Annotated in this window: 106 protein-coding genes (2 of these 106 running past the window's edge); 64 read left to right on the forward strand and 42 right to left on the reverse strand. The window is 73.4% G+C overall.

All coding sequences use genetic code 11. From position 1 onward, the window contains the following. From ACMT9T_RS00275 to ACMT9T_RS00285, 3 genes are all read right to left on the reverse strand, one after another. Positions 1–97, reverse strand: partial view of an SGNH/GDSL hydrolase family protein gene (locus ACMT9T_RS00275; protein WP_414743728.1) — the 5' portion only. It extends 707 nt beyond the left edge of the window; the window shows 97 of its 804 coding nt (coding positions 1–97); it begins with the start codon at positions 95–97; the stop codon falls past the left edge of the window. A 116-nt stretch (positions 98–213) separates the two neighbouring features. Next, on the reverse strand, positions 214–1242 hold the full coding sequence (locus ACMT9T_RS00280) for an LLM class flavin-dependent oxidoreductase (protein WP_414745841.1): 1029 nt from the start codon (positions 1240–1242) through the stop codon (positions 214–216). An 83-nt stretch (positions 1243–1325) separates the two neighbouring features. Next, positions 1326–2765, reverse strand: a complete 1440-nt coding sequence (locus ACMT9T_RS00285) for an MDR family MFS transporter (protein WP_414743729.1) — start codon at positions 2763–2765, stop codon at positions 1326–1328. A 104-nt stretch (positions 2766–2869) separates the two neighbouring features. Here ACMT9T_RS00285 and ACMT9T_RS00290 point away from each other — a divergent pair, with 104 nt between their 5' ends. From ACMT9T_RS00290 to ACMT9T_RS00300, 3 genes are all read left to right on the forward strand, one after another. Next, positions 2870–4681 carry a gamma-glutamyltransferase family protein gene (locus ACMT9T_RS00290; protein WP_414743730.1) on the forward strand — a complete coding sequence of 604 codons (1812 nt, stop codon included), beginning with the start codon at positions 2870–2872 and terminating at the stop codon, positions 4679–4681. Beyond that, the gene (locus tag ACMT9T_RS00295) at positions 4678–5211 is read left to right on the forward strand and encodes an iron-sulfur cluster assembly scaffold protein (RefSeq protein WP_414743731.1); all 534 of its coding nucleotides are present in this window, start codon (positions 4678–4680) and stop codon (positions 5209–5211) included. The genes ACMT9T_RS00290 and ACMT9T_RS00295 overlap by 4 nt, the downstream gene beginning before the upstream one ends. A gap of 239 nt (positions 5212–5450) precedes the next feature. Beyond that, complete coding sequence (locus tag ACMT9T_RS00300; RefSeq protein WP_414743732.1) at positions 5451–6068, forward strand: hypothetical protein; 618 nt, start codon at positions 5451–5453, stop codon at positions 6066–6068. 6 nt (positions 6069–6074) lie between these two features. Here ACMT9T_RS00300 and ACMT9T_RS00305 read toward each other — a convergent pair whose 3' ends face one another. Beyond that, positions 6075–6704, reverse strand: a complete 630-nt coding sequence (locus tag ACMT9T_RS00305; RefSeq protein WP_414743733.1) for a nucleotidyltransferase family protein — start codon at positions 6702–6704, stop codon at positions 6075–6077. A 67-nt stretch (positions 6705–6771) separates the two neighbouring features. On the opposite strand from ACMT9T_RS00305, the gene ACMT9T_RS00310 reads away from it, so the two are divergent. From ACMT9T_RS00310 to ACMT9T_RS00325, 4 genes are all read left to right on the forward strand, one after another. Beyond that, the gene (locus ACMT9T_RS00310) at positions 6772–7140 is read left to right on the forward strand and encodes a hypothetical protein (protein WP_414743734.1); all 369 of its coding nucleotides are present in this window, start codon (positions 6772–6774) and stop codon (positions 7138–7140) included. After that, on the forward strand, positions 7137–7940 hold the full coding sequence (locus ACMT9T_RS00315; RefSeq protein ID WP_414743735.1) for a phosphatase PAP2 family protein: 804 nt from the start codon (positions 7137–7139) through the stop codon (positions 7938–7940). Before ACMT9T_RS00310 ends, ACMT9T_RS00315 begins: the two co-directional genes overlap by 4 nt. Positions 7941–8020: 80 nt before the next feature. Further along, positions 8021–9508: a sensor histidine kinase gene (locus ACMT9T_RS00320; protein WP_414743736.1), complete on the forward strand. Its 1488-nt coding sequence runs from the start codon at positions 8021–8023 to the stop codon at positions 9506–9508. Beyond that, positions 9505–10194: a response regulator transcription factor gene (locus ACMT9T_RS00325; RefSeq protein WP_414743737.1), complete on the forward strand. Its 690-nt coding sequence runs from the start codon at positions 9505–9507 to the stop codon at positions 10192–10194. Before ACMT9T_RS00320 ends, ACMT9T_RS00325 begins: the two co-directional genes overlap by 4 nt. Before the next feature lie 18 nt (positions 10195–10212). Here ACMT9T_RS00325 and ACMT9T_RS00330 read toward each other — a convergent pair whose 3' ends face one another. The 4 genes from ACMT9T_RS00330 to ACMT9T_RS00345 form a co-directional block, all read right to left on the reverse strand. After that, on the reverse strand, positions 10213–11667 hold the full coding sequence (locus ACMT9T_RS00330; protein ID WP_414743738.1) for an amidohydrolase family protein: 1455 nt from the start codon (positions 11665–11667) through the stop codon (positions 10213–10215). 182 nt (positions 11668–11849) lie between these two features. After that, positions 11850–12446 carry a hypothetical protein gene (locus ACMT9T_RS00335; RefSeq protein WP_414743739.1) on the reverse strand — a complete coding sequence of 199 codons (597 nt, stop codon included), beginning with the start codon at positions 12444–12446 and terminating at the stop codon, positions 11850–11852. Positions 12447–12459: 13 nt separating this feature from the next. Continuing rightward, positions 12460–13044, reverse strand: a complete 585-nt coding sequence (locus ACMT9T_RS00340; protein WP_414743740.1) for a hypothetical protein — start codon at positions 13042–13044, stop codon at positions 12460–12462. Positions 13045–13131: 87 nt separating this feature from the next. After that, the gene (locus ACMT9T_RS00345; RefSeq protein ID WP_414743741.1) at positions 13132–13761 is read right to left on the reverse strand and encodes a hypothetical protein; all 630 of its coding nucleotides are present in this window, start codon (positions 13759–13761) and stop codon (positions 13132–13134) included. A gap of 187 nt (positions 13762–13948) precedes the next feature. Between ACMT9T_RS00345 and ACMT9T_RS00350 the strand changes: the two genes are divergently transcribed. Next, positions 13949–15055 (forward strand): XdhC family protein, encoded by a 1107-nt coding sequence (locus tag ACMT9T_RS00350; RefSeq protein ID WP_414743742.1) that lies wholly within the window; start codon positions 13949–13951, stop codon positions 15053–15055. Beyond that, positions 15052–16359 (forward strand): APC family permease, encoded by a 1308-nt coding sequence (locus ACMT9T_RS00355; protein WP_414743743.1) that lies wholly within the window; start codon positions 15052–15054, stop codon positions 16357–16359. Before ACMT9T_RS00350 ends, ACMT9T_RS00355 begins: the two co-directional genes overlap by 4 nt. Before the next feature lie 4 nt (positions 16360–16363). Here ACMT9T_RS00355 and ACMT9T_RS00360 read toward each other — a convergent pair whose 3' ends face one another. Beyond that, positions 16364–19228, reverse strand: coding sequence for a molybdopterin-dependent oxidoreductase (locus ACMT9T_RS00360; protein ID WP_414743744.1), 2865 nt, complete (start codon positions 19226–19228; stop codon positions 16364–16366). Continuing rightward, positions 19225–20136 (reverse strand): FAD binding domain-containing protein, encoded by a 912-nt coding sequence (locus ACMT9T_RS00365; protein ID WP_414743745.1) that lies wholly within the window; start codon positions 20134–20136, stop codon positions 19225–19227. Before ACMT9T_RS00365 ends, ACMT9T_RS00360 begins: the two co-directional genes overlap by 4 nt. Positions 20137–20308: 172 nt before the next feature. On the opposite strand from ACMT9T_RS00365, the gene ACMT9T_RS00370 reads away from it, so the two are divergent. The 4 genes from ACMT9T_RS00370 to ACMT9T_RS00385 all read left to right on the forward strand — a co-directional run bounded on the left by ACMT9T_RS00370 (position 20309) and on the right by ACMT9T_RS00385 (position 24244). After that, on the forward strand, positions 20309–21031 hold the full coding sequence (locus tag ACMT9T_RS00370) for a hypothetical protein (protein ID WP_414743746.1): 723 nt from the start codon (positions 20309–20311) through the stop codon (positions 21029–21031). Between the two features lie 5 nt (positions 21032–21036). Then, complete coding sequence (locus tag ACMT9T_RS00375) at positions 21037–21477, forward strand: hypothetical protein (protein ID WP_414743747.1); 441 nt, start codon at positions 21037–21039, stop codon at positions 21475–21477. Between the two features lie 113 nt (positions 21478–21590). Next, positions 21591–23267, forward strand: coding sequence for a stealth family protein (locus tag ACMT9T_RS00380; RefSeq protein WP_414743748.1), 1677 nt, complete (start codon positions 21591–21593; stop codon positions 23265–23267). After that, positions 23264–24244, forward strand: a complete 981-nt coding sequence (locus tag ACMT9T_RS00385) for a DnaJ domain-containing protein (protein ID WP_414743749.1) — start codon at positions 23264–23266, stop codon at positions 24242–24244. Before ACMT9T_RS00380 ends, ACMT9T_RS00385 begins: the two co-directional genes overlap by 4 nt. 63 nt (positions 24245–24307) lie before the next feature. Here ACMT9T_RS00385 and ACMT9T_RS00390 read toward each other — a convergent pair whose 3' ends face one another. Together ACMT9T_RS00390 and ACMT9T_RS00395 are read right to left on the reverse strand one after the other, a co-directional pair. Further along, positions 24308–24565, reverse strand: a complete 258-nt coding sequence (locus ACMT9T_RS00390; protein WP_414743750.1) for a hypothetical protein — start codon at positions 24563–24565, stop codon at positions 24308–24310. 69 nt (positions 24566–24634) lie between these two features. Beyond that, on the reverse strand, positions 24635–25069 hold the full coding sequence (locus tag ACMT9T_RS00395; protein WP_116055679.1) for a hypothetical protein: 435 nt from the start codon (positions 25067–25069) through the stop codon (positions 24635–24637). A gap of 93 nt (positions 25070–25162) precedes the next feature. On the opposite strand from ACMT9T_RS00395, the gene ACMT9T_RS00400 reads away from it, so the two are divergent. After that, a complete protein-coding gene (locus tag ACMT9T_RS00400) occupies positions 25163–26140 on the forward strand; it encodes a 3-methyladenine DNA glycosylase (RefSeq protein ID WP_414743751.1) in 978 nt (325 codons plus the stop codon). Here ACMT9T_RS00400 and ACMT9T_RS00405 read toward each other — a convergent pair. Next, positions 26137–26571, reverse strand: coding sequence for an RNA-binding S4 domain-containing protein (locus ACMT9T_RS00405; RefSeq protein ID WP_414743752.1), 435 nt, complete (start codon positions 26569–26571; stop codon positions 26137–26139). The two genes, ACMT9T_RS00400 and ACMT9T_RS00405, sit on opposite strands and share 4 nt — an antisense overlap. A gap of 43 nt (positions 26572–26614) precedes the next feature. Here ACMT9T_RS00405 and ACMT9T_RS00410 point away from each other — a divergent pair, with 43 nt between their 5' ends. Next, positions 26615–28126, forward strand: coding sequence for a flavin monoamine oxidase family protein (locus ACMT9T_RS00410; protein WP_414743753.1), 1512 nt, complete (start codon positions 26615–26617; stop codon positions 28124–28126). A 16-nt stretch (positions 28127–28142) separates the two neighbouring features. Here ACMT9T_RS00410 and ACMT9T_RS00415 read toward each other — a convergent pair whose 3' ends face one another. Beyond that, a complete protein-coding gene (locus tag ACMT9T_RS00415; RefSeq protein WP_414743754.1) occupies positions 28143–28931 on the reverse strand; it encodes a Pr6Pr family membrane protein in 789 nt (262 codons plus the stop codon). Between the two features lie 117 nt (positions 28932–29048). Between ACMT9T_RS00415 and ACMT9T_RS00420 the strand changes: the two genes are divergently transcribed. Next, a complete protein-coding gene (locus tag ACMT9T_RS00420) occupies positions 29049–30056 on the forward strand; it encodes an NADP-dependent oxidoreductase (protein ID WP_414743755.1) in 1008 nt (335 codons plus the stop codon). 27 nt (positions 30057–30083) lie between these two features. On the opposite strand, the gene ACMT9T_RS00425 is transcribed toward ACMT9T_RS00420, so the two are convergent. Next, entirely contained in the window at positions 30084–30563 is a 480-nt protein-coding gene (locus ACMT9T_RS00425; protein WP_414743756.1) for a hypothetical protein, read from the reverse strand. A 40-nt stretch (positions 30564–30603) separates the two neighbouring features. On the opposite strand from ACMT9T_RS00425, the gene ACMT9T_RS00430 reads away from it, so the two are divergent. Further along, on the forward strand, positions 30604–31560 hold the full coding sequence (locus tag ACMT9T_RS00430) for an NUDIX domain-containing protein (RefSeq protein WP_414743757.1): 957 nt from the start codon (positions 30604–30606) through the stop codon (positions 31558–31560). Here ACMT9T_RS00430 and ACMT9T_RS00435 read toward each other — a convergent pair. From ACMT9T_RS00435 to ACMT9T_RS00455, 5 genes are read right to left on the reverse strand one after another with little or no spacing between them, the layout of a single operon-like run. Continuing rightward, the gene (locus ACMT9T_RS00435) at positions 31557–33122 is read right to left on the reverse strand and encodes an inositol monophosphatase family protein (RefSeq protein WP_414743758.1); all 1566 of its coding nucleotides are present in this window, start codon (positions 33120–33122) and stop codon (positions 31557–31559) included. The genes ACMT9T_RS00430 and ACMT9T_RS00435 overlap by 4 nt on opposite strands. Continuing rightward, a complete protein-coding gene (locus ACMT9T_RS00440; RefSeq protein ID WP_414743759.1) occupies positions 33119–34288 on the reverse strand; it encodes an ABC transporter ATP-binding protein in 1170 nt (389 codons plus the stop codon). The genes ACMT9T_RS00435 and ACMT9T_RS00440 overlap by 4 nt, the downstream gene beginning before the upstream one ends. Before the next feature lie 7 nt (positions 34289–34295). After that, entirely contained in the window at positions 34296–35111 is an 816-nt protein-coding gene (locus ACMT9T_RS00445) for an ABC transporter permease (protein WP_414743760.1), read from the reverse strand. Continuing rightward, positions 35111–36064 (reverse strand): ABC transporter permease, encoded by a 954-nt coding sequence (locus ACMT9T_RS00450; protein ID WP_414743761.1) that lies wholly within the window; start codon positions 36062–36064, stop codon positions 35111–35113. The genes ACMT9T_RS00445 and ACMT9T_RS00450 overlap by 1 nt, the downstream gene beginning before the upstream one ends. Beyond that, a complete protein-coding gene (locus ACMT9T_RS00455) occupies positions 36061–37227 on the reverse strand; it encodes an extracellular solute-binding protein (RefSeq protein WP_414743762.1) in 1167 nt (388 codons plus the stop codon). The genes ACMT9T_RS00450 and ACMT9T_RS00455 overlap by 4 nt, the downstream gene beginning before the upstream one ends. Positions 37228–37381: 154 nt before the next feature. On the opposite strand from ACMT9T_RS00455, the gene ACMT9T_RS00460 reads away from it, so the two are divergent. Next, positions 37382–38455, forward strand: a complete 1074-nt coding sequence (locus ACMT9T_RS00460; RefSeq protein WP_414743763.1) for a substrate-binding domain-containing protein — start codon at positions 37382–37384, stop codon at positions 38453–38455. A 21-nt stretch (positions 38456–38476) separates the two neighbouring features. On the opposite strand, the gene ACMT9T_RS00465 is transcribed toward ACMT9T_RS00460, so the two are convergent. The 5 genes from ACMT9T_RS00465 to ACMT9T_RS00485 form a co-directional block, all read right to left on the reverse strand. After that, positions 38477–39337: a DUF3097 domain-containing protein gene (locus ACMT9T_RS00465; protein ID WP_414743764.1), complete on the reverse strand. Its 861-nt coding sequence runs from the start codon at positions 39335–39337 to the stop codon at positions 38477–38479. Then, a complete protein-coding gene (locus ACMT9T_RS00470; RefSeq protein ID WP_414743765.1) occupies positions 39334–39606 on the reverse strand; it encodes a protealysin inhibitor emfourin in 273 nt (90 codons plus the stop codon). Before ACMT9T_RS00470 ends, ACMT9T_RS00465 begins: the two co-directional genes overlap by 4 nt. Next, entirely contained in the window at positions 39607–40653 is a 1047-nt protein-coding gene (locus ACMT9T_RS00475) for a M4 family metallopeptidase (RefSeq protein ID WP_414743766.1), read from the reverse strand. It abuts the gene before it with no gap. Between the two features lie 93 nt (positions 40654–40746). Continuing rightward, positions 40747–41478 (reverse strand): response regulator, encoded by a 732-nt coding sequence (locus ACMT9T_RS00480; RefSeq protein WP_414743767.1) that lies wholly within the window; start codon positions 41476–41478, stop codon positions 40747–40749. Next, positions 41475–43211, reverse strand: a complete 1737-nt coding sequence (locus tag ACMT9T_RS00485; RefSeq protein WP_414743768.1) for a sensor histidine kinase — start codon at positions 43209–43211, stop codon at positions 41475–41477. Before ACMT9T_RS00485 ends, ACMT9T_RS00480 begins: the two co-directional genes overlap by 4 nt. Positions 43212–43352: 141 nt before the next feature. Between ACMT9T_RS00485 and ACMT9T_RS00490 the strand changes: the two genes are divergently transcribed. The 4 genes from ACMT9T_RS00490 (at position 43353) to ACMT9T_RS00505 (ending at position 46820) form a co-directional block, all read left to right on the forward strand. Beyond that, positions 43353–44741 carry a cation:dicarboxylate symporter family transporter gene (locus ACMT9T_RS00490; protein ID WP_414743769.1) on the forward strand — a complete coding sequence of 463 codons (1389 nt, stop codon included), beginning with the start codon at positions 43353–43355 and terminating at the stop codon, positions 44739–44741. Between the two features lie 87 nt (positions 44742–44828). Beyond that, positions 44829–45311: an FHA domain-containing protein gene (locus ACMT9T_RS00495; protein WP_414743770.1), complete on the forward strand. Its 483-nt coding sequence runs from the start codon at positions 44829–44831 to the stop codon at positions 45309–45311. Then, positions 45311–46012 (forward strand): transcriptional regulator FtsR, encoded by a 702-nt coding sequence (ftsR, locus tag ACMT9T_RS00500; RefSeq protein ID WP_414743771.1) that lies wholly within the window; start codon positions 45311–45313, stop codon positions 46010–46012. The genes ACMT9T_RS00495 and ftsR overlap by 1 nt, the downstream gene beginning before the upstream one ends. Positions 46013–46277: 265 nt before the next feature. Then, complete coding sequence (locus tag ACMT9T_RS00505; RefSeq protein ID WP_012038569.1) at positions 46278–46820, forward strand: MerR family transcriptional regulator; 543 nt, start codon at positions 46278–46280, stop codon at positions 46818–46820. A 128-nt stretch (positions 46821–46948) separates the two neighbouring features. Here ACMT9T_RS00505 and ACMT9T_RS00510 read toward each other — a convergent pair whose 3' ends face one another. Next, the gene (locus ACMT9T_RS00510; protein ID WP_045528295.1) at positions 46949–47761 is read right to left on the reverse strand and encodes a ParA family protein; all 813 of its coding nucleotides are present in this window, start codon (positions 47759–47761) and stop codon (positions 46949–46951) included. Between the two features lie 79 nt (positions 47762–47840). Here ACMT9T_RS00510 and ACMT9T_RS00515 point away from each other — a divergent pair, with 79 nt between their 5' ends. From ACMT9T_RS00515 to ACMT9T_RS00525, 3 genes are read left to right on the forward strand one after another with little or no spacing between them, the layout of a single operon-like run. Further along, the gene (locus tag ACMT9T_RS00515; protein WP_414743772.1) at positions 47841–51242 is read left to right on the forward strand and encodes a pyruvate carboxylase; all 3402 of its coding nucleotides are present in this window, start codon (positions 47841–47843) and stop codon (positions 51240–51242) included. Between the two features lie 15 nt (positions 51243–51257). Next, positions 51258–52730 carry a mycothione reductase gene (locus tag ACMT9T_RS00520; protein ID WP_414743773.1) on the forward strand — a complete coding sequence of 491 codons (1473 nt, stop codon included), beginning with the start codon at positions 51258–51260 and terminating at the stop codon, positions 52728–52730. Positions 52731–52765: 35 nt separating this feature from the next. Beyond that, positions 52766–53257, forward strand: coding sequence for a peptide deformylase (locus ACMT9T_RS00525; protein ID WP_414743774.1), 492 nt, complete (start codon positions 52766–52768; stop codon positions 53255–53257). Positions 53258–53297: 40 nt separating this feature from the next. Here the strand turns inward: ACMT9T_RS00525 and ACMT9T_RS00530 are convergent, their stop codons facing one another. Continuing rightward, positions 53298–55124 (reverse strand): AMP-dependent synthetase/ligase, encoded by a 1827-nt coding sequence (locus tag ACMT9T_RS00530; protein WP_414743775.1) that lies wholly within the window; start codon positions 55122–55124, stop codon positions 53298–53300. 131 nt (positions 55125–55255) lie between these two features. Between ACMT9T_RS00530 and ACMT9T_RS00535 the strand changes: the two genes are divergently transcribed. The 3 genes from ACMT9T_RS00535 (at position 55256) to ACMT9T_RS00545 (ending at position 58413) form a co-directional block, all read left to right on the forward strand. After that, positions 55256–56221 carry an ROK family glucokinase gene (locus ACMT9T_RS00535; RefSeq protein WP_414743776.1) on the forward strand — a complete coding sequence of 322 codons (966 nt, stop codon included), beginning with the start codon at positions 55256–55258 and terminating at the stop codon, positions 56219–56221. 73 nt (positions 56222–56294) lie between these two features. Next, a complete protein-coding gene (locus ACMT9T_RS00540) occupies positions 56295–56984 on the forward strand; it encodes a lysophospholipid acyltransferase family protein (protein ID WP_116055655.1) in 690 nt (229 codons plus the stop codon). A 58-nt stretch (positions 56985–57042) separates the two neighbouring features. Next, positions 57043–58413 carry a class II 3-deoxy-7-phosphoheptulonate synthase gene (locus tag ACMT9T_RS00545; protein WP_116055654.1) on the forward strand — a complete coding sequence of 457 codons (1371 nt, stop codon included), beginning with the start codon at positions 57043–57045 and terminating at the stop codon, positions 58411–58413. Between the two features lie 83 nt (positions 58414–58496). Here the strand turns inward: ACMT9T_RS00545 and pknB are convergent, their stop codons facing one another. Next, positions 58497–60446 carry a Stk1 family PASTA domain-containing Ser/Thr kinase gene (pknB, locus tag ACMT9T_RS00550; protein ID WP_414743777.1) on the reverse strand — a complete coding sequence of 650 codons (1950 nt, stop codon included), beginning with the start codon at positions 60444–60446 and terminating at the stop codon, positions 58497–58499. Positions 60447–60528: 82 nt separating this feature from the next. Next, positions 60529–61806: a LysM peptidoglycan-binding domain-containing protein gene (locus ACMT9T_RS00555; RefSeq protein WP_414743778.1), complete on the reverse strand. Its 1278-nt coding sequence runs from the start codon at positions 61804–61806 to the stop codon at positions 60529–60531. A gap of 213 nt (positions 61807–62019) precedes the next feature. Here ACMT9T_RS00555 and ACMT9T_RS00560 point away from each other — a divergent pair, with 213 nt between their 5' ends. Next, a complete protein-coding gene (locus ACMT9T_RS00560; RefSeq protein WP_414743779.1) occupies positions 62020–62361 on the forward strand; it encodes an Rv2175c family DNA-binding protein in 342 nt (113 codons plus the stop codon). Positions 62362–62416: 55 nt separating this feature from the next. Here the strand turns inward: ACMT9T_RS00560 and ACMT9T_RS00565 are convergent, their stop codons facing one another. After that, positions 62417–63538, reverse strand: coding sequence for a polyprenyl synthetase family protein (locus ACMT9T_RS00565; protein ID WP_414743780.1), 1122 nt, complete (start codon positions 63536–63538; stop codon positions 62417–62419). A 77-nt stretch (positions 63539–63615) separates the two neighbouring features. Between ACMT9T_RS00565 and ACMT9T_RS00570 the strand changes: the two genes are divergently transcribed. From ACMT9T_RS00570 to dnaE, 20 genes are all read left to right on the forward strand, one after another. Continuing rightward, positions 63616–64011, forward strand: coding sequence for an SCO2097 family morphological protein (locus tag ACMT9T_RS00570; RefSeq protein WP_414743781.1), 396 nt, complete (start codon positions 63616–63618; stop codon positions 64009–64011). Between the two features lie 339 nt (positions 64012–64350). Beyond that, positions 64351–64782 carry a division/cell wall cluster transcriptional repressor MraZ gene (mraZ, locus tag ACMT9T_RS00575; protein WP_094116079.1) on the forward strand — a complete coding sequence of 144 codons (432 nt, stop codon included), beginning with the start codon at positions 64351–64353 and terminating at the stop codon, positions 64780–64782. Between the two features lie 103 nt (positions 64783–64885). Beyond that, complete coding sequence (rsmH, locus tag ACMT9T_RS00580) at positions 64886–65842, forward strand: 16S rRNA (cytosine(1402)-N(4))-methyltransferase RsmH (protein ID WP_116055648.1); 957 nt, start codon at positions 64886–64888, stop codon at positions 65840–65842. After that, positions 65839–66513: a cell division protein FtsL gene (gene ftsL / locus ACMT9T_RS00585; protein ID WP_414743782.1), complete on the forward strand. Its 675-nt coding sequence runs from the start codon at positions 65839–65841 to the stop codon at positions 66511–66513. The genes rsmH and ftsL overlap by 4 nt, the downstream gene beginning before the upstream one ends. Before the next feature lie 91 nt (positions 66514–66604). Further along, entirely contained in the window at positions 66605–68386 is a 1782-nt protein-coding gene (locus ACMT9T_RS00590) for a peptidoglycan D,D-transpeptidase FtsI family protein (protein ID WP_414743783.1), read from the forward strand. Between the two features lie 12 nt (positions 68387–68398). Continuing rightward, positions 68399–69943 (forward strand): Mur ligase family protein, encoded by a 1545-nt coding sequence (locus ACMT9T_RS00595; protein ID WP_414743784.1) that lies wholly within the window; start codon positions 68399–68401, stop codon positions 69941–69943. 1 nt (position 69944) lies between these two features. Continuing rightward, positions 69945–71354, forward strand: a complete 1410-nt coding sequence (locus ACMT9T_RS00600; RefSeq protein WP_414743785.1) for a UDP-N-acetylmuramoyl-tripeptide--D-alanyl-D-alanine ligase — start codon at positions 69945–69947, stop codon at positions 71352–71354. Then, the gene (gene mraY / locus ACMT9T_RS00605; RefSeq protein WP_116055643.1) at positions 71348–72457 is read left to right on the forward strand and encodes a phospho-N-acetylmuramoyl-pentapeptide-transferase; all 1110 of its coding nucleotides are present in this window, start codon (positions 71348–71350) and stop codon (positions 72455–72457) included. Before ACMT9T_RS00600 ends, mraY begins: the two co-directional genes overlap by 7 nt. 2 nt (positions 72458–72459) lie before the next feature. Further along, the gene (gene murD / locus ACMT9T_RS00610; protein ID WP_414743786.1) at positions 72460–74004 is read left to right on the forward strand and encodes a UDP-N-acetylmuramoyl-L-alanine--D-glutamate ligase; all 1545 of its coding nucleotides are present in this window, start codon (positions 72460–72462) and stop codon (positions 74002–74004) included. Beyond that, complete coding sequence (gene ftsW / locus ACMT9T_RS00615; protein WP_414743787.1) at positions 73961–75250, forward strand: putative lipid II flippase FtsW; 1290 nt, start codon at positions 73961–73963, stop codon at positions 75248–75250. The genes murD and ftsW overlap by 44 nt, the downstream gene beginning before the upstream one ends. Next, the gene (murG, locus tag ACMT9T_RS00620) at positions 75247–76347 is read left to right on the forward strand and encodes an undecaprenyldiphospho-muramoylpentapeptide beta-N-acetylglucosaminyltransferase (protein ID WP_414743788.1); all 1101 of its coding nucleotides are present in this window, start codon (positions 75247–75249) and stop codon (positions 76345–76347) included. Before ftsW ends, murG begins: the two co-directional genes overlap by 4 nt. A 42-nt stretch (positions 76348–76389) precedes the next feature. Further along, positions 76390–77820: a UDP-N-acetylmuramate--L-alanine ligase gene (gene murC / locus ACMT9T_RS00625; protein WP_414743789.1), complete on the forward strand. Its 1431-nt coding sequence runs from the start codon at positions 76390–76392 to the stop codon at positions 77818–77820. A gap of 242 nt (positions 77821–78062) precedes the next feature. After that, complete coding sequence (locus ACMT9T_RS00630) at positions 78063–79205, forward strand: cell division protein FtsQ/DivIB (RefSeq protein ID WP_414743790.1); 1143 nt, start codon at positions 78063–78065, stop codon at positions 79203–79205. 137 nt (positions 79206–79342) lie between these two features. Continuing rightward, positions 79343–80482 carry a cell division protein FtsZ gene (gene ftsZ, locus ACMT9T_RS00635; protein WP_045528255.1) on the forward strand — a complete coding sequence of 380 codons (1140 nt, stop codon included), beginning with the start codon at positions 79343–79345 and terminating at the stop codon, positions 80480–80482. Continuing rightward, on the forward strand, positions 80479–81210 hold the full coding sequence (locus ACMT9T_RS00640; protein WP_414743791.1) for a YggS family pyridoxal phosphate-dependent enzyme: 732 nt from the start codon (positions 80479–80481) through the stop codon (positions 81208–81210). The genes ftsZ and ACMT9T_RS00640 overlap by 4 nt, the downstream gene beginning before the upstream one ends. A 48-nt stretch (positions 81211–81258) precedes the next feature. Further along, positions 81259–81756, forward strand: a complete 498-nt coding sequence (locus ACMT9T_RS00645; protein ID WP_116055792.1) for a cell division protein SepF — start codon at positions 81259–81261, stop codon at positions 81754–81756. Positions 81757–81823: 67 nt separating this feature from the next. Continuing rightward, entirely contained in the window at positions 81824–82123 is a 300-nt protein-coding gene (locus ACMT9T_RS00650) for a YggT family protein (protein ID WP_414743792.1), read from the forward strand. 139 nt (positions 82124–82262) lie between these two features. Then, positions 82263–82916 carry a DivIVA domain-containing protein gene (locus tag ACMT9T_RS00655; protein WP_414743793.1) on the forward strand — a complete coding sequence of 218 codons (654 nt, stop codon included), beginning with the start codon at positions 82263–82265 and terminating at the stop codon, positions 82914–82916. Positions 82917–83033: 117 nt separating this feature from the next. Next, positions 83034–83951, forward strand: coding sequence for an RluA family pseudouridine synthase (locus ACMT9T_RS00660; RefSeq protein WP_414743794.1), 918 nt, complete (start codon positions 83034–83036; stop codon positions 83949–83951). Positions 83952–84078: 127 nt separating this feature from the next. After that, positions 84079–87540 (forward strand): DNA polymerase III subunit alpha, encoded by a 3462-nt coding sequence (dnaE, locus tag ACMT9T_RS00665; RefSeq protein WP_414745842.1) that lies wholly within the window; start codon positions 84079–84081, stop codon positions 87538–87540. Positions 87541–87571: 31 nt separating this feature from the next. On the opposite strand, the gene ACMT9T_RS00670 is transcribed toward dnaE, so the two are convergent. Continuing rightward, a complete protein-coding gene (locus ACMT9T_RS00670; RefSeq protein ID WP_414743795.1) occupies positions 87572–88087 on the reverse strand; it encodes a flavin reductase family protein in 516 nt (171 codons plus the stop codon). 60 nt (positions 88088–88147) lie between these two features. Between ACMT9T_RS00670 and hisD the strand changes: the two genes are divergently transcribed. The 3 genes from hisD to ACMT9T_RS00685 all read left to right on the forward strand — a co-directional run bounded on the left by hisD (position 88148) and on the right by ACMT9T_RS00685 (position 91034). Further along, a complete protein-coding gene (gene hisD, locus ACMT9T_RS00675) occupies positions 88148–89452 on the forward strand; it encodes a histidinol dehydrogenase (RefSeq protein ID WP_414745843.1) in 1305 nt (434 codons plus the stop codon). Between the two features lie 17 nt (positions 89453–89469). Next, positions 89470–89940, forward strand: a complete 471-nt coding sequence (nrdR, locus tag ACMT9T_RS00680) for a transcriptional regulator NrdR (RefSeq protein ID WP_116055632.1) — start codon at positions 89470–89472, stop codon at positions 89938–89940. A gap of 62 nt (positions 89941–90002) precedes the next feature. Continuing rightward, positions 90003–91034, forward strand: coding sequence for a quinone-dependent dihydroorotate dehydrogenase (locus ACMT9T_RS00685; RefSeq protein WP_414743796.1), 1032 nt, complete (start codon positions 90003–90005; stop codon positions 91032–91034). A gap of 33 nt (positions 91035–91067) precedes the next feature. Here the strand turns inward: ACMT9T_RS00685 and ACMT9T_RS00690 are convergent, their stop codons facing one another. Beyond that, positions 91068–91661: a DUF3043 domain-containing protein gene (locus tag ACMT9T_RS00690; RefSeq protein WP_414743797.1), complete on the reverse strand. Its 594-nt coding sequence runs from the start codon at positions 91659–91661 to the stop codon at positions 91068–91070. A gap of 40 nt (positions 91662–91701) precedes the next feature. Between ACMT9T_RS00690 and ACMT9T_RS00695 the strand changes: the two genes are divergently transcribed. The 6 genes from ACMT9T_RS00695 (at position 91702) to ACMT9T_RS00720 (ending at position 97274) form a co-directional block, all read left to right on the forward strand. Then, entirely contained in the window at positions 91702–93123 is a 1422-nt protein-coding gene (locus ACMT9T_RS00695; protein WP_414743798.1) for a dipeptidase, read from the forward strand. Between the two features lie 132 nt (positions 93124–93255). Beyond that, positions 93256–93618 (forward strand): iron-sulfur cluster insertion protein ErpA, encoded by a 363-nt coding sequence (gene erpA, locus ACMT9T_RS00700; protein WP_012038530.1) that lies wholly within the window; start codon positions 93256–93258, stop codon positions 93616–93618. A 123-nt stretch (positions 93619–93741) separates the two neighbouring features. Beyond that, on the forward strand, positions 93742–94653 hold the full coding sequence (ctaC, locus tag ACMT9T_RS00705) for an aa3-type cytochrome oxidase subunit II (RefSeq protein ID WP_414743799.1): 912 nt from the start codon (positions 93742–93744) through the stop codon (positions 94651–94653). A gap of 12 nt (positions 94654–94665) precedes the next feature. Beyond that, entirely contained in the window at positions 94666–96414 is a 1749-nt protein-coding gene (gene ctaD, locus ACMT9T_RS00710) for an aa3-type cytochrome oxidase subunit I (RefSeq protein WP_414743800.1), read from the forward strand. A 1-nt stretch (position 96415) separates the two neighbouring features. Then, complete coding sequence (locus ACMT9T_RS00715) at positions 96416–96832, forward strand: cytochrome c oxidase subunit 4 (RefSeq protein WP_012038527.1); 417 nt, start codon at positions 96416–96418, stop codon at positions 96830–96832. 4 nt (positions 96833–96836) lie between these two features. Continuing rightward, the gene (locus tag ACMT9T_RS00720; RefSeq protein ID WP_414743801.1) at positions 96837–97274 is read left to right on the forward strand and encodes a GNAT family N-acetyltransferase; all 438 of its coding nucleotides are present in this window, start codon (positions 96837–96839) and stop codon (positions 97272–97274) included. Positions 97275–97437: 163 nt separating this feature from the next. Here the strand turns inward: ACMT9T_RS00720 and ACMT9T_RS00725 are convergent, their stop codons facing one another. The 6 genes from ACMT9T_RS00725 to ctaE all read right to left on the reverse strand — a co-directional run bounded on the left by ACMT9T_RS00725 (position 97438) and on the right by ctaE (position 104327). Continuing rightward, complete coding sequence (locus ACMT9T_RS00725; protein ID WP_414743802.1) at positions 97438–98823, reverse strand: PP2C family protein-serine/threonine phosphatase; 1386 nt, start codon at positions 98821–98823, stop codon at positions 97438–97440. 243 nt (positions 98824–99066) lie between these two features. Next, complete coding sequence (locus ACMT9T_RS00730; protein ID WP_414743803.1) at positions 99067–99879, reverse strand: methyltransferase domain-containing protein; 813 nt, start codon at positions 99877–99879, stop codon at positions 99067–99069. 221 nt (positions 99880–100100) lie between these two features. Next, the gene (gene qcrB / locus ACMT9T_RS00735; protein ID WP_414743804.1) at positions 100101–101735 is read right to left on the reverse strand and encodes a cytochrome bc1 complex cytochrome b subunit; all 1635 of its coding nucleotides are present in this window, start codon (positions 101733–101735) and stop codon (positions 100101–100103) included. Beyond that, positions 101716–102825: a cytochrome bc1 complex Rieske iron-sulfur subunit gene (gene qcrA, locus ACMT9T_RS00740; protein ID WP_414743805.1), complete on the reverse strand. Its 1110-nt coding sequence runs from the start codon at positions 102823–102825 to the stop codon at positions 101716–101718. Before qcrA ends, qcrB begins: the two co-directional genes overlap by 20 nt. Positions 102826–102870: 45 nt before the next feature. Continuing rightward, positions 102871–103671, reverse strand: coding sequence for a cytochrome bc1 complex diheme cytochrome c subunit (gene qcrC, locus ACMT9T_RS00745; protein ID WP_414743806.1), 801 nt, complete (start codon positions 103669–103671; stop codon positions 102871–102873). A gap of 26 nt (positions 103672–103697) precedes the next feature. Then, positions 103698–104327 carry an aa3-type cytochrome oxidase subunit III gene (ctaE, locus tag ACMT9T_RS00750; RefSeq protein WP_444843297.1) on the reverse strand — a complete coding sequence of 210 codons (630 nt, stop codon included), beginning with the start codon at positions 104325–104327 and terminating at the stop codon, positions 103698–103700. Between the two features lie 89 nt (positions 104328–104416). Between ctaE and trpD the strand changes: the two genes are divergently transcribed. Next, positions 104417–105472 carry an anthranilate phosphoribosyltransferase gene (gene trpD, locus ACMT9T_RS00755; RefSeq protein WP_414743807.1) on the forward strand — a complete coding sequence of 352 codons (1056 nt, stop codon included), beginning with the start codon at positions 104417–104419 and terminating at the stop codon, positions 105470–105472. 58 nt (positions 105473–105530) lie between these two features. Next, positions 105531–106277, forward strand: a complete 747-nt coding sequence (locus ACMT9T_RS00760) for an SOS response-associated peptidase (RefSeq protein ID WP_414743808.1) — start codon at positions 105531–105533, stop codon at positions 106275–106277. A 93-nt stretch (positions 106278–106370) separates the two neighbouring features. Here the strand turns inward: ACMT9T_RS00760 and glpK are convergent, their stop codons facing one another. After that, positions 106371–107888: a glycerol kinase GlpK gene (gene glpK, locus ACMT9T_RS00765; RefSeq protein WP_414743809.1), complete on the reverse strand. Its 1518-nt coding sequence runs from the start codon at positions 107886–107888 to the stop codon at positions 106371–106373. A gap of 30 nt (positions 107889–107918) precedes the next feature. Beyond that, a complete protein-coding gene (locus tag ACMT9T_RS00770) occupies positions 107919–108725 on the reverse strand; it encodes an MIP/aquaporin family protein (protein WP_414743810.1) in 807 nt (268 codons plus the stop codon). A gap of 227 nt (positions 108726–108952) precedes the next feature. Here ACMT9T_RS00770 and dhaK point away from each other — a divergent pair, with 227 nt between their 5' ends. Genes dhaK through dhaM form a run of 3 tightly spaced genes read left to right on the forward strand, consistent with a single transcriptional unit; the run spans position 108953 to position 111342 of the window. Continuing rightward, the gene (gene dhaK / locus ACMT9T_RS00775; protein WP_414743811.1) at positions 108953–109954 is read left to right on the forward strand and encodes a dihydroxyacetone kinase subunit DhaK; all 1002 of its coding nucleotides are present in this window, start codon (positions 108953–108955) and stop codon (positions 109952–109954) included. A gap of 3 nt (positions 109955–109957) precedes the next feature. Next, positions 109958–110611: a dihydroxyacetone kinase subunit DhaL gene (dhaL, locus tag ACMT9T_RS00780; protein WP_414743812.1), complete on the forward strand. Its 654-nt coding sequence runs from the start codon at positions 109958–109960 to the stop codon at positions 110609–110611. Then, the gene (gene dhaM / locus ACMT9T_RS00785) at positions 110608–111342 is read left to right on the forward strand and encodes a dihydroxyacetone kinase phosphoryl donor subunit DhaM (RefSeq protein WP_414743813.1); all 735 of its coding nucleotides are present in this window, start codon (positions 110608–110610) and stop codon (positions 111340–111342) included. The genes dhaL and dhaM overlap by 4 nt, the downstream gene beginning before the upstream one ends. 18 nt (positions 111343–111360) lie before the next feature. On the opposite strand, the gene ACMT9T_RS00790 is transcribed toward dhaM, so the two are convergent. Then, complete coding sequence (locus ACMT9T_RS00790; protein WP_414743814.1) at positions 111361–111777, reverse strand: YchJ family protein; 417 nt, start codon at positions 111775–111777, stop codon at positions 111361–111363. Positions 111778–111865: 88 nt separating this feature from the next. On the opposite strand from ACMT9T_RS00790, the gene ACMT9T_RS00795 reads away from it, so the two are divergent. Beyond that, positions 111866–112381 carry a mycothiol transferase gene (locus ACMT9T_RS00795; RefSeq protein WP_414743815.1) on the forward strand — a complete coding sequence of 172 codons (516 nt, stop codon included), beginning with the start codon at positions 111866–111868 and terminating at the stop codon, positions 112379–112381. A gap of 33 nt (positions 112382–112414) precedes the next feature. On the opposite strand, the gene ACMT9T_RS00800 is transcribed toward ACMT9T_RS00795, so the two are convergent. After that, positions 112415–112735: the 3' portion of a glutathione peroxidase gene (locus tag ACMT9T_RS00800; RefSeq protein WP_414743816.1), read on the reverse strand. It continues 171 nt past the right edge of the window; only the last 321 of its 492 coding nucleotides appear in the window; its start codon lies beyond the right edge, outside the window; the stop codon is at positions 112415–112417.

Here is a 112735-nt window from a genome sequence, read left to right on the forward strand (position 1 = left end):
CGGCGGACAGCGCCCGAGCGCGGGGCGCGCGGCCGGGACGCGGGTGCGCGGCGGCGTCGCGACCGGGGTCGGCGGAGGAGGGCGGAGCGCCGGTCATCGCAGCCCGTCCCATCCGTCGCGATGCCCCCGTGCGGGGACTTTCGCAGGATATCCCGCGCGGGGGCACGCCCTCCACCAGCAGCGCCCCCGCGGACGCGGGACGGCCTGCGCGGATCAGGCCAGGATGTCGCGGACCATGGGCGCCACGATCGTGCCGTAGCGCTCGATCCCGCCCATCATGCGCTCGTGCGAGAAGGGGCCCGCGCTGTACTTGAGGTCGAAGCGCGTCGCACCCACGGCCTTCAGCGTCGCGGCGATCTTGCGGGCGACCGTCTCGGGGGATCCCACGTAGAGCGAGCCGTGGTCGATCTCCTGCTCGTAGGAGGCGCGGGCGAGCGGCGGCCAGCCGCGGTCCTTGCCGATGCGCGCGTGCATCACCTGGTAGTCGGGGAAGAACGCCTCGCGCGCCTCGGCGTCGGTCTCGCCGACGTAGCCGGGCGAGTGGATCCCGACGGGCAGGCGCGGCTGCTCGAGCTGGTCGAGGGCGCGCGCGAAGAGGTCGGCGTAGGGCGCGAACCGGTGCGGCTCGCCGCCGATGATCGCGAGCATGAGGGGCAGGCCGTGGCGCGCGGCGCGCACGACGGACTCGGGGCTGCCGCCGACGCCGACCCAGGTCGTGATCCCGTGGGCCGTCTTCGGGAACACGTCGTGCTCGGTGAGGGAGGCGCGCGTGGTGCCGCTCCAGGTGACGGGCGTCTCCTTCACCAGCTCGGCGAAGAGGCCGAGCTTCTCCTCGAAGAGTCGCTCGTAGTCGCTCAGCTCGTAGCCGAACAGCGGGAACGACTCGGTGAACGAGCCGCGGCCGAGGATGACCTCCGCGCGGCCGTCCGAGACGGCGTCGAGCGTCGCGAAGCGCTGGAAGACGCGCACCGGGTCGTCGGAGCTGAGGACGGTGACGGCGGATCCGAGGCGGATCCGCTCGGTCTTCGCGGCGATCGCCGCGAGCGCGACCTCGGGGGAGGAGATCGCGTAGTCGTCGCGGTGGTGCTCGCCGAGGCCGATGAAGTCGATGCCGACCTGGTCGGCCAGCACGCCCTCGGCGACGACGTTGCGGATCACCTCGGGGTAGGGCAGCTCGCGGCCGTCCGGTCCGACCGTGACGTCCCCGAAGGTGTCCAGTCCGAGCTCGATCTCCTGCGCCATGCTGCCCTGCTTCCCTATCCATGCGAACGTATGCATCCGGGTCAACTGTAGGGGCGGGGTCGGCATTCCCGCGAATCGCGGGGTCAGTCGGCGACGGGCTGGGGGCGCGCGATCTCCGTGTCCTCGACGCGCGACTCCGGCATCAGGAGCCCGGCGACGACGGTGGCCAGCGCGCAGACGCCCACCGCGAGGAAGACGGCGCCGGACGCGGCGATGACGGCGTCCGGATCCCGCTGACCACCCTCGGACGCGGCGAAGATCGCGTTCGCGACGGCGCCGAAGACGGCGACGCCGACCGCGCTGCCGATGGACCGGGCGAAGAGGTTGGCGCCCGTGACGACGCCGCGCTCGCCCCAGCCGACGCTCGACTGCGCGCCGATGAGGCTCGGCGTCGCGACGAGGCCGAGACCCAGGCCCACCACGAAGCAGCCGGCCGCGATCCCGGCGAGCGTGGGCGTGGCGGCGAGCAGCGCGATGGATCCGGTGCCGACGACCGTGAGCGCCATGCCGATGAGCACCGTGCGGCGGAACCCGATGCGGAGGTACAGGCGGCCCGACAGCGACGCGGAGATGGGCCAGCCGATCGTGAGCGCGGCGAGCGCGAGGCCGGAGACGAGCGGCGTGACGCCGATGGATCCCTCGAGGTAGGTGGGCACGTAGGAGGTGAGGCCGATGAGGATCGCGCCGACGCCGAGCGACACGAGCGTGGTCGTGAGCAGCAGGCGGCGGGAGAAGACCCAGAGCGGGAGCACGGGCTCGGCCGCGCGCCGCTCCACCAGCAGGAACGCGACGATGAGCACGGCGCCGACGCCGAACGCGCCGACGCTCGGCACGGAGTCCCACGCCCACGCCTGGCCGCCCTCGAGCACGGCGAGGATCAGCAGGCTGAGGCCCACCGTGAGGAGCGCGGCCCCGGCGTAGTCGACGCGGTGGCGCGTGCGCTCGATGGACTCGTGGAAGCGGCGGACGATCATCCAGCCGGCGACGAGGCACAGCGGCACGTTGACGAGGAAGATCCACCGCCAGCTCGTGAACTCGGAGAAGACGCCGCCGAGGGTCGGGCCGACCACGCTGGACACGGCCCACACGCTCGCGAGGTAGCCCTGCGTCTTCGCGCGCTCGGCGACCGTGTAGATGTCGCCCGCGATCGTGATCGCCATGGGCTGCACGGCGCCGGCGCCGAGGCCCTGCACGGCGCGGAACGCGATGAGCGCGGGCATGCTCCAGGCGAGGCCGCACAGCACGGATCCCACGAGGAAGAGCCCGATGCCGATGAGGATGATGGGCTTCCGCCCCACGGTGTCGGCGAGCTTCGCGTACAGCGGCACGGAGACCGCCTGCGCGAGCAGGTAGATGGAGAAGAGCCACGGGAACGAGGCGAAGCCGCCGAGGTCCTTCACGATGGACGGCACGGCCGTGGCGAGGATGGTCGAGTCGATGGCGACGAGGCCCGTGGTCATCATCAGGGCGATGAGGATGGGTCCGCGCTCGGATCGGAATCCGACGCCAGTGGTGTCAGTCATGGGCCTCCCGGGTCGAACGGTGAACGGGCGCAGGGCCGGGCGCATTCCCGCACCGGGCGGAACGGGTGTGGTCGACTGGGGTCATCCCACCGGAAGGACCCCTCGTGACGTTCCGCGCGCCCGACGCATTCACCACCCGCCCCACGCTCCGCGGCACGTTCGGCATGAGCGCCTCCACGCACTGGCTCGCGTCCGGCACCGGGCAGGCCGTGCTCGAGCGCGGCGGGAACGCGTTCGACGCCGCGGTCGCCGCCGCCTTCGTGCTGCACGTCGTCGAGCCGCACCTCAACGGCCCGGGCGGCGACATGACCGCCGTCGTGAAGGTCGCGGGGGAGGGCGCGCCGAAGCTGCTCATGGGGCAGGGATCCGCGCCCGCCGCCGCGACGCCCGAGCGCTTCCGCCGGGAGGGCCTCGACCGCGTGCCCGGCGCCGGTGCGCTGGCCGCCGCCGTGCCCGCCGCGGTCGACGCGTGGCTGCTCCTGCTCCGCGACCACGGCACGTGGGAGCTAGCCGACGTCTGGGCGTTCGCGATCGCCTACGCCCGCGACGGACACCCCGTGCTCGAGAGCGTGCGTCGCACCGTGGCGGGCGTCGCCGACCTGTTCCGCGAGCACTGGTCCGCGTCCGCCGCGTTCTGGATGCCGGACGGCGAGGCGCCCGCGGCCGGGTCGCTCGTGCGGAACCCGGCCTGGGCGGCGGCCATGGAGCGGATCCTGGCGGAGTCGTCGGCCGCGGCGGGCCCGGGCGCGACGCGCGAGGACCGCATCGAGGCCGCCCGCACGATCTGGGCGGAGGGCTTCGTCGCGGAGGAGATGGTCGCGAGCGTGCAGGATCCGCACCGGCACTCCACGGGCGCCGACCACGCGGGGCTGATCACCGCCGAGGACCTCGCCTCCTCGCGCGCCTCGTGGGAGGACGCGGTGTCGATCGGGTTCCGCGGGCTGCGCATCTGGAAGACCGACGCGTGGGGCCAGGGCCCGGCGCTGCTGCAGGCGCTCATGATCCTCGACGGGTACTCCGACGACGAGATCGACCCGGCGACGCCTGCGGGGATCCACCGCATCATCGAGGCGCAGAAGCTCGCGCTCGCCGACCGCGAGGCCTACTACGGCGACGCCGTGCCGGGCGGCGCGCCCCTCGACGTGCTGCTGTCCGCGGAGTACGCGGCCGAGCGGCGCGCGCTCATCACGGACGAGGCGTCGCACGAGCTGCGGCCCGGGCGGATCGACGGGGTGGAGCCCTTCGTGCCGCCGCTCGTGGTCGAGGGCGACGCGCCCGCGTCCGCCGGCGGCACGGGCGAGCCCACCGTCTCCCGCACGGGCGAGACGCGCGGCGACACCTGCCACCTCGACATCGTCGACCGCTTCGGCAACATGATCTCCGCCACGCCCTCCGGCGGCTGGTTGCAGTCGTCGCCGTTCATCCCGTCGCTCGGCTTCTGCCTCGGCACGCGCCTGCAGATGACGTGGCTCGAGCCCGGCGGCCCGTCGTCGCTCGTGCCCGGTCGCCGCCCGCGCACGACGCTCACGCCCACCCTGATCACGCGCGACGGCGAGCCCGTCGAGGCGCTCGGCTCGCCCGGCGGCGACCAGCAGGACCAGTGGCAGCTGCCGTACCTGCTGCGCACGATCGTCGGCGGCTTCAGCCCGCAGCAGGCCGTGGACGCGCCAACGTTCCACACCACGAGCGTCCCCGGATCCTTCTGGCCGCGCACCTGGACGCCGGGAGGTCTCGTGGTCGAGGGCCGCGTCGGCGACGACGTGATCGCCGACCTGCGGGCCCGCGGGCACGAGGTCGAGGTCGTCGGCGACTGGACGCTCGGGCGGCTCTCGGCCGTGACGCGGGATCCCGCCACGGGCCTCCTCGGCGCCGCCGCGAACCCGCGCGGGGCGCAGGGGTACGCGGTCGGACGATGACGCTCGACCGGCAGATCGCCTCGGCGCTCATCGCCGACCACGCCCGGCGCCGCGTCGGGAGCGACGCGGCGCTGCGGGCGGCATCAGCACCTGGGCGGTTCGTGGCCGAGCCGGACGCCGCGACGCCGGCGGCCGGCGTCGTGCTCGGCGCCTCCGAGCAGCGGAACGCGACGTGCGGCGACGTCGTCGACCTCCGGGTGCTCGCGCTGGATCCCGCGCATCCGGTCGGCTCGCCGGGCGCGCCCGTGGATCCCGCCGAGCGCATCGCCGTCCGCTGGCACGGCCGCGGCTGCACGGTCTCGCAGGCGTCCGCGTCGATGCTCGTCGAGCTGGTCGAGGGGCGCACGGCCGCGGAGGCCTCGGCCCTCGTCGTCGAGCTGCGCGCCCTGATCCGCTCCCACGAGCTCCTGCCCGGCGCCGAGGACCGGCTCGGCGACGCGTTCGCCCTCGCCGACTCCGGCCGCTACCCGCTCCGCGGCACGTGCGCGCTCCTCGCCTGGCACGCGCTGGAGGAGACGCTCGCGCGCTGAGGCGGCATCCGTGCGGGCAGCCGGCCCGCATGGATCTGACATGCGTCCTGTGCGCAACCCTCGGTGTCCTGGTCGAGTTCGCTGCATGATGCTCGCGTGAGCCGCGACGGACGCGGTCGCTCGGCATCGGAGGAAGCATGCGGATCTCGCGCACGACCCTGTCCCTCCTGACCATCACCGCACTCACCCTCGGTGGGGCCGCGGTTCCCGCGAGCGCGGCGACCGATGCGAGGCATGCGGTGTCCGTCTCCGCGGCCCTCTCCGCCGGCGACCGTGCCCGCATCGCGCAGCGCCTCGTCGACTTCGACGTGCCCGCGGGCCTCCGTCCAGGGCTCCTCGACGCGGCCGAGCACGGACGCCCCTTCGACGCGTCCACCGGGGCCGCTCCGACCTCGGCCGACACCGTCGTCCACGAGGGCCTCGCGTACGACGTGTCGCGCTACGCCGACGGCTCCTTCATCGCGACGGCGCTCGAGACGCCGGAGTCGGGCGCCGTCGTCCGCCCCGACGACATCCAGGGCTGCTCCCGGTACACCGGCGCCGGGGTGACGGAGTACTCGCACTGCCTCGTCATCAGCGACACCCCGACGCTCACCTTGCAGTTCCGCGCGTCCTACTACCGCTCGGCGGCCGCGGCGGGCATCGACGAGATCTCCGACTGGGACATCCAGGCATACGGGGGCTCGTGCGCGCTGCAGGAGTTCGACGTGGTGAAGGCGCGCAACGGGTCGGCGACCGGCCCGGGGAAGGCGCGGCTCCGCTGCTTCGCGAACGCGGTGAGCGGGATCGCGAGCTCCTATCCCTACCTCGACCTGGTCGTCGACGGCTCGGGCGCTCGCTCGGAGTCGAACTTCTGATGCGCCTCACATCCGCCGGTCGACGTCCGCCCCCGTGCTGAGGTCCGCCGCCTCCACGAGGAGCGCGCCGTAGGCCGCGAGGTAGGGGCGGGCTCCCGTGTCGCCGTGCACCGCGGACGCGAGCGGGGCCCGATGGTCTCGGCCGATCAGCGCGGGGTGCCCGGGGCGGCCGCGGAAGACGGCCTGGCGCAGGGTCGCGGGATCCACCGGGGCGGCGTCGAGGACGCGGCGCACCGTGGCCGCGTCGAGGTCGGGCACGTCGACCGGGGCGACGGCGAGCGCGACGGGCGGGGGATCCAGCGCCGCGGCCGCCCGGAGCGCGGCGCGCAGGGAGGCGGACATGCCGTCGGCCCAGTCGTCGGCGCGCACGACGACGGCGTCGGCCGACTCGGGGAGCGTGCCGAGCAGCACCGCGGCCTCGTCGGCGGAGGCGCCGAGCACGACGAGCACGGGGGAGCAGCCCGCGTCGGCGAGCGCGCGGATCGCGGTCGCGAGCCACGGCGTGCCGTCCGGATGCGTCGCCAGCGCCTTGGCGCCGCCGAAGCGGGTGCCGGCGCCGGCGGCGAGCACGACGCCCGCGATACCGGCGGCCGGGCGCCCGTCGTCGGCTGCCTCCCGTGATCCCGACTCCGCCATCCGCCCATGCTAGGAGCGCGCCCGCCGGCCCCTCGCCCTCCCCGGCCGCGCGGCCTACGCTCGATCCATGGATCCCGACACCGCCTCCGCGCTCGCCCTCACCCTGTCGCTCGGCGTGCCCGTGCTCGCGATCCTCGTCGCCGTGGTCCTCGCCGTCGCCCGGGCCCGCGGGGCCGGCTGGGGCTGGTACATCGTGGGCTGCACGGTCGTCGCGCTCATGCTCGCGCTGGGCCTCGCGATCCTCGCGACGTGGTCGGCGCAGACGGGCCTCGGCTACCTCGACGAGGGCGCCAGCACGTTCGGGATCGTCCTGATGGGCATCCTCGGCGGCGTCGCCACCTTCGTGGTCGGCCTCGTCGCGGGTGTCGTCGGCCTCATCGTCGCCGCGGTCCGCCAGCGCGACCGCGTGCCGTCGTCCGCGCTCGTCCACGGGTGACCCGGCCCGCCGGCGGCGGTGTCGCCGCCACGGGCGACCGCCTGCCCCCGCGGCGGTCGCGCACCCGCCCGCCAGGTCGCATCGTCCGCACCGCCACCGGCGTCGCGACCCGCGTCGGCCCGACGGGCGCCTTCGCCGCGTTCCTGGTCCTCGGCCTCCTCGTCATCACCGCCGCGTCGAGCCTGTTCGCGGGCCTCTACGTCGCCGTGATCGACGACGACAGCGTCGCGCTCCTCGACGAGCCCGCGCTGCACCTCGCCATGGACGTCCGCTCACCCTGGCTCGACACGGCCGTCACCGCCTTCACCGAGGCGGCGGGCGTCTACGCGGTGCCGATCGTGGGCGTCGCGGTCATCGTCGCCCTCGCCATCCGCCGACGCCAGTGGGTGCCGGTCGTGCTCGGCCTCACCGCGGGCGCCGGATCCCTGCTCATGACCGAGGTCGGCAAGGACCTCGTCGGCCGCGACCGCCCGCCGCGCGCCGACGCCGTGCCGCCCTACGAGACGTCGCCGTCGTTCCCGTCCGGCCACACCCTCAACGCCAGCGTGGTGGCCGGGATCGTCGCGTACCTGCTCGTGCTCCGGCAGCTGCGGCGGTCCACGCGCGTGCTCACCTACGTGATCGCGATCGCGTTCGCCGCGACCGTGAGCCTCAGCCGCGTCTATCTCGGCCACCACTGGCTCACCGACGTCCTCGCGGGCTGGCTGCTCGCGCTCGCGTGGCTCGCCCTCGTCGTCGTGGCGCATCGGGTGCGGCTGCGGCTGTCGGAGGCGCGGGAACGGGACGACGACCGCACGTGATCCGCCGACGCCTCGTCCCTTCGGATGAAGACGCGCGCCCGACCTCGGATCCGCGGTGCCCGCGCCCCTAGCGTGAGGGCATGCACCCCCCACACCGCTCCCGCCTCCGGCCGTACCTGGAGCCCGCGGCGGGGGTCGCGTACCTCCTCTTCTTCCTCTGGGCGGGGCTCGGCGGCGGGCTGCAGGAGCACGGCTACGCCTACACGGTGACGGTGGGCGCGTACGCGATCGCGATCGCGATGGCCCGGTCGGCGCCGCGGTCCGCGCTCGCCATCGTGCTCGTCGTGCCGACCCTGCAGATGCTCGGGGCATCCGGCGTGGGATCGCTGCTCATGCTGTTCGCCGCACCGGATGCGTCCACCTGGCCCGTCGCGTCCGCCGCGCTCGTCGTCGCGTTCGTCAACGGCCGCACGGCAGCAGCTCCCGTCCGGGCCGCAGCCCTCGCGGTCGGCGCGTTCCAGGCGGTGTGCCTGGGCTTCGCGATGTCCGCATCCGGGTACTGGAGCGCCTCGCGGGGCCTCGGATCCGCGTACCGCGGCGAGGGGATGTCCGTGGGCTGGGCGCTGCTGCTCGCCGGCATCGCCGCGGTGCTCTACCTCGGGGCCTGGACGCTGGGCGTCGCGCTGCGGCGCGGCGGGCTCGGGGCGCGCGGCGCGTTCGACTCGCTCGGCGAGCTCATCGCGCGCGGCGCGCGCGGCGGGTCCGGCGGGCGGGTCCGACTCCGCCGGCGCGGCGTGGAGGACCGCGCGCGGCTCGTGCGCGCCGAGGCCGACCTCGAGGTCGCGGGCGTCGAGCTGCGGATCGCGCAGGAGCGCAGCGGCATCGCGCAGGAGGTCCACGACGTGCTGGCGCACTCGCTCGCCGTCGTGGTCGCCGTCGCGGACGGGTCGCGGTTCCTGCGCGAGACCCGGCCGGAGACGACCGAGGAGGCGCTGCGCGAGATAGCCGGGACCGCCCGGTCGGCGCTGCTGGACCTCCGCGGCCTCATCGAGGAGCTCACCGACGACAGCCACCGGCCGCAGCCGAACCTCGCTGACCTGCCCGCACTGATCCGGGGCATGGCGGCGACCGGGATGCGCGTCGACCTCCGCACGACCGGGCGGCCCGGCGGGCTCACGCCGTCGCAGCAGCTCAGCGTCTACCGGATCGTGCAGGAGAGCCTGACGAACGCCCTCAAGCACACCCGCGGGACCGCGACCGTGGACGTCTCGTTCGTGTGGGAGGGACCGGGCCTCGCCCTGACCATCCGGAGCCGCGGATCGGAGGCGGAGCCCGAGCCGGCCTCGAAGCTGCCACCGGCCCGGCCTCGCAGCGGGTTCGGCGTCGGGAGCATGCAGGAGCGGGCGCGGCTCGCCGGCGGCTGGCTGACGGCGGAGCGCACGGATCCCGAGGAGGGCGACGCGACCGACGGCCACCTGGTGACGGCGTTCCTGCCGACGTACGGCGAGCACCCCACGGACGGGCGGCGCGCGGCGGACGCGCGGGTCCCCGCCGACGCCGCCGCCGACCCCGCCGACCCCGCCGACGCCGACGACCCGCGCACCGACCCGGCGGGGGACGCGGCATGACCGACCAGCCGGCGCGTCGCATCCGCGTCGTCATCGTCGACGACCAGCGGCTCTTCATCTACGGGATCCGCATGCTCATCGAGTCGCAGCCCGACCTCGAGCTCGTGGGCTCCGCGACCGACGGGCGTCAGGCGGTCGACCTCGTCACGTCGACGCGCCCCGACGTCGTGCTCATGGACATCCGCATGCCGGTGATGAGCGGCATCGAGGCGACCCATCGCATCACCCGCGACGACCCGGAGGCGGTCGAGGGCGCACCCGACTCGCGGCCGCGGGTCGTGATCCTCACCACCTTCCAGCAGCAGGAGGCCCTGTTCCAGTCGATGAGGCACGGCGCGAGCGCGTTCATCACGAAGGACGCGACGCCGGAGACCCTGCTCGAGACGATCCGGTCGGTGCACGCGGGCGATGCGGCACCGATGCCGATCACCGGGCTCGTCGCGGGACACGCGCACGCGCCCGACATCGAACGGCCCGAGCGCGCGCTCCAGGCCCTGTCTCCGCGCGAGCGCGAGGTGTTCCTGCTCGCGGCGAAGGGCTTGCGCAACGGCGAGATCGCGGCGGCCGCCTTCATCAGCGAGACGACCGTGAAGACCCACATCAGCAGCATCCTCGCGAAGCTCGACCTGCGCAGCCGCGCGCAGATCGTCGTCCACGCGTACGAGAACCGGCTGCTGAGCTCGTGACCGGGGCAGCGGGCGGCGTCAGCCCGCCGACACCCGCCGCCCCTGCACGTGGACGCCCGCGATGGCCGGCTCGCGCAGCCCCATGAGCAGCGTGAACAGGATCTGGTCGGTGGCGCGCTCGGCGTCGTCCGAGCGGATCCCGTGCTCGAGCGTCAGGGCGAGCGGCTCCCAGAGGTCCGGCGTGATCGTCAGGAAGTCGGCGTCCTTGCCCACGTCGAGGTTGCCGTAGCGCTCCTCCATGTCGAGCGCGCGGGCGCCGGCGAGCGTGCCGGTGAACAGCAGCTCGGCGGCGTCGATCTCCACGCCCGCGTCGCCCGGCTCCGACAGGTGCACCTTGAACGCGTCGTTGAGCACCCGGGAGACGAGCCACTCGTCGCCCGCGCCCACGTCGGATCCGATCGCGACGTTCACGCCCGACGCGACCGTGCGCCGCCACGGCATGGTGCCGCTCCCGAGGAACTGCTGCGACGTCGGGCAGTGCGCGATGCTGCTGCCGGTCTCGGCGAGGCGCGCGAGCTCGGAGTCCTGGCAGTGCACCGCGTGGGCGAAGACGCTGCGGCGGCCGAGGAGGCTGGATCCGCCCCGCTCCGACCCCGGCAGGAACCGCCCGTCGTACGTGTCGAGGTAGGTCTCCGTGCCGTACACGTCGCGGACGGCGGCGATCTCGCCCGTGCCGGGCCGGTCGTTCTCGTTGAGGTGCGAGTGGAAGTACACGCCCTCGCCGCGGGCCACGTCGTACAGCTCGCCGAGGCCGTGGAACGTCGTCGGGGTCACCGAGAGGCTGAAGCGCGGCACGATCGCGACCTGGAGCAGTGCGGTCGTCGCGTCGCCCGTGTCGACGGCGTGCCACCGGTCGATCTCCGCGCAGGACAGCGCGATCGCCTCCTCCTCGGTGGTGAGCAGCGGGGTCGCGGGGCCGGAGCCGACCGTCTGGATCCCGCGGCCGCTCACCAGCCGGAGCCCGGCGTCGCGGGAGGCCTCGAACAGGGCGTCCTGCGCGTGCGGGAACGCGGATCCGAAGACCAGCGCGCTCGTCGTGCCCGCCATGATCCGGCGTCGCGTGAAGTCCGCGGCGATCATGCGGGCGAAGCCCTCGTCCTCGAGCCGCGCCTCGGACGGGAACACGCAGGAGTCGAGCCACTCGAGGAGCTGGCCGCCGCCGTGCGCGCTCGTCGTGTACGTCTGCGGGAAGTGCACGTGCGCGTCGACGAAGCCGGGGAGGAGGAAGTCGGACGCGTCGCCGTGCACGGGGGCGTCGGCGAAGGCGGCGGGGAGCTCGCGGTATGGGCCGACCCACGCGATGCGGCCGGCGTCGTCGACCGCGAGCGCGCCGTCGGGCACCGACACGAGATGGCGGCGGGCGTCCTCGACGCGCGGGGATCCCGTGATGTGGAGGACGTGGCCGCGGTGGACGGCGCGGCGGCCGGGGGAGGCGGGAGGCGCGGGGGTGCTGGTGGTCCGGTGGTCGCTCATGCGGATCCGTTCGCTCGGCTGGTGCGCGGCGGTGCTGGGAGGCGGGATCCCGCGGCGGCGTGCATCATGCGCACGGACGGGATCGGGCGCCCGGTCGATGCTCGGACGAAGCACGGGTCGCGCGCTCCGACACGCCGCAGCGGTCGGCGGCGCTCAGGAAGCGGTGACCCTTCGCGGCGGCGTCAGGTCGGAGGGCGTCGTCCGGGATCGCCGGTCGCGTCCGCGTGGAGCAGCGGCTGGAGGAGGGCGTCGATGCGCTCGAGCCGGCGGCGGCGGATCACGGCCATCCCGGCGACCGCGACGGCGATCACGGCCGGGAGGGTCCACGCGAGGGGCGGTCCGCCGAGCATCCGGAGCGTGACGGTGCCGACGAGGAGCACGGCCGCGACGAGCACCGCCCACAGCCCGCCGAGCTGGTCGTGCACCTCGCGGCGGCGGAGCAGGAGGAACCGCCAGGCGTCCGCGTCGTCCTCGGTGTCCGCGGGAATGCGGCCGTCGTCGATCGCCTCGGAGACGTCGATCCACCGCATCCGGGACGGCGCCGCCCGGCGTCGCCAGGACAGGACGAGCGTGAGGACGAGGCCGCCCATCGCTCCGACCGTGAGCGCTCCTGCGAGCCGGCTGGCGTCCACCTCCTGGCCGAGCGCGACATCCCAGTAGGTCCGGAGCGCGACGTAGGCGACGGCGGCGCCCATCGCGGGGACGACCGCGGGCGCGTCGGCGATCCGGCGGCGGGCGCGTCGCAGGCGGCCGTGCGCGGGCGGAGCGGTGCCGGTCATGATCGGGTGCGGGTCATGCCCCGGCGGGGTGCGTCGGGGTCTCGTGGGCGGCGGTTGCGGGCGCGCCGGCACCGTCGCGTGCCCGCAGCTGGCGCAGCAGGTCGTCGATGCGGGGGAGCGTCCGGCGCGCCTGCTCGAAGCTCACGACGCCGAGGGCGAGGAAGACGACCACGATGATCCAGCCGGCGGGCGAGTCGGGGACGAGGACGACGGCCGCGACGCCCATCGCGACCAGCACGAGCACGAGCACGGGCATGAGCCACATCGAGCGGCGGAACTGGCGGCGCCGCCACTCGAGGGCGGGGATCCACGTGGCGGGGTCGGCGTCGAGCGGCAGCGTCCGGGTCTTCAGGGACGTGGTGACGTCGGCCATCGTGTCGGCGCCGCCGCTGCGCCGGCGCTGCCGACCGACGACGAACGTCAGCACGCCGGCGATGAGCAGCGAGCCGATGACGTTCGCGATCGTGCGGCCGAGCGTCAGGCCGTCCTCGCGCATGAGGGCCTCGAGCAGGAGGCGGATGACGACGACGATGACGAAGAGGACGGGGAACACGATCCCGAGGGGAGCGCGCTGGAACCGGTCGGACAGGGCCTTCATGCGGCGGTGCCGTACGTGCGGCGGGTCGTCGGGGTCATGCTCGCTCCTCGGATCGGCGGGGCGCCCGGTCGTCGCGCGCGGTGCACATTATCCAGCAGCCGGGGGAATCCGGTCGTCGGGGGCGGGCGGCGGCCAGCCGGCGCGGCGCTCGGCGTCGACGCGCGCCGACTCCTGCAGCGGGATGAGCAGGGCGTCGACGGCGTCGCGGCGGCGGCCGCGGGAGACGATCAGCGAGGTCGCCCAGGTGACGAAGACCGCGAGGATGATCAGCCCGGCGACCGCCCGATCCCCGCTCGCGCCGTTGACGAGGGTCAGCATCACCACGAAGACCAGCGCGATCGGCAGGAGCCATGCCTCCTGGCGGATCTCCGCGCGCCGGCGCTCCAGCGCGCCGAGCCACGCCGCCGCGTCCGCGCCCGGTCGCAGCTCCCCGTCCTCGGCGGCCTCCGACACCTCGACCCAGCTGGGTGCGCCGACCTGGCGCCGACCCCGGGAGCGGCGCACGCTGATGAAGAGCACGCCTCCCAGAAGGCCGAGGCCGATGCGCAGGAGGAGCGCACCGCCGCCCGCGTTCCATTCGCCGAAGTCGAGGAGCGTGAAGTAGCAGAAGTAGATCGCGGAGACGGCGAGCATCTGCACGACCGCGGGCGCATCCGCCCACGCGCGGCGGATCCGCCGGAACAGCGGCTGCGGACGGTCGGGCGCGGTCGACGTCATGGGTCCCCCTCTGGCGGCGCCGGATGCGGCGCGCGGCACCGGGGGAGGATCCCCCCGGCATCCGCGTCCCACCCTACGCAGGGGCCGTGGGAGGCTTGACGCGGGCGGTACCATCCCGCAGCCGCACGGTCGCCGCCCACCTGCTCACCCGCCCCGCGCCCGTCGGCGCTCCCGTCCCGGAGGTGCCGTGCTCGAGATCGCCGCCGAGGTGCTCGACGCCCTCGCCGACGGCCGACGCCTCGCCCTCGCGTGCGTCACCGACGTGCTCGGCAGCGCGCCGCGCACCGCGGGCACCGCGATGGCGGTCGACGAGGCGGGCCGCGTCATCGGATCCATCTCCGGCGGCTGCGTCGAGGGCGCGGTCGTCGAGGTCGCCGCGGGCGTGCTCGACGACGGGGTGCCCGTCCTCACGTCCTTCGGCGTCAGCGACGACGACGCGTTCGAGGTCGGCCTCACCTGCGGCGGGCGGATCGGCGTGGTCGTCGTGGAGCTCGGGCCCGCCGACGACGCGCGGTCGCCGATCCCCGACGCCGTGCGCGCCGCCCTCGAGGACGCGCGCGCCGGTCGCGCCGCCTCCCTCGCGCTCGTGCTGGAGGGCCCGGCCGTCGGCGCGTGGATCACCGCCACGCCCGACCCCGCGGTCGACGCGGCCGTCGGCGCCGACCCGGCCCGGCGGATCCGCGCCGAGCTCGCCGGGCGCCTCACCGCCGGCCGGTCGGGCACCACGCAGGTCGACTGCGCGGACGGCCCGCTGCGCGTCCTGCACCTGGTGGCCGCGCCGCCGCCCCGGCTGCTCGTCTTCGGCGCCGTCGACTTCTCCGCCGCCCTCGCCGACGCGGCCGCGCTCCTCGGCTACCGCGTGACCGTGTGCGACGCCCGGCCCGCCTTCGCGACCCGGGCGCGCTTCCCGTCGGCGCACGAGGTCGTCGCCGAGTGGCCGGACGAGTACCTGGCGCGCACCGAGGTCGACGCCCGCACCGTGATCTGCGTGCTCACCCACGACGACCGCTTCGACGTGCCGCTGCTCGTCGACGCGCTGCGGCTGCCGGTCGCGTTCGTGGGGGCGATGGGATCCCGCGCCACGCACGAGCGCCGCCGCGCGCGCCTCGTGGAGGTGGGCCTGACCGACGCCGAGCTCGCGCGCCTGCGCTCGCCCATCGGCCTCGACATCGGCGCGTCGACGCCCGAGGAGACGGCCGTCTCGATCCTCGCGGAGGTGCTCGCCGCGCGCGCCGGCGCCCGGGGCGCGCCGCTCACGACCACCACCGGGCCGATCCACGGGGAGACCGCATGACCGCAGCATCCGCATCACCCGCGCCCGCGCAGCCCGGCCTCGCCCGCCGCCTCGGCCTCCTCGACGCCACCGTGCTCGGCCTCGGCGCGATGATCGGCGCCGGGATCTTCGCCGTCATGCCCGCAGCCTCCCGCGCGGCCGGCGGCGGTCTCCTCGTCGGCCTGGCGATCGCCGCGGTCGTCGCCTTCTGCAACGCCACGGCGTCCGCGCAGCTCGCGGCGCGCTACCCCTCGTCCGGCGGCTCGTACCTCTACGGCCGGGAGCGGCTCGGGGAGTGGCCGGGCTTCCTCGCGGGCTGGTCGTTCGTCGTCGGCAAGACCGCGAGCTGCGCCGCCATGGCCATGACCTTCGCCGCCTACGCCGTGCCCGCCGCGTGGCAGCGGCCCGTCGCGGCGCTCGCCGTCGTCGCGCTCGCGGTCGTCGGCTGCCTCGGCGTGACCCGCACGGCCCGGCTCGCGCGCGTGATCATCACGGTGGTGCTCGCGGTCATCGCGCTCGTGCTCGTCGCGGGCCTCGTCGCGGGCGGGCCGGGCGGGCCGGGCGCCGCCGCGGGATCCGTCGCGGGCGTCATCGACACGACCCCCTACGGCGTCCTCCAGTCCGCGGGCCTCCTGTTCTTCGCCTTCGCGGGCTACGCGCGCATCGCGACCATGGGGGAGGAGGTGCGGGATCCCGCCCGCACCATCCCGCGCGCCATCATGCTCGCGCTCGGCGGCGCCCTCGTCGTCTACGCGCTCGTCGCCGTGACGCTCCTCGGGGTGCTCGGGGAGGCGCGGCTCGGCGGATCCACCGCGCCCCTCGCCGACGTCGTGCGCGACGCGGGCTGGGCGTGGGCGGTGCCCGTCGTCGGGATCGGCGCGGCCGCCGCGTGCCTCGGCGCGCTGCTCGCGCTCCTCGCCGGGATCGGGCGCACGTCGCTCGCGATGGCGCGCGAGGGCGACCTGCCGCGCGCGCTCGCCGTCGTGCACCCGCGGTACCGGGTGCCGCAGCGGGCCGAGATCGCGGTGGCCGTGGTCGTCGTCGCGCTCGTGCTCACGGTGGACCTCCGCGGCGTCGTCGGCTTCTCGTCCTTCGGCGTGCTGCTGTACTACGTGGTCGCCAACGCCGCCGCCTTCACGCAGGAGCACGCCGACCGGCGATACCCGCGGGCGCTGCAGGTGCTCGGGGTCGTCGGGTGCGTCGTGCTCGTGGCGACGCTGCCGGTGCCGTCGATCGCGGCGGGCGCGGGCGTGCTCGTGGTGGGCGTCGCGGGTCGGGCCGTCGTGCTCGCCCGTCGCCGACGCGGATCCGCGCCCGCGGCCTGACCCGCTACTCCCGCGTGCCCCGCTCGCCGAGCGTCGTCGGGCTGTCGAACCGCGGCTGCGGGCCGCCGCCGTGGAGGAGCCGCCACACGCGGTCGCGCGACATCGGCAGGTCGTGCGGCCGGATCCCGATGGCGTCGCGCACCGCGTTCGCGAGCGCCGGCGCGACCGGGTTGTAGGGCGCCTCGCTCATCGACTTCGCGCCGAGCGGCCCGAGCTCGTCGTGCGTGTCGGCGAACAGCACCTCGGTCACGGGCAGGTCGGCGAGCTGGGGGATGTGGTAGTTGCGCAGCACGTCCGTGAGGATCCGCCCCTCGCCGTCGTGCACGACCTCCTCGTACATGGCCGTGCCGAGCGCCTGCGCCGTGCCGCCCTCCACCTGGCCGCGCAGCTGCGCGGGGTTGATGACGGTGCCCGCGTCGACGGCCTGCACGGAGCGGAGGATGCGGATCTCTCCGGTCGCGGGATCCACCGCCACCCGGAACGCGTGCACGTTGAACGCGAGGGAGCGGAGCGCGCCGTCCTCGTGCGCCTCGGCCGCGAGCCCGTCGGGGCCGACCAGCTCGGCGACGGGCAGGGAGACGTCCCCCGCGACGAGCGCGTCGGGCGTGAGCGCGAAGGCGGCGCCGGGGATCCCCGTGCGCGCCGAGGCGGCCTCGCGCAGCTGGTCGGCGAGCGCCGTCGCGGCCCGGTGCACGGCCTTGCCCGCCACCACCGTGCCCGCGGACCCGAAGGCGCCCGTGTCGTAGCGGGTGACGTCGGTGTCGGACTGGCGGATGCGGATCCGGTCGGGCGTCGTGCCGAGCGCGGTCGCGGCGAGCTGCGCGTGCACGGTCGTCGTGCCGTTGCCGAACTCGGCCGTGCCGACGGACACCGTCACGACGCCGTCCGGGGCGAGCGCGACGGTCACGTCGGCGAAGTGCCCGCGCGGCGGCATGGTCGCGATCATCGCCGCGGCCATGCCCTCGCCCACGAGCCAGCGGTCGCCGGGCGGCACGGGATCGCCGCCGCCGCCGCCGTCGGCGAGCGCCGCCTCGGCGAGGTCGAGGCACTGGTCGAGGCCGTAGCTGCCGCCGAAGCCGAGGTCCGGGCCCTCCGCGTGCGTGATGATCAGCGGGTCGCCCGGCACGACCGCGTTCCGCCGCCGGATCTCGAAGCCCGAGATGCCGAGCCTGCGCGCGAGCTCGTCGAGCGCGGACTCGATGGCGAAGATCACCTGCCCGAGGCCGTAGCCGCGGAACGCGCCCGACGGGAGGTTGTTCGTGTAGACGCTCTGCGCGTCCACCCGCTTGGCGGGCGCGCGGTACAGGGTGATCGACTCGTTGCAGCCGTGGAACATGACGCCCGGCCCGTGGTTGCCGTACGCGCCCGTGTCGCTGAGCACGTCCACCGCGAGCGCCGTGAGCACGCCGTCGGATGTGGCGCCCACGGTGACGCCGACGCGCATCGGGTGCCGCGCGGGCGAGAGCGTGAACTCGTCGGAGCGCGTGAACTCCAGCTGCACCGGGCGGCCGGTCGCGAGCACGGCGAGCGCCACGACGTCCTCGGTGAGGATCTCCTGCTTGCCGCCGAACCCGCCGCCGACCCGCGCCGTGAACACGCGCACGCGCTCGGGCTCCAGCTCGAACAGCCGGCAGATCTCGCGCTGCACGAGGAACGGGACCTGCGAGCTGGTGCGGAGGACGAGGCGGCCCTCCTCCATCCAGCCGACGGTCGCGTGCGTCTCGAGGTGCGTGTGCGCGACGCGCTGGGTGGACCAGGTGCCGGAGACGACCTCGTCGGCCCGGGCGAGGCCGGCCGCCACGTCGCCGTGCTCGCCGTGCATCTCCGCGACGATGTTCCGCTGCGGGTCGGCGAGGCGCGAGACGGCCGGATCCTTGTCGCCGTGCACGAGGGGCGCGCCCGGTCGGCGGGCCTCCTCGGGGTCGTGCACCGCGGGCAGGACCTCGTAGTCGACGCGCACCAGGCGGACGGCGGCCTCGGCGATGCCGACGTCGTCGGCGATCACGGCGGCCACGCGCTGCCCGCGGAACCGCACGACGTCGTCGAAGACGCGGCTGTCGTCGGGGTCGTCGAAGCGGTCCTCGTGCCGGGCGGACGAGTAGAGCGTCGCGGGGGAGTCGTGGTGGGTGAGCACCGCGTGCACGCCGGGCAGCGCGAGCGCCTCCGTCGTGTCGATGGCGCGGATCCGGGCGTGCGGGTGCGGGCTGCGCACCAGGCTCGCGTGCAGGAGCCCGGGGACGGCGACGTCGAGCGTGTAGGGCTCGAGGCCGCTGACGACGCGCTCGCTCGCGGGGGCGTGCAGGGACGTGCCGACGCGGCCGGTCTGGGCGCGCTCGTGGACGCGGGCATCCACTCCAGCAGGGGATCCCGTCGCCCGCACCGGCCCCAGCCCCTCGGGCCGTGCCCCGCCGCAGCCCGCGGTGTGCTCGTGCTCCGCGCCGCCGTGCTCCCCGCGGATGGCCTCGTCGATCGCGCGGTACCCCGTGCACCGGCAGAGGCTGCTCTTCATCAGGCGCGGCAGGTCGTCGAGCTCGTCGTCCTGGAGGGTCGACGCGGTGACCACCATGCCGGGCGTGCAGAACCCGCACTGGAACCCGGCAGCCTCCACGAACCGCTCCTGCACCGGATGCAGGTCGCCCGGCGTCCCGAGGCCCGCCGCGGTCGTCACCTCCCGGCCCTCCGCCCGGAAGGCGGGCAGGATGCACGAGTGCACGGCCTCGCCGTCGAGGAGCACCGCGCACGCCCCGCAGTCGCCCGAGTCGCAGCCCTTCTTCACGCTGAACACCTCGTGCTCGCGGAGCCACGTGCGCAGGCTCTGCCCGGGCGCGGGCTCGCCGGGGATCTCGCGGCCGTCCACCGTCATGCTCATGCGCGCGCTCCCGCCGTCGTCGTGGCCGCGGCGCCGGGCGGGGTGCCGCGCTCGCCGGCTGCGGGCCCGTCGCCCGCACCCGACGCGTCGCCGGCCAGCTCCGCGCGGATCTCCTCGGCGAGCAGCGCGCTCACGGCCCGGCGCCAGTCGGCGGCCCCGTGCGCGTCGGTGAACCAGGATCCGATCGCCCCCACGTCGTCGGCGAGCGCCTCGGCCGCGGGGAGCGCCGCATAGCGCAGCAGCTCGGGCCGGAGCGTCGCGCCGGTGACCATGAGCGCGAAGGCGCCGTCCTCGTCGAGCCGCCCGATCACCACGGATCCGGACCGGCCGATCGGCGACAGCGCGATCTTCCGGAACGCCGTCCGCGCGCGCAGCGACGACGTCGGCACGTGGATCGAGCGCAGCACGTCGCCCGGCCGCAGCACCGTGGTGCGGTCCCCGGTCACGAGCTCGGCCACGGGCATCCGCTCGTCGTGGGCGCCGGCGTCGGGCGTCGCCGCCCGCCAGACGAGCGCCTCGGCGTCGAGGGCGGACGCGAGCGACGTCATCGGCCCCGCGGGCAGCGCCGAGCAGACGTTGCCGCCGACGGTCGCGACCCGCCAGATCTTGGTGGACCCGAACAGCGCCGTGCAGGCCTGGAGGAAGAGCGGGTGCGCGTGCCAGCCGTCGCGCGCCCGGATCCCCGCGACCTCCGCGATGGTGCACGTCGCCGCGATCTCGAGCCCGTCGTCCGTCACGACCAGCGGCTCCCAGCCGAGCGCGTGCAGGTCGACGAGGCCGGTGAGGTGCGGGTGTGGCTCGGCGAAGATGCCGGATCCCCCCGCGAGCGCCGCCACCGCGGGCCCGAGGGCGGCGAGGTCGTCGCGCGTGCGGGCGGGCAGGACGGAGCGGACGGTCGGCTGGTCCATGGGTCTCCTCCCGGGCGTCCCGGTCGACGGCCGCGGATCCCTCGGGGGCGCGGTCGTGCGTGGGCGTGTGACAGCGATCCTCGCATCCGTCGCTGCCCGCCCCCGCCGCCGCGCCCCCGACTTGCCGCCGCCGGGGCCGGCTGCCACGCTCGGACGGAGACCCGGGGAGACCATGGACATCCGCACCGCCGCCCGCACCAGCCGTCCCCGCCGCCGAATGCGCGCCGCCGCCGCGCTCGCCGCCACCGGATCCGTGCTCACCGCGTCCCTGCTCCTCGCCGGGTGCTCCTCCGGCCCCGACGGCCCGCCCGTTCCGCCGTTCGACGCCGTCGCCCTGCCGCCCGAGGCGCCGACCGCGGTCCCGGACCAGCGCGTCGCCGCGGGCGAGGTCGTCGCCCTCGCGAGCGCGGACGCGGATGGCGTCGACGGGCCGGTGGTCGCCACCTCCGTGCTGGGCGTCGCCGAGGGGCAGCCGGACTACTGGTCCGGCTTCGAGGACGGCGCGCGCTTCGCCGACCGGATCCCGTTCTTCGCGTTCGTCCAGACGCGCTGGCTCGAGGGCGAGCGCGGCCCCGCCAACGGTCCGGTCCTCCGCCCCTTCCTCGTCGACGGCACCGAGGTCGACATCATCCAGCGGCAGGTCGGCGGCGTGAGCGCCTCCGCGGAGTGCCCGTACGCGATGCCCGTCCTCCGCCCGGACGACGGCTACGCCGCCGAGGAGCACCTGGAGTGCGTCGTCTACGCCGTGCCCGAAGGCCAAGAGCTCGCCGAGCTGCGCTGGCACGACGTCCCGCGCACCGTCCTCGAGACGCCGGAACCCGCCACCCACCCGTTCCTCGCGGCCCCCGTCGTCTGGGAGGTCGACGCCCTCCCGGCCGCCGACGTCGAGGGCTGACGGGCATGCCGGCACCGCGCCGCGCCCGCCGCGAGCTCCGCGCCGCGGCCGTCCTGCTCCTCGCCCAGGGCGTGCTCATGGAGGGCCTGGTGGCCGTGGGGCTCGTCGTCCTGCTCGTGCTCGGGATCCCGCAGGAGACCATCACGGACCACGCCCGGGTCTTCGCGCTCCCGTACCTGCAGGACCAGCTCTACCCGATGATGGCGATGAGCGGGATCTTCGCGGCCCTGCGCATCACCGCGGGCATCGCCCTCTGGCGCGACCGGCTCTGGGGGCTCGCGCTCGCCGCGGTCATGTGCGGCGTCACCCTCGTGCTCATGGTGTTCCTGCTGCCCGCGGGGATCCTCGACGGCGTGCTCTCCGGCACGGCGCTCGTCCTCCTGCTGCACGCGCGGCTCGGGCGCGACGCCGACGGCGCGCCCCGCCCCGCCCTCGGAGCGCGCTGACCGGCGACCGCCCCCGACCGGGGGCGCGCCCCCGCGCTCGATACAATGATCCGTCGCCTCCCACCGGGTCGGGCGCACTCACCAGCACACGAGAAGCACCAAGGGGATGATCCATGGCGGGCAGCGCACGGCAGTTCAACGTAGCGCTCGAGCCGACGGTCGATCCGGCCACCAGCGAGGAGGAGTACTCCCGCCAGGACGACGCGGTCGCTCCCGCGCCCGCCACGTGGCCCACCACGCACCACCGTCCCGACGTCGTCATCCGCAAGGGCCTCGCCACGCTGGTCAACCGCACGCTCACGCCGCACCAGGCGCTCGTGACCGACCTGCTCTTCATCCGGGACGCGCTGCTCGCGACCGGCATCGACTTCTGGCTGATCCGCGGCAACGACGAGCGCCCCGTCATCGCCATCGACGTGCAGAACCGCGACACCGTGGTCCGCGCCCTCGTCGCCGCCTGCGCGGACGAGCCGCTCTACGCGAAGACCGTCGACGGCCGCCGCCGTCCGCCGCTGCTCGTCGCCGACGGCCGCCTCACCGACAACCCCGACGCGGGGATCTTCCGCCTCTACCGCCCGCGCATCGAGCCGGTCGGCCTCCTGGCGTACGGCGCGTCCACCGCGGTCGAGCTGCAGTTCTTCCGCTTCGAGGGCGAGACCATCGTGTGGCCGGTCGAGAACTCGCTCACGCGCGAGATCCTCCCCGCCGCCGAGGTCGTGCCCACCACGGTCGAGATGTACGGCCACGAGTGGAAGACGCTGCGCGGCATGTTCGACGCGCAGGCGTCCGACATCACGTTCGACATCGACATGGTCTTCTCCTGGGTCGACGGCAACGACCCCGAGTTCCAGAAGCGCCGCGCCGAGCGCATGAAGGACGTCGTGGTCGGCGAGGGCGACGACTCCGAGGCGCGCTTCCGCCAGATCGACGAGCTCAAGTACGCGCTGCGCTCCGTGTACCTCTTCGCGCCGTGGGTGCGCCGGATCTTCATCGTCACCGACTCCCCGCGGCCGGCGTGGCTCGCCGACCACCCGGGCGTCACGTTCGTGCGCAGCGAGGAGTTCTTCACGGATCCCGCCGCCCTGCCCACGCACAACTCGCAGGCCGTCGAGTCGCAGCTGCAGCACATCCCGGGCCTCAGCGAGCACTTCCTCTACTCGAACGACGACATGTTCTTCGGCCGCCCCGTGCAGCCCGGCATGTTCTTCTCGCCCGGCGGGATCACCAAGTTCATCGAGGCGTCCACCCGCATCGGCCTGGGCGACAACGACTCCGACCGCAGCGGCTTCGAGAACTCGGCGCGCGTCAACCGGCGCCTGCTCATGGACCGCTTCGGCCGCCTCATCACGCGCCACCTCGAGCACGCGGCCACGCCGCTGCGGAAGAGCGTGCTGCTGGAGCTCGAGCGGGAGTTCGCGGAGGACTTCCACCGCACGCAGCTCAGCCGCTTCCGCTCCAGCACCGACATCTCGGTCACCAACTCGCTGTACCACTACTACGCCCAGATGACGGCGCGCGCGGTGCAGCAGGAGAGCGCCAAGGTCACCTACGTCGACACCACGTCGCGCGCGGGCCTGGATCTCCTGCCCGGCCTCCTCAAGCGCCGCTCGCAGGACTTCTTCTGCCTCAACGACGGCTCGTTCCCCGAGGTGCCGGCCGACGAGCGCCAGGAGCGCGTGCAGGACTTCCTCGAGCGCTACTACGGCATCCCGGCGCCGTGGGAGGCGGAGGTCGCGGACGCGGCGGCCGCCGCCGCGTCGCCCGCCGCCCCCGCCGACCCGGCGGAGTGAGCCGCGCGGGCAGCCCCGCCGACCGCACCCCGTACGAGGTGCTGGGCGTGGATCCCGCGGCCGACACCGCGGCCCTCCGCGCCGCGTACCGCCGGCTGGTCCGCGCCACGCACCCGGACACGGGCGGGGAGGCGCACCTCTTCCATGCGGTGCAGCGCGCGTGGGAGCTCGTGGGGGATCCCGACGACCGCGCCGCGTACGACCGCGGGCAGGGCCGCTCGACCGCATCCGACGACGACCCGCTCGGCCCGGACGACGCCGGGTACGCGCCCGCCCCCGGATCCGGCACCCGCCTCGGCGCGACCGTGCACGGCACCGCCGGCGCGCTCGCCCGCGCCCACTACCTCGACCGCGTGGCCGCGTGGCAGGGCGTCGCGCCGGGTGCCGACCTCGGCGTGGATCCCTGGTCGCCCGAGCTGGTGCGCCGCGCCCCGCGCGACGTCCGCTGGCTGCTCGCGAAGGCCTTGGCCGAGGAGGCGACCGCGCGCGCCGCGGCCTCGCTCGGCATGGGCGCGACGATCTTCCACGACGTGCGGCCGCTCGCCGGCGACGGCAAGGTCGACCACGTCGTGCTCGCGCCCGCGGGCCTCTTCGCGCTGAGCTCCGAGGACTGGGGCACGGCCGTGCAGCTCGTGCGCGGCGAGCTGCAGCCGGTGGCGCCGGATCCCGACGGCGCCTTCGCGCCGGGCGACGCGCCCGTCACGTGGCTGGTCGGCGCCGCCCGGTCGCTCGCGGCCTCGGCGGGCGTGCGCTTCGCGGCCGCAGTCATCGTGGTCCCGGACGACGCGCTCGCCCAGCCGGTCGAGCGCGTGGAGCGCGGCCGCAACCGCGGCGCGCTCGTCGTCCGCCGCTCCGTCCTGCCGCTCGTGCTGCGCGACGGCGTCTCGGAGGAGGGCCGGCTCAGCGTGGCGGATCCCTACGCCGTCCGGGCGCTGCTCCGCGAGCGGCTGACGCTGCTGGGACCCACCGCGGGCTGACGCCCCCGCACGCACGAGGGCCCGCCGCGACGGATCGCGGCGGGCCCTCGTGCGTTTGGGGGATCAGACGGGCAGGTCCGTGGGCGCGTCGCCCGCGCCCGCCCCGGTGTCGGCCGCGTCCTCGTCGGAGCCGAGCGAGTCGCCGCCGCTGGAGAGGCCGCCGTCGCCGGGCGCCTCGTCGTCGTCGACGTGCTGGATGCTCTCGCCGTCGGGGACCGTGCCGCCGACGGCCGCGTCGGAGTCGCCCTCGCCGGGCATGTCCTGCGTGACGCCGGGGGCGCCCTGGACGGTGGACAGGGGATCGATGTCGGAGTCGCTCATGCATCGACCGTACGCCGGAGCCCCGCGCGCGTCAGGCGGGCGGGGCTCCGGGGATCGTGCGGAGGCGGGTCAGTCGATGCGCTTGAGGCTGTCGAGCCGGCCGAGCAGGTCGCGGTCCTGCGCGTCGAGGTCGCCCTCGGCCGCGACGACGCGGATGGCGGCCTCGAAGTCGAGGTCCTGGTCGTCGGCGACGCCCGCGACGTCGGCCACGACCCAGAGGAAGCTGACGAGCTCGGGGAGGATCTCGCTGAGCACGGCGTCCGGGAAGATCGCCGCGGCCTGGCGGAACATGCGGTCGGTGGCCGGGCCGCCGAACGCGTGGTCGAGGTCGGCGACGATGCCGTCGTCCTCGTCGAGGTCGGTCGAGATCCAGTTGGCCACGTGCTCGCCGTCGAGGTGGATCGCGGAGATGAAGAGGGGCTCGCCTCCCGACTCGCTCTCGACGATCTCGGTGATCGTGTAGCCGGCGACGCCGGGAGGCGTGAGAAGGGAGTCGTCATCCATGCGCCAATGCTATCCGGGCGGAGGCGCCCGCCGGGGCGCGATCCGCATGCCCGCGACGCGGGAGGCGGCCGATCGCGCGGGTAGCCTCGACGGATGACCCCCGCTGCCGACCTCGCGCCCGCCCCCGCGGCGGACGGGTCGGCGCACGCGGCGGCGGACCCGGCCGCGCGTCCCCTGTCCGTCGTCCGGGATCCGGCCGACTGGCGCGACCGGGCCGCCCGCCACGCCGAGCGCGCCGACGCCTTCTCCGCGGGCTTCCGCGAGCGCCGCCTCACCGGCCGCACCCACGAGGTCGACGACTTCCTCTTCACCTACTACCCGCACAAGCCGTCGCTCCTCCGCCGCTGGCACCCGGGCGCGGGCGTCGTGCTCGCGGGCGCTGCGGGCGAGGAGCGCGCGGCCTGGCGCTGGTACGTCCCGGCCGGCGATCCGGCCGACGACGGCATCCGGGTGGACGCGTCCGCGTACCTCGAGGCGCGCGGATCCACGGCCTCCTTCGTCGAGCGGATCCTCGCCCGCACCGCCGCGCGCCCCGGTCGCTTCTCGTGCTTCGGCCTGCACGAGTGGGCGATGGTCTACCGGGTCGGCCCGGGCGAGCAGCGGCACGAGCGGCTGCCGCTGCGCCTCGGATCCGCCGCCACCGACGAGGTCGTGGAGACGCACAAGCTCGCGTGCACCCACATCGACGCCTTCCGCTTCTTCACGCCGGAGGCCGTGCCGCGGAACGCGCTCGCGCCCACCCGCGAGACGCAGCCCGACCTCGAGCAGCCCGGGTGCCTGCACGCGGGCATGGACGTCTACAAGTGGGCCACCAAGCTCGGCCCGCTCGTCGCCGGCGAGGTGCTGCTCGACGCGTTCGAGCTGGCGCGCGACATCCGCTCGCTCGACATGCGCGCGAGCCCGTACGACGTCTCGGGGCTCGGCCTCGAGGCCGTGCGCATCGAGGAGCCTGCGGGCAAGGCAAGGTACGCGGCCGAGCAGCGCGGGTTCGCGGAGCGGTCGAACGCGCTCCGGGCCCGGATCCTCGCCGAGCTGGCGCACGCCCGCCGCGCGGCCGCCGCCGGGCTCTAGCGCCCGCGGATCCCCTCGGGGTCGCGCAGCCGCTCGATCTCGCGCCGGTCGCGCTTGGTCGGACGCCCCGCACCGCGGTCGCGCACGACCGTCGCGGGCGCGGCGTCGCGCGGTGGCGGCGGGGGAGTGAGGTCCGTCATCGCCTCCGCGGCGACCGCGGGGCCCACGCGCTTCACGAGCGTGCGGCGCACCACGAGGATCCGCTCGGCGCCCGCGACGCGCACGCGCACCTCGTCGCCCGGCCGCACCGACTGCGACGCCTTGACCCGCTCGTCGGCGACCCGCACGTGGCCGGCCCGGCACGCGGCCGTCGCCTGCGACCGGGTCTTGTAGACGCGCACCGCCCACAGCCAGCTGTCGACCCGGACCGCGGGCTGCGGAGCGGCGGCCGCGGGCAGCGCGTCGGCGGGCGGCGCGGCGTCGAGGGGCATGCTCCGACCCTAGGCGACGGCTCCCCGCTACGCTGGCCCGAGCATGTCGATCTCCCGCCGCACCCTCCTCACCGCGTCGGTGTCGGGACTCTCGCTCCTCGGCCTCGCGGCGTGCACGCGGACGACGCCCACCCCCGCGACCCCGACGGCCACGCCCTCCGCGACGCCGACCCCCACGCCCGCAGCGGGCATCGCGGGCCTCCCGCAGCCGGTCGCGTTCGCGCGCTCCGACTGGTCCGGGGATGTGTTCGCCCGCGGATCCGGCAGCTTCCTCCGCCCGGGTGCCTCGAGCGCCGACCGCGAGGCCCTCGCCCGTCCCCTCTCGGACCGCGTGTTCTTCGCGGGCGAGGCCACGAGCGCCGACCGCCCCGGCACGGTCGCGGGCGCCTACGCCTCGGGCCTCCGCGCGGCGGGCGAGGTGGACCGCGCGGGCGCGGGCACCGAGCGCGTCGCGGTCGTCGGCGCCGGCATCGCGGGCACCGCCGCCGCGCGCGCCCTCCGCGACGCGGGACACGACGTCGTGCTCGTCGAGGCGCGGTCCGACCTCGGCGGCCGGATCCGCGCGGCCGGCGGCGCCGGCTGGCCGCACCCCGCGGAGCTCGGCGCGCTGTGGCTCGCCGCCGACCACGACGACGTCCTCCGCGACGTCCTCCGCGCGGCCGGCATCTCCCGCTACGGGCTGGCGCTCGTCGCCGAGCACCGCGGCCCCGACGGGCGGGTGCTGGATCCGTCGAGCGCGGGATCCGACGCCCTCGCGGCCGCGCGCGCCCACGCCCTCGCGCAGCCCGGCGCGGTCAGCCTCGCCACGGGCCTCCGCGCGACGGGCGCCGACGCCCTCAGCCGGGACGGCGGAGCCGCCTCTCCCGCCACCGCCCTCGCCGCGCTGCTCGCCACCGACGTCGCGATCGCCCACGGCGCCGCGCCCGACGAGCTGTCCGCCGCGCACGGCCTCGACGAGCCGGCGCCCGTCGGCAACGTCGCCGTCACGGGCGGGTTCGCGGGCCTCGTGCAGCACCTGCTGCGCGACCAGGACATCGACGTGCTGCGGGAGGCCACCGTGTCGCGCATCGCGTACGGCAACGGGCGGGTGGGCCTGCGGCTCGGATCCGGCGAGTCGCTCTCGGCCGACCGCGTGGTCGTCACCGTGCCGCTCGGCGTGCTGCAGGAGGGCGCGATCGCGTTCGACCCGGCGCTCCCGACCTCGCACGAGGCCGCCATCCGCGCGCTCGGCCCCGGCCGCGCCGACCGGGTCTGGCTGCGCTTCGACGAGCCGTTCTGGTCGACCACGGCCACCGTCTGGACGTCCTACGACGCGGGCGGCAGCTTCACGCGCTGGTACAACCTCATGCCGATCTCGGGCGAGCCCGTGCTCATGGCCGAGGTCGGCGCGGTCGCGGCGGAGCGGGTCGCGGCCATGGACGACCAGGCCCTGCGCGCGGCGGCGCTGCGCACGCTCGTGCCGTTCGCGGATCCGGAGCTGCTCGCCACGACGACGGGAACGCCGACCGGCACGCCGTCCTCGGATCCGGCCCCGAGCCCGGAGCCCACGCCCTAGCCCGCCGATCCCGGCTTCAGCGGCGCGCGGTCTCCCTGTCGCCCGCGCGCCCGCGGGTCGTGGCCCGGCCCGGGGCCTGGGCGGGCGCGGGGTGCGCGGATCCGGCGTCGGCCCCCGACGGCGTGGCGTCCCGGTCCGCGGTCCCGTCGCCGTGCCCGTCGCGCGACACGGGGTCCCGCCGCGCCGGGCCCGCCGGTCGGATCCGGCTGAGCGCCACCACGACGGCCGTGACGCCCGCCAGCACGCCCGCGACCAGCGACATCCACGCGGCGATCTCGAACGGCACGCCCACCTGCGCGGGGTCGAGGAAGAAGTAGGGGTACCAGCCCACGCGCGGCCCCCGGACCTCCGTGAACGCGCACCACAGGACGGGGAACAGCATCGCCCAGCCCACGGCCCTCCACGTCACGCGCGGGCGGCCCGGGGCGAGGGTCCAGTCGAGGAGCGCGTAGGCGGGGATCACGAAGTGCAGCAGCCGGCTCGACCACGGCACCTCGACGTAGTACGCCTGCGAGCTCGACTCGAGCACGATGAGCCCGAAGACCACGCCGGAGACCACGACGTAGCTGATCACGACGGCGCGGACGGCCGCCATGAGCGGCGGCTCGATCCCGCCGCGGAGCGCGTGCAGGCCCGACGCGGCCAGCACGACGACGCCGGCCATGCCGCTCTGGGTGGTGAAGTAGCTGAACCAGTTCTCGGCGGCGAAGGTCGTGAAGCCCTGCACGTAGTCGAAGTCCGCGACGAGCGCGACCACGGCCACGAGGGCGGCGACCAGGCGCACGGCACCGAGGATCCTCTGCACTTGACTCCGATCGCGGCCGACTCCCGGCATCCCCGTCGCGTCCAGTGTACGAACGGAGGTCTCACGATCACCTCCGTGCCCTCGCGCGTCGCGGGCGGGAGCGGCAGGATGACGCGCATGAGCCCTTCATCGCGATCCACCAGCCAGCAGGTGCAGTTCGGATCCTTCGGCGGCGTCGACGTCCTCGAGGTCGTCGACGTCCCCCGGCCGTCGCCCGGCCCCGGCGAGGTGCTCGTCGAGGTCTTCGCGGCGGGCATCAACCACATCGAGGCGTACATCCGGCAGGGCCGCTTCCCCGACGAGGTGCCGACGTCCTTCCCGAACGGCCAGGGCAGCGACTTCGCCGGCTGCATCGCCGCGGTCGGCGAGGGCGTGACCCGCTTCCGGAAGGGCCAGGACGTCCTCGGCCACACGGTGATGGCCGCGCACGCGACGCACGTGGTCGTGCCCGCGGGCAACGTCGTCCTGAAGCCCGCCGCGCTCCCGTGGGAGGTCGCCGGCGGCCTGTTCCTCGCGGGCCTCGTCGCGCACGACGTGCTGCACGCGGTCACGGTCGGCGAGGGCGACACGCTCGTCGTCACGGCGGCGGCCGGCGGAGTCGGCAGCATCGAGGCGCAGCTCGCCATGCGGCGCGGCGCCCGGGTCATCGGCACGTGCGGCGAGCGGAACTTCGACTACCTGCGCCAGATCGGCGTCACCCCGGTCGTCTACGGCGACGGCCTGGCCGACCGGATCCGCGCGGTCGCGCCGAACGGCGTGCAGGGCTTCGTCGACAACTTCGGCGGCGGCGAGCACGTGGCCGAGGAGCTCGGCGTCGCGGGCAAGCGCTTCAGCTCGAGCGACGACCGCCGGGAGCTCGAGCTCGAGGCCGTCCTGCCGCCCGTCGAGGAGGACGACGTGCACCGCTCCCGCACGCTCGCGACCGTCGCCGAGCTCGCGGCCAAGCGCGAGGTCGACGTGCTCGTCTCCGGCTTCTACCCGCTGGCCGAGGTGCAGGACGCCTTCGACGACCTGGAGCGGCGGCACGCGCGCGGCAAGATCGTGCTCGGCATGCGGCCCGTGCACTACCCGGGCGACCGGCGCAGCACCGCGAAGGCGCGCGACGTGGCGGACGGCCGCGCCTGATCCCGGTCGGGGGCGGGTCCCGCCGGGTCAGCGCGCGACGACCTCGGCGGGCTCCGGCTCGGCCGGGGTCTCGATGTGCGCCTCGCGCCAGCGCAGCAGGTCGCGCACGGCGGGCGACTCGTCGCACTCGAGCATCGCGACGGCGGCGCGCGGCGTCGCGTCGTTGACGGCGAGCCAGGAGCGCACGCGCTCCGAGGTGTCGCCCACGAGCATCGTGAGCACGGACGCCGGCGCCTGCGGGTTGCGCGCGAGGCAGGCGCGCACGCCCTCGTCGGCGTCCCGGGCGAGCGCCTGCTGGACGTCGAGCGGCGCGTGCAGGCTGCTGGCCACGCTCTCGCGCACCTTCGGGTCGCGGTGCTCGGAGAGCAGGCGCAGGCGGCGGATCTTGCTGGGCGTGACCTCGGGCGCGGGATGCAGCGCGGCGGCCTGCTCCGCGGTGAGGACGGCGGGCGCGGTCCGGTGCAGGGCCTCGAGCTGCGCGGCGGTGGTGAACCTGATGCACGACATGCCCCGACGCTATCGAAGGCGCGCGTGAGATGGTGGATCCATGACCGCCGATCGCCCGCCCGAGCCCCCGCGCGGGGCGCATCGCGACAGCGGCGACGCGTGGGTCGAGGGCCCCGACGGCCAGCGGTTCTGGGGCGCGTTCGGTGCCGCCGGCCTCCTCGTGCACGACTCGGACCGCGGCGTCCTGCTGCAGCACCGCGTCGCCTGGAGCCACCACGGCGGCACGTGGGGCCTGCCCGGCGGCGCCCGGCACGCGGGCGAGTCCGCGGTCGACGGCGCCGCGCGCGAGGCCGCCGAGGAGGCGGGGGTGCCGCCCGCGGAGATCCGTCCCGTGCTCGCCACCGTGCTCGACCTCGGCTTCTGGAGCTACGCCACCGTCACGGCGCGCGTCCTCCGCCCGTTCGAGCCGCGCGTCGCCGACGCCGAGAGCATCGAGCTGCGCTGGGTGCCCGTCGACGAGGTGTCGGCGCTGCCGCTGCACCCGGGCTTCGGCCGGTCCTGGGCCATGCTGCGCGCCGAGCTCGACCGCGAGGTCACGCTCGTGGTCGACGTCGCGAACCTGCTCGGCTCCCGGCCGGACGGCTGGTGGCGCGACCGCGCCGGATCCACGTCCCGCCTCCTCGCCGAGCTCGACCTGCTGGCGCGCGACGGGCTCCCCGCCGCCGACCTCGACCTGCCGGGCGACGTCCGCTGGCCGGACGTCGTGGCCGTCGTGGAGGGGCAGGCGCGCGAGGCGTCGCTACCCGCGGCGCCCGTCGGGGATCCCCCGCAGCCGACGCTCCGCGCGCCCGGCGTCGCGGTCGTCGCGGCGCCCGCGGACGGCGACGGCGAGATCGTGCGCGTGGTGGGCGCCGCCCGGGACGCCGGCCGCGAGGTCGTCGTGGTGACGGCCGACCGCGGGCTCGCGGCCCGGGTGAAGGAGCGGGGCGCGCGCGTCATGGGCCCCGGCCGGGTCCGCGCGCTGCTCGACGCGCGCGCGGACCGCGACGCGGGCTAGGCCGCCGGCAGCGCCGCGGAAGCGGCCTGCACGATCCCCGCGCGCCAGAGCGCGTGCAGGGCCAGGGCGGTCGGCCGGTCGCGCGCGGCCAGCACGCCGCCCGTCGCCGGGAACAGCGTGTCGTCGCCGTCCGCGTCGAGCACCACGCCGCCCGCCTCGCGCACGATCAGCGTCGCCGCGAGGTGGTCGACGGGCCCGAACGACCCGATCACCGCGCCCGCGCCGTGGCCGAGCGCGATGCCGGCCACCGTGAGCGTGCCGGATCCCATCACCCGCAGCGTGCAGTACCGGTCGGCGAGCGCGTCAAGCAGCGGCAGCAGGCCCGGCCAGGGCGCGTGCCCGGCGAGCTCGGTGCTCACCATCCGGCCGCGGAGGGGATCCGCGTCGGCCGCATGGACGCCGCCGGGTGAGGCTGCCAGGTCGAGGCGCGCGCCCGCGGACCAGGCCCCCTCGCCGGCCGCGGCCTCGACGAACGTGCCGCGCCAGGGATCCGCCACGACGCCCACCACGGGCTCGCCGTCGACGACGAGGGCCAGCGAGAAGCTCGTCCACGGCACGCCGTTCGCGAGGTTGGCGGTGCCGTCGACCGGGTCGAGGTACCAGCAGGGGCGACCGGGCACGGCCTCGCCGCCGTACTCCTCGCCGACGAGCACGTGGTGCGGGAACTGGGCTGCGACCACCGCGCGCACGTCGCGCTCCACGGCCCGGTCGATCTCCGTGACGTGGTCGGCGGGGTTCGCCTTCGTCGTCACGGCGCCGACCGCGTGCGAGCGCACGTGGTGCACGGCGCGCTCGGCGAGGTCGCGCGCGGCGGCGCGCGCACGGGTGCGCTCGGCCTCGGGCGCCGTCGCCCGGGCGTCGGCGGCGGCCGGATCCTGGGCACGGCGCGCGAGCACGTCGAGGAGCGCGGGCAGCGCGTTCGTCGTGATCGCGTCCACGCCGATCGACGCGAGCCACTCCATCTGCGCGGGCTCGTCCACGGTCCAGGCGGCGACCCGCGCGCCCAGCCCGTGCACGGCGTCCACGAGGGCGCGGCCGACGAGGAGGTGCGGCATGTTGACGACCGCCGGCCGGAGCTCGGCCAGGTCGTCCGCGGTCGGCGGGCGGACGTCCGCCCACGGCAGCCAGATCACGGCGGACGGGTCGAGCTCGCGGATCAGGCGCATGCCGTCGAGGTGCCCGCACCAGGCGACGCGCGGCGTGCGCGGCGCGGACGCGACGACCGCGTGGGCGGCGGCGGCCGGATCCCCGGACGCCATGTCGATCACGAGCTCGACGTCCGTGCCCGCGAGGAGCTCGAGGGCGTCGGCGAGCAGCGGGATCCGGAGGTCGCCGCCGCCGAGCGCCCGCACGTCGGCGAGGTCCACGTCGGCGATGCGCGCGTCGACGCCCCAGAGGCGCTCGAGCGTGTCGTCGTGGAGGAGGACGACGGCGCCGTCGCGCGTCACGTGCACGTCCACCTCCACCGTCCGGGCGCCGGCCTCGGCCGCCGAGCGGAGGGCGGCGAGCGTGTTCTCGCGGTGCCGGGACGAGTCGCCGCGATGGGCGGTCGCCGCGGTCATCGGACGGCGTCCGCGGTCGCGGTCGCGGTCGCGACGGCCCGGTCGTCGACCAGGATCCCGTCGCGGTAGTGGCGCACGTCGCGGAGCGCCACGGTGCCGGACTCGCCGACGGCGGGCGCGGATCCGGTGACGACCGCCCGCACCTCCACCCCGCCCGCGTCGAGCACGAGCTCCTGGAAGTGGCCGTGCGGGAGGACCCGGCGGACCACGACGGACACGGCGTCGGGATCCGGACGGGTGCCGGTCGGCGCGTAGGCGACGTCCTCGGGGCGGACGGCCCAGACGTCCCGGTCGGCGGACGTCGGGACGAACGCCGCGGGCGCGGCGGCGGCGAGCGCGTCGGGTCCGGCGCCGGGCAGGCGCGGCGCCGGCAGCAGGTTCATGCTGCCGATGAACGACGCGACCACGAGGGTCCGGGGCCGCGCGTACAGCTCCGTCGGCGCCGAGAGCTGCTCGATGCGGCCCTGGTGCATCACGGCGACGCGGTCGGAGATCGCGAGCGCCTCGTCCTGGTCGTGCGTGACCATGACGGTCGTGATCCCGAGGCGCTGCTGGATGTCGCGGATCTCCTCGCGCACCTTCACGCGCAGCTTCGCGTCGAGGTTCGACAGCGGCTCGTCGAGGAGCAGGAGGTCGGGCTCCTGCACGATCGCGCGGGCGAGCGCCGCGCGCTGCTGCTCGCCGCCGGAGATGTGCGCGGGACGCGAGTGCGCGTGGTGCGCGAGGTTCACGGTCTCGAGCGCGGCCATCACGCGGCGGGCGACCTCGTCCTTGGGCAGCTTCCGGAGGGTGAGCGGGAAGGCCACGTTCTTGAACACCGTGAGGTGCGGCCAGAGCGCGTAGTTCTGGAACACCATCGCGCTCGGCCGCTTGTCGGGACCGGCCGCGGTGACGTCGCGGCCGCCGATGACGACGGATCCGCGGTCGGGCTCGAGGAAGCCCGCGATCATGCGCAGCGTCGTGGTCTTGCCGCAGCCGGACGGGCCGAGCAGCGCGACGAGCTCGCCGCGCGCGACGTCGAGGTGGAGGTCGTCGACGATCGTGCGGCCGCCGAGGTCCTTGGAGAGCCCGGCGACGACGAGCCCGGACGCCGGCACGGTCGCCGTGCCGTCGTCGTGCGCGCGCGGCGGCGCGACGGGGGTGGGGGAGGGAGCGGATGCGGTCATGGCCGGCCTAACGGATCTGGAAGCCCTCGGCCAGACGCCCGCCCATGATGTGGCGGCGGGCGAGCAGGAGGAGGGCGACGGAGGGGACGGAGAGGAGGATCGCGAACACGGCGGCGACCTGCTTCGGGTGGTTGAGGACGAGCGAGTACATCTCGGTCGGCATCGTCATGTAGACGGGCGCGCCCACGAGGTACGTGCCCTGCGCCTCGTCGAACGCGGCGAGGAACGACATGAGCACGGCCACGAGGATCCCGGGCAGCGCGAGCGGCAGGGTCACGCGCAGGAACGTGCGCACGCGCCCGGCGCCCGCGTCGCGCGCGGCCTCCTCGAGGGAGCGCGGCACGGCGCTGAACGCGGCGGCCGGGATCCAGGTCATGAACACGACCGTGCCGATGAGCTGCACGATGACGATGCCCGTCACGGTGTTCATGAGGTGCAGCCCGTAGAACAGCGACGCCATCGACACGAAGAGCCCCATCTTGGGGAACGCGTTGGTGGCGAACAGGCCCACCAGCAGGATCCGCCGGCCGGGGAACGAGAACCGCGAGAACGCGTACGCGGCCGGCAGGCACACCAGCGCCGAGACGAGCACCGTGATGGGCGCGAAGTACAGCGAGTTGCGGACGGCGGCGGCGAGCTCCGCGTCCTCGAACACGACGGACCACCAGTGCAGCGTGAGCCCGGCGGGGACGAGGCTCGGGTAGTCCCAGCTCGTCGCGAACGCGTGCGCCGCGAGCCACAGGAGCGGGCCGAGGATGAAGACGGCGACGACCGCGAACAGGGCCGCCTGGATCCACCCGCGGGCGGAGAGGAGAGCGCGCATCAGACCCGTCCCTCCGCCTTCGCCGAGCGGAAGTTGGCGCGCACGTAGAGGAACGCGATCCCGGAGGCGAGCACGAACACCACGACGGCCATCACGATCGACTGCTGCGGGTGGTTGAAGCCCGTGAAGTACTTCGAGATGTCGACGCCGAGCATGCTGGGCGCGTTCGGGCCGGTGAAGTACGGCACCGTGAAGGAGCCGAGGACGCCGATCGCCGTGAACGTCGTGGCGATGACGAGCGGGATCGCGGCGAGCGGCACGAGCACGCGCGTGACGATGGCCCACGTCGAGGCGCCCGCGTCGCGCGCGGCCTCGATCATCGCGTCGGGGATGCCCTGCACGCCCGAGGTCGCCATGAGGGTCGCGAACGGGAGGCTCGTCCAGACGGATCCGATGACCACCGCGACCGTCGTGTAGCCCCACGTCGGCCCGTCGAGGCCGAGGAGCGCGAAGACCGTGCGGACGAAGCCGTCGCCCGAGTAGAAGGTGAGGATCGCCCACGACGCGATGACGACGGGGATGAACAGCGGCACGATCGCGAGCCCGGCGAACAGCGACGCGAGCCGGCCGCCGCGCAGGCGCAGGTTGAGCGCGATCGCGAGCGACAGGGCGATGACGATCGCGGTGGAGAGCACGGTCACGAGCACCGTCACGCCCAGGTCGCGGAGGAACCGCGGGTCGGTGAACACGTCGACGTAGGCGTCGAACGTGCCCCACCAGCTCGTCGCGGTGCGCGTGCCGAGGCCGATCGTGGCGATGGTGCTGTTGAGCCCGCCCGTGTGGCCGAGGCTGAAGCCGATGGCGAGCACGACGGGGATCCCGACGAAGACCGCGAGCAGGATCGCGGGCGGGAGGGCGAGCGCCAGGCCGACGCCGGCGCGGCGGGTCTCGGGGGAGACCCGCCGCGCGCGGACGGCCCGGGCGGCGGGGGCCGCCGACCGGACGGACGTCACTGGCCGGGTACCTTCTGGTCCCAGAGGTTCGACATGTCCGACGCCATCTGGCTGTAGTAGCCGGGGCGGAGCGTGGACGGGTCGGCCGAGGCGAACTGCGCCTTGAGGTCCTCGGGCACCTGGTCGAGCGAGATGACGGGGTAGCCCGCGATGGTGCTGGCGATGATGCCCTGGCCCTCGGCGGAGAGCACGTAGTCGGCGAGCTTCTGCGCGACGTCCGCGTGCTCGGCCGTCTTCGGGATGCCGAGGAAGGACGCGTGGCCCGTGAAGGCCGGGTCGGAGATCTGCGCGTACTTCACGGTGGACGGCAGCGTGCCGGACTTCTGCGCCGTGATGACCTGGTCGCTCCAGACGGGGGCCATCTCGATGGCGCCCGTGCCGAGCAGGTCGAGCACCTGGTTGTTGCCGTTGGGGTAGACGCCGCCCTGGTACATGGAGGCGTTCAGGCCCTTGAGCTCGTCGAAGCCCGCGTCCCACGCGCCCTCGAGCGACTGGTCGTAGCCGGTCGTCATCCTCTCGCGCGTGGCGTCGTCGAGGTGCGTGTCGAGGACCGTCGTGACGAAGGCCGCGCCGGATCCGCCGGTGGAGGGGGAGTTGTAGGCGAACTGGCCGGGGTTGTCCTGGATCCAGGAGAGCAGGTCGGCGAGCGTCCTCGGCGGGGTCTGCACCTTCGTGGAGTCGTAGGCGAGGAGCACGGAGGAAGCGCGGTAGGGGATCCCGAAGCCGCCGCCGGACTGCACGGTCGCGTCGGGCACGGTCGCGAGGTTCGGGATGGTGTCGGCCGAGACCGGCGCGAGCAGGCCGCCGGTGCCGGCCGCCGCGGTGAAGCCCGCGTCGATGAGGTCGTAGCCGGGGTCGGATCCGCCCTGCACCGAGCTCGTGAGCGTGGCCATGGTCTGGGCGTCGTGCTCGCCGTGGAGGTCGAGCGTCGTGGTGACGGACGCGCCGGGGTTCGCCTTCTCGAACGCGGGGATGATCCCGTCGTCCCAGAGGGCCTTGACGTTGGTGTCGCCGGAGATGAAGACGCGGGCGGTGCCCGAGGCGTCGGTGACGGCGTGGTTCTGGGCCTGGGCCTGCGTGCTCGTGGTGGGAGCGCAGCCCGCGAGCGCGACGGCGGCGGACGCGGCGGCGGCGAGGGCGAGGAGGGAACGGCGGGGGATCACGGGTCGGGTGTCCTTCTGCTGAGGGGACGATGCGGATCGCATCGTTTCGATGGTGAGGTGCGACGGTGGCCCGTCGGTGAACGGAGCATGGCGATCGGGCTCCCCGGCGACGAACGCGCGCGGCGCCCGCGGCGGCGTGAATAGGGTGAACCGCATGAGGAGCAACTCGCCCCGCACCTCCGTGACCCTCGCCGACGTGGCCGCCCTCGCGGGCGTCTCCACGTCCACGGCGTCGCTCGCGTACCGGAGCACCGGGTCGATCACGCCGGCCACGCGCGCCCGGATCCTGCGCGCCGCGGCGAGCATCGGCTACGCGGGGCCGGATCCCACGGCCCGCTCGCTGAAGAGCGGCCGATCCGGCATCGTCGGCGTCGTCGTGGCGGGCAGCATCCGCCGCGCGTTCCAGAACCCGGTCGCGCTCGCGACCATGGCGGGCCTCAGCGAGGCGCTCGACGAGCTCGACGTGGGGCAGCTGCTGCTGCCGGGGCGTCGCGAGCCGCGCGCCGGATCCGCGCCGCTGCTCGAGGGCATGCCCGTCGACGCCGTCGTCTTCCTCACCCGCGGGGAGGAGGTGGACGCGCTCCTGCCGGGGCTGCGCGCCCGCCGGATCCCCATGGTCGGCGTCGAGGGGCCGCACGAGGACGGCGTGGCCGTGGTCGACATCGACGACGCCCGCGGCATGGGCGAGCTCGCCCGGCACGTGCGCGGCCTCGGCCACCGCCGCGTCGGCGTGCTCATGCGCACCACGCGCATCGAGGAGGACGGCCCGCCCGGTCCCGTCGTGCCGGTCGGGCGCGACCTCGAGGCCATCGTCAACCGCACCATCCGCGAGCGCCTCCGCGCCGCGCGCAGCGTCTTCCCCGACGCCGTCCGCGTGGAGGCGGGCGGACGCGACCTGGAGGCGGGGGAGGCGGCCGCCGGGGTGCTGCTCGACCTGCCGTCGAGGCCCACGGCGATCCTCGCGCAGAACGACATGCTCGCCGCGAGCGCCATCCGGTCCGCGGCCGCTCGGGGCCTGCGCGTGCCGGAGGACCTCACGGTCACGGGCTTCGACGGCGCGCACCTGCCGTGGCTCGAGCGGCGGCTCACGACCGTGGAGCAGCCGCTGCACGATCGCGGGGTCCACGCGGGCCGGATGGTCGGCGAGCTGCTCGCGGGCCGGGCGCCGGCCGACGTGCTGCTGCCTGTGCACGTGCGGCTCGGCGAGACGGCGGCCGCGCCGGCGTGACCCGCCGGTGGCCGTCGGTCGTCAGCGCCCGGCGGGATCCGTGACGAAGTCGATGAGCTGCTCCACGCGGCCGAGGAGCGCGGGCTCGAGGTCCTGGTAGGAGCGCACCTGGCCGAGGATCCGCTGCCAGGCCCGCGCGATGTCGGCCTGCTCGTCGTGCGGCCAGCCGAGCGCGGCGCAGATGCCGTGCTTCCACTCCACGTTCCGGGGGATGACGGGCCACTCGCGGAGGCCCAGCCGCCCGGGCTTCACCGACTGCCACACGTCCACGTAGGGGTGGCCGACCACGAGCGCGTGCGCGCGGTGCGGCCCGCGCGCGACGGCCTCGGCGATGCGGCTCTCCTTGGATCCCGGCACCAGGTGGTCGACGAGCACGCCGACGCGGCGGCCCCTGCCGGGCTGGAAGCGGTCGAGCTCCTCGTCGAGGTGGTCGACGCCCTCCAGGTACTCGACGACGACGCCCTCGATGCGGAGGTCCTCGCCCCAGACCTTCTCCACGAGCTCGGCGTCGTGGCGCCCCTCGACGAAGATCCGGCTGGGCAGCGCCACGCGCGCCTTCGCGTCGGCGACCGCGAGCGATCCCGACGCCGTGCGCGCGGGACCCCGGGGCGCCGCGCGGGGCACGCGGAGCGCGACGGGCTCGCCCTCCAGGAGGAAGGAGCCGCCGAGCGGGAACGTGCGCTGCTTGCGTGTGAAGTCCTCCAGCACGACCATGCCGGACTCGACGCGCACGATCGCGCCGCAGAACCCGGTGGACAGCTCCTCCACCACGAGGTCGCGCGTCGCGTCCTGCGGCCGCGGGGCCTTCTTCGCGGGCCCGCGCCAGCCGGGGGCGAGCACGTCCTGTCCGTAGCGGTCGTCGGCGGAGGGAGGCGGCGTCATCCTCCGAGGCTCTCACGGGATGCGTCGCGCACCCGGTCGACGAGCCGACGCCACGGCCCGTCGACGGCGGCCTCGCCGAGGCGCGCCTCGCGGTCGCCCGCGCGCACGAGGTAGACGAAGCGGTCGGCGCCCGGCGTCGGGACGACCGGCTCGTCCCACGGGCAGTCGTCGACGAGGGCGGTCCAGTCGGACGCGTCGTCGTCCACGCGCACCGACCAGGTGCGGGTCATCCCCGCCATCCCGCCCGTGCGTGACACGGCGATCTCCACCTAGACCTCGATCCCGACGCCCTCCCACGCCACCTGGACCGCGGCGACCTCGGACGCGCCCTCACCGTACCGCGCGGACGCGGCGTCGACGGTGGCCCGGGCGAAGGCCGGGAAGTCGGCGTCGGCGCGCACGGCCCCTGCCTCGATCACGTCGTACCAGACCCGGCCGGCACCCTCCCAGGCCTCCCCGCCGATGGCGGTGGCCGCGAGGAAGAAGGCGCGGTTCGGGATCCCGGAGTTGATGTGGACGCCGCCGTTGTCCTCGCGCGTCTCGACGTAGTCGTCCATGTGGCCGGGCTGCGGGTCCTTCCCGAGCACGTCGTCGTCGTAGGCGGTGCCGGGCGCCCGCATCGACCGGAGCGCGAGGCCCGTCGAGCGGTCGAGGAAGAGCTCCGCGCCGACGAGCCAGGTGGCCTCGTCGGCGGTCTGCCCGAGCGCGTGCTGCTCGACGAGCACGCCGAAGACGTCGGAGATCGACTCGTTGAGCGCGCCCGACTGCCCCTGGTAGACGAGGCCCAGCGTGAGCTCGGTGACCCCGTGGGTGAGCTCGTGCCCGATGACGGTGAGCGAGCGCGTGAACGGCGCGAACACCTCGCCGTCGCCGTCGCCGAAGACCATCCGGGTGCCGTCCCAGAACGCGTTGTCGTACTCCTCGCCGTAGTGCACGGTCGCGAGCAGCGGCAGGCCGCGGTCGTCGAGCGACTCCCGGTCGTAGACCTCGGAGAAGAGGGCGTACGTGGCGCCGAGGCCCGCGTACGCCTCGTCCACCTCGGCGTCGCCCGTGTCGGACGCGCCCTCGACGCGCACCGTGCGGCCGGGCAGCTCCTCGCGGTTCCCGGCGTCCGAGATGGTGCGGTGGATCCCCGACGGGTCGCGCTCCGCGAGCGCCGACGCGTCGGGCGCGGCGCCCGGCCCCCGGCGGTCGTGGATGAGCGGCCCCTGGTCGCGGAGCGCGCGGCGGGCGGCCTGCCGCGCGGCGGACACCCGGTCGGGATCGGCCTCGGCGAGGCGGGTCAGCAGGTACGGCGGGAGGATCGTGCGTCTCATGCTCCGAGACTCGCACGGGGCGGCGACATCGTCACCGGCGCGGGCGGATCCGCCGCGGGGGTCGCGCGCGGACGGCCGGTGGCCTACGGTGCGTCAGCTCGTCCAGCGGTAGCCGAGCTCGGGCCGCCCGGGCGTCCCGTAGCGCGGCACGCGCTCCACCTGCCCGACGTCGGCGAGGTACTCGAGGTACCGCCGTGCGGTGACGCGCGACACGTCGAGCGCGCCGGAGACCTCGGCGGCGGAGACGCCCTCCGCGGCCGAGGCGCCGTCCGCGCCGTCCGCGCCCCGGGCCGCTGCCTGGTCACCGCGCGCGATCCCGCGCACGAGGTCGAGCGTCTCCGCCGACATGCCCTTGGGCAGCCGGGCGTCGGACGCGGGGGAGCGCAGCGCCGCGAGCGCCCGGTCCACCTGCAGCTGGGTCGTGCTGCCGCTTCCCGCCCCGAGGCCCTCGCGGTAGCCGACGTAGGCCGCCATCTTCTCGGCGAAGGCCGCGAAGGTGAACGGCTTGATGAGGTACTGCACGATCCCCGCGGTCACGGAGCTGCGCACCACGGCCTGGTCGCGCACGGCCGTCACCGCGACGACGTCGGTCGCGCGGCCCGCGGCGCGCAGCCGGCGGCACACCTCGAGGCCGTGCATGTCGGGGAGCGTCATGTCGAGCAGCACGAGGTCGATGCCCTCGGGCCCGGCCTCCGCCACGAGCCGCAGCGCCTCGCCGCCCGTGTGCGCGACGGCTGCGACGTCGAAGCCGTCGAGCCGCCCGACGTAGAGGGCGTGCGCCTCCGCGGTCAGCACGTCGTCGTCGACGACCAGCACGCGGATCACGCGCGCACCCCGCGGGCGCGGTCGGGGGAGCCGGAGTCGGCGCCGGCGTCGTGGGCCGGCCCCGCGGGATCCGTCGGCAGCACGACCCGGACGAGCGCGCCGCCCAGCCGCGCCTCCGCGTCGCCCACCTCGACGCGGCCGCCCAGCCGCGCGGCCGAGCGCGCCACGAGCGCGAGGCCCACGCCGCGCGGCCCGTCGTCGCCCGTCTTCGTCGTCACCCCGAACTCCAGCACGCGCGGCCGCACGGCGGGATCCACGCCCGGCCCGTCGTCCGCCACCTCGATGACGAGCGCGCCCTCGGCGGTCCGCGACAGCGCGAGCTCGACGCGCCCGCGGTCGTCCCCGCGCGCCGTCGCGACCGACGGGTCGGCCGCGGCGTCGATGGCGTTGTCGACGAGGTTGCCGACGATCGTCACGAGCTCCGGCGCGGGCACGCCCGGATCGCCCGTCCCCTCGGCCACGCGCACGGTCAGCTCGACCCCGCGCTCGGCGGCCTGCGCGGCCTTCCCGCGCACGAGCGCCCGGACCACGGGATCCGCCTCCTCCGCCAGCCCGCCCTCGGAGGCGCGCCGGTCCGTCTCCAGCTCCGCCGCCGCGAGCGCGAGCGCCTCGCGCGGCCGCTCCAGCTCGATGAGCGAGACGATCGTGTGCAGCCGGTTCGCGAACTCGTGGGTCTGCGCGCGCATCGCGTCGGCGAGCGTCCGCAGGGTCGCGAGCTCGCCCGACAGGCGCTGGATCTCCGTCCGGTCCCGCAGCGTCGTCACCGTCCCGAGCCGGGCCGCGATCCCGGTGCGGCCCGTGGGCAGCGCGGGCCGCTGCGTGACGACGAGCACGCGCCCGGACGGCAGGTGCACGACCTCGTCGGCCGTCGTCCCCGCCGCGAGCAGCCGCTCGATCGCGTCGGGCAGCCCGAGCGCGGCGACCTCGACGGGCCCGGCGGCCGGATCCACGTCGAGGTCGAGCAGCTCGGCCGCCTGGTCGTTGTGGAGCACGAGCCGGCGGTCGCGGTCGACCAGCACGATGCCCTCGCCGACCGAGTGCAGCACCGACTCGTAGTACGCGAGCATGCGCGCCATCTCCTCGGGGCCGAGGCCCCAGGTGGTCCGCTCGAGCGACCGGCTGAGGAGCACGGCGCCGGCCGCGAGCAGCAGCGCGAGCGCGCCGACCGTGCCCACGAGCCCCGGGAGGCGGGCGCCGAGCACCTCCGTCACGCGCTCGACCGTGACCCCCGCCGCGACGAGCCCGACGATCCCGCCGTCCGCGTCCCGCACCGGGACGACCGCGCGGACGCTCGGCCCGAGCGTCCCCGTGAACGTCTCCGTCATCGACCGCCCGACGAGCGCCGGCCCGGTGGTGCCGAGGTACCTGCGGCCGATCTCGTCCGGGTCGGGGTGGGTGACCCGCACGGTGTCGCGGTCCATGATCGTGACGAAGTCGACGCCGGTGTCGCGCGTCACGTCGAGCGAGTAGCCGAGGAGGGCGCCCGTGGGATCCGCGGACGCGAGCCCCTCCGCCACCCGCGGCGAGTCCGCGACGGTGGTCGCGACGGCGAGGCTCCGGTCCGCCGCGGCCTGCTCGGCGCGCTGGCGCGAGTCCGCCCAGAGCGCCGCGGTCGCGACGACCGCGACCAGCAGCAGCACCGCGAGCTGGACCACGAGCAGACGGGCCGCGATCCCGCGCGGGAGCCCCGGTCGTCGGGGTCGGATGCGGTCGGCGAGCGCGCGTCGCGCCATGCTGCCTCCTCGCGTCCGCGCCGTCACCGGCAGGAACATTATGAACACAACGCCGGTCGGCCCCCGCGCGTGGGACATCCTGGCGAGGACCGTCTGCCGCACGCCGTGGGCCGGCGCCCGCTCACGAGACAAGGACGTCCCATGACCAACCCCATCGCCGCGCTCCGTCGCCTGGACCGGCAGCACTACCTCTACATCGCCGTCATCGTCGCGGTGCTCCTCGGCGTCGCCGTCGGCCTCGTCGCCCCCGAGACGGGCGTGGCCCTCAAGCCGATCGGCGACGCCTTCGTCGCGCTCATCAAGATGATGATCGCGCCCATCATCTTCTGCACCATCGTGCTCGGCGTCGGCTCGGTCGCGAAGGCCGCCACGGTCGGCCGGGTCGGCGGGCTCGCGCTCCTCTACTTCATCGTCATGTCGACGTTCGCGCTCGCGATCGGCCTCGTGGTCGGCAACCTCATCCACCCGGGCGAGGGCCTCGACCTCAGCGGCCTGCGCGCGCCGGAGGGGTCGACGGAGGCGACCGACGAGAAGGACTTCCTCCTCTCGATCATCCCCACGTCGCTGCTGTCGTCGCTCACCTCGGGCAGCATCCTGCAGACGCTCTTCGTCGCCCTGCTCGTCGGCTTCGCGCTGCAGCAGCTCGGCAAGCGCGGCGAGCCGGTGCTCGAGGGGATCCGCAACATCCAGATCCTGGTCTTCCGCATCCTCAGCATGGTGATGTGGGTCGCCCCGCTCGGCGCGTTCGGCGCCATCGCCGCGGTCGTCGGCGCCACCGGGTTCCAGGCCGTCATCAGCCTCGCGACCCTCATGATCGGCTTCTACATCACGTGCGCCCTCTTCATCGTCGTGGTGCTCGGCACGCTGCTGTGGTTCGTCGCCCGCGTGAACATCTTCAAGCTGATGAGGTACCTCGGCCGCGAGTACCTCCTCATCGTGTCGACGTCCTCGTCCGAGGTCGCGCTGCCCCGCCTCATCGCCAAGATGGAGCACGTGGGCGTCTCCAAGCCCGTCGTCGGCATCACGGTCCCCACGGGCTACTCGTTCAACCTCGACGGCACGGCCATCTACCTCACGATGGCGTCGCTGTTCATCGCGAGCGCGCTCGGCAGCCCCCTGGCGCTCGGCGAGCAGGTCTCGCTCCTGGTGTTCATGATCATCGCGTCGAAGGGCGCCGCGGGCGTCACGGGCGCCGGCCTCGCCACCCTCGCGGGCGGCCTGCAGTCGCACCGCCCCGACCTCGTGGACGGCGTCGGCCTCATCGTCGGCATCGACCGCTTCATGTCGGAGGCGCGCGCCCTCACGAACTTCACCGGCAACGCGGTCGCCACGCTCCTCATCGGCACCTGGACCCGCGGCATCGACTCCGACCGCGTCGCCCTCGTCCTCGGCGGCGGCGACCCCTTCGACGAGAAGAGCATGGGCACCGAGCACGACGAGGAGCAGAAGGCGCCCGCGGAGGCCCTCGAGGCCGACGTCACGAGCGCAGGCGAGCGCGGCGACGGGTCGCCGCGCTCCACCTCCCGCTGACCTCGGCGGGACCACGCCCGGGAGGATCCCGGCGTGGTCCCGGCCGTGTCCGATCCGTTACGCTGTCAGGTCACAGGAGGTACGACCATGGATGGACGCGAAGAGGGTCACGGCGCCACGCGCGTGCCCGAGCAGTACACGAGCACGGACACCACGGCCACCTTCCGCGACGAGCTCGGGGCCGCGCTCGCGGGCCTCGACAACGCCGTCTCGGCCGAGGAGAAGGACGCCGTCACGGCGCTCCCGTCCGGATCCGCGCTCCTCGTCGTCCGCCGCGGTCCCAACCAGGGCGCGCGCTTCCTCCTCGACGCCGACGTCACGGTGGCGGGACGCCACCCCGACGCCGACATCTTCCTCGACGACGTCACCGTCTCCCGCCGTCACGCGGAGTTCGTCCGCCAGGGCACGTCGTTCCAGGTCAAGGACCTCGGCTCGCTCAACGGCACCTACTTCGACGGCGTCCGCATCGACACGGCCCTGCTGCAGGACGGCGCCGAGGTGCAGGTGGGCAAGTTCCGCCTCACGTTCTACGCCTCGCGCGCCGACCTCCCCGGCCGGACGATCGAGTAGTGCCGGCGTCCGCCGCCCGGTCGACGCCAGCCCGCACCCCCGGTCTCCTCAGCATCGGGCAGGTGCTCGCGCGCCTCACGCCGGAGTTCCCCGACCTCACGAACAGCAAGCTCCGCTTCCTCGAGGAGCAGGGGCTCGTCCAGCCGTCCCGCACCGAGTCCGGCTACCGCAAGTTCAGCCCCGCCGACGTCGAGCGCCTGCGCACCGTCCTCGGCATGCAGCGTGACCACTACCTCCCGCTGAAGGTCATCCGCGCCTACCTCCGCGACCTCGACGCCGGCCTGTCGCCCGCGCTCCCCGGCGCGGCCACGACGCCGCCCGCCTCCATGCTCGACCAGGAGCGGCGCTACAGCCGCGCGGAGCTGGTGCGCGAGTCCGGCGCCACCGCGCCGCTGCTCGGCGACGCCATCACCGCGGGCGTGCTCATGCCGGCCGAGGTCTACGGCGAGGAGGCCGTGCAGGTGATGCGCGCGCTCGTCGAGCTCCAGCGCACCGGCATCGAGCCACGCCACCTCCGCGGTTTCCGCCAGGCGGCCGAGCGCGAGCTCAGCCTCATCGAGTCGGCCCTCGTGCCCGTGTCACGACGGCGCGACGCCTCGAGCCGGGCCCACGCGGCCGAGCTCGCGCGGGAGATCGCGACGCAGCTCGAGGTCGTGCGGGGGAGCCTCATCCGCTCGGCGCTCGGCCGCCTCTCCTCCTGAGGACGCTCGCGCCGACGGGCCCGACCCGTAGACTGACGTGTCCGCACGGGGCCGTCCGCACGTCGGAGGGATCCGTCGGGACCGGTCGCCGCGCACCCCTCACGGGGGCGCGACGGAGGGCCGGGACGACACGCCGGGCGCTTCCGCCGGATGTCGTTGATCGGGCCCGCGGGCCCCGCTACCGTGAGAACACGATCCCGACGAACCGACCCGAGCAGCCCACGACCCCCACCGGGGCGAGCGCTGTGGGGTGGAAGGCAGAACGATGAGCGACTCCACCCCGGACTCCGGGCGCTACGACCTCGGCCTGCTGTTCACCGACGGGCTCCCGGAGATGGACGCGAGCGCGGGCTACCGCGGCGCCGTCGCCGCCCGGGCAGCGGGGATCACGTACCGCCAGCTCGACTACTGGGCCCGCACCGGCCTCGTCGAGCCCACCGTCCGCGGCGCCTCCGGCTCCGGCACCCAGCGCCTCTACGGCTTCCGCGACATCCTCGTCCTCAAGCTCGTCAAGCGCCTCCTCGACACCGGCATCTCCCTCCAGCAGATCCGCACGGCCGTGAACCAGCTCCGCGAGTCCGGCGTCGTCGACCTCGCCCAGACCACGCTCATGAGCGACGGGGCCAGCGTCTACCTCTGCACCAGCAACGACGAGGTCATCGACCTCGTGAGCCGCGGCCAGGGCGTCTTCGGCATCGCCGTCGGCAAGGTCCTCCGCGAGGTCGAGCACTCCCTCGTCGAGATCGACACGCAGACCGTGGATCCCACCGACGAGCTCGCCGCTCGTCGCGCCGTCAAGGCGTCCTAGGCCCTCTCCGGTCGGAGCCGCACGCGAGGCGTCGCCTCGGGGGTGCGCGGCGCTGAATCGTGCGACCCGGGCAGGATCCGGGCATGCCGCAGCGCGTCCGTCGCCGAGGCGACGGATCGGATGCCGGATCAGCGCGCGGCGTTCTCCGCGTAGTCGCCGATCTTCGCCGTGCGCATGATGCGCTCCAGCAGCTGGTCGAAGTTGCGCGCCATCTCCTGCGCGCTCTCGCCGGGCCACACGTGCAGCGGCTTGGCGGCGCCCTGCGCCTGCTGGAGCGACGTGCGCTCGGGCAGCTGGGGGCTGAGCACCAGCGGGCCGAACATGTCGCGGAGCTCCTTGATGCGGAACTGGTGCTCGAGCGACTGCACGCGGGCGCGGTTCACGATGATGCCGAGGGGCTGCAGCCGGGGGGAGAGGCCGCGGCGGATCTCCTCGATGGCGCGCAGCGCGCGGTCGGCCGCGGCGACGGAGAACAGGCCGGGCTCGGTGACGACGGTGACGCGGTCGCTGGCCGCCCACGCGGTGCGCGTGAGGGCGTTGAGCGACGGGGCGCAGTCGATGAGCACGAGGTCGTAGTCGGCCTCGACGTTGGCGAGCGCCTCCTCGAGCTTCCAGATGTCGCGGATGCTCGGGTGCGGCCCGTCGAAGTTGATGGCGGACGGGCTGCCGATCATGACGTCGATGGTGCCCGTGCGGCCCTTGGTCCAGCCGCTCGGCGCGATGGCCGCGCGGACGATCTTCTCCTTGGGGGAGGCGAGGACGTCGGCGACGTTGAGGTGGCCGGCGACCTGGATGTCCATGCCCGTGGACACGTCGGCCTGCGGGTCGAGGTCGACCACGAGGGTCCTCAAGCCGCGGGAGAAGGCGGCGGACGCCAGTCCCAGGGTCACTGTGGTCTTGCCCACGCCCCCCTTCAGGGAGCTGACGCTCAGTACATGCACGTGGGAGAGGCTACCGTCGATACTCTGGGAAGACCTAAACGCGGGGGTGCCCGAGCCCCATCCGACGAGAGGCCCCGCCATGTTCGAGAAGATCCTGGTCGCCAACCGCGGGGAGATCGCCATCCGCGCGTTCCGCGCCGCCGTCGAGCTGGGCGCCCGCACGGTGGCGGTCTATCCGCACGAGGACCGGCACTCCCTGCACCGGCTGAAGGCGGACGAGGCCTACCGGATCGGAGAGGAGGGGCACCCCGTCCGGGCCTACCTCGACGTCGACGAGATCATCCGCGTGGCGAAGGAGTCGGGCGCGGACGCGATCTACCCGGGCTACGGCTTCCTCTCGGAGAACCCCGGCCTGGCACGCGCCGCGGAGGCCGCCGGCATCGCGTTCATCGGGCCGGGCGCCCACGTGCTGGAGATGGCCGGCAACAAGGTCACCGCGAAGGAGCACGCGACCGCGGCGGGCGTCCCCGTGCTGGCCTCCACGCCGCCGTCGACCGATGTGGCGCTGCTGCTCGAGCAGGCCGAGGGGATCGGCTTCCCGCTCTTCGCGAAGGCCGTCGCGGGCGGAGGCGGCCGGGGGATGCGTCGCGTCGAGCGCGCGGAGGACCTCGAGGACGCGCTGCGGGCCGCCATGCGCGAGGCGGACAGCGCCTTCGGCGACCCGACCATGTTCCTCGAGCAGGCGGTGCTGCGGCCCCGGCACATCGAGGTGCAGATCCTCGCGGACGCCGGCGGCGAGACCGTGCACCTCTTCGAGCGCGACTGCTCCGTGCAGCGCCGGCACCAGAAGGTCGTGGAGATCGCGCCGGCGCCGAACCTGGATCCCGCTGTCCGCGACGCCATGCACGCGCACGCCGTCGCGTTCGCCCGGAGCATCGGCTACGTCAACGCGGGCACCGTGGAGTTCCTGCTCGACACCGAGGGGCCGCGCGCCGGGCAGCACGTCTTCATCGAGATGAACCCGCGCATCCAGGTCGAGCACACGGTGACCGAGGAGGTCACCGACGTCGACCTCGTGCAGTCGCAGATGCGGATCGCCGCGGGGGAGACCCTCGCCGAGCTGGGGCTCCGTCAGGACGACATCGTGCTGCACGGGGCGGCGCTCCAGTGCCGCATCACGACGGAGGACCCGGCGCAGGGCTTCCGGCCGGACACGGGCAAGATCACCACCTACCGGTCGCCCGGCGGCGGCGGGATCCGCATCGACGGCGGCACGGTCGCGACCGGCGCGCAGATCAGCCCGCACTTCGACTCGATGCTCGCCAAGCTCACCTGCCGCGGGCGCGACTTCCCCGCGGCGGTCACGCGGGCCAAGCGCGCCCTCGCCGAGTTCCGGATCCGCGGCGTCTCCACGAACATCCCGTTCCTGCAGGGCGTGCTCGACGACCCGGCGTTCCAGGCGGGCGACCTCAGCACGTCCTTCATCGACGAGCGTCCGGGCCTCGTGCGCAGCAACGTCTCCAAGGACCGGGGCACCCGGATCCTCAACTGGCTCGCCGACGTCACGGTCAACCAGCCGAACGGGCCGCGCAGCGCCGTCGTCCGTCCGGCCGACAAGCTGCCCGACGTCGATCTCCGGGTGCCGGCGCCCGCGGGATCCCGCCAGCGCCTGCTCGAGCTCGGCCCGCGCGGCTTCGCGGACGCCCTCCGCGCGCAGACGGCCCTCGCCGTGACCGACACGACCTTCCGCGACGCCCATCAGTCGCTGCTCGCCACGCGCGTGCGCACCCGGGACCTCGTGGCCGTCGCGCCGCACGTCGCGCGCACGACGCCCGAGCTGCTGTCGGTCGAGGCCTGGGGCGGCGCGACCTACGACGTGGCCCTGCGCTTCCTCGGCGAGGACCCGTGGGAGCGGCTCGCGTCGCTGCGAGAGGCGCTGCCGAACATCGCGATCCAGATGCTCCTGCGCGGCGCGAACACGGTCGGCTACACGCCGTACCCCATCGAGGTCACCGACGCGTTCGTGCAGGAGGCGGCCGCCACGGGCGTCGACGTCTTCCGCATCTTCGACGCGCTCAACGACGTCGAGCGGATGCGCCCGGCCATCGACTCCGTGCTCGCCACGGGCACCACCGTCGCCGAGGTCGCCCTCTGCTACACGGGGAACCTGCTCGACCCGGCCGAGGACCTCTACACGCTCGACTACTACCTGGCCCTCGCGGAGCGCAGCGTGGCCGCCGGCGCGCACGTCCTCGCGATCAAGGACATGGCCGGGCTCCTGCGCCCCGCCGCCGCCGAGCGCCTCGTCACCGCGCTCCGCCGCGAGTTCGACCTGCCGGTGCACGTGCACACGCACGACACCGCGGGTGGCCAGCTCGCGACCCTGCTCGCCGCCAGCCGCGCGGGCGCCGACGCGGTCGACGTCGCGAGCGCGCCCATGTCGGGCACCACGAGCCAGCCGTCCGCCTCCGCCCTCGTCGCGGCCCTCGCCCACACCGAGCGGGACACGGGCCTCTCGCTCGACGCGGTCAGCGACCTCGAGCCGTACTGGGAGGCCGTGCGCCGCCTCTACCGTCCGTTCGAGTCCGGGCTGGCGGGCCCCACGGGCCGCGTGTACCGCCACGAGATCCCGGGCGGCCAGCTCTCGAACCTGCGCCAGCAGGCCATCGCCCTCGGCCTCGCCGACGACTTCGAGCTCATCGAGGACATGTACCAGGCGGCCGACCGGATCCTCGGCCGCATCCCCAAGGTCACCCCGTCGTCCAAGGTGGTCGGCGACCTCGCGCTCCAGCTCGCCGCCGCGAAGGCCGACCCGGCCGACTTCGCGCGCAACCCGCAGGACCACGACATCCCCGACTCCGTCATCGGCTTCATGGCCGGCGAGCTGGGCGACCTCCCGGGCGGCTGGCCGGAGCCCTTCCGCACGCGGGTCCTCCAGGGGCGCGACGTGCGCATAGGCGTGACGCCCCTGTCCGACGACGACCGCCGGGCGCTCGAGGTGCCGGGCGCCGCGCGTCGCCGCACGCTCAACCGCCTCCTGTTCCCGCAGCCGACGGAGCAGTTCGAGACCATCCGCGAGCTCTTCGGCGACCTGTCCGTGCTCGACACCGAGGACTACCTGCACGGGCTCCTGCCCGGCCGGGAGCACGTGGTCCGCATCGGGCGCGGCGTCGAGGTCCTCATCGGGCTCGAGGCCGTGGGCGAGGCGGACGCGTCGGGCATGCGCACCGTCATGGTCGTGATGAACGGGCAGCTGCGTCCCGTCTTCGTGCGTGACCGCGGGATCGCGGTCACGACGGTCGCGGCAGAGAAGGGCGACCCCGCACGGCCCGGGCACGTGTCCGCGCCGTTCTCCGGCGTGGTGACCCTCAAGGTCGAGGAGGGCGACGTCGTCGCCGCCGGCCAGGCCGTCGCGTCGATCGAGGCGATGAAGATGGAGGCGGCCATCACGTCGCCCGTCGCCGGCCGCGTGGCGCGCCTCGCGGTCCCCACCACCCAGCAGGTCGACGCGGGCGACCTGCTCGTGGTCGTCGAGATCTGAGAGAAGAGCCCCCGGATGAGCACCACCGACCAGGACCAGCAGCACGACGAGCGGTACGACCTCGTGATCGTGGGCGGCGGATCCGGCAACTCCATCGCCGACGAGCGCTTCGCCGACCAGCGCGTGCTGCTCGTCGACGACGGCGAGCACTTCGGCGGCACCTGCCTCAACGCGGGCTGCATCCCCACGAAGATGCTCGTGCACGTGGCCGACGTCGCGGCGGAGACCCGCGACGGCGCGGCCCTCGGGATCCGCGCGTCGGTCGACGCCGTCGACTGGCCCGCCATCGCGGCCCGCGTCTTCGGCCGCATCGACGCGATCAGCGAGGGCGGCCGCGAGTGGCGCGAGAGCGGCTCGGAGAACGTGACGCTGCTGCGCGAGAGCGTGGGATTCGAGTCGCCCGGCGTCCTCGTGTCGGCGAGCGGGCAGCGGATCACCGCCGACCGCATCGTGCTCGCGGCGGGCTCCCGGCCCCGCCCCCTGTCGGCCGTCTACTCGCCCGACCCGGACATCCACGACTCCGACTCGATCATGCGCATCGCCGAGCTGCCCGCGTCGCTGCTCATCGTGGGCGGCGGCTACGTGGCGGCGGAGTTCGCGCACGTCTTCAGCCACCTCGGCGTGCACGTGACCCAGGTCGCGCGCTCCGCGCACCTGCTCGGCAACCTCGACCAGGACGTCTCCACGCGCTTCACGACGCTCGCGCGCACGCAGTGGGACGTCATCACCGACTGCGAGGTGGAGGAGATCGAGCGCGACGGCGACGTGCTCCGCTCGCGCCTCGCGTCCGGCCACCTGGTCGAGACCGCGGCCGTGCTGGTCGCCCTCGGCCGCGTCCCCAACACCGACACGCTCGCCGTCGCGAACGCGGGCTACGACCTGCACCCGGACGGCCGCGTCGTCGTCGACGCCCAGCAGCGCGTGCTCGCGGGCGGGGCGCCCGTGCCCGGCGTCTTCGCGCTCGGCGACATCAGCGCCGACCACCAGCTGAAGCACGTAGCGAACCACCAGGCCCGCGTGGTCCAGCACAACCTGCTGCACCCGGACGACCTCATCGGCGGAGCGCCCGGCCCCGTGCCGCAGGCCGTGTTCTCGCGTCCCCAGATCGGCTCGTTCGGCCTCACCGAGGCGGAGGCGCGCGCGGCCGGCCCCGTCGTCACGGTCGAGCAGCCGTACTCGTCCACCGCGTGGGGCTGGGCGCTCGAGGACACGACGTCGTTCTGCAAGCTCGTGGTGGATCCCCGCGACGGCGGCACGATCCTCGGCGCGCACATCATCGGCTCGGACTCGGCCGCGCTCATCCAGCCGCTGCTGATGGCCGCGAGCCTCGGCCACCGGGTCACGGGGCTCGCACGGGCGCAGTACTGGCCGCACCCCGCCGTGACGGAGATCGTCGAGAACGCGCTGCTCGCCGCCGAGTCCGCGGTGGCCGACTGGGCACGGGAGAATGGTGCGGGCATCGCGCCCGCGGCGGCCGGTCGACCCTGACCCGCCGCCCGCTCCAGGACCCACGGAAGCAGAGAATGACTGAACGACAGATCCGCCTGTTCGGCGATCCGGTGCTGAAGACCGTCTCGTCGGAGATCCACGAGATCGACGAGGGCGTGCGCGCCCTGGTCGAGGACCTCCTCGACAGCGTGCGGCCCGACGGCCGCGCCGGGGTGGCGGCCGCGCAGATCGGCGTGAACCTCCGCGCGTTCAGCTACAACGTGGGGCCGGCGTTCGGCTACATCCTGAACCCCGTCATCGAGGAGCTCCGCGGCGAGGCCGTGCTCGTCGACGAGGGCTGCCTCTCGGTGCCGGGCCTCTGGTTCCCCACCATGCGCCACCCGGAGGCCGTCATCAGCGGCATCGACCTCGACGGCAAGCCCGTGCGCCTCGAGGGCACGGGCGTGCTGGCGCAGGCGTTCCAGCACGAGGTCGACCACCTCGACGGCCTCGTCTACCTCGACCGGCTCGACAAGCAGCGCCGCCGCGAGGCCATGAAGCAGGTCCGCGAGTCGGACTGGTTCTGACCCGCGGGGCCCGCGCACGCGCGCGGGCCCGAAGGCGCCGTCAGTGCACCAGCGAGTGCCCCTCGGTGGTCGGCGCCGCCTCGTAGATGCGCGTGACCACGTCGGCGAACGCGTCGAGCACCACCTGGCGCTTGATGCTGAGCTTCGGCGTGAGGTGCCCGGCGGCCTCGGTGAGCTCCACCGGCAGCACGACGAACTTCCGGATCGACTCCGCACGCGACACGGTCGCGTTGGCCGCGTCCACCGCGCGCTGCACCTCGGCGAGCACCGCCGGGTTCTGCGAGGCCTGCTCGAGCGTCATCGCCGGGTCCTGGCCGTTGTTGCCGAGCCAGACCTTGAGCATCTCGGGATCCAGCGTGATGAGCGCCGAGATGAACGGCCGCCGGTCGCCCGCCACCACGACCTGCCCGACGAGCGGGTTCGCGCGGATGGGGTCCTCGAGCGCGGCGGGCGCGACGTTCTTGCCGCCCGCGGTGACGATGATCTCCTTCTTGCGCCCCGTTATTGTGAGGTAGCCGTCGGCGTCGTAGCTGCCGAGGTCTCCCGTGCGGAACCAGCCGTCGTCGAAGACGGCCGCGGTCGCCTCCTCGTCCTGCCAGTAGCCGTCGAAGACGTTGACGCCCTTGACCTCGATCTCGCCCTCGTCCGTGATCCGCGTGGAGACGCCCGGGAGCGCGGGGCCGACGGTCCCGATGCGGAAGCCCTTCACGAGGTTCACGCTCACCGGCGCCGTGGTCTCGGTGAGGCCGTAGCCCTCGAGGATGGTGAGGCCGAGCGACCGGTAGAAGTGGCCGAGGCGGAGGCCGAGGGGTGCGGATCCGCTCACCGCGTAGCGCACGCGCCCGCCCATGGCCTGCCGGATCTTCGAGTACACGAGCGCGTCGAACAGCTTGTACTGCGCCTTCAGCGCGAGGGGCACCTTCCCGGCGTCCACCGCCACTGAGTGCGCGTGCGCGACCTCGGCGGCCTTGCGGAAGATCCGGCCGCGACCGGCGCCCTCCGCCTTCTGCTCCGAGGAGTTGTAGACCTTCTCGAACACGCGCGGCACCGCGAGCAGGAACGTCGGCCGGAAGGACGCGAGCGCGGGCAGCAGCTGCGTCGTGTCGGCCTGGTGGCCGGTCTTCACGCCCGCCTGCACGTTGAGGATCGAGATGAAGCGCGCGAACACGTGCGCCGTGGTGATGAACAGCAGCGTCGACGCGCCGACCCGCACGACCTCCTCCATCGCGACCTCGGCGTTCCGCGCGAGCTCGACGAAGTTGGCGTGCGTGAGGATGCAGCCCTTCGGCCGCCCGGTGGTGCCCGACGTGTAGATGAGGGTCGCCATGTCGGAGCCGACCGCGAGGTTCCGCCGCCGCTCGATCTCGGCGTCCGGCACGTCGACGCCCTGCCCGGCGAGCTTGTCGAGGTCGCCGAGGTCGATCTGCCACACGTGGCGGACGGCCGGCAGCTCCGGGTGGACCTCGTCGAACCGGGAGAAGTGCTCGGCGGACTCGAGGATCACGGCGACGCTGCCGGAGTCCTGCATGTTCCACTGCACCTGGGCGGGGGAGGAGGTCTCGTACACGGGGACGAGGACCGCGCCCGCGAAGAAGACGGCGAAGTCGACGAGCGTCCACTCGTAGCGCGTGCGGCACATCATGCCGATGCGGTCGCCCGGCTCGATCCCGGCGGACACGAGCCCCTTGGCGAGCGCGACGACCTGGCGGTGGAACTCGGACGCCGTGACGTCGCTCCAGCCCCCGTCCCCGTCCGGCAGCGCGAACAGCGGAGCGTCGGGGCTCGTCCTCACGCGGTGCACCAGGACATCGGTGATGTTGTCGTCGGGTCTCGCCTCGACGACGGCGGGCATGGTGTGCTGTTCCACGGCAACTCCCTCGGTACCGGAAATGGATGGGATCAGCTTATGGGCGGGCGGCCCCCGGCGCTCGTCCCCGGTCGGGGGCGTCGGGCGCGTCAGTAGGATCGACGGGCGAGACGAACGGAAGGGCCCGCGGAGTGCATGCAATAGGGATCGACATCGGCGGGACCAAGATCGCGGGAGCCGTGGTCGACGAGCTCGGCGTCATCGCCGCCGAGGAGCGGACGCCCACCGAGGCCGGCAGCCCGGACGCGATCGTCGAGGCCGTCGTCGCCATGGTCGAGCGGCTCCGCGCCCAGCACCCCGACGTGGTCGCGGTCGGCGTCGCGGCGGCCGGCTTCATCGACGCCGCGCAGTCCACCGTCTACTACGCCCCGAACATCAACTGGCGGAACGAGCCCGTGCGCGAGAAGCTGCGCGGCCGGATCGACCTGCCCATCGTCATCGAGAACGACGCCAACGCCGCCGGCTGGGCCGAGTTCCGCTACGGCGCGGGTCGCCTCGTGAGCGACATGGTCACCCTCACCATCGGCACGGGCGTGGGCGGCGCGATCGTCGCCGACGACCGCCTGTTCCGCGGCGGCTTCGGCGCCGGGGCCGAGCTCGGTCACATGCGCGTCGTGCCCGACGGCCTCCCGTGCGGCTGCGGCGCGCGCGGCTGCATCGAGCAGTACGGATCCGGCCGGGCGCTCCTGCGCACCGCCGACGAGCTCGCCGACCTCGGCGGCACGCACGGCGAGGGCCTCGCCGCCCGACGCCGGGAGGTGGGCACGCTCACCGGACACGACGTCAGCGACCTCATCCAGGCCGGCGACCCCGGCGCGCTCCTCGCCCTCCGCCGCCTCGGCGGCTGGCTGGGGGAGGCCGCCGCGAGCATCGGCGCGATCCTCGACCCGCAGATGTTCGTGATCGGCGGCGGTGTCGCGCAGGCGGGCGACCTCCTGCTCGGCCCCATCCGCGAGGCGTACGTCGCCCACCTACCCGCCCGCGGCTACCACCCGGAGCCGGAGTTCCGCATCGCCGAGCTCGTCAACGACGCCGGCGTCGTGGGCGCCGCGGACCTCGCCCGCCTCCACGCGGCCGCCCTGCGCCACGGGGCCTGACTCGCGCCTGCCGGGCAGGGGCGGCTCCGCTGGCTATGCTGGATCCCGACCCCGCCCGGAAGGTGGCCACCCGATGTTCTACTGGTTCATGAAGAACCTGGTCGCCGGACCCCTGCTGCGGAGCACCTTCCGCCCCTGGGTCACCGGCCTCGAGAACATCCCCGCCAAGGGCGGCGTGATCCTCGCGAGCAACCACCTCTCGTTCATCGACTCGGTGTTCCTCCCGCTGCTGGTCGACCGCAACCTCGTCTTCCTCGCGAAGAGCGACTACTTCACGGGCACCGGGCTCAAGGGCTGGGCCACCAAGATGTTCTTCACGGCCACGGGCATGCTCCCCATCGACCGCTCGGGCGGCAAGGCATCCGAGGCGTCGCTCAACACGGGCCTCCGCGTGCTGGCCGAGGGCCGGATGCTCGGCATCTACCCCGAGGGCACCCGCAGCCCCGACGGCAAGATGTACCGCGGCCGCACGGGCGTGGCCCGCATGATCCTGGAGGGCGACGTCCCCGTGGTCCCCATCGCGATGATCGACACCGAGAAGGTCATGCCCATCGGCAGCCGCATCCCCAAGGTCCGCCGGATTGGTGTGGTCATCGGCGAGCCGCTAGATTTCAGTAGGTTCGCCGGCCTCGAGGGAGACCGCTTCATCCTCCGCTCCATCACCGACGAGATCATGTACGAGCTCTCGAGGCTGAGCGGCCAGGAGTACGTCGACGTCTACGCGACCTCGGTCAAGGAGAAGCGCGCGAGCGCGGCCCGCTGACCGACGCCCGCCTGACTCCACCGCGCACCACGCGCACGACACGAACCGGGATCCCACCGTGGCATCTGAGCACCTCGTCCCCGCCCACCCCGACGTCCTCGCCGGACTCGACCACTGGCGCACGCTCGAGGTCAAGCAGCAGCCGCAGTGGCCCGACGCCGCGGCCGTCCACGCCGCGTCCGCCGAGATCGCCCTGCTGCCGCCGCTGGTGTTCGCGGGCGAGGTCGACCTGCTGCGCTCCCGCCTGGCCGCCGCCGCCGACGGCCGCGCGTTCCTCCTCCAGGGCGGCGACTGCGCCGAGACGTTCGCGGGTGCGACGGCCGACGCCATCCGCAACCGCGTCAAGACCGTGCTGCAGATGGCCGTGGTCCTCACCTACGGCGCGGCCATGCCCGTCGTGAAGATGGGCCGCATGGCCGGTCAGTTCGCCAAGCCCCGCTCGAGCGACTCCGAGACCCGCGGCGACCTCACGCTGCCGGCGTACCGCGGCGACATCGTGAACGGATACGACTTCACGCCCGAGTCCCGGGCGGCGGATCCCGCGCGCCTCGTGAAGGGGTACCACACGGCCGCCTCCACGCTGAACCTCATCCGCGCGTTCACGCAGGGCGGCTTCGCCGACCTCCGCGAGGTGCACAGCTGGAACAAGGGCTTCGCCGCGAACCCGGCCAACCAGCGCTACGAGCAGCTGGCCCGCGACATCGACCGCGCCATCAAGTTCATGGAGGCCGCCGGCGCCGACTTCGACGACCTCAAGCGCGTCGAGTTCTACACCGGGCACGAGGGCCTGCTCATGGACTACGAGCGGCCCATGACCCGCATCGACTCGCGCACCGGCACGCCGTACAACACGTCGGCGCACTTCATCTGGATCGGGGAGCGCACGCGCGACCTCGACGGCGCGCACGTCGACTTCCTGTCGCGCGTCCGCAACCCGCTCGGCGTCAAGCTCGGGCCGTCGACGACGCCGGAGACGGTGCACGAGCTCATCGAGAAGCTCGACCCGGACCGCGAGCCCGGCCGCCTCACGTTCATCACGCGCATGGGCGCCGGTCGGATCCGCGACGCGCTGCCGCCGCTGCTCGAGGCCGTCAAGGCCTCCGACGCCAACCCGCTGTGGGTCACCGACCCCATGCACGGGAACGGCCTCACCACGCCCACGGGCTACAAGACCCGGCGCTTCGACGACGTGGTCGACGAGGTGCAGGGCTTCTTCCAGGCCCACCGCGCCGCGGGCACGCACCCGGGCGGGATCCACATCGAGCTGACCGGCGACGACGTCACCGAGTGCCTGGGCGGATCCGAGCACATCGACGAGGCCACGCTCGCCACGCGCTACGAGTCCCTGTGCGACCCGCGGCTCAACCACATGCAGAGCCTCGAGCTCGCGTTCCTCGTCGCGGAGGAGCTCGCCGCCGCGCGCGGCTGACACGACCAGCGCAGAGGAGCCCCGCCGCCCTCCCGGGCAGCGGGGCTCCGTCGTGAGCGGGGCGTCGCCGGAGCGACGGTCGATCAGCCGGACGCCGTGATGCCGAGGTTGATCGTCGACCCTCGGCGGACCATCGCACCCGCCTCGGGGCTCGCGGACGCCACCCGCGTGATGCTGTTGGGCAACGCGTCCCAGAACGCGGAGTACGCGTACTTGAATCCCGCCTTGTCCAGCGCCGCCTTCGCCTCGTCGCGCGTGAGGTCGGTGACCTTCGGCACCGCCACGAGGTCCGGGCCCTTGGAGATCTCGAGGCCCACCTTGCTGCCGGCCGCGTCGTCGAGACCCGAGCGCACCGGGTTCTGATCCAGGGCGTACACCGAGATGACCTCCCCCTTGTCCAGGTCGTCGCTGAAGCTCTGCTTGCCGGGCTCGCCCACGAGACCCGCCTGGGCGAGCGTGGTGACGGCCTGGTCCACGGAGCGCCCGTGGACGTCCGGGATCCTGCCGGCGGCGACCACCAGGGTCACCTGCTGCTGCTCGGGGTACTGGGCGCCGATCGGCGCGCCGGACGCGTCGAGCACCTGGACGACCGTCCCCTGCTCCGCATCCCCGTACTGCCGGACGGTCGGCTCCTGCACGACGAACGGCACGCCCTCGAGCCGCGTTCGGGCATCGCCCTCGGTGCTGCCCACCACGTCGGGCACGTCGAGCAGCTGCGGTCCGGTGGACGCGTAGACGGTGACGGTGGATCCCTGGTCGACGGGCGTGCCGGAGGCGGGGACGCTCCGCGTGACGTGCCCGACGGCCACGTCGACGCTCGGCTCCTCGGCGCGCGCGACCACGAAGCCCTGGCCCTGCAGCGTCCCCGCCGCGTCGTCGACCGCCATCTCCGTGACCGCGGGGACGGGAACGCGAGCGCCGGGCCCCTGTCCGTAGTACCAGCCGGTGCCGCCGGCGAGGGCCGCGAGCATGACGATGAGGAGGGCGAGCACCCAGCCGCGCGCGCGCCGGCGCTGCCCGGCGGCGGCCAGCGCCACGACCGACTCCGGCTCCGCGTGCTCGGGCTCCTGCCGCATCATGACGGGCGGACCGCCGACGACCTGCGTCTCGCCGGTCGTCACCGGCGGCAGCGCGGGCGCGCTCGGGAAGACCACGGTGCGCTGGAGCGGCGCGGGGTCGCCGGACCGGGCGTCGAGCCGGTTCTGCACCGCGTAGAGCTCGTCGAGGAGGGCGCGCGCGTCGCGGGGCCGCTGCTCGGGATCCCGGGCGGTCGCCCACAGCACGAGCTCGTCGAGCTCCACGGGCACGGACGCGTTCGCGGTGCTGGGGGTCGGCACCTGGTCGTTCGCGTGCTGGTACGCGATCTGCATGGGCTGCTCGCCCTTGAAGGGCTGCTCCCCGGCGAGCATCTCGTACATCATGATGCCGACCGCGTAGATGTCGCTGCGGGTGTCGGCGATGCCGCGGGTGACGAGCTCGGGGGAGAGGTACGCGATGGTGCCGAGCAGCGCCTGCCCGGTCGCCGTGTTGGCGCTGACCGCGCGGGCCAGGCCGAAGTCGCCGATCTTGATGCGCCCGTCGTCCGCGAGCAGCACGTTCTCCGGCTTGAGGTCGCGGTGGACGATGCCGGCCTTGTGCGCCGCGGCGAGCCCGGAGAGCACGGCCTCGAGGATGTCGAGGGTCTGCTCCGGCGTCAGCCGCTCGTACTCCTGCAGCAGCTCGCGCAGCGTCATCCCGGGCAGGTACTCCATGACGAGGTACGCCATGTCGGAGTCCTGGCCCTGGTCGAAGACGTTCACGACGTTGGGGTGCGCCAGGCGCGCGGCCGAGCGCGCCTCCTGGATGAACCGGTCGCGGAAGGCGCTGTCGTCGGCGAGGTGCCCGTGCATGACCTTCACGGCCACGCGGCGCTCCAGGCGCAGGTCGGTGGCGACGTAGACGGTCGCCATGCCCCCGCGCGCGATGCGGGACCTGACCTGGTACCGACCGTCGAGGAGACGGCCGATCATGGGGTCGGTCGGGCTGGAGGTCACTGGATGATTCTAGGGACGGCCGGTGCCGCGGCCTCCCCGGCACACCGGTGCGCCGCCGCGCGGTCGCGCACGCGGATGGGCGTCAGCCGATCTCGTCGAGCCACGCCCAGGCGGACGCCTCCCACTTGGCGTACGCGTCCGGGTAGGCCGAGTACTGCACGGCCTGCGCCGCCTGCGTGACGGTCATCGACTTCCAGCCCGGGATGTCGAGGAGGCCGCGCGTGGCACCGGGGTTCGGGTTGACGCTGCCGCCGAAGAACGCGCGGGACGCGTAGACCGGGTCGTTGAGGTCGCCCGGCTGGCCCCAGCCCTGGCTCGGACGCTGCTGGAACAGGCCGATCGAGTCGCGGTCGCCCCAGTCGAGGTTGCGGAGGGTGGACTCCTGCGCCGCCGTCGCGAGCGCGATGACCAGGCCGTAGTCGCTCACGCCGGCGGAGCGGCCGACCTGCACGATGACGCGCGCGTTGCGGCGCATCTCGTCGGTCATGATCGTCGTGCCGTTCAACGACGCGACCTGCACCACGGAGGTGGACGCGTTCGGGATGGTCAGCTTGCTGCCCGCGTAGATGATGCTCGACCAGTTGAGGCCGTTCGCGTTCAGGAGGTCCTGGACCGTGACGCCGGACTCCTGGGCGATGCTGTGGAGCGTGTCGCCGGTCTCGATCGTGTACGTGCCGGACAGGCCCTGCTTCGCGGCGGGGGAGGCGCTGGCGGGGGCGGCGGGCGCGGCCGGGGCGGCCGAGGCGCTCGCACCCGGGATCGTCAGCTTGTTGCCCGGGAAGATCGTGCTGGTCGCCTGGAGGCCGTTCGCCTGCAGCACGGACGAGGCGGAGACGCCGTGCTTGCCGGCGATGCCGGAGACCGTGTCGCCCGCGACGACCGTGTAGCTCGCTCCGGACCCCGTCGACGCGGCGGCGGGAGCGGAGGTCGACGCGGCGCCGGATCCCCCGAGCGTCAGCGTCTGCCCGGGGAAGATGGTCGTCTTCCAGCCGAGCCCGTTCTGCGCGAGCACCGAGGCGGTGGAGATGCCGAAGCGGCCGGCGATGGCGGAGACCGTGTCGCCCTGCTCGACCACGTACGTCGCGGGTGCGGCGACGGTGGGAGCAGCGGCCGGGGTGACGGTGGGGGCGGCGACGCGGGGGAGCTTGGTCTGGGTGGGGCCCGACTTGGCCTTCGGCACCCGCTTGACGGGAGCGGCCTCGGCCGGCGTGGCCATGCCGAGGCTCACCGCGAGCGATCCGACCAGCACGATCGGCATGGTCGCGAGGAGCGCCTTGGAGCGGCGTGAGGCCGAGCGTCCGGTGGAGGCGTCCGAGGACCGGCTGGGGTCGCGAGGAGGGGTGGGTTCGGTCATGGGCATGTTGGTCTACTCCGGCCGTCGTGCTCGATTCCCTGATGCAGGTGTTCCACGTTAACACGCAGGGGGAGTGGAGCGCACATAAGTGACGGATGTGACTGGAGTGAACAGCGACACGCGCATTCGGCGGATAGGCGGCTGGATCCGTCCCGTCATGGCCTCGCGGCGCGGGTGCCGGGTCCCGTCGGCACCTCGGGACGTGCCAGCATGTGAGACGTGAACGAGCCCTATGCCGACCGTGAGTGGTTGACCGTCCCCGATCTCGTCGACCTCCTGGGTCTCACCGTCAGCCGCGTGCGACGCCTCATCGAGGACCGGCGCCTGCTGGCCGTGCGCCTCGACGGCGTGCTCAAGGTGCCGGCCGTGTTCCTGCGCGATGGCGAGCCGCTGTCGGAGCTCCGCGGCACGATCATCGTGCTCGGCGACAACGGGTTCACCGACGAGGAGGCCATGGAGTGGCTCCTCACGGAGGAGCCGAGCCTCGGCGCGGCACCGGTCGACGCGCTGCTCGCCGGACGCAAGGCCGAGGTGCGACGCGTCGCCCAGGCGAGCGCCTGACGCGTCCTTCCCTCGGTCGCGGGCTGGCGCGGGCCGGACCCGCGAACGACCCGGATCAGGTGACGCGGCGCGTGACGCCGTCGACGAGGAGCTCGAGCTGGTTGCGGGCACGTGCGCCGATCGGCGCCTCGCGCAGGGCCGTGAGCGACTCCCGCACATGGCGGGCGATCATCCCCTCGACCTCGTCGAGGGCGCCGCTCTCGCGCAGGATGGACTGGAGCGCGCGGATCTGCTCGTCGTCGAGGTCCGGGTCGCCGAGCAGCGCGTCGACCGTGCGCCGCACGCCGTCGGGCAGGCGCCGCCGGGCGAGCGCGATGAGCACGGTGCGCTTCCCCTCGCGGAGGTCGTCGCCGCTGGGCTTGCCCGTGACGGCGCTGTCCCCGAACACCCCCAGGACGTCGTCGCGCAGCTGGAACGCGATGCCGAGCGGCAGCCCCACGGCCCGGAGCGCAGCGATCTGCTCGGCGGACGCGCCCGCGAGGCTCGCGCCGACGACGAGCGGTGCCTCGATGCTGTACTTCGCCGACTTGTAGACGATCACGTTGTGGGCGCGCGCGAGGGTGTCGTCCTCCGGGACCGTGGGCCACGCCACCTCCTCGAGCACGTCGAGGTACTGCCCGAGCGTCACCTGGGTGCGCATGGTCGCGAGCTCGGCGCGGGCGGCGCGCGCCGCGGACCCGTCCGCGAGGGCCAGGAGCGAGTCGATGAGGAGCTCGTCGCTCCAGCCGAGGAGCAGGTCGCCCAGCAGGATGGCGCCGGCCTCGCCGAAGCCCGCCGAGGAGCCGCCCCATCCGCTCGCCGCGTGCAGCTGCTCGAGGCGGCGGTGGGCGGCTGGCCGGCCGCGCCGGGTGTCGGAGCGGTCGATGATGTCGTCGTGGACGAGCGCCGCGGCGTGGAAGATCTCGAGCCCCGCCGCGACCCCGACGACTGCGCGGTAGCCCGGCCGCTCCTCGCCCTGCGGGCGTCCGGCGGGGGAGGCCTCGAGGTCGATGACCGAACGCCAGCCCCAGTAGCAGAACTGGGCGCGGAACCGCTTCCCGCCTCTCAGCAGATCCGAGGAGAACTCGTGGAGGGGCACAAGATCCGGGCTGATGTCCCGGAGTCCCGCCGCCTGCGTCGTCAGGAAGTCGTCGAGGCGGGTCTGGACGTGGCTGACGAGGCGGTCGCTTTCGGGCACCCGCCTAGCCTAGCCAGGGGCAGGGAGCTAGAATCCACAGGTGAACACCAACGCGTCGTCCCGAGCCTGAGGGGAACATGATGCCGCTTTCCGAGCAAGAGCAGCGCCTGCTGGAGGAGATGGAGCGAAGCCTCTATCACAACGACGCAGACTTCGTGGCGACCGTCAGCGGTCGCCGCAGCAGACCGAACTACACCATGGTCGTCGTCGGGGTGCTGGTCATCGTGCTCGGCATCGCCGCCCTCGCCGCCGGCGTCATCACGAAGCTGGCCGTCATCGGCATCCTCGGCTTCGCGATCATGATCGTGGGCGCGCTCCTCATCTTCAGCCCGCGTGGCACCGTGGCCGACGCGTCCGCACCGAGCGCTCCGCGTGCTCCGGGACGCGGGACCGGGAAGCGACCGAACTCGTCGTCCTCCTTCATGGACCGCATCAACGAGCGGTGGGAGAAGCGCCAGGGCGGTCAGGACTGACCACCGGCTGAGGCGGCCCTCCACCGCCCTCCACTCGACCCGAAGGGGCCGATCCCGAACCGGGATCGGCCCCTTGCGTCGTCTCCGCCAGCGCTCCCCATCCCTCCCCGGCGCCCTCCGCGCGATCCCCTGATCGCCCGGAGGGCGCTTCTGCGTGCCCACGGCGCGCCGGTGGTCGTGATCCCCTCCACATCCCTCCCCGCGTGTCAGGCCGCGCAGACACAGGGATCCGCCGCCGTGCACCGCGAATTCACGCGCGCCTCCTAGCGGTGGGTGGAGGGCTGTGGAGTAAAGTGGAGCAAGTCCTGAACCACGGCCGGAGAGACAGGGGGTGTCGGTGTGTTCCTCGGCACCCACTCGCCTCGTCTCGACGACAAGGGGCGGCTCATCCTCCCCGCGAAGTACCGCGACGAGCTCGAGGGCGGCGTCGTCATGACGCGCGGCCAGGACCGCTGCATCTACGTGTTCACGACGCGCGAGTTCGAGGAGCTGCACGACCGCATGCGGCAGGCGCCGCTCGCGAGCAAGCAGGCCCGCGACTACATGCGCGTCTTCCTGTCCGGGGCGAACGCCGAGACGCCGGACAAGCAGCACCGCATCACCATCCCGCAGGCGCTCCGCACCTACGCGGGACTCGACCGCGAGCTCGCGGTCATCGGCGCGGGCAGCCGCGTCGAGATCTGGGACGCCGGCACGTGGGACGAGTACCTCACCGCCAACGAGAGCGCGTTCGCCGACACCGCGGAGGAGGTGATCCCCGGACTGTTCTGACCCCGGCCCCTGACTCCCAGCCGTCCGACGCCCTGCCGCACTTCCCCGGTGGCAGGTCGGGACGGATGGGGATCAGGAGCCGCGGACAGGACATCGGGTCGCCATGGCCATCGACGACATCCACACCCCCGTCCTCCTCGAGCGGTGCCTCGAGCTGCTCGCCCCCGCTCTCCAGGGCGAGGGCGCCGTGCTGGTCGACGCCACCCTCGGGATGGCCGGCCACTCGGAGGCGTTCCTCGACGCGCTGCCCGGGCTCCGCCTCGTCGGGCTGGACCGCGATCCCGACGCCCTCGCCATCGCGGGGGAGCGCCTCGCGCGCTTCGGTGACCGGGTGCACCTCGTGCACACCGTCTACGACGGCATCGGGCGCGCGCTCGACGGGCTGGGCATCGGCGAGGTCCAGGGCGTGTTCTTCGACCTCGGCGTCTCGTCGCTCCAGCTCGACCGGGTCGAGCGCGGCTTCTCCTACTCGCAGGACGCGCCGCTCGACATGCGCATGGACGGGACCGCCGGCCTCACCGCCGCGCAGGTCGTCGCGGAGTACGACGAGATGGAGCTCCGCCGGATCTTCTACGACTACGGCGAGGAGAAGCTCGCCCCGCGCTACGCCAGCCGCATCGTGCAGGCACGCGAGGTCGAGCCCATCACCACGTCGGCGCGGCTGGTGGAGATCATCCAGCAGGCGACGCCCGCCGCCGTGCAGCGGGCCGGGCACCCGGCCAAGCGCGTGTTCCAGGCGCTGCGCATCGAGGTCAACCAGGAGCTGAGCGTGCTCGCGCGCGCCATGCCCGCCGCGATCGACCGGCTCGCGGTCGGCGGCCGCGTGGTCGTCGAGTCCTACCAGTCGCTCGAGGACCGCATCGTGAAGCGCGAGCTGCGCGCCCGATCCACCAGCACCGCGCCCGTCGGGCTCCCCGTCGAGCTGCCCGAGCACCGTCCCGAGCTGAAGCTCCTCGTCCGGGGCGCCGAGCTCGCGGACCAGCACGAGATCGCCCAGAACCCCCGCGCCGCATCCGTCCGGTTGCGCGCCGCCGAACGAGCCAGGAGGCGACACGCATGACCGATGCAGCACGCGCGACCGCGCGTCCCCGGATCCGGCCGTCCGCCGAGCCCGCGACCCGCCACATCGAGGTCGTCGCCACGCGCGGCCAGCGTCGCGCGCGTCCGCGCACCGTCTACGCGCTCATCGTCGTCGGCGGGCTGTTCGCCGTGCTCCTCGCGCAGCTCCTGCTCTCGATCGGGCTGTCGGACGGCGCCTACGCGATCCAGTCCCTCCAGCAGCAGCAGAGGGAGCTCGACCGCACCCACCAGTCGCTGACCGAGGACGTCGACCGGCTGTCGTCGCCGCAGAACCTGGCGCGCAACGCCCAGGCGCTCGGCATGGTCGCCAGCGCGTCGCCCTCCTTCCTCTCGCTCGACGGCACCATCCAGGGCACACCCCAGGCGAAGGACGGCGCGACCACGGCGCTCACCGCCGACACCCTCATCGGCAACTCGCTCCTCACGGGCGTGCCCCTGACCGTGGAGAGCGACCCGGCGAAGCGCGCGGCGGCCCTCGAGGCGGCGACGGCGCAGGACGGCGCGGCGACGACCGACCCCGGATCCGCGATCCCCGGCTCGGCCGAGGCCGCCGGCGGCGTGACCGCCGGCACCCCGAGCGCGCCTCCCGCGTCCGGCGCGGCCTCCGGGCTAGCGTCGGCCACGTCGATCCCGACCCCCCAGACCCGCTGACCGCGCTCCCCGTGACGGGGACGCGACCGCCGCACGACACCGCTCCCACGGAGCACCGCACCGCCCCGCAGGCACCGAGAGGAATCCCCGAGTGACCACGATCTCGAACCGACGGCGCATCGCCTTCTCGCTCATCGCGATCCTCGCCGTCATCGGGGTGTTCGTCGTCAAGCTGATCGACATCCAGGTCGTGCAGGCGACCGAGCTCAACGAGGCGGCCCTCGGCAAGCGGGCGATCTCGCAGACCCTCCCGGGCGTGCGCGGCAGCATCTACGACGCGCAGGGGAAGGTCCTCGCGGACAGCGTCCTGCGCTACGACGTGACGATGGACCCGTCGAAGGCCGGCGACTTCACCCGCACGGTGACCGGCGACGACGGCAAGCCCGCGAAGCAGGACGTCTCGCTCGCGGAGGCGGAGTCGCAGCTGGGCGCCATCACGGGGCAGAAGCCCGAGGAGATCGACGGGCTCATCAAGGGGGCGCTCGGCAAGGACTCGAAGTCGCTGTTCGCCTACGTGACCAAGGGCGTCGACGTGGACGCCTACCTCGCCATCCGCGACCTCAAGATCCCGTGGATCTACTTCCAGGCCGTGTCGAGCCGGACGTACCCGAACGGGCAGATCGCGGGCAGCATCCTCGGCTACATCGCGGGCGACGGGAAGGTCAAGGCCGGACTCGAGCAGAAGTACGACTCGTGCCTCGCCGCGCAGGACGGCGCGCAGACGTATGAGCGGGGCGCCGACGGCGTCCCGATCGCGGGCAGCACCGTCACGCAGCAGAAGGCGGTGGACGGCAGCGACGTGATGACCAACATCGACACCGACCTCGAGTACTTCGCGCAGACCGCGGTGGCCGAGCAGGCCGTCAAGGTCGGAGCCGACTACGGGCACGCGACGATCGTCGAGGTGAAGACCGGCAAGGTCCTCGCGGTCGCCGAGTACCCGTCCGTCGACCCCAACGACGTGTCCGCCACGAAGCCCGAGGACCGGGGGACCCGCGCCTTCAGCTTGCCCTTCGAGCCGGGATCCACGCTCAAGGCGGTGACCGCCGCGGCGCTCGTGGACTCCGGCAAGGCCGATGCGGGCACGCGCGTGGTGGCGCCGTACACGTTCACGCGTCCGAACGTGAAGCTCAGCGACAGCTACGTCCACCCGGACCTCCGCTTCACGCTCGCGGGCGTGCTCATGGACTCCTCGAACACGGGCATCTCGACGCTCGGCGAGCGCCTCCCGGCTTCGGACCGCTACGACTACCTCAAGGCCTTCGGCGTCGGTGAGAAGACCGCCATCGACTTCCCCGGCGAGAGCAGCGGCCTCGTCCGCCCGTGGCAGGAGTGGGACCCGCAGACCAACTACGCGACCATGTTCGGCCAGGGCCTCACCACCACGGCGCTGCAGGTCGCGAGCATCTACCAGACCATCGGCAACCACGGCGTGAAGCTGCCGCTGTCGCTCGTCTCCGGCTGCAAGGCCGCCGACGGCACCGTGACGGACCAGCCGGACACCACGGGCACGCAGGTCATCTCGCCCCAGGCGGCGGACTCGACCGTCAACATGCTCGAGACGGTCGTGACCGACGGCCACCTCTCCAAGGACCTCACGATCCCGGGCTACCGCGTCGCCGCGAAGTCCGGCACCGCGCAGGTGGCGGAGGCCGACGGCAAGTACGGCAAGAACTACCTGGTGTCGATCGCGGGGCTCGCGCCGGCCGAGGACCCCCAGTACGTCGTGTCGATCAGCCTGGCCAATCCGGATACCATGAAGTCCTCGGCGGCCGCGGCGCCGGTCTTCCAGAAGATCATGTCCCAGGTCCTGAAGACCTACCGGGTCCCGCCCTCCAGCGTGCCGTCCCCGAACCTCCCGACGACCTACTGAGAGATGAGGGCGATGACCTCCCCTGCCACTCCCGCCCTCCGCCCCGAGCATCCCGTCGCACGGTCGCTGTCCGGCCTCGTGCGCGACTTCGCGCTCGACGTCGTCGGCGACGTGGACGACGTGGAGGTCACGGGCGTCACGCTCTCCTCGGGCGACGTGCAGCCCGGCGACCTCTACGTGGGCCTCCGCGGCGCGCGCGCGCACGGCGCGCGCTTCGCCGCGGACGCGGCCGCGAGCGGCGCGGTCGCGGTGCTCACCGACCCCGACGGCCTCGCCGACGCCCAGGCGTCCGGCCTGCCGGTGATCCTCACCCCCGACCCGCGGGCCGCCCTCGGCGACGTCGCCGCGTGGGTCCACCGCTCGGAGGAGAACCCGGCGACGCTCTACGGCGTCACGGGCACGAACGGCAAGACGAGCGTGGTGTACCTGCTCGACGGGCTGCTCCGCCAGCTCGGCGTGGTCACCGGCCTCACCTCCACGGCCGAGCGCCGCATCGGCGAGGAGAGCATCACGAGCCGCCTCACCACGCCCGAGGCCAGCGAGCTGCACGCGCTCCTCGCGCGCATGCGCGAGGCGGAGGTCCGCGCGGTGACGATCGAGGTCTCGGCGCAGGCGCTGTCGCGCCACCGGGTCGACGGCCTCGTGTTCGACGTGGCCGCCTTCATCAACCTGAGCCACGACCACCTCGACGACTACGCCGACTTCGAGGAGTACTTCGAGGCCAAGGCCGCGTTCTTCGACCCCGACCGCGCGCGCCGCGGCGTCGTCTCGCTCGACACCGAGTGGGGCCAGCGCATCGTCGAGGGATCCCGGATCCCCATGACCACGATCGCCTCGAAGCCCGGCGTCGAGGCCGACTGGACCGTCACGGTCCTCGAGCAGACGCCGGACTCCACGGGCTTCCGCCTCGAGGGGCCCGACAACCGCGTGCTCGTCTCCCGCGTGCCCGTGCCCGGCTGGTTCATGGCCGCGAACGCCGGGCTCGCGATCGTCATGCTCGTCGAGTCGGGCTACGACCTCGACGCGGTCGCCCACGTGCTCGACCGCGACGGCGGGATCCAGGCCTACATCCCCGGCCGCGCCGAGCGCGTGTCCGGCGAGACGGGACCCCTCTTCTTCGTCGACTACGGCCACACGCCCGACGCGTTCGAGCAGACGCTGCAGGCGCTGCGCCCGTTCACGCCCGGGAAGCTCGTGATGGTCTTCGGCGCCGATGGCGACCGCGACACCACGAAGCGCGCCGAGATGGGCGCGATCGCGGCCCGGCTCGCCGACGCCGTGGTCATCACCGACTACCACCCGCGCTACGAGGACCCGGCGTCGATCCGGGCCAGCCTCATCGCGGGTGCGCGGGCCGCGGTCCCCGACCGCGAGATCCACGAGGTGCCCGACCCCGCCACCGCGATCCGCACCGCGGTGTCGCTGGTGGGCGAGGGGGACACCATCCTCGTCGCCGGACCCGGGCACGAGGACTACCACGAGGTGGCCGGGCGCAAGATCCCGTTCTCCGCCCGTGACGACGCGCGCGCGGCTCTCCGCGACGCAGGCTGGAGCTGACATGATCGCCCTCACCCTCGCCGAGATCGCCGACGCGGTCGACGGCCGTCTGCTGCTGCGCGGCGACGCCACCCCGCAGACCGTCGTCGACGGCGCCGTCGACACCGACAGCCGCCTCATCGCGCCCGGCGGGATCTTCGTCGCCAAGCCCGGCGAGGAGACCGACGGGCACCTGTTCGCGCCGAAGGCCGTCGAGGCCGGCGCCGCGCTGCTGCTCGTCGAGCGCGAGCTCGACCTCCCCGTGCCCCAGGTGCTCGTGCCCGACGTCGTCGACGCGCTCGGCCGGCTGGCCCACGAGGTCGTCGCCCGCGTGCGCGCGCTCGGCGACCTGCGCATGGTGGCGGTCACGGGATCCAACGGCAAGACCACCACGAAGAACCTGCTGCACGCGATCCTCGCGACGCAGGGCGAGACCGTGTCGCCCGTCGCGTCGTTCAACAACGAGGTCGGCGCGCCGCTCACGATGCTCAAGGTCACGCGCACGACGCGCTTCCTCGTCGCGGAGATGGGCGCGAGCGGGCTGGGCGAGATCACGCGGCTCGTGCGCATGGCGAAGCCCGACGTGGGCATCGTCCTCACGGTGGGCCTCGCGCACGCGGGCGGCTTCGGCGGCATCGAGCAGACGCTCGTCACGAAGACCGAGATGGTCAAGGACCTCCTGCCCGAGGACACGGCCGTGCTCAACGCCGACGACCCGCGGGTGTCCTCCATGAGCGACAAGACCGAGGCGCCCGTCCTCTGGTTCGGCCGCGACGCGCGCGCCGCCGTCCGCGCGACCGACATCGTCGCGTCCGCCGCCGGCACGACCTTCACGCTGCACCTGCCCGACGGATCCACGCGTCCCGTCGCCTTCCGCGTCCTCGGCGAGCACCACGTCACGAACGCGCTGGCCGCGGCCGCGGGCGCCTGGGCGCTCGGCGTCGACGGCGACTCCATCGTCTCCGCGCTGCAGACCGTGCAGCGCGCCGAGCGCTGGCGCATGGAGGTGCTCGGCGGCAACGGCGTCACCGTCATCAACGACGCCTACAACGCGAGCCCCGACTCCATGGCGGCCGCCCTCCGCACGCTCGCGCAGATCCGCGGGCCGGAGCAGCGCACGGTCGCGGTCCTCGGCGAGATGAGCGAGCTCGGCGAGTTCTCCGAGGAGGAGCACGACCGCGTCGGCCTCCTCGCGGTGCGCCTCAACATCGGCCAGCTCGTGGTCGTCGGCCGTCCCGCGCGCCGCCTGCACCTCGAGGCCATCGCGCAGGGGTCCTGGGACGGGGAGTCGATCTTCGCCGAGGACGCCGCCGAGGCCCGCGAGATCCTCGACCGGATCCTCCGCGACGGCGACCTCGTGCTCGTCAAGTCGTCCAACTCCGCCGGGCTCCGCTTCCTCGGCGACGAGCTGGGGGAGAAGTACTCGTGGTAGCCCTCCTCGGCGCGGGCGCCATCTCGCTCGTCTTCACGCTCTTCCTCACGCCGCTGTTCATCAAGCTGTTCCACCGGCTGCAGTGGGGCCAGTTCATCCGCGACGACGGCCCGCAGTCGCATCACACCAAGCGCGGCACGGCCACCATGGGCGGCATCGTCATCATCCTGGCGAGCGTCCTCGGCTACTTCGTGGGGCACCTGCTCACGTGGGACGGGATCCGCTTCGACCCCGTGACGCCGTCGGGCCTGCTGGTCGTCTTCATGATGGTGGGCCTCGGCTTCGTCGGCTTCCTCGACGACTACCTGAAGACGCGCAAGCAGCAGTCCCTCGGGCTCGGCGGATGGCAGAAGGTCGCCGGCCAGGTACTCGTCGCCGCGGTGTTCGCGGTGCTGGCCATCACGCTGCGCGACCCGGTGTCGGGCCTCACGCCCGCGTCCACCGCCATCAGCCTGTTCCGCGACCTGCCGCTCGACTTCATGGCGCTCGGCGCGGTCATCGGCACGGCGCTGTTCATCGTCTGGATCTGCCTCATCGTCGCGAGCACCTCCAACGGCGTCAACGTGGCCGACGGGCTCGACGGCCTCGCCGCGGGCGCCTCGATCTTCTCGATCGGCTCCTACGTCATCATCGGCTTCTGGCAGTTCAACCAGTCGTGCGACAGCGTCTCCAGCTACCAGAACGAGTACCGCTGCTACGAGGTGGCGAGCCCGCTCGACCTCGCGATCATCGCGGCCTCCATCGTGGGCGCGCTCATCGGCTTCCTCTGGTGGAACACCTCGCCCGCGCAGATCTTCATGGGCGACACCGGCTCGCTCGGCCTCGGCGGCGCCCTCGCGGCCCTCGCGATCCTCAGCCGCACCGAGCTCCTGCTCGTCTTCATCGGCGGCCTGTTCGTGATCGTCGCGGGCTCGGTGATCCTGCAGCGCATCTACTTCAAGCTCACGCACGGCAAGCGGATCTTCCTCATGAGCCCGCTCCACCACCACTTCGAGCTCAAGGGCTGGGCCGAGGTGACGGTCGTCGTGCGCTTCTGGATCATCGCCGGGCTGCTGGTCGCGGCCGGCGTCGGCACCTTCTACCTGGAATGGATCACGCAGTAGAGATGACGGACGCTCCCCTCGACGACGGCGCGGCCCTCGCGCGACCCGACTCCCTGCACAGCTGGCACGACGACTGGACGGGCCTCCGGGTCGCGGTCCTCGGCCTCGGCCGCACGGGCTTCTCGGTGGCGGACACGCTGGTCGAGCTCGGCGCCGACGTGCTCGTGGTCGCGTCCGACGCGTCGCCCGAGCGGCTCGCGCTGCTCGACGTGATCGGCGGGCGCCTGGTGCGCCCCACCGAGGAGGAGCCCGTGCCCGCGGAGCTCGTCGGGTTCGCGCCCGAGCTCGTCGTCGTGTCGCCCGGCTACGCGCCGACGCACCCGCTGCCCGCGTGGGCGAGCGCGGCGGGGATCCCGCTGTGGGGCGACATCGAGCTCGCCTGGCGCGTGCGCGACAAGACGGGCACGCCCGCCGAGTGGATCACCATCACCGGCACCAACGGCAAGACCACCACCACGCAGCTCACGGCCGCGCTCCTCCAGGAGGGCGGCGTGCGCGCGGTCCCGTGCGGCAACATCGGCCTGCCCGTGCTCGACGTCGTCCGGCACCCCGACGGCTTCGACGTGCTGGTCGTGGAGCTCTCCAGCCACCAGCTGCACTACATGCGCGAGGTGCGCCCCTACTCGAGCGCGTTCCTCAACCTCGCCGACGACCACCTCGAGTGGCACGGGTCGAGGCAGGCGTACGCCGCCGCCAAGGGCCGGGTCTACGCGGACACCCGCGTCGCCTGCGTCTACAACCGCGCGGACCGCGCCACCGAGGACGCGCTCCGCGACGCCGACGTGCAGGACGGCGCGCGCGCCATCGGCTTCGGCCTCGACGCGCCGGGCCCGAGCGACCTCGGGATCGTCGACGGGATCCTCTGCGATCGCGCGTTCCTCGAGGAGCGCTTCACGAGCGCCCTGGAGCTCACGACCCTCGACGAGCTGCGTGAGGTCGGGCTGGCCGCGCCGCACATCGTCCAGAACATCCTCGCGGCCGCCGCCCTCGCGCGCTCCTACGGCGTCTCGCCGACGGTCGTCCGGCAGGCGCTCCTGCGCTTCGAGCTCGACAGCCACCGGATCGAGCGCATCGGCGAGCGCGACGGCGTCGCGTACGTCGACGACTCCAAGGCCACCAACCCGCACGCGGCCTCCGCGTCGCTCGCGGCGTTCCCCTCGGTCGTCTGGGTCGTCGGAGGGCTCCTCAAGGGCGTCGAGCTCGACGAGCTGATCCGCGCCCACGCGCGCCGGCTCCGGGCCGCGGTCGTCATCGGCGTCGAGCGCCAGGAGGTCCTCGCGGCATTCGGGCGACACGCGCCCCACGTCACCGTCCTCGAGGTGGCCGAGAGCGACACTGAGGAGGTCATGCGGACCGCGGTGCGGCTCGCGGCGGACGTGGCCCGCGAGGGCGACACCGTCCTGCTGGCCCCGGCAGCGGCATCCATGGACCAATTCACCGACTACGCCGACCGCGGGCGCCGATTCCGGGCCGCGGTCGACCACCACCTGGGAGGTGCGGCGGATGACACTGCCCCCGAGAACGACGCGGACCCCTCGCGCGGCTGACGCGCCGGGTCCCCGCGGCCCGCGCACCCCGTCCGCTCCCGCCGAGGACGCACAGGAGGGGACGCAGCGTCGCGGCCTCGCCGCCCGGATCCACCTCGGCCGCGCCTTCCACGCCGAGAGCGGCTCCTACTTCCTGCTCCTCGGCACGACGCTCTTCCTCGTGGTCTTCGGCCTCGTGATGGTGCTGTCGTCGTCGAGCATCGACTCGTTCGTCGCCGGCGGCGGCTTCTTCGGCATCTTCCTCAAGCAGGGCATGTTCGCGCTCATCGGCGTGCCGCTCATGCTGCTCGTCTCGCTGGTGCCGCCCATGTTCTGGAAGCGCTGGGCGTGGGTCCTCCTGCTCGCGGCCTCCGCCGTGCAGCTGCTCGTGTTCGGCCCCATGGGCGTGAAGGTCGGCGAGAACATCGGCTGGATCCGCATCGCCGGCACCACGTTCCAGCCCGCCGAGCTCATCAAGGTCGGCCTCGTGATCTGGCTGGCGTTCATCCTCGCGAGGAAGCGTCACCTGCTGCGCACCTGGCCGCACATCCTCATCCCCGTGCTGCCCGTCGCGGGCGGCGCCGTCGGCCTCGTCGCGCTGGGCGGCGACCTCGGCACCGTGATCATCATGGCGAGCATCGTGCTCGGCGCCCTGTTCTTCGCGGGGATCCCGATCGGCAAGCTCACGCTCATGCTCACGATCGGCTCCGTGCTGGCCGTCCTCATGACCGTCATCAGCGACAGCCGCATGCGCCGCGTCACCGAGTTCATCACCGGGCAGTGCGACTACGCGGGCGGCTGCTGGCAGTCCACGCACGGGCTCTACGCGCTGGCCGCCGGCGGGGTCTTCGGCGTCGGCCTCGGCAACTCGAAGGCCAAGTGGATGTGGCTGCCCGAGGCCGACAACGACTACATCTTCGCCATCATCGGCGAGGAGCTCGGCCTCATCGGCGCGATCGTCGTCATCCTCCTGTTCGTGGTGCTCGCCGTCGGCTTCATCCGCGTGATCCGCGCCAACACCGACACGTTCGCGCGCGTCGCCACGGGTGCCGTCATGACCTGGATCATCGTGCAGGCCTTCGTCAACATCGGCGTCGTGCTGAACCTGCTCCCGGTGCTCGGCGTGCCGTTGCCGTTCGTGTCGTCGGGAGGCTCGTCGCTCGTGACGACGCTCGTGGCGATGGGCATCGTGCTCGGCTTCGCCCGGCGTCCCACGACCGAGGAGTCGCCGGACGTCATCCCGGCCGTCATCGGGATGCGCTCGTGACCGTCTACCTGCTGGCCGGCGGCGGCACCGCGGGGCACGTGAACCCGCTCCTCGCCGTCGCCGACGAGCTGCGGGCGCGCGAGCCCGGGTCCACGATCCTCGTCCTCGGCACGCGCGAGGGCCTCGAGGCGCGCCTCGTCCCGGCGCGCGGCTACGAGCTGCTCACCATCGCGCGCCTGCCGTTCCCGCGCCGCCCGAACCGCGCCGCCGTGGCGTTCGCGCCGGCGTTCGCGCGGGCCGTGGGGCGGATCCGCCGCATGATCGCCGAGCGCGGCGTCGACGTGGTCGTCGGCTTCGGCGGGTACGCGGCCGCGCCCGCCTACCTCGCCGCGCGCCGCTCGGGCGTGCCCGTCGTCGTGCACGAGGCGAACGCGTCGCCCGGGCTCGCCAACCGGCTGGGCGCCCGCGTCGCGACCGCGGTCGGCATCACGTTCCCGGAGACCGTCCTCCCGCGCGCGCAGGTCGTCGGCATGCCCCTCCGCCGCGAGATCGCGACGCTGGACCGCGCCGCCGTCCGCGACGCCGCGCGCGCCGAGCTCGGCCTCGACGCCGACCGGCCGACCCTGCTCGTCACGGGCGGATCCACGGGCGCGCGCAGCCTCAACCGCACGGTCGTGCAGGTGGCCGAGCGGATCACGGCCACCGGCGCCCAGATCCTCCACATCGTCGGCGGCGCGCAGGAGTTCACCGACCCCGGCGTCGAGCGCTACCACGTGGTCGGCTACTCCGACCGGATGGAGCTCGCCATCGCCGCGGCCGACCTCGTCGTCTCCCGTGCCGGCGCCGGCGCGCTCTCCGAGCTCACGGCCGTCGGCGTCCCCGGGGTCTACGTGCCGTACCCGGTGGGCAACGGCGAGCAGGCCGTCAACGTCCGCGGCGTGGTCGCGGCCGGCGGCGGGATCGTCGTGGCCGACGCCGCCTTCACGCCCGACTGGGTGCTCGACCACGTGCTCCCGCTCCTGTCCGACCCGGCGGGGCTCGCGCGCATGTCGGAGGCGTCGGCGTCCGTCGGCACGCGCGACGGCGCCGCCCGCATGGCCGACCTCGTCCGCGACGCCGTCGCCGCCCGCCCGTCCCGGCCCGCGGCCCGGCGCTGACCGCCGCCCGCCCCGCTTCCCACCCTCCCGAGGAGACCGCACGTGATCGCACCCGACCTGACCATGGACATCCCGACCGAGCTCGGGCGCGTCCACTTCGTGGGCATCGGCGGGTCCGGCATGAGCGGCATCGCCCGCCTGTTCCTCGCCGCGGGCCACCGCGTCACGGGATCGGACTCGCGCGACTCCGACGCCGTCCAGGCCCTCCGGGAGCTCGGCGCGGAGATCCACGTCGGCCACGACGCCGCGCACGTCGGCGACGCCGAGGCGCTCGTCGTCACGGGCGCGCTCTGGCAGGACAACCCCGAGTACGTGCTGGCGAAGGAGCGGGGCCTCCCGATCCTGCACCGCTCGCAGGCCCTCGCCTGGCTCATCTCCGGCCAGCGCCTCGTCGCGGTCGCGGGCGCGCACGGCAAGACCACCTCCACCGGCATGATCGTCACCGCGCTCCTCGAGGCGGGCCGCGACCCGTCCTTCGTCAACGGCGGCGTGATCGGCGGCATCGGCGTCTCGAGCGCCCCCGGCTCCGAGGAGCTCTTCGTGGTGGAGGCCGACGAGTCGGACGGCTCGTTCCTCCTCTACGACACGTCGGTCGCGCTCATCACCAACGTCGACGCCGACCACCTCGACCACTACGGCTCGCACGAGGCGTTCGACGACGCCTTCGTGCGCTTCGCGTCGGCCGCCTCGGAGCTCGTCGTCATCTCGAGCGACGACCCGGGCGCGCGCCGCGTCACCGCGCGCATCGAGGGCCGCGTCGTCACGTTCGGCGAGGACCCCGCCGCCGACGTCCGGATCTCCGACATCGTCACCGACGGCCCCGTCGCGTTCACGCTCACCCACGACGGCGTCAGCCGCCGCGCCGCGCTCCGGGTGCCCGGCCGCCACAACGCGATCAACGCGGCGGGCGCCTACGCCGTGCTCGTGGGCCTCGGCGTGGATCCCGATGACGCGGTCGCGGGCCTCGCCGGCTTCTCCGGCACCGGCCGCCGCTTCGAGCTCCACGCGGAGGTCCGCGGCGTCAGCGTCTACGACGACTACGCCCACCACCCCACCGAGGTGCGCGCCGCCCTCGAGGCCGCCCGCACGGTCGTGGGGGAGGGCCGCATCATCGCGGTGCACCAGCCGCACCTCTACAGCCGCACGCAGATGATGGCGGGCGACTTCGCGCGCGTCTACGAGGAGCTCGCGGACCACACGATCGTGCTCGACGTCTTCGGCGCCCGCGAGGACCCGATCCCCGGCGTCACCGGCGCCCTCGTCTCGGAGCGCTTCGCCGACGCCGGCCGCGTGGACTACCTGCCCGACTGGCAGGAGGCCGCCGACCGCGCCGCGGAGATCGCGCGCGACGGCGACTTCATCGTGACCCTCAGCTGCGGCGACGTGTACCGGATCATCCCGCAGGTCGTCGGCGCGCTCGAGGGCACCGCCGCGTCCGACGAGCCCGCCGCGTCCCCCCGGCCCCGCGAGTGAAGCGGCCCGAGGGCTTCGACCGGCCCCGGGTCCCGCGCCAGCCGGCGCCCGGCGGTCTCGGCGAGGGCGACGCGCCCGCGACCCGTCGTCGCCGATCCCGCCCCGCCGTCCCACCCGACGCGGCACCCGCCGCGGGCGCAGGCACCGGCACCGGCGCCGGCGCCGCTCGCCCGGGCGCGGGCGCGCCGCCGCGTCCGAGCACGCCGCGCCCCGTCTCCCCACGCCCGGCCGCGTCCCGTCCCGTGACCCCGCCGCCGGCTCCGAGCACGGGGGCGGGCGCACCCGCGTCCGGACGCACCCCCCAGGCCCCGACGCAGCCCCCGCGCCCGCGCGCCGACTGGCGCGACGACGACGAGCCCGACACCGAGCCGATCGTCCTCCCGCACCTCGCGCAGGCGCCCGTGCAGGCCCCGCCCGCGCCGACCACCGGCCGCGAGCCCGCCGCCGGTCGCGCGGGCGGGCTCGTCGGACGGCTCGGCTCCCGGGCCCGCGGGGCGGCGTCGGCCGCGTCCGCGGCGGCGTCCGCCCCGAAGCCCGGTCGACGCGCCCGGGCCGAGGGCGGATCCGAGCCCGCTCCGCGCGCGCACCGTCCCGCCCGCCCCGCGAGCGCGGCCACCGGCGACGCCGAAGCGCGCCGCCAGCTCCGTCGCGCGCGCCGCGAGCGGCAGCGCTACGAGCGCCAGGAGGTCCGCCGCTTCACGCAGCGCGCCCGACGTCGACGGGCCGGCCTCCTCGGCACGCTCGGCGCGTTCCTCGTGCTCGCGATCGTCGTGGGCATCGCGGTCTACTCGCCCCTGCTCGCGCTGCGCACCGTCGAGGTGGAGGGCGCCGACCGCGTGTCGCCGTCGAGCATCGAGGCCGCGCTGTCCGACCAGGTCGGCACGCCGCTGCCGCTCGTGGACCTCGACCGCGTGGGCGACGAGCTCCGCGCGTTCCCCCTCATCCGCAGCTACAGCACCGAGAGCCGTCCGCCGTCGACGCTCGTGATCCGCATCGTCGAGCGCACGCCCGTCGCCGTGATCCAGTCGGGCGCGGGCTTCGACCTCGTGGATCCCGCGGGCGTCACCATCGAGCGCGCCACGGCGCGCCCCGACGGCTACCCGCTCATCGACCTGCCGAGCGCCGACTTCTCGTCCCCGCGCTTCAAGGCCGCCGCCGCCGTGCTGGTGGCGCTGCCGACGGACTTCCTGCCGCAGGTCGACGGCATCCAGGCGAGGACGACCGACGACGTGATGCTCACCCTGCGCACCGGCAAGAAGGTGCTGTGGGGGAGCGGCGAGCGCTCGGCCGACAAGGCGCAGGTGCTCCAGGCGCTCGTGAAGGCGCGCGGCGACGTCGGCTCGTACGACGTCTCGGCGCCCGACGCGCCCGTCGCCGGCCCCTGATCCCGGGCGGCCTTCGCGACACGCGGCACGGGAGTCGTGTCGCCGACCCCGAGCCCCCTAACGTCGGGATCAGGAAATGCATACTGAGTAAACTCTAAGCCTCCACCGGAGGTCGAAGGTTCTAGCGGAGGCCCGTCGTGTCGAACAACCAGAACTACCTCGCCGTCATCAAGGTCGTCGGCATCGGCGGTGGCGGCGTCAACGCCGTCAACCGCATGATCGAGCTCGGTCTGCGGGGCGTGGAGTTCATCGCGATCAACACCGACGCGCAGGCCCTGCTCATGAGCGACGCCGACGTCAAGCTCGACGTCGGCCGCGAGATCACCCGCGGCCTCGGCGCCGGCGCCGACCCCGAGGTCGGCCGTCGCGCCGCCGAGGACCACGCGGAGGAGATCGAGGAGGCGCTCGCGGGCGCCGACATGGTCTTCGTCACCGCGGGCGAGGGCGGCGGCACCGGCACCGGCGGCGCGCCCGTCGTGGCCCGCATCGCGAAGTCGATCGGCGCGCTCACCATCGGCGTCGTCACGAAGCCGTTCGGCTTCGAGGGCAAGCGCCGCTCGGCGCAGGCCGAGCTCGGCGTCGCGACGCTGAAGAACGAGGTCGACACGCTCATCGTCGTCCCGAACGACCGCCTGCTGGAGATCAGCGACCGCGGCATCAGCATGCTCGAGGCCTTCGCGACCGCCGACCAGGTGCTCCTCGCGGGCGTCCAGGGCATCACGGACCTCATCACCACGCCCGGCCTCATCAACCTCGACTTCGCCGACGTCAAGTCGGTCATGCAGGGCGCGGGATCCGCGCTCATGGGCATCGGCTCCTCGCGCGGCGCCGATCGCTCGATCAAGGCGGCCGAGCTCGCGGTGGCGTCGCCGCTCCTCGAGGCGAGCATCGAGGGCGCGCACGGCGTCCTCCTCTCCATCCAGGGCGGCTCGAACCTCGGCATCTTCGAGATCAACGACGCGGCCAAGCTCGTGCAGGAGGCCGTGCACCCCGAGGCGAACATCATCTTCGGCGCGGTCATCGACGACACCCTCGGCGACGAGGTGCGCGTCACCGTCATCGCCGCGGGCTTCGACGGCGGCGAGCCGGCGTCCAAGGTCGAGAATCGCCGCAGCGGCTTCGTCGCCGCGGGCGGGGGAGCGGTCGCCGCTCCCGAGGCCGTCGAGCAGGCGCCCGCGCGCCCGCAGGCGGAGGCGCCCGTCGCGTCCGTCCCCGCGAGCGACCCGACGTTCGAGGACGACGGCGACGACCTGGACATCCCCGACTTCCTGAAGTGACGGACGCTCCGCTCACCGGCGGCGCGCACGCGTCGGACGCCCACCCCGGCGAGGCCCATCCCGGCCTCGCCGAGCGGTGGGCGTCCGTGCAGGCGCAGGTGGCCGACGGGATCCGCGACGCCGGCCGCGCCCCGGACGAGGTCACCACGATCGTCGTCACCAAGTTCCAGCCGGTGTCGCTCCTGGACGCCCTCGTCGAGCTCGGCGTGCGCGACCTCGGCGAGAGCCGCCACCAGGAGGCGCAGGGCAAGGCCGCCCAGCTCGAGGGGCGCGGCGTCGCCTGGCACTTCGTCGGCCAGCTGCAGGGCAAGAAGGCCCGGCAGGTGCGGCGCTACGCGTCCGTGATCCACTCCGTCGACCGCCCCTCCCTCGTGGACGCGCTGGCGTCCGACGAGCAGACGACGCGCGTGTTCCTCCAGGTCAACCTCACCGACGACCCGGCGCGCGGCGGCGTCGCGCCCGCGGAGGCGGAGGCCCTCGCGGAGCACGCCGCGGCCGCGGCCGGCATCGACGTCCTCGGCGTCATGGCCGTCGCGCCCGACGACGGCGAGCCCCGCCGCGCGTTCGCGCGCCTGCGCGGCATCTCGGACGACGTGCGCCGGATCCTGCCGGATGCCCGCGCGATCTCCGCCGGCATGTCCGGCGACCTCCGCGAGGCGCTGCTCGAGGGCGCGACACACCTTCGGATCGGATCGGCAATCACGGGAAAGCGACCCGGCGGCCCTTAATGTCGGGAGTGCGGTCCGGTTCGTCAGGCCGACCCGGAAAGAGGAATGATGGCCAACCCACTTCGCAAGACCATGGTGTACCTGGGACTCGCCGACGAGGAGCTCGAGTACCAGCAGCAGCAGCAGCCCGCGCAGCAGCAGTCGCCCGTGCAGGCGGTCCCGTCGCCCGCCCCGGCTCCCCAGCAGCAGCCGCAGGCGAAGCGCGCACCCGTGACCCCCCTGCACAAGAGCTCGACCACCACAAGGAATGCGGCGCCGGCTGAAATGAACGAGATCCTCACCGTCCACCCCAAGGCCTACAAGGACGCGCAGGTCATCGCCGAGAACTTCCGCGAGGGCGTGCCCGTCATCATCAACCTCTCGCAGATGACGGACGACGACGCGCGTCGCCTCATCGACTTCGCGAGCGGCCTGTCGATCGGCCTCTACGGCAAGATCGAGCGCGTGACGAGCAAGGTGTTCCTCCTGTCGCCGTCGCACGTCGCGGTCTCCGGCGAGCAGTCGGCCACCGACGCCGAGGTCGAGGCCTCCTTCTTCGGACGCTGATCCACCGAGCCCCCGAGATGGCGGGCGCCGACGGGACCTCCCATCGGCGCCCGCCATACTTGTGTCCGTGATCATCGTCAACATCGTCGCCACCGTCCTGTGGTTCGCCCTCCTGGCGTTCATCGTCTGCATGTGGGGCCGGTTCGTGCTCGACCTGGTGCAGTCGCTGTCGCGCCAGTGGCGTCCGCGCGGCGCGATGCTCATCGTCGCCGAGGCGTCGTACACGGTGACCGACCCGCCCATCGGCTTCGTCCGCCGCCTGATCCCGCCCCTGCGCCTCGGCCCGGTGGCGCTCGACTTCGGCTGGATGATCACGATGCTGGTCGCCATCATCCTGTTCAACGCGACGCGCTACTTCATGGCCTGACCCGCCGCTCCCCGATCCGCGGATCGCGCTCCGGGTCCCCGGAGCGACGCGTTCCGCTGGTAGCGTTGGGTCGCACGTTGTCCCGAATCCCCGTCCGCTCGCGCGGACCCCGCTCTACGCACAAAAGAGGTGGCAGGCCATGGCTCTCACTCCTGAAGACGTCGTCAACAAGCGTTTCCAGCCGACCAAGTTCCGCGAGGGATACGACCAGGACGAGGTCGACGACTTCCTCGACGAGGTGGTCGTCGAGCTGCGCCGCCTCCACCAGGAGAACGAGGAGCTGCGCCAGCGCCTCTCGTCCGGTGACTCCGCCCCCGCCGCGACCGCCCTCATCGACACCCCCGCGCCCGCCGCGGTCGAGCAGGCCCCCGTCGTCGCGGAGCCCGAGCCCACCCCCGAGCCCGAGCCTGCCCCGGCTCCCGTCGTCGCCCAGGCGCCCGCCGCCCCCGCGGTCGACGAGGACGACGAGACCTCCAGCACCAGCAGCCTCCTCAAGCTCGCCCGCAAGCTCCACGAGGAGCACGTCCGCGAGGGCATCGAGAAGCGCGACGCGCTCGTGGCCGAGGCGCACGCCACCGCCGCCCGCATCGCCGCCGAGGCCGAGGCCGAGCAGCGTTCGAAGACCGCCGTCCTCGAGAAGGAGCGCCAGGTCCTCGAGGGCCGCATCGACGAGCTCCGCACGTTCGAGCGCGAGTACCGCACGAAGCTCAAGGGCTACATCGAGGGCCAGCTCCGCGAGCTGGACTCCGCCGGATCCACCGAGGCGCCCGCCACCGCCTCCTTCGGCAACTAGCCCGCACCACCCGCGCGCCCGACGGCGACGCGGGACCCGGCTCCTCGGAGCCATGGGGTCCCGCGTCGCCGTCGTCGTCCTGCCGCCCGCCCGTCCCGCACCGGAAGAGGTCACCCGATGGAGCACCGCACCCTCCCCGTCCCCGACGGGCTCGACGGGCAGCGCGTCGACGCCGGCCTCGCGCGCCTGCTCGGCTTCTCCCGCAGCTTCGCCGCCGAGGTGGCGGAGGCGGGCGGCGTCACGCAGGACGGCCGCGAGGCCGGCAAGTCCGACCGGCTCGTCGGCGGGTCCATGCTCGCGGTGAGCTGGCAGCCCAAGCAGGAGCCGTCGGTCGTCCCGCTCGCGGTCCCCGACCTCGGCATCGTGCACGACGACGACGACATCGTCGTGGTCGACAAGCCCGTGGGCGTCGCCGCGCACCCCAGCGTCGGCTGGACCGGCCCCACCGTGCTCGGCGCGCTGGCCGCCGCCGGCTTCCGCCTCAGCACCTCGGGCGCCGAGGAGCGGCAGGGCATCGTGCACCGGCTCGACGCCGGCACGAGCGGTCTCATGGTGGTCGCGAAGACCGAGCGCGCGTACACGGAGCTCAAGCGCCAGTTCCACGACCGCGAGGTCGAGAAGGTCTACCACGCGGTCGTCCAGGGGCATCCGGATCCGCTCGCCGGCACCATCGACGCGCCCATCGGCCGTCATCCGCGCAGCGACTGGAAGTTCGCCGTCACGGCCGACGGCAAGCCGTCGGTCACGCACTACGAGACGCTCGAGGCCTTCCGTCGCGCGGCGCTGCTCGAGGTGCACCTGGAGACGGGCCGCACCCACCAGATCCGCGTGCACATGGCGGCGCAGCGCCACCCCTGCGTGGGCGACGCGATGTACGGCGCCGACCCCACGCTCTCCGCCCAGCTGGACCTCCACCGGCAGTGGCTGCACGCGATGCGGCTCGAGATCACGCACCCCGCCACGGGCGATCGCGCGTCGTTCTCGAGCACGTACCCGGCCGACCTGCAGCACGCGCTCGACGTGCTCCGCGACTGACGCGCGACACGCCCGCGAGGCCTCCCGGGGCCTGCCTATGATGGCCACACCGTCGATCGACCAGTAGAAGAGACCCGTGCCCCGCAACGACTCGTTCGTCCACCTCCACGTCCACAGCGAGTACTCGATGCTCGACGGAGCGGCCCGCGTCGGCCCCCTCGTGCAGGCCGCGGCCGAGCAGGGGATGCCCGCCGTCGCGATCACCGACCACGGCAACGTGTTCGGCGCGTTCGACTTCTGGAGGCAGGCGAAGAACGCGGGCGTGAAGCCCATCATCGGCACCGAGGCCTACATCACGCCGGGCACGCACCGCGGCGACCGCACGCGCGTGCGCTGGGGCGACGGCGGCCGGGACGACGTCTCCGGATCCGGCGCCTACACGCACCTCACGATGCTCGCCGAGACGACCGAGGGCATGCACAACCTCTTCCGGCTGTCGTCGCGGGCGTCCCTCGAGGGCTACTACTTCAAGCCCCGCATGGACCGCGAGCTCCTCAGCACCTACGCGAAGGGCCTCATCGCCACCACGGGCTGCCCGTCCGGCGAGGTGCAGACCCGCCTCCGCCTCGGCCAGTACGACGAGGCCGTGAAGGCCGCGAGCGACTACCGCGACATCTTCGGGGCGGGCAACTACTTCTGCGAGATCATGGACCACGGCCTCGGCATCGAGCGCCGGATCATGAGCGACCTCCTCCGCCTCGCGAAGGACCTCGACCTCCCGCTCGTCGCCACGAACGACCTCCACTACACGCACGAGCACGACGCGACGAGCCACGCGGCGCTCCTGTGCGTCCAGTCCGGCACCACGCTCGACGACCCGAACCGGTTCAAGTTCGACGCCGACGAGTTCTACCTGAAGACCGCGCAGCAGATGCGGCACCTCTTCCGCGACCACGAGGAGGCGTGCGACAACACCCTGCTCATCGCCGAGCGGTGCGACGTGCAGTTCAACGAGTCCGCGAACTACATGCCGCGCTACCCGGTGCCCGAGGGCGAGAGCGAGCAGACCTGGTTCGTCAAGGAGGTCGAGCGCGGCCTCGTCCGGCGCTACCCGCGCGGCTTCTCGGATGACGTGCGCAAGCGCGCCGACTACGAGGTCGGGGTCATCGCGCAGATGGGCTTCCCGGGCTACTTCCTCGTCGTCGCCGACTTCATCAACTGGTCCAAGGAGAACGGGATCCGCGTGGGCCCCGGCCGCGGATCCGGCGCCGGTTCGATGGTCGCGTACGCCATGGGCATCACCGACCTCGACCCGCTGCAGCACGGCCTCCTCTTCGAGCGGTTCCTCAACCCCGACCGCGTCTCCATGCCCGACTTCGACGTCGACTTCGACGACCGTCGCCGCGGCGAGGTCATCCGCTACGTGACCGACAAGTACGGCGACGAGCGCGTCGCGCAGATCGTCACGTACGGCACGATCAAGGCCAAGCAGGCGCTCAAGGACTCCAGCCGCGTGCTCGGCTACCCGTTCTCCATGGGCGACAAGCTCACCAAGGCCATGCCGCCCGCGATCATGGGCAAGGACATCCCGCTGTCCGGCATCCTCGACACCGAGCACCCGCGCTACCGCGAGGCGGGCGACTTCCGCGAGGTGCTCGCGATGGACCCCGAGGCGCAGAAGGTCTTCGAGACCGCGCAGGGCATCGAGAACCTCAAGCGCCAGTGGGGCGTGCACGCGGCCGGCGTCATCATGTCGAGCGAGCCGCTCATCGACATCATCCCGATCATGAAGCGGGAGCAGGACGGCCAGATCGTCACGCAGTTCGACTACCCCGCGTGCGAGTCGCTCGGCCTCATCAAGATGGACTTCCTGGGGCTCCGCAACCTCACGATCATCGACGACGCGCTCAACAACATCGAGTCCAACCGCGGCGAGAGGCTCGTGCTCGAGGACCTCGGGCTCGACGACCAGGGCGCGTACGACCTGCTCGCCCGCGGCGACACGCTCGGCGTCTTCCAGCTCGACGGCGGGCCCATGCGCTCGCTCCTGCGCATGATGAAGCCCGACAACTTCGAGGACATCTCGGCCGTCATCGCGCTGTACCGCCCCGGCCCCATGGGCGCGAACTCGCACACGAACTACGCGCTGCGGAAGAACGGGCTGCAGGAGATCACCCCCATCCACCCGGAGCTCGAGGAGCCGCTGCGCGAGGTGCTCGGCACCACGCACGGCCTCATCGTGTACCAGGAGCAGGTCATGTCGGTGGCGCAGAAGCTCGCGGGCTTCACGCTCGCGCAGGCCGACCTCCTCCGCCGCGCGATGGGCAAGAAGAAGAAGTCCGAGCTCGACAAGCAGTTCGCCGGCTTCTCGCAGGGCATGACCGACAACGGCTACTCGATGGCCGCGGTCAAGGCGCTGTGGGACATCCTCCTGCCGTTCTCCGACTACGCGTTCAACAAGGCGCACTCGGCGGCGTACGGCGTGGTCTCCTACTGGACCGCGTACCTCAAGGCCCACTACCCGGCCGAGTACATGGCCGCGCTCCTCACGAGCGTCGGCGACTCCAAGGACAAGATGGCGCTCTACCTCAACGAGTGCCGGCGCATGGGCATCAAGGTGCTGCCGCCGGACGTCAACGAGTCCATCGGCTTCTTCGCGGCGGCCGGCGCCGACATCCGGTTCGGCCTCGGCGCCGTGCGGAACGTCGGCGCGAACGTGGTCGAGGCGCTCCGCGGGGCGCGCACCGAGCAGGGCGCGTTCGAGTCCTTCGACGACTTCCTCAAGAAGGTGCCGCTGCCCGTCGCCAACAAGCGCACGGTCGAGTCGCTCATCAAGGCCGGCGCGTTCGACTCGCTGGGGGACACCCGGCGCGCGCTGCTCGAGGTGCACGAGGGCATGATCGACGCCTCCGTCAGCGACAAGCGCGCGGCCATGAACGGCCAGGTCGGCTTCGACTTCGACAGCCTGTGGGACGAGCCGCAGCACGCGCGCAAGGTGCCCGAGCGTCCGGAGTGGGCGAAGCGCGACAAGCTCGCGTTCGAGCGGGAGATGCTCGGCCTCTACGTCTCCGACCACCCGCTCGCCGGGCTCGAGATCCCGCTCGCGAAGCTGGCGTCCACGGGCATCGCCGAGCTGCTCGCGACCGACGCGTCGATGGACGGGGAGACGGTCACGCTCGCGGGCCTCCTCACGAGCGTCCAGCACCGCACCGCCCGCAACTCGGGCAACCAGTACGGCATGGTGCAGCTCGAGGACTTCGGCGGCGAGATCACCTGCATGTTCATGGGCAAGGCGTACCAGGAGTTCGCGCCGGCGCTGCAGAGCGACACCGTCGTGGTGATCCGCGGGCGGGTGTCCACGCGTGACGACGGCATGAACATCCACGCGTTCTCGATGTTCCAGCCCGACCTCGGGCAGAGCCTCGGGTCGGGACCGCTCCTCATCAGCCTCGCGGAGAACCGCGCCACGACCGAGACGGTCATGGGCCTCAACGACGTGCTGGTCCGCCACGCGGGCGACACCGAGGTGCGGCTGCAGCTCGTGAAGGGCGACAACGGTCGCGTCTTCGAGATCCCCTACCCGGTCACGGTGAGCGCGGACCTCTACGGCGAGCTCAAGTCGCTGCTCGGCCCGAACTGCCTGGGCTGATCCGCGGCCCGAACCTGCCGGGCGCCCGCGTTCAGGCGTCGGCGCCCGGCCGCAGGTAGCGACGCGCGTGGTAGACGAGCGGCTCGTCGTCCACGCCGGCGCCGCCGTCCTCGACGCGCACGACGACCACGATCGCGTCGTGCACGTGCACCCGCTCGACGATCCGGGCGACGAGGAGCGCGGTACCGCCCGCGAGCACCGGTAGGCCGTGCGGGCCGGGGGACCAGTGGTCCCCGGCGAAGCGCTCGGCCGCCGGTCCGCTGAGGCGCTCCGCGAGGTGCCGGTCGCGCGCCCCGAGCACGTGGATCGCGACGTGGTCGGCCACCGCGAGTGCCGCGGCGCTCGACGCGGTGCGGGCGAGGCTGAAGCTCGCGAGCGGCGGATCCGCGGAGACGGAGGCGAGCGAGGTCGCCGTGAAACCGACGGGGGAGCCCTGGGCGTCACGCGAGGTGACGACCGCGACGCCCGCGGCGTGCCGCCGGAACGCGGCGCGGAAGGCGGCCTGGCCCGGGGCCTCGGAGAGCGTGGTGGCGGGGTGCGCGTCCATGCCGGTGACGCTAGCCGCCGGATCCGCCCGGCGCCCGCTCGGTAGACTTCCGGAGTCATGATGCGCATCCAGGACCTCCGCGGCACCACGCCCAGCACCGCCGACCTGCTCGACCTCCTCCCGCGTCCGGTCACCGACGTGGCCGTCGCGCTGGACGTCGCCCGCGAGCTCGTGGAGGACGTCCGCACCCGGGGGAGCGCCGCGCTCCTCGACCAGGCGGAGCGGCTCGACCGCGTGCGCCCGGAGTCCCTGCGCGTGCCCGCCGAGGCCATCGCCGCGGCCGTCGACGCCCTCGACCCCGCGGTCCGCGGCGCGCTCGAGGAGGCCATCCGCCGCGTCCGCCTCGGCTCGGCGGCGCAGGTCCCGCCCGAGACCACGACCACGGTCGTCCCCGGCGGCACCATCGTGCAGCGCTGGCAGCCCGTCCGCCGCGTCGGCCTCTACGTGCCCGGCGGCAAGGCCGTCTACCCGTCGAGCGTCGTGATGAACGTCGTCGCCGCGCAGGTCGCCGGCGTCGCGAGCATCGCGCTCGCGTCGCCCGCGCAAGCCGCGCACGGCGGATCCGTGCACCCGGTCATCCTCGGCGCCGCCGGCCTCCTCGGGGTCGACGAGGTCTATGCCATGGGCGGCGCGGGGGCGATCGGCGCCTTCGCGCACGGCGTGGCCGACATCGGCCTGGAGCCGGTCGACGTCGTCACCGGCCCCGGCAACATCTACGTCGCCGCCGCCAAGCGCGTCGTCCGCGGCGTCACCGGCATCGACTCCGAGGCCGGCACCACCGAGATCCTCGTCATCGCCGACGCCCGGGCCGACGCCCGGCTCGTCGCCGCCGACCTCGTCAGCCAGGCCGAGCACGACGAGATGGCCGCGTCCGTCCTCGTCACCGACTCGCCCGAGCTCGCTCGCGCGGTCGACGCCGAGGTGGAGGCGCTGGCCGCGACGACCGGCCACTCGGCCCGCGTCGGCCAGGCGCTCACCGGCCCGCAGTCCGCGATCCTCGTGGTCGACGACCTCGCGACCGCCTGCCGCTACAGCGACGCGTACGGCCCCGAGCACCTCTCCGTGCAGACCGCCGACCCGGACGCGCTGCTCGCCCACCTGCACAGCGCGGGCGCGATCTTCCTCGGCCCGCACTCGCCCGTGAGCCTCGGCGACTACCTGGCGGGATCCAACCACGTGCTCCCCACGGGCGGCCAGGCGCGCTTCGGCTCGGGCCTCGGCGCCTACACGTTCCTCCGCCCGCAGCAGGTCGTGCGCTACGACGCCGACGCGCTGCGCGAGGCGGAGCCGATGATCGTCGCGCTCAGCCGCGCCGAGGACCTGCCGGCGCACGGCGACGCGGTGACGGCCCGCCTCCGGGGCTGACGTATCCTGGGCACACGATGTTCTGCCCCTTCTGCCGCCACCCCGACTCCCGCGTCGTCGACTCCCGCACGAGCGACGACGGCCTGTCGATCCGCCGGCGCCGGCAGTGCCCCGAGTGCGGCCGCCGCTTCAGCACCACCGAGACCGCGAGCCTCAGCGTGATCAAGCGCAACGGGGTCGTCGAGCCGTTCAGCCGGGAGAAGATCGTCACCGGCGTCCGCAAGGCCTGCCAGGGACGGCCGGTCACCGACACCGACCTGGCCGTGCTGGCGCAGCGCGTCGAGGAGGCGATCCGGGCCACCGGCGCATCGCAGATCGAGGCGAACGACATCGGCCTCAGCATCCTGCCGCCCCTGCGCGAGCTCGACGAGGTCGCGTACCTCCGCTTCGCCAGCGTCTACCAGGGCTTCGACTCGCTGGACGACTTCGAGGCGGCCATCGCGCAGCTGCGCGTCGCCCACGCCGCGTCCCCCGACGCCGCGGTCTGACCGCGCGGGCCGGCCGCTCGAGGCCGCCGGCGGCCGTCCGCGCAGGCGCTAGCCTGGTGAAGATGTATCCCCTCCTCTTCCGCACGGTCCTATCGCGCATGGACCCGGAGGACGCCCACCACCTCGCGTCCACGGCCATCGCCCTCCTCCCGCCGTCCGGCTTCGGCTGGATCGCCCGACGGCTGACCGCGCCGGATCCGTCGCTCGCGGTCGACGCGCTGGGCTTGCGCTTCCCGTCCCCGTTCGGCGTCGCCGCGGGCTTCGACAAGGACGCGCAGGCCGTCCTCGGGCTCGGCCAGCTCGGCTTCGGCCACGTGGAGGTCGGCACGGTCACGGCCGAGGCCCAGCCCGGCAACCCGCGCCCGCGCCTGTTCCGCCTCATCGAGGACCGCGCCGTCATCAACCGCATGGGCTTCAACAACGGGGGAGCGGCGGCCCTCGCCGACCGCCTCCGTCGCCTCCGGGCGCGACGGGATCGACCCGTCATCGGCGTCAACATCGGCAAGACCCGCGTGGTCGCCGTCGAGGACGCCGTGGCCGACTACGTGCGCACGACGCGCCTGGTCGCGCCCGCCGCCGACTACCTGGCCGTCAACGTCAGCTCGCCGAACACGCCGGGGCTGCGCGGGCTGCAGGAGATCGAGCTGCTGCGGCCGCTCCTCACGAGCATCCGCGACGCGGCGGGCGGCGTGCCGGTGCTCGTCAAGATCGCGCCCGACCTGCAGGACGCCGAGGTGGAGCGCATCGCGGAGCTCGCGACCGAGCTCGGCCTCGCGGGCGTCATCGCGACCAACACCACGCTCTCCCGCTCGGATCTGCGCACGGATGCGCGCGTCGTCGAGGCCGCGGGCGCGGGAGGCCTCTCGGGTGCGCCGCTGGCGTCCCGCTCGCTCGAGGTGCTCGCGATCCTGCGCCGCGCGCTGCCCGAGGACGCGTGCGTCATCTCCGTCGGCGGCGTGGACACGGCCGAGGACGTGCAGGCGCGGCTCGACGCGGGCGCGACGCTCGTGCAGGGGTACACGGCGTTCCTCTACCGGGGGCCGCTGTGGGCCCGGTCCGTCAACGCCGGGCTGCTGCGGATCCGGCGCCGCTGAGGCATCGCGCCTCAGCCGCGCATCGCGCGGGGATCAGCCGAAGGTGACCTTCTCGCGGCGCTTCACCTGCGGCTTCGGGAGGCGCATCGGGCGCATCTGGATGGTGCGCATGCCCGTGTACCAGCGGATCCCGCGCTCGACCCGGTCGGCCCCGACGCGCTCCGCGATGGCGGCGCGCACGCGGCGGCCGGTGAAGTACGCGTCGATGATGGCCGCGAGGACGAAGACGTAGATCGACAGCAGCGGGATGGCCGAGAGGTTCGGCAGCACGAAGGTGAGCACCACGACGACGCCCATGACGGGCAGCAGCAGCTCGCCGACGCTCCAGCGCGCATCCACGACGTCGCGGGCGTAGCGCTTCTGCGGGCCCTTGTCGCGGACGGGCAGGTAGCGCTCGTCGCCCGCGGCCATGCCGGCGTTCGCGCGGGCGCGCGCCTCGCGGGCCTTCTCCTTGGCCTGCTGCGCCGCCAGCTTGCGGTCCTGCGGCACGAGCGGGCGCAGGTTCGCGGCCTCCCGCTCCCGACGGGTCGGGGTGGGGCCCTTCTTCCCGTCGGCCGTGCGGCCGTCGACGGGCGCCGGGGCGCTCGTCTCGGAGGGGGTCTCTGCGGGGGTGTGCTGCTTCGCCACGTCTCTCGTCCTTGCCTGGAGTGAATCTAAGATTACCTGCATGACGCCTCCCGACACCTCCGCAGACGCCGTGACCGCACCGGACCAGGAGGCCGTCGACCGGCTCGCCGCGGCCGTCGCGGGCGGGCTCCCCACCACGATCGCCGACCTCTCGGCCCTGGTGCGCATCCCCTCCGTCTCCTGGCCGGCCTTCGACCCGACCCACGTCGCGGCCAGCGCCGACGCCGTCGCGGGACTGCTCGCCGGGCTCGGGGTCTTCGACGACGTCTCCGTCCACCGCGCCACCACGCCCTCGGGCGACGACGGGCAGCCGGCGGTCCTGGCGACGCGCGCCCCGCGGAACGGGAAGCCGACGGTCCTCCTCTACGCGCACCACGACGTGCAGCCGCCCGGGGCCGACGAGCACTGGGAGACGCCGCCCTTCGAGCCGACCCTCCGCGGCGACCGCCTGCACGGTCGCGGCGCCTCGGACGACAAGGCCGGGATCATGACGCACGTCGCGGCCATCCGCGCGCTCGTCGAGGCGGAGGGCGACGACCTCGACCTCGGCCTCGCCGTCTTCATCGAGGGGGAGGAGGAGGCGGGATCACGCTCCTTCTCCGACTTCCTCGCGAAGCACCACGACGCGCTCGCGGCCGACGTGATCGTCGTCGCCGACAGCGACAACTGGGACGTGGACACCCCGTCCATCACCATCGCCCTGCGCGGCAACGTCACGTTCCGCCTCACGGTCCGCACGCTCGACCACGCGTCGCACTCCGGCATGTTCGGCGGCGCCGTCCCCGACGCGATGATGGCGGCCGTCCGCCTCCTCGACTCGCTCTGGGACGCCGACGGCTCCGTCGCCGTCGCGGGCCTCACGAGCACCGAGATGGAGACGCCCGAGTACGACGACGCGCGCCTCGCCGAGGAGGCCGCGCTCCTGCCCGGCGTCTCGCCGGTCGGCACCGGGCCGATCCTCACGCGCCTGTGGGCGCAGCCGTCGATCACCGTCACGGGCATCGACGCCCCCTCGGTCGCCAACGCGAGCAACACCCTGCTCCCCGAGGTGTCCGTGCGCATCAGCGCCCGCATCGCGCCCGGGCAGACGGCGGCCGACGCGTACCGCGCGCTCGAGGCGCACGTCGAGGGGCACCGCCCCTTCGGCGCGCACGTGGAGATCAGCGACGTCGACCAGGGCGACCCCTTCCTCGTCGACACGACGGGCTGGGCCATGGCCGAGGCGACGGCCGCCATGACGGCCGGCTGGGGCCGCGCGCCGGTGCAGGCGGGGATCGGCGGGTCCATCCCGTTCATCGCCGACCTCGTCGAGGCCTTCCCCTCCGCGCAGATCCTGGTGACCGGCGTCGAGGACCCCGACACCCGGGCGCACAGCCCGAACGAGTCGCAGCACCTCGGCGTGCTGCAGCGCGCCATCCTCAGCGAGGCCGTCCTCCTCTCGCGCATCGCCCGCCGCGACTGAGCGCGTCCGTCCCGCGGGGTCCCGACCGGATCCCCGCGGGACGGCGGGAACACCCGGGTGACTCCCGCGGTTGCACGACGTAGACTCCACCGGAGTCGCCCGACCGCAGATCCCACCACCCGAGGAGTGCTCATGACCGACACCACGCTGACCGAGACCGCCCAGGCGGCCCACCGCGTCGGACTCACGGACACCGCGGCGAGCAAGGTGAAGAGCCTGCTCCAGCAGGAGGGCCGCGAGGACCTCCGCCTCCGCGTCGCCGTCCAGCCCGGCGGCTGCTCCGGCCTCATCTACCAGCTCTACTTCGACGAGCGCGAGCTCGACGGCGACGCCACGGTCGACTTCGACGGCGTCGAGGTCATCGTCGACAAGATGAGCGTCCCGTACCTCGACGGCGCGACGATCGACTTCGAGGACACCATCCAGAAGCAGGGCTTCACCATCGACAACCCGAACGCCGGCGGCTCGTGCGCGTGCGGCGACTCGTTCCACTGACACATGGAGCGGTAAGCGATCTGGCCCCGGGAAACCGGGCGTCGAACAGGGAGTCGTCCTTCGGGCGGCTCCCTGTCGCGTAGGGTGGAACCCGTCACATCCGGTTCTTCGAAGGGTCTGCACGTGCGCTTCACTCGCCGTCAACGTTGGCTGACGATCCCCGTCGCCATAGGCATCTCGGTACTCCTCGCGGGGTGCACGCAGCAGCAGCTCCAGGGCTTCCTCCCCACCGAGGCCGGCACGACGAACCACGTCGACTCGGTCATCGGCCTGTGGGTCACGGCGTGGATCGTCCTCCTCGCGGTGGGCGTCCTCACCTGGGGCCTCACCATCTGGGCCGCGGTCGTCTACCGCCGCCGCAAGGGCCAGACCGGCCTCCCGGTGCAGATGCGCTACAACATGCCGATCGAGATCTTCTACACGATCGTGCCCCTCATCCTCGTGCTCGGCTTCTTCGCGTTCACCGCCAAGGACCAGGCCGCCATCGAGGCGCGCTTCGACAAGCCCGAGGTCAAGGTCCAGGTCTTCGGCAAGCAGTGGGCCTGGGACTTCAACTACCTCGGCGGCGAGACCGAGGCCGGACAACCCATCGAGGGCGGCGCCTACGAGCAGGGCGTCCAGGCCGAGGACGACCCGAACGGCCCCCAGGGCTCCATCGACAAGGACAAGCTCCCCACGCTGTACCTGCCGGTCAACACCAAGGTCGAGCTCGAGCTCAACACCCGCGACACGCTCCACTCCTTCTGGGTCGTCGACTTCCTGTACAAGAAGGACCTCATCTCCGGCAAGACGAACTACATGACGTTCATCCCGGAGAAGGAGGGCACGTTCATGGGCAAGTGCGCCGAGCTCTGCGGCGAGTACCACTCCCTCATGCTCTTCCAGGTGAAGGTCGTCTCCATCGACGAGTACAACGCCTACATCGAGAAGCAGAAGGCGGCCGGCTTCGCCGGAGACCTGGGCAAGGACTACGACCGCCTGCAGAACCTCCCCGGCACCGACGTGCCGGCCACCACCGAGTCGTCCGAAGAGTAGGGCAGCAGAAACGTGACATCGACCCTCAACCGTCCCACCGCCGCGATCCCCGCGGGTCAGGCGAAGGTCCTCGACGGCAACGGCAAGGCCGAGCGTCGTGGCAACGTCGTGGTCAACTGGATCACCTCGACCGACCACAAGACGATCGGGTACCTGTACCTCATCACCTCGTTCCTCTACTTCTGCCTCGGCGGCGTGATGGCCCTGGTCATCCGCGCGCAGCTCTTCGAGCCGGGCCTGCACGTGGTGGAGACGAAGGAGCAGTACAACCAGCTCTTCACCATGCACGGCACGATCATGCTGCTCATGTTCGCGACGCCGCTGTTCGCGGGCTTTGCCAACGTGCTCATGCCGCTGCAGATCGGGGCTCCCGACGTCGCGTTCCCGCGGCTGAACGCGTTCGCGTACTGGCTGTTCAACTTCGGCTCGCTCATCGCGGTCGCCGGATTCCTCACCCCGGCCGGCGCGGCCTCGTTCGGATGGTTCGCGTACGCGCCGCTGTCGAGCACGACGTTCTCGCCAGGCCTGGGAGGCAATCTCTGGGTGATGGGCCTGGCGCTCAGCGGATTCGGCACCATCCTCGGCGCCGTGAACTTCGTCACGACGATCATCACGATGCGCGCCCCCGGCATGACCATGTTCCGCATGCCGATCTTCACGTGGAACATCCTCGTGACCTCGATCCTCGTGCTGATGGCCTTCCCGGTCCTCGCGGCCGCGCTGTTCGGCCTCGGCGCCGACCGCATCTTCGACGCGCACATCTACGACCCGGCCAACGGCGGCGCCATCCTCTGGCAGCACCTCTTCTGGTTCTTCGGGCACCCCGAGGTCTACATCATCGCGCTGCCGTTCTTCGGCATCGTCTCCGAGGTCTTCCCGGTCTTCAGCCGCAAGCCGATCTTCGGGTACAAGACCCTCGTGTACGCGACCATCTCCATCGCGGCCCTCTCGGTCACGGTATGGGCGCACCACATGTACGTCACCGGCTCCGTCCTGCTGCCGTTCTTCTCGCTCATGACCATGCTCATCGCGGTCCCCACCGGCGTGAAGATCTTCAACTGGATCGGCACGATGTGGCGCGGCTCGGTCACGTTCGAGACGCCCATGCTGTGGGCCATCGGCTTCCTGATCACGTTCACGTTCGGCGGCCTGACCGGCGTCATCCTGGCGTCGCCCCCGCTCGACTTCCACGTCTCCGACACGTACTTCGTCGTCGCGCACTTCCACTACGTGGTCTTCGGCACCGTCGTGTTCGCCATGTTCTCGGGCTTCTACTTCTGGTGGCCCAAGTGGACGGGCACGATGCTCAACGAGCGCCTCGGCAAGGTCCACTTCTGGCTGCTGTTCGTCGGCTTCCACACCACGTTCCTCATCCAGCACTGGCTGGGCGTCATGGGCATGCCGCGTCGCTACGCGACGTACCAGCCCGAGGACGACTTCACGTGGATGAACCAGCTGTCGACCATCGGTGCCGGCATCCTGGCGCTGTCGATGATCCCGTTCTTCCTGAATGTCTGGATCACCGCGCGCACGGCGCCCCGCGTCACCGTGAACGACCCGTGGGGCTACGGCCGCTCGCTCGAGTGGGCGACCTCGTGCCCGCCGCCGCGTCACAACTTCACGTCCATCCCGCGGATCCGCTCGGAGGCCCCGGCCTTCGACCTGAACCACCCCGAGGCCGGCATCCCCGTCGGCATCGGCCCGGCGAAGGACGCTCCCGACGCCGCGACCTACGACATCTCCAGCGACAAGGTGAAGTGACGTGCGCGCCAATAGGAACCTCTTCTACGTCCTCGCGGTCTTCTTCGTCATCGCGGCGGCCGCGTACACGATCTGGCACCTCATCGACCAGAACACGGTCGAGTGGGTCGGCACGCTGGCCATCGCCCTCTCGGGTGCGCTTGCGGCGTTCATCGGGTTCTTCGTCGCCCGCCTCTACGCCGCGCAGAACGGCGAGCTCCCGGAGGACCGCAGCGACGCCAACGTCGACGACGGCGATCCGGAGCTCGGCTTCTTCAGCCCGTGGAGCTGGTGGCCCGTGATCCTCGCCGCAGGTGCCGCGTCCGTGTTCCTCGGCCTCGCCGTGGGCATCTGGATCGCGATCATCGGCGGCGGGCTGGCGATCATCGCGCTCGTGGGCTGGACCTACGAGTACTACCGCGGCTACTTCGCCCGCTGATCCCATGGTCGACATCCGGCACGCGCAGGCCTCGGACGGGGACGCCGTCTTCGCCCTCTGCCAGCAGCTCGACATGATCAACGCCCCGGCGACGCGGGACGACTTCGACGTCACGTTCTTCCACATCCTCCGCGCGAACAAGGACGTCGGCCGCGACGTCCTGCTCGTCGCGGAGGACGGCGGACGGGTCGTCGGGTACGCGTACCTCGTCGTATCGCGGCTGCTCTATGCGGGTGGGCTCAGCGCCCACCTCGAGGAGCTGGTCGTGGATGCCGGCGCACGCAGCGGCGGGACGGGGTCCGCCCTGGTCCGCGCGGTGGAGCGCCTGTGCGGCGACCGCGGCGTCGGTCAGATCACCATGAGCACGCGCCGCGCCGGCGAGTTCTACAAGCGCCTCGGCTACGAGCGCACCGCGGAGTTCTACAAGAAGCTCCTGCGGTAGCTCGACGATGCACCACCACGATGCCCGGTCCCCCTGAGGGGCCGGGCATCGTCGTCGTCGGGCGGGCCGCGTCCTCGGGCATCATCCGTCGACGCGACGCCTCCGCTGAAGGCGCGCACGGGATCCCGAGGGCGGGGCCTCCCGGTGTCCGAGAGGCCGAGCGTCAGCTGGTCGTCCGGCGTATGGCGACCACGGTGACGTCGTCCGGCGGCGTCGTGGCGGCGGCCAGGCGCGTGAGGCTGTCGACGGCCGCGAATGCGGTCGGTCGCGCGGCCATGGCGGTCTGGGCAGCTAGATCCATCGAGTCGAGCGTGCCGTCGAAGAGATCGAGGACGCCGTCGCTGCAGATGAGCAGCAGGTCGCCCGGCTCGAGCCGCACCGACGTCGTGTCCCACTCCTGCGTCCCCAGGGCTCCGAGCGGCAGGTTGCGCGATGGGATGGGTTCCCGCGTACCGTCGGCGCGGCAGATGATGCCGAGGCCGTGGCCCGCGTCGACGAGGTCGATCTCCCCGGTCCGGGCATCGAGCCGGAGGTGCAGCAGGGTCACGAAGGCGTCGTTCACGTCGAGGTCGGACTCGACGATGCGGTCCACCACGGACATGGTGCGAGCCGGGTCGTGCGCGGGCGAGGCGACGCGCAGGGAGGCCCGGACCGTGGCCGCGATCATCGCCGCTCCGACGCCCTTGCCCATGACGTCCGCCAGCGTGACCACGAGCCCGACGGGCGTGCGCTGCCAGTCGAAGAAGTCGCCGCTGACGTCGCCGCTCGGGACGCACGCGCCGGCGATCTCGTAGCCGGGCAGGTCCGGGACGGTCTGGGGCAGCAGCCGGCGCTGGACGCCCCCTCCGTCCACGAGCTCCTGGCGGGACCGGGCGGCACGCGCGGCGAAGGTCCTGGCCACCTGCTCGCCGCTCAGGGAGGCCATGCTGAACGACACCACGACCAGGAGGATCAGGGTGATGAGGGTCGTGGACGGCGTCCCGAACCACGCGGTGAACAGGTCGCTCCGCTGGCCGGCCGCGACGAAGACGACGAGGCGGACGGCGTAGTAGGCGGAGAGCGCGCCCGAGGCGAGGATGAGCGGCCACCGTGTGCGCGAGTGGCCGGCGTCGAGGAGGGCGAGCTCCCCTGTCGAGAGCCCGATCAGGGTGGCCATGAGGGCCAGGTAGAGCGCGCCGCCGGACCAGTCGTTGGTCGCGGGGGAGTCCGCGCATGACAGCGCCACGATGGCCGCGGCGGGGGCCACGACGAGCCACCACGGCGTGCCCCGACCTCGGAGCGAGCGGCTGCCCATCCAGACGGATGCCGCCCCCGCGACGATGAGCCCGTTCCCGAGCGGGTTGCCCCATACCTGCGCCGGGGTGCCGTCCTGCAGGTACGCGAGGGATCCGCCCATGAACAGCGCCAGCGCGGCGCACCACCAGAAGCTGAAGGGTGACCTCGTGCTGCGGTGCGTGACGAGCGCGAACAGGAGGAAGAGCGTGAGGGTCGTCACGCCGAAGGCGACGCGGAGCGTGAGCGAGTCGAGCACGGGCTGTCCCTGATCCACGGGTCGGGCCGGATCGGCGATCCGCAGGGACCGACCGTTCGCGGGAGCGAGGCCCCCGCCGGGGAGCGTCGACGCCGAGGGAACCGCTTCCCCCCGGACAGCAGCACTATGACACTCCTTACGCTAGCCGCTGTGGGTGGGGATTCGGCGTGCGATGAATAGCGCCCACGATGCCGGGATGTGCCGGGAGCTCGGGCGCACACCTGGGCGACGCGGGAGAAGCGCCGTCACCCTGCGGCGCCGTCAGGCGGTGGCGGACAGCTCGCGTCGGCGGAGCACGTGGATCATGACGTCGATCGTGATGTCCTGCAGGCCCGCAGCGTCGATCGACGGTTCGGCTGTCATCCCGGTGGGGAGAAGTCGCTGCTGCGCACCGGCATGGTGGGCGGACGGCCCCATGCCCAGCAGCAGGGCGACGTCGTCATCCGACAGCGGCAGGACGCGTCGCACGCGCGTCTCCGACACCGCGGCGAAGAGGGGATCGGCCGCTTCCAGGATCCGCTCCCTCTTGTCCTCCTGGACACCGACGGCACGACCGGATGCCCGCAGCTCCCTGAGGTGCTCCGAACCGGCCGCGACGATGACGACGCGGCCATCCGCAGCGAGCACGCGGTGGAACTCCGGCAGGTTGCGCGGCGCGAAGATGTCGAGGACCAGGTCGACCGCGCCATCACGCAGAGGCAGCGACGCCCAGGTGTCGGCGACGAGACCGTCCACGTCCGGACGACGGCGCACCGCGATCGCGACGGCCGCGGGGGAGAGGTCGGCGGCGAGCCCCGTCGAGCCGGGAAGGTGATCGAGCACAGCGCGCAGGTAGTGGCCCGTGCCGCAGCCAGCGTCCAGGACGCGCAGGCCCTCGCCCTCGTCGGTTCCCGCCGGGCCGGAGGGCCGAGATGCCTCGGCGTCTCCGACGGCCCTGAGGAGGGCATCGACGATCGGCTGGTAGTGGCCGCGGTCCAGGAACCGACCTCGAGCGGCGAGCATCTCCGCCGTGTCCCCGACCACGCGCGTCCCCGGCGCGAGGAGCGTCGCGTACCCCCGCTTGTTCGCGTCCACGGAATGGCCTCGTGCGCAGCGGAGCACGAGCGGAGGCAGGGCCTGCAGCTCCTCGGCGCACACGGGACACCGGAGCCACGACGCGAGCCTGGCGAGATCCACGGGTGCTCCTCGAGGCGCGATGGGTTCCACGGATGGGCGGACGCACGAGAGCCGGTCCGACGTGATGCCGGACCGGCTCTCGGTGCTCGTCCGCGGTTCAGGGCGGACGGAGGTGGTGCTTAGTGGTGGTCGCCGTGGCTGCGCTCGACGTCCTTCGTGGTGACCGGGGAGATCCGGTCCTCGAAGAACCACTTCGACAGCGCCGCGCGGGCCCGCTGGTTGACCGTGATGCGTCCACGGCTGTCCGGGCGGATCATAAGCGGCTTGTAGTCGTCGAAGCTGACGAGGCGCCAGCGCTCGTACTCGTCGAGCTGCTCGTGCACCTCGATGAACTCGCCGCCGGGTAGCTTCACGATGCGGCCCGACTCGACGCCGTGGAGGGCGATCTCGCGGTCCTTCTTCATGAGCGCCAGGCAGATGCGCTTCGCGACCTGGTAGGCGATGACCGGTCCGAGGATCAGCAGCGCCTGCAGCGTGTGGATCACGCCCTCCATCGACACCTTGAAGTGAGTGGCGATGAGGTCGGAGCTCGCGGCGGACCAGAGGACCGCGTAGAACGTGACGCCAGCGGCGCCGATCGCGGTGCGCGTCGGGGCGTTGCGCGGGCGGTCGAGGATGTGGTGCTCGCGCTTGTCGCCCGTGATCCACGCCTCGATGAAGGGGTAGAGCGCGACCAGCACGATGAACAGGCCCAGGACCGTGATCGGCAGGATGATGTTGAACGAGAACGTGTGGTCGAGTAGCACGAACTCGAGTCCCGGCGGGACGAGGCGCAGGGCGCCGTCCGCGAAGCCGATGTACCAGTCGGGCTGTGTTCCCGCCGACACCGGGGACGGGTCGTAGGGGCCGTAGTTCCAGATCGGGTTGATCGTGAAGAACGACGCCATGACCACGATCACGCCGAAGACGACGAAGAAGAAGCCGCCGGCCTTGGCCGCGAACGTCGGGAGCACCGGCACGCCGACCACGTTCTCGTTCGTGCGGCCGGGCCCGGCGAACTGGGTGTGCTTGTGCACGACCACGAACAGGAGGTGGAGCGCGAGGAACGCGACGAGGATCGCGGGCAGCAGCAGGATGTGCAGCGTGTAGAGCCTCGGGATGATGTCGGTGCCCGGGAACTCGCCGCCGAAGAGGAGGAACGAGATCCACGTGCCGATCACCGGGATGCCCTTGACCATGCCGTCGATGATCCGCAGGCCGTTGCCGGAGAGCAGGTCGTCGGGGAGCGAGTAGCCCGTGAAGCCCTCGGCCATCGCGAGGATGAACAGGACGAAGCCGATGAACCAGTTGAGCTCGCGCGGCTTGCGGAACGCACCGGTGAAGTAGATGCGGAGCATGTGCAGGCCGATGGAGGCCACGAACAGCAGGGCCGCCCAGTGGTGGATCTGCCGCATGAGCAGTCCGCCGCGGATGTCGAACGAGATGTCGAGCGACGACGACATGGCCACGGACATCTCGACGCCCTTGAGGGGCGCGTACGAGCCGGCGTAGTGCGTCTCCGCCATCGAGGGGTCGAAGAAGAAGGTGAGCCAGGAGCCCGTCAGCAGGATGACGACGAAGCTGTAGAGCGCCACCTCGCCGAGCATGAAGGACCAGTGGTCCGGGAAGATCTTCCGCCCGAACTCCTTGACGGCGACGCTGACGCTGGTGCGCTCGTCGAGGTAGGTCGCGGCGGCAGCGGTGAGGCCGCCCCCGCTCTTGGCGGCGGGCGCGGTGGCACCCGTCGTGGTCGGATCAGCTGTTGTAGTCACCACGACGCTCCCAGAAACTCGCCCCTACGGGCTCGGTGAAATCACTCTGTGCAATGAGGTAGCCCTCGTCGTTGACGGCGATGGGCAGCTGCGGCAGGGGCCGCTTGGCCGGTCCGAAGATGACCTCGCAGTGGTTGGTCACGTCGAACTGGGACTGGTGGCAGGGGCAGAGCAGGTGGTGCGTCTGCTGCTCGTAGAGCGCCACCGGGCAACCCACGTGCGTGCAGACCTTGGAGTAGGCGACGATCCCGTCGTAGGACCAGCCCTTGCGCTCGGGCGTCTCGACGAGGTCCTCGGGGCGCAGGCGCATGAGCAGCACCGCGGCCTTGGCCTTCTCCTCGAGCTTGCCCTCCTCGAGCTCCATGAGGGAGGCGGGGATGACGTGGAAGGCGGATCCGATCGTGACGTCCGACGCCTTGATGGGCGTGCCGGAGGGGTCGCGCGTGAGGACCTCGCCCTTCTTCCAGAGCGTGTGGCTGAGGGCCGACGCGGGCTCCTCGGCGCTTCCCGGGTAGAGGTCGCGGAAGAGGATGACGGCGGGCAGCGGGAAGGCGACGAGCGCGCCGATGAGGCTGTTGCGGATGAGCGAGCGACGACCGAAGCCGGACTCCTCGTTCGCCTGCGCGAAGATCTCGACCGCGCGTGCCTGCGTGGCGGGGGAGCCGCCCTGCGGGTGACGCTCGTCGATCAGCTCGTGGTCGCTCATGAGCGCCTTCGACCAGTGGATGGCGCCGATGCCGAGGCTGAGCAGCGCGAGCGCGATGCCGATGCCGAGGAACAGGTTGTTGAGCCGGACGCTGCCCGGGTCGTCCGCGTAGATCGGGAAGCCGAAGTACGCGCCGATGGCGAACACGCTGCCCACGATCGACAGGTAGAACCAGGTGTAGACGACGCGCTCGGCCGTCCTCGCCTTCTTCGGGTCCTTGTCGGTGACGCGGAGGCGGTGCTCCGGGAAGCCGGGGTTCGCGAAGGCGTCGCGCGTGGCGACGGCGGTGCCGCCGGGCAGCACGACGTCACGGCCCGGGGACTCGAGCTCGCCGGCGTCGTAGCCCGCGGGGACGACGCCCGACTCGTCCTTATCGTCGTGTGCCATGTGCGTGCCTCTCCTGTGATCTGGTGCGGGTCATCGATGCGGGCGTCAGTTGGACCGGGCCGTGAGCCACACGGTCAGGGCGACGATGCCGCCGAGACCGAAGATCCACATGAAGAGCCCCTCGGAGACCGGGCCGAGCCCGCCGAGGTTCGCGCCGCCGACCGTGCTGTTCTCCTCGATGTACTGGAGCGACGTGATGATGTCGCGCTTGTCCTCGGGGGAGATGTTGGTGTCGTTGAAGACCGGCATGTTCTGCGGGCCGGTGACCATGGCCTCGTAGATGTGGACCGGATCCACGCCCTCGAGGCTCGGGGCGAACTTGCCCTCGGTGAGGGCGCCTCCGGCCGCGGCCACGTTGTGGCACATGGCGCAGTTGATGCGGAAGAGCTCGGCGCCGTTCGCGGCGTCGCCCTCCCCGTCGAGGTACTGGCTCTCGGGGATGGCCGGACCGGGGGCGAGCGAGGCGACGTACGCCGCGAGCTGCTTGACCTGGGTGTCCGTGAACTGCGTGGGCTTCTCGGGGGCCTGGACCGTCGTGCCCTGGAGGGGCATGCGGCCCGTGCCGACCTGGAAGTCGACCGAGGCGGCGCCGACGCCGATGAGGCTCGGGGCGACACCCGTGCCGGTCGCGTCCATGCCGTGGCAGGTGGCGCAGTTCGATCCGAAGAGTTTCTGGCCCTCGTCGATGGTCTGCGCCGACTTGAGGTCGACGTCCGCCGATGCGGTGCCCGTCTGGATCAGCGCGTAGGCGCCGCCTGTGAAGAGCAGGCCGATCGCGAGGAGGGCGACGGTGGTCAGGGGGCTGCGGCGACCGGTGCGACGGGCGCGTGCTGTCTTGGTGCTCATGCTGTGGTTGTTGCTCCCGCTCGGTGCTATTTGAGGACGTAGATGACCAGGAAGAGCCCGATCCAGACCACGTCGACGAAGTGCCAGTAGTAGGACACGACGATGGCGCTCGTCGCCTCCCGGTGTCCCATCGACCGGACGGCGAAGATGCGCCCGATGACGAGGAGGAAGGCGATGAGGCCGCCCGTGACGTGGAGGCCGTGGAAGCCCGTGGTCATGTAGAACGCCGAGCCGTAGGCATTGCTGCTGAGCGTGATGCCCTCGGTGACGAGGGTGGCGTACTCGAAGATCTGGCCGACGACGAAGATCGCGCCGAGGGCGTAGGTGAGGAAGAACCACTCGACCGTGCCCCACTGGCTGGGCTTCCAGCCGGTGGCCCGCGCCTGCAGGCGCTCCGCGGCGAAGACGCCGAACTGGCAGGTGAACGAGCTCGACACGAGGATGAGCGTGTTCACGAGGGAGAAGGGCACGTTGAGGCGGCCGGCCTCGAACTCCCAGAGGGCGCCGGACGTGGAGCGGAGGGTGAAGTAGATCGCGAAGAGACCCGCGAAGAACATCACCTCGCTGCCGAGCCACACGATGGTGCCGACGGCGACCGTGTTCGGCCGGTTCACCACCGGCGCGGTGGATGCAGGGGAGATTGAGGTGGTCGTCACAGGTTCCATTATGACCCAGGCCGACGACGCCCGACGCCCACCCGGGCCGCCCGTGAGATCCGATCCAGCCTCTCGTTAGGCTGATCCGCATGCCCTCCGCCCCCACCTGGCCCGCGCTCATCACGACGTTGATCGAGGGGCGCCACCTGTCCGTGCGGGAGTCCACGTGGGCCATGCGCCAGGTGATGCGCGGCGAGGCCACTCCCGCGCAGCTGGGCGGCCTGCTGGTGGCCCTCCGCGCCTCCGGGGAGACGGTCGACGAGATCGTCGGGTTCCGTGACGCCGTGCTCGAGGAGGCGCTGCCGCTCGACGTCGACCCGCGCGCGCTCGACATCGTGGGCACGGGAGGCGACCCTTACGGCGCCGTCCTCAACATCTCCTCCGCGGCGTCCGTGATCGCGGCGGCGGCGGGCGTCCCCGTCGTCAAGCACGGCAACCGCGGGGCGAGCTCGTCGTCGGGCGCGTCGGACGTGCTGACCGCGCTCGGCGTCGACCTCACGATCGCGCCCGAGCGGGTCGCCGAGGTGCTCCGCGAGACGGGCATCACCTACGCGCACGCCGCCCTCTTCCACCCGGGCTTCCGCCACGCCGCCGCGACGCGTCGCGAGCTCGGCATCTCGACCCTGTTCAACGTGCTGGGCCCGCTCTGCAACCCGGCGCGACCCGAGGCGTCCGCGGTGGGCGTCGCCGACCTCTCCCGCGTCCCGCTGCTCGTCGGCGTCTTCCGCACCCGCGGCGCGACCGCGCTGGTCTACCGGGGCGACGACGGCATCGACAAGCTGACCACGACCGGGCACAGCCACATCTGGGAGGTCAGCCGCGGCGCGGTCACGGAGCACGACCTCGACCCGCTGGAGCTCGGGATCCCGCGCGCACCCGTGGAGGCGCTGCTCGGCGCGGGGGCGGAGGAGAACGCCGACGTGATCCGACGCGTGCTGGCCGGCGAGCCCGGGCCCCAGCGCGACGTCGTGCTGCTCAACGCGGCGGCGGGCCTCGAGGCCTTCGACCTCATGGCGGATCCCGCGCGCGTGCAGCAGCCGATGGCGTCGCGCCTGCGCGAGAAGCTCGCCGTCGCGGCGGACGCGGTCGACTCCGGCCGCGCCGCCGCCAAGCTCGAGGAGTGGGCCGCCGCCACGCGCGCCTGATCGCGGCGGATCCCCGCGGGGCCCGCGCGATGTCGCGGGCACGGCGGATGATGGTCGCATGTGCGGGAGATTCGTGGTTGCGCGGGCGACGGGCGACCTGGTCGGGGAGTGGGCGGTCGACGACGTGGAGGGCGAGGACCCGCCGCCGTCGTGGAACGTCGCGCCCACGACGACCGTGCGCATGGTCGCCGACCGGCGTCCGCGCGACGACGTCGACGGGACGGTCCGCCGCGTGCTGACCGACGCCCGGTGGGGGATCGTGCCGCCGTGGGCGAAGAGCAGGCAGGGACCGCCGCTCATCAACGCGCGCGTCGAGACCGTGACGGAGAAGCCCACGTTCCGGAAGGCCGTGCTCACGCGGCGCGCGGTCGTGCCGGCCGACGGGTACTACGAATGGCAGGCGGTCGCGGGCGGGAAGCAGCCGAGCTACCTGCACGCGGAGGACGAGGGGCCGCTGGCGTTCGCGGCCGTGTACGAGCACTGGCGGGATCCGGCCGTCGCGGAGGGGGAGCCGGGCGCCTGGCTCCGCAGCCTCGCCATCATCACGTCGGCCGCGAGCGACGCGCTCGGGCACATCCACGACCGCACGCCCGTGATCGTCCCGCACGACCGCCTGGACGAGTGGCTCTACGCGGGCACGACCGCCGTCGACGAGGTGCGCCACCTCCTCGGGTCGCTGCCGGAGCCGCACCTCGTGCCGCGGCGGGTGTCGACGCGCGTCAACAGCGTGCGCAACGACGGACCGGACCTCGTCGCGCCCGTCGGCGAGGCACCGGCGGACGACGGCCAGCCGACGCTGATCTGATCCGCGGTCGCGGGACGCTCGTCGAGGGCGCCCGGAGATGCCGCACGCCCCGTCACCTGGGGCGACGGGGCGTGCGGATCGTGCGGGTGCGGTCTACTGCACGTCGTCGTCGACCCAGTCGAAGGTCTTCGTGACGGCCTTCTTCCAGAGGCGCAGCTGGCGCTCGCGCTCGGCGTCGTCCATGTCCGGCGTCCAGCGGCTGTCCTCCTGCCAGTTGCTGCGGAGGTCGTCGAGGTCCTTCCAGAACCCGACGGCGAGGCCCGCGGCGTACGCGGCACCGAGCGCGGTGGTCTCCGCGACGACGGGGCGGACGACGGGCACGCCGAGGATGTCGGCCTGGAACTGCATGAGCAGGTTGTTGGCGATCATGCCGCCGTCGACCTTGAGCTCGGTGAGGTCGACGCCGGAGTCGGCGTTGACCGCGTCGAGCACCTCGCGCGTCTGGAAGGCCGTGGCCTCGAGCGCGGCGCGGGCGATGTGGCCCTTGTTGACGAAGCGCGTGAGGCCGACGAGCGCGCCGCGCGCGTCCGAGCGCCAGTACGGCGCGAAGAGGCCGGAGAACGCGGGGACGAAGTACACGCCGCCGTTGTCCTCGACCGTGGCCGCGAGGGTCTCGATCTCGGCGGCGCTCGACACGAGGCCGAGGTTGTCCCGCATCCACTGCACGAGCGAGCCCGTGACGGCGATGGATCCCTCGAGTGCGTAGTGCGGCTCCGCGTCGCCCAGCTTGTAGCCGAGCGTCGTGAGGAGGCCGTTCTGCGAGTGGATGATGTCGGTGCCGGTGTTGAAGATCAGGAAGTTGCCGGTGCCGTACGTGTTCTTGGACTCGCCCTGGTCGAACGCCGCCTGGCCGAAGGTGGCCGCCTGCTGGTCGCCCAGGATGCCCGCGATGGGCACCTCGCGCAGGAGGCTGGAGGACTCGACCTGGCCGTAGACCTCGGAGGAGCTCTTGATCTCGGGGAGCATCGAGCGCGGCACGTCGAACGCCTTCAGGATCTCGTCGTCCCACTGCAGGGTCTCGAGGTCCATGAAGAGGGTGCGGGACGCGTTGGTCACGTCGGTGACGTGGACGCCGCCGTCGGTGCCGCCCGTGAGGTTCCAGAGGACCCAGGTGTCGGTCGTGCCGAACATGAGCTCGCCGGCCTCGGCCTTCGCGCGGGCGCCCTCGACGTTCTCGAGGATCCAGACGATCTTGGTGCCCGAGAAGTAGGTCGCCAGCGGCAGCCCGACGGTGGGCTTGAAGCGCTCGACGCCGCCGTCGGCCGCGAGCCGGTCGACGATCTTCTGGGTGCGGGTGTCCTGCCAGACGATGGCGTTGTAGACGGGCTTGCCGGTGGTGCGGTCCCACACGACGGCGGTCTCGCGCTGGTTGGTGATGCCCACGGCCTCGACGTCGTGGCGCGTGATGTCGGCCTTGGACAGCGCCTGGCCGATGACCTCGCGGGTGTTGCGCCAGATCTCCATGGGGTCGTGCTCGACCCAGCCGGCGCGGGGGAAGATCTGCTCGTGCTCGAGCTGGCCGGTGGACACGATGGATCCGGCGTGGTCGAAGACGATGGCACGCGTGCTGGTGGTGCCCTGGTCGATGGCGACGATGTACTTCTCGCTCATGTGGTCTCTCCTATGAGGGGGTCGGGTGTTCTAGAGGATGGGGAGCAGCGCGTAGGACGCGAGGCCGGCGAGCAGTCCGCCGATGACGGGGCCGACGACGGGGACCCAGGCGTAGGACCAGTCGCTGGCGCCCTTGCCCTTGATGGGGAGGATCGCGTGCGCGATGCGCGGGCCCAGGTCGCGGGCCGGGTTGATGGCGTAGCCGGTCGGCCCGCCGAGGGACGCGCCGATGCCGACCACGAGGAGGGCGACGGGGATCGCGCCGAGCGCCGAGAGGCCGGCGGGGGTGGCCGCGTCCGCGTCGGGGTTGTTCGCGAGGCTGAAGCCGAGGATCACGATGACGAGGACGAACGTGCCGATGACCTCGGTGACGAGGTTCCAGGCGTAGTTGCGGATGGACGGGCCGGTAGAGAAGACGCCGAGCTTGGTGGCCGCGTCGGGCTCCTCGTCGAAGTGCTGCTTGTACGCGAGCCAGCAGAAGACGGCGCCGATGATCGCGCCGACCATCTGGGCGAGGATGTACACGGGCACGCTGGCCACGTCCTCGATCTTGCCGGCGGCGAGGAGGCCGAGCGTGACGGCCGGGTTGAGATGGGCGCCGGACGCGTACGAGACGGTGACGCCGGCGAAGACCGCGAGGCCCCAGCCGAAGTTCACCATCAGGGTGCCGCCGGCGAGCCCCTTCGACTTGACGAGCGCGACGTTCGCCACGACTCCGCATCCCAGGAGGACGAGGAGGGCGGTGCCCACCGTCTCCGACAGGAATATGACTCCAAGATCCACTGCGTGGTGCTCCGATCGTTCGTCGAGGCGCGGGTACGACCTCTGCCGCATCATCGCGGTCCCTCCAATCTAGTGCCGGGGCACGGGGCTCCCGGCCGGTGGCATGCTGCGCCGCCACACGGATCCGGGGATGCGGGGAGGGGATCGCCCGCCCCTGTCCCAGCCGCGCCTCCGGGCGTATGTTGAGCGGGCACCCGAGTCGCCGCCGACCGAGTCCCGACCTCGATCCGGCTCGGACGCCCGGGGGCCCGCGCGCCGCCCGCGACCCGCGAGGAGCCGGCATGAGGAAGCTGATCAACGACCCGAGGACGGTCGCCCGGGAGGCGGTCGAGGGCTTCGCCGCCGCGCACACCGAGCTCGTGACGCTGAGCGCGGATCCGCTGTACGTGCGTCGCGCCGCACCCACCCGGCCGGGCCGCGTCGCGCTCGTCAGCGGAGGGGGCAGCGGGCACGAGCCGCTGCACGTCGGCTTCGTCGGCCACGGCATGCTCGACGCCGCGGTGCCCGGGCCGGTCTTCACGAGCCCCACGCCGGACCCGGTCGTCGCCGCCACGCTCGCGGTGGACGCCGGCGCGGGCGTGCTGCACGTCGTGAAGAACTACACGGGCGACGTCCTGAACTTCGAGACGGCGGCGGAGCTCGCGGAGGCCGAGGGGGTGCGCGTGCGCACGGTCGTGGTCGACGACGACGTCGCGGTGACCGACTCCCTCTACACGGCCGGCCGCCGCGGGGTCGCCGGCACGGTGCTGGTGGAGCGCATCGCGGGCGCGGCGGCGGAGCGCGGGGACGACCTCGACGCCGTCGCGGCGATCGCGGAGCGCGTGGTCGCGCGCGTGCGCAGCATGGGCGTCGCGATCCGCGCGTGCACCGTCCCGCACGCCGGCGAGCCGAGCTTCGCGCTCGCGGACGACGAGATGGAGATCGGCATCGGGATCCACGGCGAGCCCGGCCGGGTGCGGCTGCCGCTCGAGCCCGTCGACGCCATCGTGGAGCGCCTGCTCGATCCCGTGCTCGAGGACCTCGCCGCACCGGCGGGCAGCCGCGTGCTCCTGCTCGTGAACGGGATGGGCGCGACCCCGCTCTCGGAGCTCCACATCGCGTACCGCCGCGCCGCCGCCGTGCTCGGGGAGGCCGGCCTGACCGTCGCCCGCAGCCTCGTGGGAGACTACGTCACGGCCCTCGACATGGAGGGACTGTCCCTCACGGTGCTGCAGCTCGACGACGAGCTCATCGAGCTGTGGGACTCACCCGTGCAGACCGCCGCCCTGCGGTGGGGGAGGTAGCTCATGGCACTCGGGACCGACTGGATCGTGGCCTGGACCGCGGAGGCGGCGCGCGTCGTCGCCGAGCGGCGCGGGGAGCTCATCGCCCTCGACCGCGAGATCGGCGACGGCGACCACGGCGAGAACCTCGACCGCGGCTTCGGCGCGGTGGCGGCGAAGCTCGCCGGCCTCGCATCCGACGCGACGCCGGCCGACGCGCTGAAGGCGATCGCCACCACGCTCATCTCCACGGTCGGCGGCGCCTCCGGCCCGCTGCTCGGCACCGCCTACCTCAAGGCCTCCGCCGCCGCCGCGGGCCGCGCCGACCTCGACGCGTCCGCGATCGCGGACCTGCTCGAGGCCGCGGTCGGCGGGATCGTCCTCCGCGGCAAGGCGGAGCGGGGCGACAAGACCATGGTGGACGCGTGGGGTCCCGCCGCCGAGGCCGCGCGCGCCGCCGCCGATGCGGGATCCGGTCCCGCCGAGGCCATCGTCGCCGCGGCTGACGCGGCCGAGCGGGGAGCCCGCGACACCGAGCCCCTCGTGGCGCGCAAGGGCCGCGCCTCCTACCTCGGGGAGCGGGCGATCGGCCACCGAGACCCGGGCGCGCAGTCGTCCGCCCTGATCCTCCGCGCCGCGGCCACGACCGCGCGCGACGCCGGAGGGTCCGGCTCGTGAGCGTCGGCCTCGTCCTCGTCTCGCACAGCGCGCTCATCGCGCACGGGCTCGTCGACCTCGCCCGGCAGATGGCGCCGACGGTCGCGCTCGTGCCCGCGGGCGGATCCGGCGACGGCTCCCGCGAGGACGTCGGCATCGGCACGAGCTTCGACGTGGTGTCCGCGGCGCTCGCCGCGGCGGAGGGCGGCGACGGCGTCGTCGTGCTCGCCGACCTCGGATCCGCCTACCTCACGGCCGAGACGGCCGTCGACATGCTCGACGAGGACGCGGCGGCCCGCGTGCGCGTGGTCCGCGCCCCGCTCGTGGAGGGCGCGGTCGCCGCGGCCGTCGCCGCCGAGACGGGCGGCACGCTCGAGGACGTGGCCGCTGCCGCCGCCTCGGCCGCGAGCGCCGACGCCGCCGAGGACGCCGACGCGGGCCTGGCACCGGATCCCCGCGCCGACGGCGCCGAGCCCGCTCCCGCGAGCGGCTCGGGCACCGTGCGCGGGGAGGCGGTCCTCGTCAACCGCGACGGCCTGCACGCCCGGCCCGCGGCCGACTTCGTCACGCGCGCGTCCGCCTACTCCTCGGCGATCACGGTCAACGGCCAGAACGCGGCGTCGCTGCTCGGGATCATGGCGCTCGGCCTCACCCGCGGCGCGCACGTCGTGATCGAGGCGACGGGCGACGACGCGGCGGAGGCCGTGACCGCGCTCGTCGAGCTCATCGACTCGGGCTTCGGCGAGGCCTGACCGGCGCCCGCGCGGGCGTCACATCGCGTCGACGTAGACCCAGGATCCCGCGTGCCGGGCGAAGCGGCTCGCCTCGCGCTGGGTGCCGCGCTCGCCCTCGTGCCGGTACGCCGCCTCGAACGCGACGACGCCCGTGGCGTCATCCTGCCCGCCCTGGGCGGTGCGGACGATCGTGAGCCGGAACCACCGGATGGACGCGTCGAGGTCCAGCTCCGTCGGCCGCGTCGACGGGTGCCAGCTGCGCGCGAGGTAGGCGGCGTCGCCCCGCGCGTAGGCCGCGAACCGGGAGCGCATCAGCCGCTCGGCGGTGGGCGCGGGCATCTCACCGCGGTGGATCGGCCCGCAGCACGCGCCGTAGGGGTCGCCGCTCGTGCAGGGGCACCACGCGTCGTCGTCCGGGGTCGACCACGGGGCGGCGGGGGAGAGGCGCGTCATCCCCCGAGCCTCCCACGGGCGCGACCGGGAGCAGGATGGGAGCGGGCGCCGGCGGCGCCCGACCGCGTGACGACCCGAGGAGATCCCCATGACCGACGCCACCGACCTGCTCGTCGACGCCTACGGGCGCATCGGCGAGATCGTGCACGACGCCGTCGAGGGGCTCGATGCCGACGATCTCGCCCATCGTCCGGATCCCGAGGCCAACTCGATCGGCTGGCTGGTCTGGCACCTCGCCCGCGTCCAGGACGCGCAGGTGGCCGACGTCGCCGGCGCGGAGCAGGCCTGGACGACCGGCGGGTGGGCGGACCGCTTCGCCCTGCCGTTCGACGCCTCGGCCACCGGCTACGGCCAGTCGTCCGAGGACGTCGCGGCGCTGGAGGGCGTGACCGCGGAGCTCCTCCTCGGGTACCTCGACGCCGTGCAGGCGGCGACGCTCGCGTACCTCGCCGGCCTGGACGCGGCCGAGCTCGACCGCGTCGTGGACGAGGACTGGACCCCGCAGGTGACGCTCGGCGCCCGCCTCGTCAGCGTGCTCGCCGACGACCTGCAGCACGCCGGCCAGGCGTCCTACCTCGCGGGCCTCGTCGCGCGTCGCCGCTGAGGCCCGCTCGCCCGCGGGCGCCCCGTCCGGGGATCAGCCGGGGAGCTCGGCCTCGATGAGCGAGACGATCTCCGGGGCGTCCGGCTCGACCGTCGGCCGGAACCGGTGCACGGCGCCGGACGGCGTCACGACGAACTTCTCGAAGTTCCACTTGACGCGGCCGGCCTTGCCCTCGGCGTCCGGCGCCTTCGTCAGCTCCGCGTAGACGGGGTGGGCGGCGCGCCCGTTGACCTTGACCTTCTCCATCATCGGGAAGGTGACGCCCCACGTGGTGGAGCAGTACTCGTCGATGGCCTCCGCGGATCCGAGCTCCTGCAGGAACTGGTTGCTCGGGAAGCCGATGACCGTGAAGCC

It is taken from the genome of Clavibacter vidaverae (assembly GCF_047529985.1).
Lineage (GTDB): Bacteria > Actinomycetota > Actinomycetes > Actinomycetales > Microbacteriaceae > Clavibacter > Clavibacter nebraskensis_A.

Bases quoted from the DNA above. Each gene is read 5' to 3' on its own strand.
- ACMT9T_RS00280 (WP_414745841.1), bottom strand. From the start codon at position 1,242: ATGGCGCAGGAGATCGAGCTCGGACTGGACACCTTCGGGGACGTCACG.
- ACMT9T_RS00285 (WP_414743729.1), bottom strand. From the start codon at position 2,765: ATGACTGACACCACTGGCGTCGGATTCCGATCCGAGCGCGGACCCATC.
- ACMT9T_RS00295 (WP_414743731.1), top strand. From the start codon at position 4,678: ATGACGCTCGACCGGCAGATCGCCTCGGCGCTCATCGCCGACCACGCC.
- ACMT9T_RS00305 (WP_414743733.1), bottom strand. From the start codon at position 6,704: ATGGCGGAGTCGGGATCACGGGAGGCAGCCGACGACGGGCGCCCGGCC.
- ACMT9T_RS00310 (WP_414743734.1), top strand. From the start codon at position 6,772: ATGGATCCCGACACCGCCTCCGCGCTCGCCCTCACCCTGTCGCTCGGC.
- ACMT9T_RS00320 (WP_414743736.1), top strand. From the start codon at position 8,021: ATGCACCCCCCACACCGCTCCCGCCTCCGGCCGTACCTGGAGCCCGCG.
- ACMT9T_RS00325 (WP_414743737.1), top strand. From the start codon at position 9,505: ATGACCGACCAGCCGGCGCGTCGCATCCGCGTCGTCATCGTCGACGAC.
- ACMT9T_RS00330 (WP_414743738.1), bottom strand. From the start codon at position 11,667: ATGAGCGACCACCGGACCACCAGCACCCCCGCGCCTCCCGCCTCCCCC.
- ACMT9T_RS00335 (WP_414743739.1), bottom strand. From the start codon at position 12,446: ATGACCGGCACCGCTCCGCCCGCGCACGGCCGCCTGCGACGCGCCCGC.
- ACMT9T_RS00340 (WP_414743740.1), bottom strand. From the start codon at position 13,044: ATGAAGGCCCTGTCCGACCGGTTCCAGCGCGCTCCCCTCGGGATCGTG.
- ACMT9T_RS00345 (WP_414743741.1), bottom strand. From the start codon at position 13,761: ATGACGTCGACCGCGCCCGACCGTCCGCAGCCGCTGTTCCGGCGGATC.
- ACMT9T_RS00355 (WP_414743743.1), top strand. From the start codon at position 15,052: ATGACCGCAGCATCCGCATCACCCGCGCCCGCGCAGCCCGGCCTCGCC.
- ACMT9T_RS00360 (WP_414743744.1), bottom strand. From the start codon at position 19,228: ATGAGCATGACGGTGGACGGCCGCGAGATCCCCGGCGAGCCCGCGCCC.
- ACMT9T_RS00365 (WP_414743745.1), bottom strand. From the start codon at position 20,136: ATGGACCAGCCGACCGTCCGCTCCGTCCTGCCCGCCCGCACGCGCGAC.
- ACMT9T_RS00370 (WP_414743746.1), top strand. From the start codon at position 20,309: ATGGACATCCGCACCGCCGCCCGCACCAGCCGTCCCCGCCGCCGAATG.
- ACMT9T_RS00375 (WP_414743747.1), top strand. From the start codon at position 21,037: ATGCCGGCACCGCGCCGCGCCCGCCGCGAGCTCCGCGCCGCGGCCGTC.
- ACMT9T_RS00380 (WP_414743748.1), top strand. From the start codon at position 21,591: ATGGCGGGCAGCGCACGGCAGTTCAACGTAGCGCTCGAGCCGACGGTC.
- ACMT9T_RS00390 (WP_414743750.1), bottom strand. From the start codon at position 24,565: ATGAGCGACTCCGACATCGATCCCCTGTCCACCGTCCAGGGCGCCCCC.
- ACMT9T_RS00395 (WP_116055679.1), bottom strand. From the start codon at position 25,069: ATGGATGACGACTCCCTTCTCACGCCTCCCGGCGTCGCCGGCTACACG.
- ACMT9T_RS00400 (WP_414743751.1), top strand. From the start codon at position 25,163: ATGACCCCCGCTGCCGACCTCGCGCCCGCCCCCGCGGCGGACGGGTCG.
- ACMT9T_RS00405 (WP_414743752.1), bottom strand. From the start codon at position 26,571: ATGCCCCTCGACGCCGCGCCGCCCGCCGACGCGCTGCCCGCGGCCGCC.
- ACMT9T_RS00410 (WP_414743753.1), top strand. From the start codon at position 26,615: ATGTCGATCTCCCGCCGCACCCTCCTCACCGCGTCGGTGTCGGGACTC.
- ACMT9T_RS00420 (WP_414743755.1), top strand. From the start codon at position 29,049: ATGAGCCCTTCATCGCGATCCACCAGCCAGCAGGTGCAGTTCGGATCC.
- ACMT9T_RS00425 (WP_414743756.1), bottom strand. From the start codon at position 30,563: ATGTCGTGCATCAGGTTCACCACCGCCGCGCAGCTCGAGGCCCTGCAC.
- ACMT9T_RS00430 (WP_414743757.1), top strand. From the start codon at position 30,604: ATGACCGCCGATCGCCCGCCCGAGCCCCCGCGCGGGGCGCATCGCGAC.
- ACMT9T_RS00435 (WP_414743758.1), bottom strand. From the start codon at position 33,122: ATGACCGCGGCGACCGCCCATCGCGGCGACTCGTCCCGGCACCGCGAG.
- ACMT9T_RS00440 (WP_414743759.1), bottom strand. From the start codon at position 34,288: ATGACCGCATCCGCTCCCTCCCCCACCCCCGTCGCGCCGCCGCGCGCG.
- ACMT9T_RS00445 (WP_414743760.1), bottom strand. From the start codon at position 35,111: ATGCGCGCTCTCCTCTCCGCCCGCGGGTGGATCCAGGCGGCCCTGTTC.
- ACMT9T_RS00460 (WP_414743763.1), top strand. From the start codon at position 37,382: ATGAGGAGCAACTCGCCCCGCACCTCCGTGACCCTCGCCGACGTGGCC.
- ACMT9T_RS00465 (WP_414743764.1), bottom strand. From the start codon at position 39,337: ATGACGCCGCCTCCCTCCGCCGACGACCGCTACGGACAGGACGTGCTC.
- ACMT9T_RS00475 (WP_414743766.1), bottom strand. From the start codon at position 40,653: ATGAGACGCACGATCCTCCCGCCGTACCTGCTGACCCGCCTCGCCGAG.
- ACMT9T_RS00485 (WP_414743768.1), bottom strand. From the start codon at position 43,211: ATGGCGCGACGCGCGCTCGCCGACCGCATCCGACCCCGACGACCGGGG.
- ACMT9T_RS00490 (WP_414743769.1), top strand. From the start codon at position 43,353: ATGACCAACCCCATCGCCGCGCTCCGTCGCCTGGACCGGCAGCACTAC.
- ACMT9T_RS00495 (WP_414743770.1), top strand. From the start codon at position 44,829: ATGGATGGACGCGAAGAGGGTCACGGCGCCACGCGCGTGCCCGAGCAG.
- ACMT9T_RS00505 (WP_012038569.1), top strand. From the start codon at position 46,278: ATGAGCGACTCCACCCCGGACTCCGGGCGCTACGACCTCGGCCTGCTG.
- ACMT9T_RS00515 (WP_414743772.1), top strand. From the start codon at position 47,841: ATGTTCGAGAAGATCCTGGTCGCCAACCGCGGGGAGATCGCCATCCGC.
- ACMT9T_RS00520 (WP_414743773.1), top strand. From the start codon at position 51,258: ATGAGCACCACCGACCAGGACCAGCAGCACGACGAGCGGTACGACCTC.
- ACMT9T_RS00525 (WP_414743774.1), top strand. From the start codon at position 52,766: ATGACTGAACGACAGATCCGCCTGTTCGGCGATCCGGTGCTGAAGACC.
- ACMT9T_RS00540 (WP_116055655.1), top strand. From the start codon at position 56,295: ATGTTCTACTGGTTCATGAAGAACCTGGTCGCCGGACCCCTGCTGCGG.
- ACMT9T_RS00555 (WP_414743778.1), bottom strand. From the start codon at position 61,806: ATGCCCATGACCGAACCCACCCCTCCTCGCGACCCCAGCCGGTCCTCG.
- ACMT9T_RS00570 (WP_414743781.1), top strand. From the start codon at position 63,616: ATGATGCCGCTTTCCGAGCAAGAGCAGCGCCTGCTGGAGGAGATGGAG.
- rsmH (WP_116055648.1), top strand. From the start codon at position 64,886: ATGGCCATCGACGACATCCACACCCCCGTCCTCCTCGAGCGGTGCCTC.
- ftsL (WP_414743782.1), top strand. From the start codon at position 65,839: ATGACCGATGCAGCACGCGCGACCGCGCGTCCCCGGATCCGGCCGTCC.
- ACMT9T_RS00595 (WP_414743784.1), top strand. From the start codon at position 68,399: ATGACCTCCCCTGCCACTCCCGCCCTCCGCCCCGAGCATCCCGTCGCA.
- ACMT9T_RS00600 (WP_414743785.1), top strand. From the start codon at position 69,945: ATGATCGCCCTCACCCTCGCCGAGATCGCCGACGCGGTCGACGGCCGT.
- murD (WP_414743786.1), top strand. From the start codon at position 72,460: ATGACGGACGCTCCCCTCGACGACGGCGCGGCCCTCGCGCGACCCGAC.
- ftsW (WP_414743787.1), top strand. From the start codon at position 73,961: ATGACACTGCCCCCGAGAACGACGCGGACCCCTCGCGCGGCTGACGCG.
- ACMT9T_RS00645 (WP_116055792.1), top strand. From the start codon at position 81,259: ATGGCCAACCCACTTCGCAAGACCATGGTGTACCTGGGACTCGCCGAC.
- ACMT9T_RS00655 (WP_414743793.1), top strand. From the start codon at position 82,263: ATGGCTCTCACTCCTGAAGACGTCGTCAACAAGCGTTTCCAGCCGACC.
- ACMT9T_RS00660 (WP_414743794.1), top strand. From the start codon at position 83,034: ATGGAGCACCGCACCCTCCCCGTCCCCGACGGGCTCGACGGGCAGCGC.
- dnaE (WP_414745842.1), top strand. From the start codon at position 84,079: ATGCTCGACGGAGCGGCCCGCGTCGGCCCCCTCGTGCAGGCCGCGGCC.
- ACMT9T_RS00670 (WP_414743795.1), bottom strand. From the start codon at position 88,087: ATGGACGCGCACCCCGCCACCACGCTCTCCGAGGCCCCGGGCCAGGCC.
- hisD (WP_414745843.1), top strand. From the start codon at position 88,148: ATGCGCATCCAGGACCTCCGCGGCACCACGCCCAGCACCGCCGACCTG.
- nrdR (WP_116055632.1), top strand. From the start codon at position 89,470: ATGTTCTGCCCCTTCTGCCGCCACCCCGACTCCCGCGTCGTCGACTCC.
- ACMT9T_RS00685 (WP_414743796.1), top strand. From the start codon at position 90,003: ATGTATCCCCTCCTCTTCCGCACGGTCCTATCGCGCATGGACCCGGAG.
- ACMT9T_RS00695 (WP_414743798.1), top strand. From the start codon at position 91,702: ATGACGCCTCCCGACACCTCCGCAGACGCCGTGACCGCACCGGACCAG.
- erpA (WP_012038530.1), top strand. From the start codon at position 93,256: ATGACCGACACCACGCTGACCGAGACCGCCCAGGCGGCCCACCGCGTC.
- ACMT9T_RS00720 (WP_414743801.1), top strand. From the start codon at position 96,837: ATGGTCGACATCCGGCACGCGCAGGCCTCGGACGGGGACGCCGTCTTC.
- qcrA (WP_414743805.1), bottom strand. From the start codon at position 102,825: ATGGCACACGACGATAAGGACGAGTCGGGCGTCGTCCCCGCGGGCTAC.
- qcrC (WP_414743806.1), bottom strand. From the start codon at position 103,671: ATGAGCACCAAGACAGCACGCGCCCGTCGCACCGGTCGCCGCAGCCCC.
- trpD (WP_414743807.1), top strand. From the start codon at position 104,417: ATGCCCTCCGCCCCCACCTGGCCCGCGCTCATCACGACGTTGATCGAG.
- ACMT9T_RS00760 (WP_414743808.1), top strand. From the start codon at position 105,531: ATGTGCGGGAGATTCGTGGTTGCGCGGGCGACGGGCGACCTGGTCGGG.
- glpK (WP_414743809.1), bottom strand. From the start codon at position 107,888: ATGAGCGAGAAGTACATCGTCGCCATCGACCAGGGCACCACCAGCACG.
- ACMT9T_RS00770 (WP_414743810.1), bottom strand. From the start codon at position 108,725: ATGATGCGGCAGAGGTCGTACCCGCGCCTCGACGAACGATCGGAGCAC.
- dhaK (WP_414743811.1), top strand. From the start codon at position 108,953: ATGAGGAAGCTGATCAACGACCCGAGGACGGTCGCCCGGGAGGCGGTC.
- dhaL (WP_414743812.1), top strand. From the start codon at position 109,958: ATGGCACTCGGGACCGACTGGATCGTGGCCTGGACCGCGGAGGCGGCG.
- ACMT9T_RS00790 (WP_414743814.1), bottom strand. From the start codon at position 111,777: ATGACGCGCCTCTCCCCCGCCGCCCCGTGGTCGACCCCGGACGACGAC.
- ACMT9T_RS00795 (WP_414743815.1), top strand. From the start codon at position 111,866: ATGACCGACGCCACCGACCTGCTCGTCGACGCCTACGGGCGCATCGGC.